Raw genomic sequence first — 115,343 nt, 5'->3', positions numbered from 1 at the left:
TATATCGACCGGAGTTTTCCGCAGAGCTTTGGCCGTGGTCAGGCCTCCAAATCCACCGCCGACAATGACCACGCGATGCTTACCTGAAAGGCTCATCAAATTGACTTTCGCTTAAGGACGATGGCCAGGTTCGTTGAAGAAACTCTTTGCATCATGATCATCGAAACGGCCACACACTCGTAACGCGCATTCCATCGACACATCAACGCTTCACACGCCCCAGTTCCCCCGGCAAATCGACATCCAGTCAGTTTGAACAACCACTGGAACTGAAATTCTGCAACCGACTCGTCATTGCAAACTTTTTTGAATTATGAGGTTACGGCAAACCGCTCGCTTCCTTGCGACTCGATTTTGTGGAAGTTACACTCTCTGCAGCATAAAAGTTTGGCCACAGTGCAAAAGTTTGGTGTTATTGTGTTTTTTGGGCATAGCCTGCACAAAATCATTTGCACCTCACATGGAATTTGAACACTTGTGAGTCAAAATTCAGGATATTGCTCCCCGCTCGTTGGGTGGTGGCTCTTCAGATAGCGAAGAATTCAAGGTTAGGCCGATGAAAAAAGACATTCACCCCGAGTATCGCGAAGTTGTCTTTCTGGACATGTCCACGGGCGAAAAGTTCGTGACTCGCTCAACAATCAAGACCGAAAAAACAGGTGATTATGAAGGGCGACAGCTTCCATTGGTGACAGTGGATATCAGCTCGCTCTCGCACCCCTTCTTCACTGGCAAGCAGAAGTTCATCGATACTGCCGGTCGCGTTGAGAAGTTCCAGAAGAAGTACAACTGGGATAAACGCGAAAAGAAGTAGTGATCAGAGTCCTCCGGTGCTTTTGGCTGGGCCATTTTCATGGTTCCTGCCGGTTGCCACCGTACCTCATTGCCGTCGGGTCGGCTGATCCGACGGCATTGCCGTTTTCTGGTGGCTGATCAAAGTGAGTTCCCGATCCATCGGTATCACTCACAATCAAGGCCAGATTCCTGCTTCCAAGAGCAATTCCCTGCTCTGATCATCACTTGTCCTTCTGTCGTCCGGATTTTTGCCATGACAACCCGCATGTTCCCCACACTTCAGGCCAAGCTGGCACGTTTCGAAGAACTGGAAGCACAACTCCAGGATCCGGAAGTGCTGGCCGATGTCAGCAAGATGCTGGAAATTCAACGCGAGCACGGGGGCTTATCAAAAATTGCCTCGACCGTTCGGGAATTCAACACGTTGCAGGACGATCTGCTCGCTGCCGAAACCATGCTGTCAGAAGCCACCGATGACGAAACCAGAGAGATTGCGCAAGCCGAAATCGATGAACTGAAGCCTCGCTTCGAACCACTGAAGACCGAACTCGAAGACATGGTGACTGCCGGCGACTCGCTGACCCGCGGCAGCCTGATCATGGAAATTCGTGCGGGAACAGGCGGAGATGAAGCCGCTCTCTTTGCCCGCGACCTCTATGAAATGTACACCCGTTACGTCGATCTCCAGGGCTGGAAATATGAAGTCATGGAGCTAACCACGTCCGAACTGGGTGGTCTAAAGGAAGTCGTAATCACCATCACCGGTTCAGGTGCCTATCACCGCTTGCAGTTTGAAAGTGGCGGACATCGTGTCCAGCGAGTTCCGGAAACAGAAACTCAGGGACGTGTCCACACCAGTGCTGCCACAGTCGCCGTCATGGCTGAGGCCAGTGAAATCGACGTCGAGATCCGGGATGAAGATCTTCGGATCGATACGATGCGTGCCGGCGGCCCCGGTGGTCAGAAAGTGAACAAGACCGAATCCGCCGTGCGCATTACCCACATTCCTTCGGGATTGGTGGTGCGTATTCAGGATGAAAAAAGTCAGCACAAAAACAAAGCCAAAGCTCTGCGTGTCCTGCGATCCCGGCTCATGGAATTGAGGGAAAATCAGGCTCACGCAGCTCGTGCTGAACAGCGGCGCACTCTGGTGGGATCAGGCGATCGGAGCGAACGCATCCGGACGTACAACTTCCCCCAGAATCGCCTCACCGATCATCGTATTGGCCTGACCGTCTACAAACTTGATCAGATCATGCAGGGAAACCTCGATGAGCTGATCAATCCGATTCTGGCGTTCGATCGCGAAGAACGCCTCAAGGGCAATGTCGCCCCAAGTGCCTGAAGCAATTCCCGGAATGGCTTCAAGGACTGCAGAATCATCTTCTCATCGCTCCTCACCGCTGCGTGCCATGCTTGCAGCTCTGGGCAAGGGTTCTTTTCTCCCTCTCGTTCCGACGGGAGAAGGCCGGGATGAGGGAAGCCCGAACGTATTGGGCCAGCCATCCACAGCTGGGTTCATCGCGGGATGCTTCTCAACAAGAGACAATCCGGCGGAAACCTTTCTGGCTGCTGCCTGTGGATTGGGAAGACCCTCACACCGCCCACTTCCAGGCTGCGTTCGCACTCTGAACTTCGAAATCCGCAGGCACTCTATCCTCAAAAGCAAAACATATCCTTGCGTACAGTATTCACGTCGAATTCATGCGACTTTATCGGTGAAATCGATCGCAACAGCCACTCATCGGCCATTTTTGCCGACAGAACGGCTCTTCCGCTCTTCTCTTCGTCTTGACGATTCGCGACTCCTTTGGGAAATTCCCTGAACGAGCGGGCATACGTTCCCGAAAACTTGCCATGAAGGCATGTTGGAAGAAACGGGCCTCTGCAGTATCAGAGCTGTGTCTTGGCTGACCAGTTTTTGATCTACGGCGGATCTGCACCGCATTGTGAATGTTGAAACCCGGCTTGCAAAGGAGTGCCCGCGCCGTGAACATCGTTATTCGTCCGCTGCATCAACTGGCCCGTGTGGCCCTTGTCCTGGCTGTCTCTTTTGCTGCAATCAACATCAGCCAGCCAGCATTGGCACAGGCACCTGCTGCGGATGCTGCTCGTGCTCACAAGGTCGCGCTGATCGACATGGCCGTGATCTTCAAGCAGTACAAGAAGTTTGAAGTCCTCCGCGAAGACCTCAAAGCCGAAATCGAGCAGAGCGAAGTCAAAGCCAAGGAAATGGCCACCAACCTCCAGGCCCTTCAGCAGAAAATGAAGAGCTTCAAGGAAGGCAGCCCCGAATTTTCGGCAACAGAAAAGCAACTCGCCACATCATCTGCCGAATTCGAAGCTTTTCGCCGCTCCGCCCAGCGTGAGTTCCTCAAAAAGGAAAGCGAAATTTATCACACCGTTTACCTCGAAGTGACTGATGCCGTCGCCAAGTATGCCCAGTACTACAAGTACACACTGGTCTTGCGGTTCAGCAGCGAAGAGCTCGATCGTGACAATCCTCAAGGATTGATCCAGGGCATGAACCGCCAGGTCGTCTACTTCGAAGCCGAAAACGATATTACTCAGCCAGTGCTGAAGTATCTGAACCAGAAGTTCACAGGTGCCGCTGGCGCAGCCGCCCCAAGAGCTGCCGAAGCCGCTCGTCCTGGAACATCTCGCTAATCATTGGCAAAGTCACGCCACAGGTCTTAAGTCCTTTTCGACCTGTGGCTCTTTGCTGTCATCGCCGACAGATCTCACAGATTCAGTGTTCACATTGCATCGCTTGCGAGTTCCCGCTGCATCTGCCAACAGGATGTGGCTTGATTAACCGGTCTTCTTCCCCGATGGAGCAGGTCATGCGCGCGCCCAGACGCCAGAGAACACTGGAACGGGCCGTTGAAATGAGTGGGATCGGCTTCTTTACGAATGCCGATGTCACTATTTCGTTTCATCCGCAGGCCGAAGGAATGGGGATCAGCTTCCAGCGGACAGATCTCAAATCGACCGGCCCCGTGCAGGCTCGTATTGAGAACGTCATCCGCAAAGAGCGCCGCACAGCCATCTCACAGGGTGGCGTCACTGTCGAGTTGATCGAACATGTGATGGCGGCCCTCGCTGGGCTGCAGATTGATAATTGCCTGGTACGACTCAATGCTCCAGAACCTCCAGGCTGTGATGGATCAAGCCTCGATTTCGTTCAATGCCTGCTCGATGGCGGGATTGTCGAACAGAATGCCTATCGCGACCTGATCGTGGTCACCCAGCCTCAGGCAATTGTGACCGAAAACGACTCTGTCGCCTTGTCTGCCAGCCCCATAAGCCGACATGGCCTGGTGATTACTTACGAACTCGACTACGGCCCTCGCTCACCCATCAAACCTCAATCCTTTTCGCTCGAAGTCACCCCCGAAACATTTATCACTCTCGTGGCTTTTGCCCGGACTTTCGTCGCCGAAGAGGAAGTCAAATATCTTCAAAGTCAGGGCTACGGCCAGCGTGTCACAGAAAAAGATCTCCTCATTTTTGGCCCCGATGGCCCGATTGGTAACGCACTACGGACGCGAGATGAATGTGTCCGTCACAAGATTCTCGATTGTATTGGCGATTTCGCTCTGATTGGCTGTGATCTGCATGGCCACTTCCGGGCTTTCCGCACCGGGCACCATCACAACCACCAGATTATTGAACGCATCAAGCAGACTCACGAAATTATTCGGGCGCCCGAATATGTATGTTTCCAACCCCACTTCCCTTTGAAGGATTTATCGCAAGAGCTGGCCTTACAGTCCTAGGCTGATTGCGTATAACCTTTGTAGTGAAAACGAGAACAATCACGTTTCCAGATTGACCGAGAGTATCCGCAGAAAGCACTTTTACCACCTTCCCACCACATGAAAGACGCTGCGGCCCTTCGTGAAGCAGCTTGCAGAACTCAACATTCCGCAACCCGACTTCTCCATCCGCCCCGCGTCATGCGTTAGACAAGGATGTCGCCGCATGGCCTCAAGAATTTCACCACTTGCCCAGATCGATCCCCACGCCAGGATCGGCGACAACGTACATATTGGCCCTTTCTGCGTGATTGGTCCTCATGTAACGCTTGGTTCGGGATGTCAACTCGATAGTCACGTCACGATCACTGGTCACACGATTATTGGCCAGCGGAATCGTATGCATCCGTTTGTGGCACTGGGTGGTGAACCGCAGGATCTCGGTTACTCCGGGGCTCCAACTTACCTGGACATCGGCGATGACAATACCTTCCGCGAAGGGGTGACTGTCCATCGTGGTGCCGAAAAAGAAGATTACATCACCCGCATTGGCAGTCATAACTACCTCATGGCCAATAGCCACGTGGGACATAACTGCTATGTGCACAACCACATCATTCTGGCAAATGGCAGTCTGCTGGCTGGGCATGTCCATGTCTATGACCATGCGTTCGTCTCGGGAAATTCAGTCGTCCATCAGTTCGCTTCGATTGGAACACACGCGTTTCTTTCGGGTGGCTGTCGGGCTCCGACAGACATTCCTCCTTACATGATTTCTGCCGGAAGCGATGAGCCCAAGATCGTTTCCGTCAATCTGATTGGCCTCAAGCGACGCGGCTTGCCCGATTCGACAATCAACATTATTCGTCAGGCACATCGCCTGTTATTCCGTGAGCACAAGCCTCTGGACGAGGCCAGGCACACATTACTGGCAGCCTGTGACGATGTAATTCCCTGGGAACTTACGAACCTGCTCGATTTTCTGGAGCAGCAGCGGCAGGGCAAGCAGGGACGTGCTCGTGAAGCCGTCCGCAGTCGCCCTGCCAATCCCCATCCATTACGGAGAGCGGCATGAGCCGGGTTAGAATGGCAGTTATCGGTGTCGGTGCTTTAGGTCGGCATCACGCCCGTATTCTCAGCGAACTTCCCAATGTTCACCTCGTGGCCGTTGTTGACAGTCACGCCGAACGTGGTCAGGAAGTGGCCGAGAAGTGTCGTACGCGCTGGGTATCAAACTACAAGCATCTCCTCGACCGAGTCGATGCCGTTTCAATTGTGGTGCCCACGTTTGCCCACCTCAGTGTCGCCGGTGATTTCCTCCGTGCGGGTGTCTCGGTACTTGTCGAGAAGCCGCTGGCGGGAAATCTTTCCGACGCCCAGCAGATTTCTCAACTGGCACGCCAGATGGGAACACTCCTCCAGGTGGGGCATATCGAACGCTTTAATCCCGCGATGGTCGCTGCCAAGCCTTACATCGATACACCTCGCTACCTGAAGGCGGAACGCGTCAGCCCGTATGCATTCCGCTCGACAGATATCGGCGTCGTTCACGACCTCATGATTCATGATATCGATCTGATGCATTGGCTGGCTGGCTCAAACGAAGTCGAGCACGTCGAAGCGTTGGGTGTTTCTGTCATGGGCGAGCATGAAGACATGGCACAGGCCCGGCTCCATTTCGCCAATGGCTGCATAGCCGATCTCACAGCGAACCGCGTCCATCCCACAGCGTCTCGAAAAATTGAAGCCTACAGCCTCCAGGGGACCGTGCATGTCGATCTGCATGCCCGGACAGTCTGGCGCATGACTCCTTCGCTCGAACTGCTGCAAGGGGCATCTCCTCTGTCCCGTTCAAGAGAACCTGGCGCCAATATCGAACAGTTGAAAAAAGAAGTCTTCACTCGTTATCTGCACCCGGAAACATTGCCGGTCGCTGAAGCAGATGCCCTCACGGCTGAACTCAAGCAGTTTGTCCGCTGTGTACAGACTGGGCAGCAGCCGCTAGTGGGTCGCGATGAAGGCGTGGCAGCCATGAAAACCGCACAGATGGTGCTCGAAAGCCTCCACAAACATCAGTGGAATGGCGTTCCCGATGGCCCCACAGGCCCAACGCCCTGGCACACCACACCACGCTTGCGAGTCGCCGCTTAAGCGAGTCACGACTCTGTAGTCGATCACTCATCGAGGAGACCCCGGAACGATCGTTTCGGGGTCTCTTGTCGTTTCAGAGCTTTGCCGAGGCGAAGCACATCTCGCCCCGAATGAGCCGACGGGTAGCCCAGCCAACTTGTGGCCGGGTCGTTGTGCGCAGCCACAACGACAAGAAGCCGCGCCATGCCCGTGCCTCTCTGGAACCCTCGGCCACGTCATCATGGGAGAGGACAGGGTGAGGGTCTTTTCTGTATCTCGTAGTGCTGACGCCTGGTCCTCACGCTTTTCGACTTCATCCTCTTCACACTGCCTTGGGTGGCACTGCCTTGTGTGGCACGACTTTGGGTGGCACGACCCTGGGTGGCACGACCCTGGGTGGCACGACCCTGGAGGCTTTGCGCAAGGGCGTGATCTTTAGGCATTTCTACTTCAAGTTTTCATTTGGGCGGGAGGCAGGAGTCGAATCTCTTCATTCGCCCCCCTGGCCACTCGAAGTCACGAGAACGAATGCATACGAAGCATGCCTTCACGACTTTCAAACCTGTCCTTCAGAAACGACCAAAGTCTGTTGACCTCGTGGCAAACAAAGGCGTTTGACCCCATCCACGCGTTAATTCAGCATGTCAGAAAAGTTGCATTAAAAGGATGAGCCTTTGAGGCATGCTTGATTCGAGCCGCCAGCATGGCAGATTGAGCGTTGTGAGATCCCCGAAACTGAAGGATCCACGCGCAACCGATTGGTATTGTGTGTTGATTGTACTGAGAGTTGATAGATCCATCGGAGATCGGGATCATCCAGACCGGGTCCATGCTCGAGACAATTCTGTGAAACGTGCGGCCCGGAGAAAAGGACAGCAAAATGCCGGCTTGGTATGAGATTATTCGAGTAGGTAAAGTTCCGTATGGGAAAGGTGTCTTTGCCATAAGGACGATTGCCGCAGGCGAGACAATCGGGAAGGTCACTGGAAAAGTGATCGAAGATCCCGAGTACACTTCGACTTACTGCATCGATCTGGGAGATGGGGTCAAATCACTGGAACCACGGGGCCCGTTCCGTTACCTGAATCATTGCTGCGAGCCGAATGCGAAACTGTTTCTGCATGAAACCGTCTATGAAGACGGCACACCTGGCCCGACAGAAGTCACAGTCGAGGCTCTTTGCACGATTGAGCCCGAGGAAGAGGTCCGCATCGATTACGCATGGGATATCGTCGGCGCGATCCCTTGTCTGTGCGGTGCCAGCCAATGCAGGGGTTGGATTGTCGATCCCGAGCAGCTCCCCAAGTTATTGAAAAAGCAGAAAAAACTGACGGAACGCGGCAAAGCACCACAAAAATCGAAGTAACATATTGCCCACACGTATTTTGCATCAAGACAGTGATGCCGTCGAGGGCGAGATTCAATCGGGATCGAATCCCTTGTATGGTTGACGACAGGCGGAGCAATCGCCATGATTCGCGGTTTCTGGCTTTGAACTATCAAGAGCTTTTGGGTGCGCACGATCATGGTCGTGCAGGAGTCTGGTGCATGGGTCGTTATACGGGTCCTAAGGGACGTGTGAATCGTCGGTTGGGTGCAATCGTTTTCGAAAATGCCGGCGCTATTCGTGCGCTGGAGCGTCGCAATACTCCGCCAGGTATGGCCGAGCGAAGAAGAAAACTGTCTGCCTACGGGACAGCTCACTTCGAAAAGCAGAAAATCAAGTACTATTACGGCTTGCGTGAAGCACAGCTCCGTAAGTACTTCGAAATGGCCCGCGCCAAGAAGGGGAATACCGGCGAGTTTCTCCTCCTGACCTGCGAGCGTCGGCTGGATAACATTGTTCGCCGTGCCGGCTTTGCCAAGAGCCGCCTTCAGGCACGCCAGGGAATTGTGCACCGTCACTTCCAGTTGAATGGTCACACCGTCGACATTCCATCGATTCTGGTCAAGCCAGGCGACGTGATCACTCTGCGGAACCGTCCAAACGTCAAAGAACTTTATGCCGACCTGGTCGAGAGCGCCTCTCTTCCTTCCGTCGACTGGCTGGCCGTTGATCGCAGTGGGTTTGAAATCCGCGTCATGGCTCTGCCGACAGCCACTGACATCAGTTTGCCCGTCGAGATTGGTCTCGTCGTCGCCCTCATGTCACGATAATCAGTTGTTACGGTAAACCGTGCATTCGGGCTGTGAAATTTCATCTCGGATTTCAACATGCCTGCGAAAATCATCATTGGGCCCTCGAAGGATCATCCTTCGGGGGCTTATTGTTTCCTGTCGATCGTGAGTTGGTCTTTGGCCAAACTGTCTTGAGTTCTACGGAAACGAAGTCCCAGGCGTTCTGCCGAATCTTCTGCTGATGGGCACACTTATGTCCGATGATCGATATCCCACCATTCTCCTGTTCGGTGCCCCAGGTGTGGGGAAAGGGACGCAAGGCACAATTCTGGGGCAGATTCCCGGGTTCTTTCATCTGGCCTGTGGCGATGTTTTCCGTTCGCTCAATATTCGCTCTCCGGAAGGGCGGGAAATCTATGATCACAGTTCGCGCGGCGAACTCGTCCCGGATGAATTAACAGTCCGCGTCTGGAATAAGGCGCTCCTGGGACACATTGCCGTCTCGCGATTTCGACCGCCGGAAGAAATTCTGATTCTGGACGGCATCCCCAGAACTGTGACTCAGGCGGAAATTCTCAACTCAACGATCAACGTCCTGAAGGTCATTCATCTCATCTGTGCTGATCATGAACAGATGATTGACCGCATCAAACGCCGAGCCATCCGTGAAAACCGGGCCGACGACGCATCGGAAGAGGTGATCCGACGACGCTTCGAGGTCTATCGCCGCGAGAGCGACCCTGTGATTAATTGTTACGACTCGGACAAAGTCGCCTTTGTGGATGCTTTGCAGAGACCATCAAAAGTCTTGTCAGATATTCTGCAGATTCTCATTCCCGTACAGGCCGACTGGCTCAAATCCTTAGATGAGACACCGTAAGTCAGGATCTTTTCTCGATTCTTCGATGACAGAGTTCACCCCGCCAAAGAACGAAAAGAGATGCCAGAAGTAAAGGGCACAATGTGTGCCAAGCTTGCGGCTCCGAGCAAGCATGTCTTCGCAATTCACATCCTGCTGTCATTTCCCGGGAATTCAATGACCGAGCCGACCATTCTCGATTTCAATGGGGTGATTCCCGCCGGGCCTCCATTGCGATAGAATCAGAGCTGAATCGAAGATCGCACCTGTTCAGCAGGGAAACCATCCATCATGACAACACTGCTGGGCTCAAAACTACTCACCGCAGACGAATATGGCCGACTGGATAACGACGGCCGGTTGACAGAACTTGTCCGTGGGAGAGTTTTTGAAATCAGTTGTCCGTTCACATCGCATGGGTATTTTTTAAGCCAGTTCAGCGTTGTGTTGAATGAGGCTGTCAGACGAAACAACCTCGGCCGTGTTGTGGGAGGAGGCGCCGGCTTAATCACACAACGCGATCCCGATACTGTCCGTGGCCCGGATCTCGCCTATTACAGCTATCAACGAATCCCGGCAGGTTCATTACCAGAGGGATACTGGCCAGCCAGTCCCGAACTCGTCATCGAAATTCGCTCCCAGAGCGACCGCTGGAAAGACATCCTGCAAAAGGTGGCTGAGTACCTGAATGCGAATGTTCTCACAGTGGCCGTCATCGACCCCAGCTCCAGACATGTCCATGTTTATTCAGCCGATCAGGAAGCCAGGATTTTGACCAGTGCCGACCTTTTAACCTTCCCCGATCTCCTGCCCGGCTTCGAAGTTGTCGTAGGCAGCCTGTTTGAATAATCCCTGTGTGAGACTGACTTTCGCAATTGAGCCAGTCTCTCTTCGCATTTATCAATCAAGTGACATTTTCGTTGAAATGAACCAGACAATGCAGTTGCCGATCATCTCGCTCGACGAAACGCCCAGCCTGCCGCAAGCCGGCACTGGCCCGCAAACCAACTCGAAAGGAACCTACGCCTTCGTCAGCCTGGGTTGCCCTAAAAACCTGGTCGATAGCGAACGCATGCTCGGTACACTTTCCGAGGAAGGCTACTCGCTGGTTCCCAATGCCGAAGGAGCAGATTTCGTCGTCATCAATACGTGCGGCTTCATCGACAGCGCTCGCGAAGAATCAAAATCGGTCATTCGCGAAATGCTTCAGCTCAAGTCTCACGGCGGAACTCGAGGTGTCATCGTCGCTGGCTGTCTGCCCGAACGTATGGGTGGCGCACTCCTGGAGGAAATCCCGGAGATCGACCATGTCATGGGTGTCTTCAGCCGGGAAGAAATTGGCAAAGTCGCCGATCGCATGATCGGTGGAGCACGCGAACAACGCGAAGTTTTCCGTCCAGCCCCTATCCGGGCCATGGATGACCGTTTGCGTTTAAGAGTCACTCCCAAACACTTTGCATATCTGAAAATCTCCGAAGGTTGTGATCGAACCTGTACCTTCTGCGCCATTCCTAAAATGCGTGGAAAGCACATCACCAAGCCGATCGAAATGGTCGTTCAGGAAGCACGGGAGTTGGCTGCGGATGGCGTCAAGGAACTGATTCTTGTTGCGCAGGATACGACCTACTATGGCCTCGATCTGTATGGTCGCGTGCGTCTGGCAGAACTGCTTCGAGAAGTCGAGAAGGTCGAGGGGATTCAGTGGATCCGCCTGATGTACCTCTACCCGATTCACTTCACTGATGAACTCATCGATACCATTGCCGGCTCAGGCAAGATTCTGCCTTATCTCGATCTTCCCCTGCAGCACATCAACGACACAATGCTGCGGAGAATGCAGCGCCGCACGAACCGATCCGCGACTGTGGAATTACTCGATAAACTGCAGGATCGGATTGCGAATCTTACGATCCGTACCACCTTCATCACTGGCTTCCCGGGAGAGACCGATGCCCAGTTTGAAGAACTCTGCCAGTTTGTCGATGAAGGTCGTTTTGCCAGATTAGGAGCGTTCACCTATTCCTTTGAGCCCGGAACACCGGCTGTGCGACTCCCCGATCATCTTCCCGAAGATGTCAAAGCGGCGAGGCGTGATCGACTCATGGAGATTCAGCAGCCGCATGCGTTTGCTTTTGCTGATCAATGGATCGGCTATGAACTCGACGCAGTTCTCGACCGCAAGATCGATGACCAGACCTGGCTCGGCCGCTGCTTTTTCGATGCGCCGGATATCGATGCCAATGTCTTCGTGACTGGAGAAAACCTGCGCGCCGGGCAGATGATTCCCGTCGAAATCATGGCTCGCGATGGCTACGACTTACGGGCAGTCGCGATTCCGAATGAAGCCGAATCCTCAATCGGTGAGTAACTCGCCGGTAGGGTTTTGATTTTAATCCCCGACTCCGCAAAGATTTGCGGCATTCTCATTGATTCCCTCTTGAACACAGTTGTCACGACAAGTATTGTTTAAACAATTGAATTGTCGTGACCTGCTGTGTTTGCGACCAACGGGTTGAGCTGAGGGCCTTTGACACATCATGGAGATTCACTCCATCAATCCACCGGCTCCTCGAGCGTTGAAAATCAACGTGTGGAAATTCTGGGCCACCTATCTGCTGACGATTGCCGTCGCCGTCTTCATCGTGGTCATCATCTGCCAGACGGGTGAACGACTCCTGGTCAACGGCAGCCAGGCTGTCAACAGCATCGCCAATGAACCGCAGACCTTAACCATGGTAAAAATCGGGAAGCCGGCCGTTCATCTGGTGGCACAACTCATGTTTGCCATGGCCACCGTTTTACTGGTCGGCCGCTGCCTGGGTCAGGTGTGCCAGTGGTTGAACCAGCCGGCTGTGATTGGTGAAGTTCTTGCTGGCATTGCCCTGGGCCCCTCACTGCTGGGGGCCATTTTCCCACCCGCTACCGCCACGCTCTTTCCTGACACAGTCATGCCAGCTCTTGGTGTGATCGCCCAATTCGGCGTGATCCTGTACATGCTGAACGTGGGCCTGGAGTTCGACATCTCGGCACTTCGTTCGAAAGGCCATCAGTCCCTCGCCATTTCTCACGGCAGCATTATTCTCCCCATGATTCTCGGCTGTATGGCTGCAATAGGCCTTTATCCTTCACTGGCTGGTGAGGCCGCCAGTTTTACTCCCTTTGTGTTATTTGTGGGTGTCAGTCTTTCGATTACGGCTTTTCCTGTCCTGGCTCGCATTCTCGCTGATCGCGGAATGTCACAGACTCCGCTAGGTGTCATGGCACTCACTTGTGCGGCTGCCGACGATGTCACTGCCTGGTGTCTATTGGCGATCGTGATTGGCATCGTCCAATCGACTGCGGCCGATGCCCTCTGGGTCGTGAGTTGTGCCGCCATCTTCTGTTTAGTGATGCTGCTGGCCTTTAAGCCCTTGTTAACCCGCATGATAACGCCATCGACTCTGGTCGAGCCCCAGAATTCTGCTGCGTCAGCCACAATCGAAAACCGCACTTCAAGCCAGGTGATCTTCCTGCTGGCCATGGGGCTCATCTCGGCTGGAATCACTGATATGATTGGGATTCATGCTCTTTTTGGTGCGTTTCTATTCGGTGCGCTGATCTCGCACCAATCGGCCGCAGGGAAGGGACTCGCCAGTCTGCTCAACTCCTTCGCGCCTGTCATGCTCCCCGCGTTTTTCGCTATCACGGGTCTGCGTACGCAAATCGGTCTGCTCTCCTCATTCGCCGATATTTTTATCTGTCTGACGCTCATCGCCCTGGCAATTCTGGGAAAATTCGGCGGCAGCTATCTGGCAGCTCGCTGGTCAAACGTTTCGCACTTCGATGCGTTGCGCATTGGCTCGCTGATGAACACGCGCGGTTTGATGGAATTAATCGTCTTGAATCTGGGCCTCGATCTGGGGGTCCTTTCTCCGAAACTCTTCACAATGCTGGTCATCATGGCCATAGTCACCACGATGATGACTGGCCCCTGCCTCGCATGGATCGACCGGAGAGAAAAATCCAGTTCGCCATCCCTCATTTGAAACTCATCGTTATCGGATTGTCGCGAGTGTTCCTGGTGGCTCAGCCGAGCTTGGAGCCATTCGGTACCGTTTGGTCGGGAACAGCGAGAATGACTGAGCCATCGGGATGGTAAAACCCCGTGATCAGGCATTCCGACCGGACAGGGCCGATCTGTTTCACTGGAAAATTGACAACACCAATCACCTGTTTCCCGAGAAGTTTTTCCTTCTCGTACCGGGTTGTGATCTGGGCACTCGATTTCTTCAGCCCAATCGCCTCGCCAAAGTCGATTGTCAATCGATAAGCCGGCTTTCGAGCTTCGGGAAAATCGTGGACTTCGACGATCGTTCCCACACGCAGTTCAACCTGCTCAAAATCTTCCCAGGTGATCAATTCTTGCCGCAGGGCCGGACGATTCAATTCGATGATCCTTTTTGCTGGAGTTTCGATCAGAACACCATTTGTTGACAGTGCGATGCAGTCACAGGTTCTCAATTTTTCAACGGGTTTTCGCCTCTCTTCCAGCGAAATCCAGCCAATTGACGCTTGCCAGCCAGCGTCTTATCAGGAACTTGCCGCTCGCTGTGCGAGCCTGCCTCTGTCGGGTTATACTACGCCAGGACGCTTTCCTTAGCCTTTTCGGTGCAAATACAATGGCTTCGTTGACGTACGAATCTGCAGGGGTTGATCTCAAGCTTTACGACGAGGCGATGAAGCGGCTACCCGCGCTCATGGCTCGAACTCATACACCGCGGGTTGTGGCCATCAACGACGCCTTTGGCGGATTGTTCCGTCTCAATCACAGCCGCAAACCAGGACAGCACAGTTACGAAGACCCCGTGCTGGTTTCGGGGACCGACGGCGTGGGCACCAAACTCAAAGTGGCCATTCAGCTCAAGAGCTATAAGACGGTTGGTATCGATCTGGTGGGAATGTCTGTCAACGATGTGCTCTGCATGGGAGCCGAGCCTCTCTTCTTCCTCGATTACCTCGCCTTAGGAAAAGACGATCCCGATCTTGTCGCCAGCCTGGTCGAAGGAGTTGCCAAAGGCTGCGAAGAATGTGGAGCAGCTCTCTTAGGCGGTGAAACAGCCATTATGCCGGATATCTACGCGGCCGGTGATTTTGATATGGCTGGCTTTTGCACAGGTGTCGTCGAGCGTAAGCGGCTCATCGACGGAAAAGCAGTCAAACCCGGCGACGTGCTCATTGGTTTGCCTTCGAGTGGATTCCACTCGAATGGTTACAGCCTCGTGCGGAAAGTGGTATTCGAAGTCGCCAGACTCAAGGTCGAGCAACAGATTCCCGAACTCGGCACTACGGTCGGCGAAGCCTTACTCAAGCCCACAAGACTGTATGTCCGTCAGGTGCTGAGTGTCTTGCGGCGATACACCAGCCGTATTGCGGTCAGCGGGTTGGCACATATCACAGGTGGTGGTCTTCGCGATAATATCGAGCGATTTCTGCCTCCCGGAGCCCATGTGGTGATTGATCGAAAATCGTGGGAAGTCCCGGCACTCTTCCGCTGGTTACAATCCTTAGGTGGTATCGACCGGGAAGAAATGTACAAAGTCTTCAATATGGGGATCGGGTTTGTCCTGATTGTCAGACCGCAGTTTGCCGCCAGTATTGAAAAGCAGCTTGTCGCTCTGGGCGAAAATCCAGTTCGCATTGGCGAAGTCAAAAGTGGCGAAACCGGCGTGGAGTACGTGGGATGACAACTGAAAATCGGCAGCTCCAGGCCAACTATCTGCGAGTGCTGATGGTCTTCTTCCGCAATGCTCTGGTGCGCGAACTCTCGTTTCGCAGCAACTTCATGATCACGCTGTTCTCGCGACTTTTCTGGTTCGCAGCTCAAATCGTGATGTTCGATCTGATTTTTCGCGTCGTCCCGCAAATCAATGAGTGGACGAGAGCCGAATACTTCGGCTTCATGGCGACGGGCATGCTCATAAACGCGATCGTCGAGGCGATCTTCATGCCCAATTGTGCCAACTTCAGCGAGATGATCCGCACGGGATCACTCGATTTTGCGTTACTCAAGCCAATTGATACTCAGTTTCTGGTCTCATTTGAAAAGATGGATCTCTCCATGGCGAACCAGATTGTGTTTGCCATCGGGCTGCTGGGCTATGCGATCTATCAGAATGGTGTCTGGCCCTCAGGTTGGGTCCTGGTGATCTATCCTTTATTGCTGCTCTCAGCCGTCGCCTTCTTCTACAGCCTCATGCTGGCGCTGGCCGCATCCAGTATCTGGCTGGGCAGAAACCAGGGTCTGCTCGACTTCTGGTTCTATGTGACTGTCTTTGCCCGCTATCCAGCCAGCATTTACAGCGGTTCGCCGATTGGAGAACTCATACGGTTCACATTCCAGTTCGTGATTCCCATTCTGCTGGTTGTGACTGTCCCCGCGCAGGTCGTGATGTCGATGATCACAGCACCATCCCTGTGGACGCTATTGACCGTGGTCGCGGCCGGATTTTCGCTGTTATGTTCGCGCTGGATTTTCCAGTTCGCACTGACCCAGTATCGCAGTGCGAGTTCTTAAGCTTGTCAACGAAGCGGTGCCGGAGAAGTCGGGCTGTATTGTTCAACCCGCAGGTGGCAGCGTGACAGCACGGGAGAATCGTTCGTACAACCGGGCGTAATGCCCCTGCCTGGCAATCAACTGGTGGTGATTGCCCCGCTCGATGATCTCTCCATGATCAAGCACCAGAATCGTGCTGGCTTCGCGAATGGTGCTGAGCCTGTGCGCCACCACAAAACAGGTGCGGCCCTGCATCACCACTTTGAGTGCCTGTTGCAGACGAATTTCTGTCACAATATCGATGCTGCTCGTCGCTTCATCGAGAATCAGAATTCGCGGATTGGCCAGCAATGCCCGGGCGAAACAGACCATTTGCCGCTGCCCGAGCGAAAGCTGGGCACCACGTTCTCCCACCGGTGTTTCAAGACCTTGCGATAACCCGCTGAATTCCTCCCAGCAACCCAATTGCCGGCAGACACGTTCCACCTCTTCGAGAGAGGCATCGGGCCGGGAAAACCGGATGTTATCCAGCACTGTTCCCGCAAAGAGGAAATTGGTTTGCAGGACAATCCCAATCTGCTGATGGAGCGATTCACTCGTCACTCCCCGCAGATCGACTCCATCCACGCGGATCTGGCCAGAATCGGGGAGCCAGAACCGGGCCACGAGATTGATGATCGACGTCTTGCCACTTCCAGTATGTCCCACCAGAGCAATCGTTTCACCCGGTTCGGCTTTGAAGTTGATCCCCTTCAAAACAGGCCGGCCAGGTTCATAACTGAACCAGACATTGTCGAACTCGACGTGCCCTCGCACATCGGGCAAAGGTCTGGCATCCGGTAAGTCGGTCCATTCCGGCGGTGTATCCAGCAGTGCAAACAGTCGCTCAGCCCCGGCCATCGCCGTCAGTGCCTGATTGTACTGATTGCCAAGAATCTGAATCGGCGAGAAAAACATGTTCGCCATAAAGAAAAAACCGACCAGTTCGCCAATGGTCAGTGTCGAATCGGGTTGTAAAACGCGGTAACTCCCGACAATGAGAAGCAGTACTGCAAAGAACTGGCTGTTGAATTCCAGCAGTGGCAAAAAGAGCCCCTGGGCCTGCATCACACGCGTGTTGTACTTCGAATGGTCCTTCACCAGCAGTTTAAACAACCTCGCATTTTCATCCTGCCGACTGAACCCTTGCGTCACTCGCACACCCAGGACAGATTCCGCCAGAGTGGCTGTCACCCGGCTGAAAGATTCCCGCAGTTGCCGCAAGAGTTCACTCATCAGCTTGTGGAAGTATCGGTTGGTCAACCACAGAATCGGTGCCATCCCCAGCACCAGTAGAAACAGTCCCACGTCGTAATAGAGCATGCAGGCTGCCGCGACGAGCAATTGTCCAAACGCCACCAGGCTGACAAATAACACTTCCTGCACACCGACACGCACATCTTCCATATCCGAAATCATCCGGCTGATGATTCGCCCGACTTTCGTCCGGTTAAAGAAACTCAAGGGCATGTTCTGCAGATGTGCAAACAACTCATTCCGCAGATCTTGAACGACAAGTTCACCCAGTTCCAGAGCGTAGCGCTGACGAAAATGCATCACGAACTGTGTCGAAAGTGCCAGGAGAAAAAATCCCCCCGCAGCCAGCCACACCCCCGGGATATCCCGCGCTGTAACAGGGCCATTAATGGTGAGTGCAATGGCCCACGTTAATGCTGGCAGTTGAATCGCTCGGAGCACGACCGCTACCAGAAGTGCATTCCGTTTGGCTGCATAGGGCCGCATATAAGTCAGAATTCGGGAAATCAGCCGGAAATCCAGAGGCCTGGTCTGTGCCTCGGATTCCTCCTTACGCACCACCTGCGTCAATCCTTGAAGATCTCCGATGATCGCTTGCGGAGCAGAAGTCTTCATACGTTGCGGATCCCTTTCATCTGCGGAAAGGTCGCCCCCTGTCCATTAGACCAAGCACTGGCTTCACGATCCTCTGGTAACGAATCTTCAGGCTCAGTCAGTGTCTGTTCCCATGCCTGCAACTGGGCCATCTGGAAGTAATGGCCATGCATCTGCATCAATTGCTGATGATTGCCCGTTTCAGCCAGCAGCCCGGCATTCAGCACAAAAATCTGATCGGCATGTCTTAACGTACTGACTCGACTCGACACGAGAATGACTGTTCGTTCACCACGAAGTCGATCAAGGGTCTGCTGGATGGCATGCTCAGTTTCGGAGTCCACAGCCGCTGTGGCGTCATCGAGAATCAGAACCGGCGGACGAAGAATCAACGCACGCGCCAGTGAGATTCGCTGTTTCTGACCACCTGAAAGATTCGTGCCATACTCACCAACCACGTTCTGGTATTGCCCAGGCATGGCCGAAATGAATTCTTCCGCAGCCGCCTGGCGGGCCGCGAATTCGATTTCATCGAGAGTCGCCGTGGGCTTACCAAAGGCAATATTGTTCGAGACCGTATTGCTGAATAGAAAACTTTCCTGAAAGACCATCCCGATCTGTCGTCGTAAATGGGGCAGATCCCACGCTTTCAAGTCGACACCATCGAGCAGTATGCGGCCTGAAGTCGGATCATGGAACCTGGTCAGCAATGCCAGTAAGGTCGTTTTTCCCGCACCGGTTTCTCCGGTGATCCCCACCATCTGGCCGGCACCAATCCGCAGGTTGATCTCTTTGAGCACTGGCTTCCCGGGAACATACTCAAAGCTCACCTGCTCCAGCACATATTCTCCACGAACTTGAACCGGCTGTTGTGGCGATGCGGGAGAATCGACTTCGAGTGGCGCATCAAGTATCTCGAAAACTCGTTCAGAGGCAGTCAGGCTGCTCTGAATACTGTTGGCAATATTGGTGACATGGCCCACCTGGTTGGCAAACTCGTGCAACAGGTTAGCAAAGACGAATAACCCCGTCCCGAGAGGCAATTCGCCTCGAATCGTCAGATAACTGCCATACCCGATGAGCACCAGCATATTGATCTGCGTGAGAATCCCCATGATGGGCTGATACAGGCTCAGGCTCCAGAAGATCCCGAATTTATGTTCCACAATCTGGCGGTTGGCTTCGGCAAACCGCTCGATCTGTCCCTTTTCTGCAGCGAATCCTTTCACAACTTGAATGCCCTGCACATTCTCAGAAAGAACCCGCACCATCTCGTCACCCAGCTTGCTGGCCTGCAGATACTGCTCGCGCGACACCCGGGCAAACCAGATAGCACCCCACCACAAAAGTGGTGTCGTCGCGAGGCAGGCAATCGTCAGGCCCACATTCAACCGCAGCATGTAGACAATGCAGACAGCCAGCGTGATCACCACCACGAGGCACTTGATGACCACGCCATCCACAAACTGCCGGATGGCCTGGACATCACCCGCCACTCGATTGATCAGAGAACTGCTGTCATGGTCGTCAAAGTACCGAAACGACAGTCTCTGCAGCTTGTCGTAAACCTCAGTTCGTAATTGAATCACAATCTGCTGGCTCAGTTGGGCCGACACGATCGCCGCCCAGTATTTGATCGCCAGCGACAGAACCGCCATCAACGCCATCATGACAGCGACCGTTGATAACTCCGCCACCAGTGACCAGCTCTCGGGTGGTGCATAGCCCAACGGCCAGCGCACAGCGGGAGCCGCCGGGTCCACAGCCTTTCGCAAGACGTCGATCCCTAACCCTGTGAGTTGAAATCCCACCAGTCCCAGAATGGCAACAAATCCATTGAGGAAGACCACCGCCAGACATTTTTTGCGATATCGCCACGCCAGGCCGAGCAGCCTCAGGACGAGATGACGGGCTGGAGCTGGCGCTTCGTGGGCAGTATTGGGGCGGGAATCGACAGCAGCGGGTGACAAACTTCACATCCATGCATCGTCTAAGAGAACCATGGCCATTGTCTTCTTGCCAGTCCTCTCGCGGAATTGTCTGCAACACAACTGCTTTAGAGTAATAGCCCTTCTCCCGGCATTTCAACCGCTAAGGTCAATTCCATTGAGTGCTTTGACAATTCTCCCCTGATTGATCTGGGTCAACGAAGCACACGATGCGTACACTTTTCCATTTTTCCAGTGGACAAAACAGCCGCTTTCATGCGAGAACGACTGAATTGGTCGTTAAGATACCGGCCAGCCAGTTTCAATTTCAGCTTCATTCATCCAATGGAGCGATGGAGTTACGGAAAACTTCAGGGCGAGACATCTCAGGAGGCTTAGTCATGGCAAGGTTGTGGAAGAAGATTGCTGGTCAAGGATTGTGTCAACTGGTGGCACTTCTGGCTCTTTGCTCTAGCGGGACGGTTCAAGCCCAACTGGGAACCTTTCAGCCCGATGATCGATCCCGCGGTATTCAAGGCGTGGACCCTCGTCTGGCTCAACCTCGATTGTTGCCTCCCACTCCGCAGTTCCCGCAGCCCAATCTTCCCCGTTGGAAAATGGGAATTGAAGGCGAAGACTTCGATGTCGGCGTGCGCGTGACGGAAGTTTACCGGCCCACGCCGGCCAGCCGGGCCGGGATTGAGGTCGACGACATCATCATCACGGTCAACGGCTATCAGGTCGGTATCGTCAACGGCCAGCTCTTTGACATCGGAGAAGAGTTTCAAAAACGAGCCGACTCTCGCGGGTACGTCAACCTGCTCATCTGGAATCACCGGGATCGCACACTGGCCAATCGCGTGGTTCGACTTGAACGATCCTTGATACCCAATCCTCCATCGAGACTCTCGACTCTGGTAGGAACAGTGACCTACCGCGAGCGCATGGCTCTGCCACCAAACTCTGTGGTCGAAGTTCGACTCGTCGACATCACGGATAACCCCCGGTTCCCTCGTGTGCTGGTCGATGAAGTCATCGAGAATCCACGAAGTGTGCCCGTTTCTTTCCGGCTGAACTTCGATGGCGACGAGATTGATCAAAGACGCATTTACGCCATTGATGCACAAATCTGGACACAGGGCCGACTCCAGTGGTCGACAGCCACTCCCGTGCAGGTCATTACTCGCGGCAACCCCAATCGCAGCATTGATCTTGTGCTGACACGAGCGGTCGTGGCCCCGGTCTTTGATGGTGGTTTTGGTCGCTGAAATTTTGCTGATTGTCTCTCATGAATCGATGACCGGCATGCCGCATCGATGATGCGATCCATCGAAACATCGAACTTGTCACAACTGATCAGCCCGGCTTCTTGATTGAGGCCGGGCTGCTTTGCTGGCAGTTCATCGTGCTTCAATTCTTTCCGCGGGGATGGCGTGCCGCCTCTTCTCGAGAAGCGGTCAGGCGATTCTGATTGTGCCATTGCAGGAATTTGAGATCTTCCGGAGTGTTTGTGGTCACATCGAAGAAAACCACTCCCATTTCGTCAGAAGTCTGTTCTCCCCAGAAAATGTCTTGCGGTGGTTGATGGGGATTCCTGGGGTTAGACGATGAGTTGTTGTAAACAAACGTTGTCCTGAGGCGTGTTCCACCCCGTAATGTCAATGGAGTTCGAGGCACATAGACCTGCTGCCAGTTCATATTCCAGCGCGGGATCTCGAGCAGAATTGTCGGCCCTGTCTCGAAGTCGATGGCTTCAATCAGCACGGAAGTCGCCACTTGATGTGCATGCGGAGCAATGCCATAAATTGTCACGTCCACTGGCAGAACGTACTCCGCGACATGCCGATGCGCAGCTCGATCCGCCGGAATCTGAAGATCCAGATTCGCCATGATCAGTTCCACCACCTGCTTCTGGACAGGTTCTTTCGCGAAATGGATTTTGATTCGCGAGCGATCATGCTCCACTCGCCCCGAAGGATGATAATGCATCTGCAAGACGAGATCGGCACCGCGATCCACCTTGCGGGCCACCCCGGAAGGAAATGCCATCGGCTGTGCCCCCGGTGCCCAGCCTCCCAAGGTGCTTGAGGCGGTAAATCCGCTGCCGCCATATCTGCGGTAGCCCAGTTCGGTCGTTTCGGCATCCATCTCGCGAGCCGTTCCCGAAGTATCAGCCATAAAGCTGGCATGATGGACCACGCTGGCCACCCCCGACTCAAACTCAATCGCCTGGATCCATTGATGCTTCGTCCAGCCTGTGGGGATCGGCACGTACAAATAGATATCGTCTCCCTCTGCCGGAACTTCAAAACTCGAAGGAAGTTCAAAGACGGCATCAGGCTCGCCTAGTGATGGCCTCTTCATCTGAATCGCCTGCCCGACTGCCTCACTGGTCGTTCTGCCATTGGGCAAAAAGGGATCACCGGCCAGTCTCCCCTGTTGAACCCACTCGGCAAAGTGCTGCTGCTCAGTGGCGGTTAAACGCCGCTCATGCTGTAAGGGTAAACCTCGGGCAGAGGGTGGCCAGGGAGGCATACTTCCCTGCTGAATCATTTGCAGGCTGGTCAGCGCATGGGCTTTTGCTTGCGCGAAACCCTCTAATGAGAATGGTGCCAGTCCTCCCTCACGATGACACTCCAGACAATGAGCCCGCAGAAGAGGCTCAATTTCACCATGATAGGTTCGCACGGTAGCCATAGTCTTTGTATTGCCGGATGAATCTGCTGCATCCGGTTGCTGACGAATACCTGTCTGCCCCGACGCAATGTGAACACCACTGACGAGCAAACTGCTCAAAGTCACTATGATCGACAGGCAATACGTCAGTTCACGCAACATGAAGCATTACTCCCCGGTCGTCTGACTGGAGGCGAGCTTTCCCGAGGGCCACTGGAAATGATCTGCCTGCTGATCCGAGAGGCTCGCCGTCTCCCATGCTGCCGACTCAGGATGAGTGACTCCGAAATTCTGCCAGAGGTCACGATCAATCCGACTCGAAACAAACTGAACTCGTCCATCAGCAAACAGCGCATGCACACCTCCCGCATGGTGGCTTCGTGCGGCTGCCGTATCAGTCAGGTAGCCATCGCCATGAACGCAGGGCATGTTGGCCCGAACATTGTTATGCAAGGCATTCTGCGGATCACAGAGCCTCGGATTCGGGTACAGCCTGTCCGGCTCCAGGCTGTTGGGAGGCAAAGAGGTGAATATCAGACTCATACCCGCTTCATCGCCCCAGAGACCGCCACGAAGGTCAGTCCGTGTTCCCGTGATGTACTCAGCCATGAGCAGCAGCGAAGCTCGACCTCGCTCCACACGATTCAGATCGAGTCCAGAATTCGCAAAGAATGGTCCACGTTTGAGGGCAACATCAGCCATTGTTCGACCAAAACAGGCCATGTAGTTGGTCATCGCCTGGTCACCACACTTGAGATTGTTCTTGACGGCTCCGCCTCGCAAATCCGACGGACAGAGCAGTTCTGGCCTGGGCAGGCTGGTGACATGTTCGTTTTCGGATGAGCACCATGTGACGCCAGGAACTGGTCGGAGCGTTTCCTCACCAAGAACTTCCAGGAGCTTGGCATAGTAGGTGGTGCGGGGCGCGTCGTATTGAAATCTTCCCCAGAGCACACCGGGTGGCAATGTGCCATAAGCCGATTCATGGGCCGACAATCCTGTGGACAGTCGCGACAACCTATGCTGGCACAGAACCTTACGCTGACTCTCGCGAGAATTCAGTACTGCCGGAACAGCGATTCCACAAACCACCAGGCCAATAGCAATCGATAAAACCACTTCAGGCCACCAGAACATGGAAGTGACATCCAGGCCGCTTGATCGATCCATTGGGTTCATCCTTGACTCCTCTCCACACAATGAAAAACCTCCTCGTCCGATTCATCGCTGAGCAGTCTTCAATGGGAGGAAGAGTTTCTCGGAAAGTGCCGGTGGAAACGCTTGTACTTTGGAGAAGTTCTGGCGCGAAGATGGAAACGGTTCAATTTCAATGGCCGAAATCTCCAAAAACCTCTCTCACGATGAATTGCCCAAGTCGATAGACTGTTGTGCCATCGTGACTTCTGTCACTTTCTGGCCAAATTTCTGATAGGCAGTTTTTCCGGTGCGATCATGCGAATGGAATCTGAAGGTCTCACTCAAATTCCGGCATCCCGAACACAGGGTCATCGCCCCCGCGCCAATCGTACGCAAACCGTTCACCGCAAGAGCTTTAAGTTTTCTTTTCTTCCTCAGGCCTGCCTCTGCCTGATGCTGTGTCTGGTGATGGCCTCCGGGATGGTGGCAGTCCATCAGAGTGATGCTCTGGCACAAGGGGGAGATTCCACAGCGATCGGTCCCTCCGCTTCTGATGCAACCAATGCTCAGGCAGTTCCGAGCACAGAGGAGAGCCAGAAGCCAGCAACGAAGATTCCGGAAACTCCTCTGGAGATTCTCAACGGATTAGGTGTTTTTGTTTATCCTCTGGGCCTGGCATCCGTACTGGTCTTGTGGGTCACCATTGAGCGACTGGTTGTGCTGAGGCGCAGCCGCGTGATTCCCCAGCCCTTTGTCCGACGTTTCTTTGATCACATGCGGGAGGGACATCTCGATCCGAAAACATCTCTCCAGTTGTGTGAAGAAAATGGCAGCCCAATTTCGATTGTGTTTGCACACGGTCTGCGGAAGTGGGGAAAGCCGAGCGTGGAAGTTGAACAGGCCATCATTGATGGCGGCGAACGCCAGACCAGCCAATTGCGAAAACACATTCGAGTTCTGAATGGGGCGGCCACGGTGGCTCCGTTAATCGGTCTATTAGGAACAGTGGCCGGCATGATCGAGAGCTTCAATACCATCGCTGCCAAGCAGGCGATGGGAAGGACGGAAGATCTGGCGGCTGGCATCGGGCTGGCACTGCTGACGACAGCGGCTGGTCTGCTCATCGCGATTCCTGCACTGATCATGTACATGTATTTTGCAGGGCGCGTCGATTCGTTGATCATCGAAATGGATGGGCTGGCTCAGGACCTTGTCGATTTGATTTCAGCCGAAGGACTTGCTGATCAGGAGCGAGCCGCTCGCGCTACATCATCTTCCAGCAAATCGACAGAGGTTAAAAAACCTGCCTGAGCGATGCATTTCCTCGATCTGCCGCCTGATCGACGCACGACAAGTTGCGGAAACCCATACAAGGTTCTATAGTTGCATAAATCTGCAATTGTCAATTACCAGCCGTTTCGCCATTGGAATTTTCGGTATGTCGAAGGAAGCTGAAACCGATGCCGGTTCGGTTGCTGAAATTCGCCGTGTTTTGGGGAAAGCCAATCTACGCACCACAGCGGCTCGTATTGCTGTCCTTCGCCAATTGCAACAGGCGACAGCGCCAGTCACCCATGCCGAGGTCGCGGAAGAACTTGTACCGACGGGGTTCGACAAAGCGACAGTTTTCCGCAATCTGACCGATCTCGTGGATGCAGGGCTCGTCACTCGCAGTGAACTGGGCGACCATGTCTGGCGATTTGAGTTGAACGATCTCAACAATCCCGAAAAAGATCAGCATCCCCACTTTGTCTGCATTACTTGTGGAAAAGTGACCTGCCTCCATGGCAGCGAACTCCCCAAATTTGACAAAGAGAGCTGGGCCCGTATCGGCAAAGTTAATGAGATTCTGCTCAAGGGCTTCTGTGTCCAATGTGCCAACAGCACCAAAAGCTGAAGCTGTTCGCTTGAGTTATGATTCTCACGAGATTCGAAATTCTGGTGAGGCGGCTTTGTGTGTGCCATGCTTGCAGCTTTGGGCAAGCATGGCTTTGGAACCAACACCGCCCTGTTACTTCCCGCGAAACGCATGAGCATGCAAATCAGCGTGAGGGATATCCGTCTTCTTGACAGAAAATCACCTGCAAATCCTTGAATGGTGACTTCATCCGCCTACCATTCGAAGTGATTAAGGCGAGAATATCTGGCAATCTGATGGAGTTCCTATCAGCCGCCTTCGGTCAAGTGATACCGACATTCTCGCTCTCTGATTCACTCCCCGATTTGACTCACTGCGATATTCACACAGCGGAGATACTATGAGCATGGCCGATGAATACTCTGACGACGACGGCGATTGCATTCACGGTAAAGCCTCATTGCCGCATGGGTCGGGCTCAGCAATAGATGTTTTGGGAGATAGCGGCCAGACTCAACTCGTCACCAGTGGTCATTCTTCCGCCCTACCACCTTCGCCTCGAGAAACGAGAGCCGAGCCGGATTTGCCCCGAATTCAGCGGGCTGTCCGTGAGATTCTCTCTGCGATCGGCGAAAACCCTGATCGGGAAGGTCTTCAGGAAACCCCTGCCCGCGTGGCTCGTATGTTTGCCGAGTTAACAGCCGGCTTGCGCTGTGATCCCGCCCGACATCTCGAACGCGTCTTTCCCGAGCAGTACGACGAACTCGTGCTGGTCAAGGATATCAGCTTTAACAGCATGTGTGAGCATCATCTCCTGCCCTTTATGGGCGTGGCTCACATCGGTTACCTGCCTCGGGGAAAAGTTGTGGGCTTAAGCAAGCTCGCCCGCATTGTGGATGAGATTTCTCATCAACCACAGGTTCAGGAACGCATGACTCAGCAGATTGCCGACCTCATGCAAAGCGTGCTCGACCCCAAGGGTGTGATCGTCGTGCTGGAAGCAACTCACACCTGTATGACGATTCGCGGCATCCGCAAACCTGGCTCGCTCACGATCACCAGTGCTGTCCGTGGACTCTTCAAGACTAACCAGGCCAGCCGGGCCGAGGTAATGTCGCTCATGAAGTGATGTCACTCATACAGCAGCGAAGAAGGATGTAGTGCAGAGCCTCGCCTCAGGCATCTCTTTGTGCCACGCTTGCGGCTCTGAACCTTCTATTTCACGCAACTGCCACCTGAGGGTGGCCCGGCCAACTCGTGCCCAACGTACTAACACTGGTTGTCGTGACTCTTCACGACAACAAGAAGCCGCGCCATGCGCATGCCCTACCACTTGAGCTTGCCTTGAATACACGCCACTGTAGGCTTTGCGAAAGGGCGTGGTCGCTACCAGAATGCTGACGCGAGCATGATAATTCGGGTTGTATAAGATCATCCGCATGCAGTGACAGATCGCCGCCCGCACAATTTTTGCCAATGGTCTTACGGCACGACTTTCCAGCCGTATTCACCCAATTCCAGCACTAAGAAAATAATGCCGGCAATCAGTGCCGAGAGCGAAACAAACAGCAGGGCATCATAGATCCCGGGGCTGGGTGCATCACTGGAGTTAGAGCCGCGTGGTGACATTATCGCCTCGTTGAATAGTGCTGTTCTTTGTTCGTTCGACCACTTCACCAACAGCGCGATCAGGCGTGATGAAGTTCAAGCGGATTTTTCCCAGATATCGATCATTGCGATAGATCGTCAGTTCATGACCTTTGGTTAATCCGTCATCGCTGCCGAGACTGATTTCCACAGTCTCGCTGGTTCCAGGCCGAGCAGGACGAAGATCCATGACCACACCAGTGACAGGTGGTGGCGGTGTCGTGGAAACCACCATACTTTTGATGTCTGTGGGGAGATCTTTGGATGCAAGGAACGACTTCATCGTCGCGATTTCTCGCAAGGATTCTTCGTGTTTAGCAAGCAGTGCATCCAATTTGACCTTGGCACCGAAAATCTCGTCGCTCAATTTGTTGTTCGCGGTAATCAACTGATTGCGGGAATTTTCCAGCTCGATATTTCTCGCCCGCTGGAGCTGTGCCTCGAGTAGGCGCTGTTCAGCTTCCGAGGTGCTGAGCCCGGCAATCTTCTGCTCCGAATTGGCCAGTGCCTTCAGTCGTGCCGTTTCTGCTTCGAGAGAAGTGTTCCGCAGAGTCAGTGCGTTCTTTTCTCCGGTCAGTTGAGTCACCTGCTGCTGCAGGTCAGCCTCTTTCTTGGCGGCAGCATCGGCAGCCTGAGTGAGTGCTGTCGACTTCTCGACCAGTTCCTTTTTAGCAACATCAAGTTGCTTCTGGGTGTTTTCTTTCGCCGTTCGCCAGTTCACCTGGGCCGTATAAATAGCACCGGCAAAGCCCATGAAGACCACGGCCAGCACCAGATGCAGCACAACAAGAATTTTGCCAACAAATGTCATAGCGAACCTCAGGTCCGTTCAGCCGGGAAAACTTCAAATTCCATGTCAGACTTCAGCAGCGATTTCAGCGATCTGAATTCCAATGCCGATTTTTCAAAAATGAAGACTACGTCGCAGATTTCAATGACAGCGGCGCTCCGTCAGCAGGCACCTGATCGTCGTAAGGCTCACCTAACAACTGCTTCAACTGAGCCTGACGCCGTTTCAACCGATCGAGATTCTGTTCCAGACGCAACAGTTCATCTGTCAGTGCATTTTTCTGCTGCGTCGCGGCAAACAAGTCATTGCGAATCAGTTCGAGCTGATTTTTCAACCGGTAAACCTCAGCCCTTCGCTCTTCACCTTCACCACGAACCTTTTCAATCTCGCCACCCAGGCGAGCTGCTTCCTCAGTCGCCGCGAGAATCTTTGCTCGCACTGCATCGAGATTCTTGAGCAGTTCAGCTTCACGGCTCACGAGAGCCTGCTCATCGTCTTTTCGTAACGCCTGAATCTGTGGGATGCGTGGCTTCAATGCGTCGATTTCGGCCTGAGTTTTCTGCAGCTTGTCACTCAATTCCTGATTCAACTTCTGTTTGGCCGAGTTGACCACCTCGGAGAGAATCACACCTGAGCCAGCGGATTCTTTGGTCAATCGATGTGTTGCAGTGTACGTCGTCTTCTCACCCGGCTGCGAATTGAACTCGAAATAGTCATTCAAAGGAGAGTTTTGGGTGTCACCCACCCAGTTGCGACCACCATTAGCCAGCGAAGCCGCAAAGGCGGCAAAGCCCAGGCTGGCTGCCACCACGATCACCACCAGTATTCGTCCAAGCTGAGCCATTCGTCGGCAAATCCCCAGAAATTGTTACTCAGCAATCCACAGAGTCAGTGAATGAAAACAAACGATGGGCAGATCCCAGATCGAGCCTGAAACTCGTTCTCAGCCCAAAACTCGTTCACATTGGGAAAAGGCAAACTTTGTCGGATCGATGCGTTGCACCACCTGCTGAACATCAGTGTGAACACTTCGTCCAGCTTTGTGTAACTTCTCTACTATAGAAATGCAGAAAAATCGGTGTCAACGAGGAATCGGGCAAGACTTCAAGTCTTATCTGGGTTTTCGGCTTTCAGCGGCTACTGACCGCAGAATCGCTTGCTGAGGCGTCAGAATCATCATCAAGAGAGCTTCATAAGCAGCAGCATCTTATGTTTTTTCCGTGAATGACGATCCTTCCGATTGTCCGGTTGGGCAATTGGCAGCATGATATCGGCAACTTACGCATTCACTCGGCCATCCAGGCGGCTCGAAATCGTTTCTTAACCGTCCTGGTTTCGCTGACGTTTGCTTCACTGACAATCTACCGACCGACCATCTCATGTTGTCGTTTGCTGAAAGCGGGCCATGCTGACAAAGCCAAACAGTTACCAACTCGTGCTTGAGAATGGGCAACTCATCCTCAAATTGCTGCCCGGATTGACGGAAGCTCCCTGGTCAGAAATTGAACAGGCTGGATTTGAAGCCGTTTCTGAAGTTCAGAAATTGGCCAAACCCCAGGTTGTAGTCGATCTCACCGAGCTGAATTACATCGGCAGTTCTCAGGTCGCACTGGTGATCCGCGTCTGGAAGGCCGTCAAAGTTCAGGATGGAGCACTGGTCGTCGCGACATCGAACAGTACTGTGCGTGAAGTGCTGGCACTTTCCGGGCTCGACCGCGTCTGGAAGCTTGTCGAAACCTCTCAGGAGGCTCAGGCCGCACTGGGCCGTCGAGACATTCAACCGACCCTCGATGATGATCCGAGTGATGCCTCCCCACTCCCGGCCTATGCACTGCTGGCAGCCTGTGTCGTGGGAATTCTGGGCCTCATTGCTTACGGGATGGATGCGATTGCACCGGGGAGAATTCTGTTGGTGACCGGTGGTTTCATGGCACTTGCTGCCGGCATCTGGGGCTTGTTGACCACCTTTGGCACGTTGCGTCTGTTCGCCGGGAGTGGAGTCTCTGCCGGGGTTGTTCTCGTGTTGATCTCCTTTCTTTTGCCACAGCCCAAAGGCGAGTTTCGCCGCAATGAATCTGAAGGTGAAGAGGCAGCAGCGGGCGCTCAGGCGGCTTCGCCGGTTCCAGCCAAAGTAGGAAAATCCAAGGTCAATCCTCCCAAGGATGATCTTCCCGGCAATCAACCCGCTCCAGCACAGCCATCTGCTCCCGTGAATACCACAAACGAACCACCTCAGGCGACCGTCCCAACAGATGCCGCCGCATCAGACACTTCGCCACCAGCCACCACTCCGCCTGTTGCCAAGCCGGCAACAGAACCTGAAGGCCCGATCACTCCTCGCTCCACACTCAAGGACCTTTAAAACGGGTGTTGGCACACGATGTTCAGAAGCTCTGATTCAACTGACTCCCTCAGAGCCTTGACCGGTGGTACGACCTGGGTTGCTGCCACTCAATTTCTACTCGAGCGATGCAAGTCGTCACTTATTGAAACAGAGATTGTCTGCTGACTTTCTTTCTCTCAGGAAACTCTCCCATGGCTGTCGTCACGGAAACCGCAGGTGATTCTCGTCAACGAGCTCTTCAACAGGAACTACGGGAACTCGTAGACGTGGTGGGGCCCGCTCCTTTGGTGGATCTGCTACTGGAACGCAGCTTTCAGCTCAACGCGACAGATATTCACCTCGATCCGACTCCCACGGGCTTGAGAATTCGACTGCGCGTCGATGGACTGCTGCACGACATCATTGAACTCCCGGGCGAAATCACTTCACAAATTATCAGCCGTCTAAAGCTGATGGCTGGAATGAACATCACCGAAAGACGCCTCTCGCAGGATGGCCATATCAGCGGCGCCTCATTGCGAGCCTCACGCGATATTCGCGTGGGAAGCGGGCCCACCATTCATGGTGAACGCCTCGTACTGCGGCTGATGCCCGATGAAACCGTCTTCACCAAGGTGGAAGATCTCGGCCTGAACGAGTCTCAGCTTCAATTGATTAATCGAGCCCTCAAAAAGCCCTATGGTCTGCTCCTGTGCGTCGGCCCGGTCGGTAGTGGAAAAAGTACCACCACCTATGCGTTGCTCGATCAACTCAACTCACCTCACCGCAGTATCGTCACACTGGAAGATCCTGTTGAACGACGAATTGAATCGATCAATCAGATTCAGATCGATCCCCGCATTAACTTTAACTTTGCTGATGCCTTGCGTGGTGTGTTAAGGCAAGATCCCGACGTCGTGATGGTCGGTGAAATTCGTGATGCGGAAACAGCTCATATTGCCTGCCGGGCCGGTCTCACGGGTGTTCGCGTCCTCTCGACATTACATGCCAATGATACAGCCGCCACGATTGACGTGCTGAGGGAATTCGGCATCCCTCCCATGTTCATTGCCGATGCTGTGAACTGTATTGTCTCGCAGCGACTGGTTCGCAAAGTCTGCACGCAATCGCGAGAAATCTATCATCCCGACGAGGCCGAATGCCGCTATCTCGACATTTCTCCCGATTTCGCTGATACCGTCGATCTGGTTCGTGGAGTTCCAGCTCCCGTCAATTTTGGGACAGGCTATTCGGGACGATCTGCGGTCTTTGAAGTCTTACCCATCGATGCCCGCCTGCGACATGCCATTCTTTCCGAAACACCTGTGACACAACTTCGCCAGATCGCCATTGACGAAGGATTGATCACTCTCGAAAAAGCCGGCCTGCAGAAGGTCCGCGAAGGAATCACCACTCTTGATGAAGTCCACCGCGTACTGCTCACTTCGATCATTTGACCGTCAAGAATGAAACTCGATGGGTGGCTGGGGTCAAACGTCCTCGTTTGCCCCCAGTTCGTTGAACTTTCGTCGTATAAAGCCGATAAGCTCTCCAATCAGGAGAACATTTTTCGGGTGCATTTGCGTTGACAAAGCTCTCTAACTGGGGGCGGATGAAGACATCCGACCCCAACCACCCGATTGTGAAAGACCTCTGTCGTCATCCGCACGAATAAACTCGGAGATGATCCTTAACTCGCCATTGATTTCTGGAATGAGGGTCATCATCTCTTTCTTGAATCCATGAACAAATCAACTTCGCTGCCGTTGACCTGCCTGCTGAGAGAGTCGACAACTGTGAGGAACTGATTCAGTCCCAGTGGCTGAATCAGGAAACCTGATAACTCGACCTCTCACAGCAGGATCCGAATTGTTGCATCATCTTGACTTGATTGTCACTCTCACGGGCGGCCTGACTGCCGCCCTGGTGCTTGGTTACATCACCAACCGGCTCGGGTTATCGCCGATTGTGGGATACCTGCTGGCCGGGATCTGTGTCGGCCCTGCAACTCCCGGATTTGTCGCCAACGCCAAACTGGCAGAACAAATGGCCGAAGTGGGCGTGATTCTGCTCATGTTCGGTGTCGGGTTGCACTTTCATCTGGCGGATCTGCTCGCCGTTCGTAAAGTCGCACTTCCCGGAGCACTGGGGCAAATTCTCATTTCGGCTCTACTCGGCACGGGCTTAGGCCTGATTGTCGGCTGGGGGCTTGTCCCTTCCATTATTTTTGGCCTGGCACTCAGCGTGGCCAGTACTGTGGTCCTGGCACGTGTGCTGGCCGACTTCCGTGAGCTTCATACGAATACCGGCCGCATCGCCATGGGCTGGCTGGTGGTCGAAGATCTCTTCACGGTCGTGACTCTCGTCCTCCTGCCGACAGTTCTTGCTGCCAAAGCCGATCTGGCAGGTGTCACCATGGCGGCAATCATGACGTTCGGAAAGATTGGCCTGTTTGTCGTCGTCGTCATGTACGGTGGCGGTGTAGTGATCCCGTGGGTTTTTGAACGCATGGCCAAGTCGGGATCCAGAGAACTTTTCACACTCACAGTTTTGGTCACCGCTTTAGGGATCGCTGTGATTTCTGTCGAGCACTTTGGTGTATCGATGGCCCTGGGAGCCTTTCTGGCAGGAATGGTTGTGGGGCGATCCGAATTCAGTGCCCGAGCCGCTTCCGATGCACTGCCGATGAAAGATGCCTTTGCAGTTCTCTTCTTCGTCTCGGTGGGGATGCTGTTTAAGCCAGCTCAACTTATCGAGGCCCCGGGCGTGATTCTCGGCACACTGGCCATCGTGCTGATTGGCAAACCTCTCGCGGCCTTCGTGATTGTGATCTCGCTGCGCTATCCGCCGCGAACAGCCCTTTCTGTCGCTATTGCCTTGGCACAGATCGGTGAATTTTCCTTTATCCTCGGTTCTCGCGCCCGGGAATTGGGCGTTTTCCCTGAGGAGGCCAATCAGGGACTGATCGTGGCGGCAATCCTCTCGATCACCATCAATCCCCTGCTCTACGGATTCATCCCCAAGCTGGAGCGATGGATGCATCAGGTGCCGTGGCTCTCATCGCGTTTGCTGGCCAGACTCGATGCCGCCCCGGCAGTCTCTGAAGACCACGAAAAATTCGAAACCAATACTCCCGCCATCATTGTGGGATATGGGCCGATCGGCCGGATGGTTGCCAGAATACTCATCGAGAATGGTATCCGGCCTGTCATTATCGAAATGAATCTCGACACATTCCGGCGATTGCGAAACGAAGGAATGTCTGTCGTCTATGGAGATGCTCGACAAATCGAAGTTCTCAAACAGGCCCACGTCGAGTCAGCCCGGTATCTCATTTTCAGCAGTGCGGAAAGCCATGGTGTCGAAGAGATCATCCAGCAGGCGAAAACTCTGCATCCCCAGATCATGACCTTCGTGCGGACACGCTTTCTGCATAATCTTCCTGAACTGGAGCATTTTGGCGCCGCGAGAATTTTTGTCGATGAAGCCGCCATTGGCCTGGCATTGGCAACATCAATCCTCAAAGACCTCGGCGCAACGGGGGACCAACTCGATCGAGAGCGTGATCGGGTTGAGCGAGAGTTCTTCAATACCAAGCAGGCGACCACCACCAGCCAGGTTTCGGTAGAAACTCCTGTGGTGCCTCCACACGATTCACCGGCAACATGAAAAGTTCACGATGTTATGAACTCAAAGAATCCAGCGACCGAGATTGAAGTAGAAGAGCAACGTCACCACGTCGCTTAATGCGAGTGCAATCGGTCCGGAGGCCAACTGAGGATCACGTCGAATCAATCGAAGCACGAAGGGAATACTCAGGCCCACCAGTGCCGAAGCAGTCACTCCCGCGGCGATTCCCAAAAACAGACTGGCAGAAACCGCCCAGCTTCCCTTCCACAGGAAAGCAATAGCCCCCACAGAGAGTCCGCAACTGATTCCCAGGAGAGCACCGACGATCACTTCAAAAGCTGCTTTACGCGAAAAAATCGCCCAGGTGGGATGTTGACCATGCAGAGCCTGCAGTGCCAGACTGACCGACTGGATACTGACGCTTTCAGCCAGTGCAGTGACCAGAGCAATAAAAGGAGCCACCACTGCCAAAGTCGCCACGTCGTCGTAGGCATCGGCAATAAAGGCAGCCAGCATCCCTCCCAGAACATTGCAGAGTAACCACGGGAACCGGCCTAGAAATGCCGCCCGCGAGTTGCGCTGCGAGGCTTCTGTCAAATGCACACCGATTAACTGAAACAGATCGTCACTGTCTTGCCGGCGATCAATTTCCATGATTTCAGCGGTGTAGAGATCAACATCAACCGCACCAAGAATCTTCTGATCTTCATCGACAACAGGGAACGCCAGCAGTTTATAGCGAGTAAAGTATTCGCAGGCTTCGAGCACAGTGGCCGTCGAGGGAATCGAAATGACGGTTGCAGACATGATGGAGCGGATGATTGTCTCTGGAGGTGAAAGCAATAGCCGGCGGCTGGCAACCACGCCCAGCAGCCGGTGGTCTTCATCCACAACATAGAAGTAAACGATCCGCCCGACGTCATTCGATGCCCGCAAGGCTGTCAGCGACTGCTGCACGGTTTCGTCGGCTTTGAGAATTGGTGAAGCCGAGACAAGATGCTTTGTGACGGGATCGGCAAGCACATCATGGACATTGACCGGTGTTCGCACCGGTCCAACCGTCGGTTCTTGTTCAATCACAGGAACAGAAGCCACCACCACATGCTCCCGGTCAGATCCAGCACTCGCTTCGATGGGTAAATCTGTTGAAGCGGAGCGATCTTCCGGCGCATGTTCTGGCGATGGCATCAATCGTGGTTCCTTGGGGAAAAGATGAGGGAATCCCTGCGACCTGGAAATCTCATGCGGCACTGGAGTTTATTGACCGTTGCCCTGTGATTAGAGGCCCACTCATTAGCGGCCCAGTGATTTGCGGATGTTGAATGATTCCTTCCAGCCTGAAGAACGGCTGAATGCGAGGACCAGTACACTGTTGTATGTGAAAAACAGGAGCAGTGACCAGCGATTCAACCACAAAAACCAATCATTACGCACTTCAGGATCACTGACCGCCAGACCACCCAGTTTCCATTCACACCAGATAAAGCCCGCCAGCGTCATGAACAGCAGAATCATCGCCATCAGATAAGCGGCCACCCGGCAGCTATGCCAGAACAGGCGATGTCCGTGTTGAGTCTGAATTTCCCGATAAAGCAGCAGTATCGTGCCGACGATCGCTAGCAGAGAAATCACCGAAAGGCCATGAATTTCAAGCCAGTGAAGACTGCTCATTGCTTGAACCTTTCGTTAGTGACAGGACGAATGAGGAAGAACTCCCTCGAATGCACACCTGAGTTTGATCTCCGATACAAAGTCGCAGGGAATCTGCCAGATTCAACGCAGAACTCAGCGGGCTGGATCACGCTTTTCGTCAGGCAGGTCTGTCTTCTTTTCCTTCGGCAGGAAGTTCCAATAACTCAATGGCCGTCTCAAACTGTTCCGGCTGGCCAAGGAGCACGAGCACATCACCCAGTTCCAGTTTCAGGTCAGCAGCCGGATTCGTCACGACCTGCCCTTTGCGTTTGACCGCCACAATGGTCACACCCGTCAAGTTTCTCAGTCTGAGCTGCCCCAGTGTTTTCCCGATCGCATGCGAATGCGGAGCGAGTTGGCAGCTTTCAAATTGAGCGTCGAGATTCCCATCGGGAGTAAAAGAAAGCAGTGTTCGCCCCAGAGCCTGCCCTCGAAATGCCTGATAATGATCCGAGCGAATATTGGCCACCAGACGGTTAATCATATTGCCAGGAATATGATACTCCCGCAGAACGTGAGCAAAAATCTCGAGTGAGGTTTCAAACTCTTCGGAGATAATGCTATTCGCACCCAGCCTCTTCAAATCGAACGATTCGGTAAAGTAGCGGGTGCGTACGACGATATGCAGATCAGGATTCATCTGACGCGCCAGTTGAACTGTGCGGCGTGCAGAGATCGGGTCATTAATCGCCACCACCAGTGCTTTGGCTTTCTCGATATGAACATGTTCCAGCACAGATTCCCGGCCTGAATCACCATAGTAGATCGATTGTCCCTGGGCTCTTTCCCGACGGACTGTCTGTGGATTCATTTCCAGCACGACATAAGGAATCTTCAATTCTTTAAGTACCGTCGCCAGATTCCTTCCATTAAACCCATATCCAGCAATCACGACATGGCCGTGAAGTTCATCAATCGAATCGTCCTCGGGAGGAGTGTACTTCTGCCACGACTTAACCAGTGGCGATTGCTCAATCACATCAATTAATCGAGGCAACCCAGCCAGGACTAAAGGCGTCGCCACCATCGATAGCACGGAAACGGCCAGAAAGAGCTGATATTCATCCGCAGTCATCAGCTTGACTTCGAGACCGCTTTTCGCGAGCACGAAAGAGAACTCGCCAATCTGTGCCAGCGAAACCCCAGCAAGCACTGCCGTTCGGAATGAATACCCAGCCAGCAGTGAAGGGACTGTCGCAGTTAATGCCTTCAGCAGCAGAATGGCAATTAGTAACAGTGAAATCGACCATCCATGGGTCATCAGATAGTTGATATCAAGCAACATCCCGACTGAGATAAAGAACAGACTGCTCAGTGTGTCTCGAAAGGGCATGACCTCCGCGAGCGTCTGATGACCATACTCCGATTCAGCAATAATCAGCCCCGCGAGAAATGCCCCCAGTGGCAGAGAGAGTTCAACCATGTTGGTCAGTGCGGCTGTACCAATACAGATCACGAAAATACAGATGAGAAAGAGTTCCCGGTTGCGAGTCTGGACGATCTGATAAAGCAGTGGCGGAACAGCAAACCGCCCGACGATGATTATCGCCAGCACCATCGCCAGTCCTTGGGAAACATCCCATAGAAATGAATGATGCTGGCCCGATTCGGCTGCCAGCAGCGGCACAACAAGTACACAGACAACAACCAGCAGGTCTTGAAACAGCAGCACCGCAACTGAGATCCGCCCATGCGGCGTTCCCAGCTCTCCCCGATCAGCCAGCAGCTTGATTACGATGGCCGTCGAAGACATGGCCATCAGCATCCCGGCAAAGACCGATGAGTTCCAGGCAATGCCGGTCGCCATGCAGGCGAGGGTCCCGGCCAGTAATGAAAACCCGACTTGAGGAAATCCGACCTGCAGCATCATCGTGGCCATTTTGACCACACGGGAAAGTGAGAACTCCAAACCGACGGTAAAGAGCAGCACCACCACCCCGATTTCGGCGAGAAGTTCCACCCGGTGAACATCATCAACCACCTGCAAACCATAGGGGCCGACGACAATTCCAGTCGCCAGCAATCCCACCACCGTCGGAATCTTGAGCCGGTGGAAGAGATAGACGACCACGCCCGCGCAGAGAAACACTAACAGAAGATCTTTCAGAAACACGGCTTCATCCTCGCGATGGATCCTGCTGGCAGGAGGGTTGTCAGCGAGGAGAGTCGTAGCAAAGTTAGGCTACAAGAGCGAGTCCGACTCGCTTATCGAAGCACTCACTTCGGTAAGTTTTGATGCGACAATTCAAATCGGGAGTGACTAATCCCTGAAAACTTGCCTGAAGGAAAAACTTCGGAATCAGCCTTGGGGAGCAACGCCTAACCCACGCCGGGGGTTGATTCGAAGGGGGAATCCGACGCTGGAGAGTCCACAATCAGGCAATGGGCTCCTTCGGCCTGTGGTGCTCGAACGAGCGACGTTCCCTGGACTCGAGTCCACAATGCCAGACCGCCGATGAGCCCCAGAATATTCTGCACCAGCCGGACATCAGGCGGCAGCCCGGCTTCATGGAGCATGCGCGCATTCCCACCACCAATGTAGAGGCAGTCAAAGTTAAACGTGGCTCTTAACAAGGCAATCGCCCTTAACAGAGAAGCCTGCCATTCCTCAAGCCCCAGACGCTCCAGCGCCGCCTGGCCGAGTCGCTGCTCATACGTGGCATTCTGCTCAAAGGGATGATGGGGCAATTCGAGATTAGGGACCAGGATGCCGTCGATGAACAAGGCAGACCCCATCCCTGTCCCCAGTGTGAGCACCAGTTCAACCCCTTTGCCGGAAATGGCGCCAAAACCCTGCACGTCGGCATCGTTGGCAATCCGAACGGGAACTTTCAAACGCTGCTCGAGTTCTCCTTCAAGAAAGAAGTCTTTCCAGGCGGGCGATAAGTTGGGTGCGGTCCTGGTCACACCCTTTTGCACAACTCCCGGAAAGCCGATCGCCACGCGGTCAAACGGAGCCAGTCGCTGCGCGAGCGTTTCAATCACACTCAGGACAGCCGGTGGTGTTGCTGGTGAGGGAGTGGGTAATGATTCCCGCTGACGAACAATCTCACCACTGTTCTTGAGAACCAAAGCCTTGATGTTTGTACCGCCAATATCAACTGTCAGCGTCAATGGATCCGAGGCATTTAAGCCACGATGACTCACCATTGCGGTAGCAGGGCTGGAGACGCCATTTCCCGGTCCAAGTGGGCCCATAGTCAGCCCTGTATTCAAACCAGCTTTCAAACCTGTGTTCAAAGCAGACTCTCCCGGCTTCACTGGTTGTCAGTCATGCGATGTTGAAACAGGCTGGGCCTACTCATCGCGTCTGAACGATTCGGTGGCGTTCAGCCTCCGTTCTTGACGTGACAATAACGAATCTGATCTGATCCACCAAGAAACCAAAGCCGCGACTCAAGAAATCAACTTGGGCTTCATCAGAGAAGCAGCCTCCTCACAATGCACGCAAGATCATTCCGTACTCGATGAACGAAACTCACCGAGCGACTTGCGAGCAGCACTTCAAGAGAACTGTGCGGCGAGAGAGTTGGGGAGTTCGTAGCCGATTCCAAGCCTTACCACCGCAAAGTGTGCCCCACTTGCGGCTCGGAACTGCCCCCTGCTCATCACTTGGCACCGTGGCCCGCCCCGACAAGAGGTGATCACGGGTGGCCCGGCCAACTCGTGGCCGGGTCGTTGTGTTCGACACAACGACAAGAAGCCGCGCCATGCGCGTCACCCTCTGGAACCCTCGCCCACGTCTTCGTGGGAGAGGGCAGGGTGAGGGTCTTTTTCCAATTTCATAGTGCCGACGCGTGGTCTTCACGCTTTTCGACGGGTGGCCCGGCCAACTCGTGGCCGGGTCGTTGTGTTCAACACAACGACGAGAAGCCGCGCCATGCGCGTCACCTACCACAGCCTTTCACATTGCCTTATGTGCCATGCTTGCGGCTCGGAGCAAGCATGCTGGATAGACTCTCGAAAAGTCATTAATTCTGAGATGTGCATCAATGTTGTGTCCATCTGCATGATGACAAGGAGACCGTGTGGCCAGGGTCAAACGTCCTCGCTCACACCCAGAACATCAGGCACAGTTCCCTGGTGGCGAGCATCCTGGTCACTCGTGGCGTCCATCCGTGGGAAAACCCATCACGCACCACTAGTTGAGTTCATAGATTGGCGTGGAACCGCTCGCTCCCCAGACTTTGATACTGCCATCAAGTCCGCCAGTCAGCAGGCGTTCTCCGTTGTGGACAAAACAGACTTGCCGCACAGCCCCGGTATGACCTTTCAGGACTCGAATCTGTTCCAAAGTGTCGGCATTCAGCAACTGGCAATTCTTGTTAAAGCCACCTGCTGCAATCACCGATCCATCCGGGCTGAAGGCCAGCGAGCAAATCTGGTCTGAGGCAATCTTTTCTTTAACAGGAAGCTGGCTGGCATCTTCAGAAAGACAGACCACCGTACCGTTCAAGTAACCGGCAGCCACAGTGTTTCGGTGGCTCCAGGCCAGGCTGATTGCCCGATCGGTCACACAGATCTCGTGCCGCAGACAGGCTTTGGTCTTGGCATCCAGGATCGTGAGGCTTCCATCGGTACCGGCAATCACGATACGCGAACCATCCGGGCTGTATTTGGCCAATAAAGCCGATTCACTGAGATTACCACCTTGAGGGCAGGAAATGTCATCCAGCGACCTTTCGATCACCTCACCTGATGACATCGTGATCAGCAGCTTTTCGTTATCGGGAGCAAAAGAGAAATCAGCAGGCCATTGGCTGCCAAACGTTTCTCGCAGATTGAGGGCATTGGCTTCACCAATCGAACGGTATAGCACGGAGTTATTGCCCAGTTCGGAAACCGAGAGGTAAGTCTCTCCATCCGGAGAGGCCGTGAATGTGGGATAGCAACGGGAAGAGATGTCGAAGGACCGCAGAACTTCTCCCGATGAAATTGCTACAAGGCGAATCGGGCCATGAGCACGCACAATCCAGACTGCGTTTTCACTTTCCATCGGAAAGAGGCGAATCACTCCCGATTCACTGGTGCTTGAGGCAGCGACAGGACTCTCTGGATCTGTCGATTGAGTCATGCCCGAACCGAGGCACACAATTCCGGCGAAAACAAAGCCGATCATGAGCAACTCTCGGCCCCAGGCCACCACACCTTGCAGCATGGCCCGAATTCCGCCGGTCGCTCCAGGACCTTGAGCCCCAGAGGCAGTTGATACATAAGTTCCTGAAACATCGTGGTTCAGTCGGTCGGCAGACATGAAAACATCTCCGGGTCGAGCACATTCGTCTCGATGAAGCGGGCTGCAATCGGCCATCGCTGTTTCATGCTGAAAAGATTCAACATTCACAGGACCGAACGGGGCGGGAAGTCAATCGGCGGGAAGCATTGGCAGGACTGAAACAACAATCTCATCATTTCATCAAGTTGTGATGAAGACGATGTGAAACATCACTGATCCCAATGCAGAGCAGATTGTGTGCCAAACCACTTAGCCGGCTTGTACTAGCGATGTAAGTATTTTCTGGTTAAAAGTTTGCACAATTCGCTTATGGCGTGTGCTCTCATAATGATCAGTTGATGCCAGCAGTTTCATCGCCCGAAACCTGAGCACACATGCTACGGATTAACAGCGACTTAAACGTCTATTGGATAGACATAAAGCACAACGTTGATCCTCCTGCAACTGGCTCAAGCGCCTGACGGATCATCCTTTTTGCCATCATTCAGGTGCCGCCATTTATGGCGCCACAGAGAGAAGTAGCTCACCCTCGTCAGAATCTGCTGTGCAACAAAGCCGCATCGGGCCATACAGACCCATGGGCTCAACAAGCCGGAGCACTCCAGATCCATTGATCCAGCTAACGCGTCAGTTGCTTCTCAGCAACTTCAATGGCTCTCAAAAGTGCCTTGGCTTTATTGAGCGTCTCTTCGTATTCCAGAGCCGGAACACTGTCAGCCACAATACCGGCACCTGCCTGGAGATACACCACGCCATCTTTAACAACCAGTGTTCGCAGTGCGATACAGGTATCGAGATTGCCTGAAAAGTCGATATAGCCGACGGCACCTCCATAAGGCCCGCGGCGATGAGGTTCCAACTCATCAATGATCTGCATGGCACGTACTTTGGGTGCACCAGAAACAGTCCCTGCCGGCAACCCCGATCTCAGCGCATCCAGGGGTGTTTTACCTTCGGCCAGTTGACCAGAAACATTCGAAGTGATGTGCATCACATGGCTGTAACGCTCCACTCGCATCATGTCTGAAAGGCGAATCGTGCCAAAAGCCGCCACTCGCCCCACATCGTTCCGAGCAAGATCGACCAGCATGATATGCTCCGCCAGTTCCTTCTCATCGGCGAGCAGTTCAACTTCGAGGGCCCGGTCTTCTTCAATCGTGCGGCCTCGTCGTCGAGTGCCGGCGAGTGGTCGGATGGTTGTCTCCCCCTCCTCGACACGCACCATAATCTCTGGCGAAGCACCAATCAGTTGGGATTCGGCTGTTTCCAAAAGAAACATGAACGGGCTAGGGTTCACCACTCGCAACGCTCGGTAGATATCCAGTGGTGAAGCCTTGCTGCGTCGCGTCAGACGCTGGCTCAGAACCACCTGGAAGATATCGCCTGAGCGAATGTATTCCTTGGCCTTTTCGACAATCTCTTCAAATCCTGCCTGAGAGAAATTCGAGGTGTACCCTTCGCTCACCGGCCCCAGAGGCTTGACGTCGGCAATTGCGAGTTGATCCGGTTGCGACAGCTTCTCGACCAGCAGGTCAATTCTTTCACAGGCGCTTTCGTAATCAGCCAGACTCACTTTGCCATAGACCGGCACATGAGCGACGACCAGTACTGTCTTCTGAATGTGGTCAAAGATCACCATCAGATCGTAAATCGAAAAGACCAGATCCGGGAGCTGCCGGTCATCATGAGGTGCCTCGGGCAGATGCTCGACATATCTCACCGTGTCATAACCGGCATACCCGACGGCACCGCCAATAAAGCGTGGGAGTTCCGGAAGATGGACACCAGGGTAGCGTCCCAGAAGTGCTTCCAATTCTCCCAGTGGATCTTGAGAAGTGTATGATCTGGGCAACTCCATGGTCCGTGAAGGATCTGTCTCGATGACAACCGACTCACCGGAAGCACTGATCGTCAGAAATGGATTCGCACCGGAAAAACTGTAGCGACCGACCTGTTCCCCTCCCACGACACTCTCAAACAGAAATGAACACGTCGAGGAACGAATTCGCGAATAGGCACTCACCGGCGTGAGCGTATCGCTGAACAGTTGGCGATAGACCGGCACCATCACAGCAAATGGTTTTCCCTCAGCGCTGGCTTGCTCTGCCGTCGTCCGATTTTTTTCCAATCCCTGGTTGGCCAGGTCTCGAAACTGATCCCAGGTCGGATAATGGACTGCATGTCCTGTTCCGGAATCAGGGGAAGCCAAATCGGTTTGAGGCGAGGAACTCGACGACATGACATGCCTTCGGTGATGCAGGTGTAAGGAGGTTGAGGTGGCACCCGTTGATGAAAACACTTGCCACACGTCGACAACAGGCAGAGGCAATTGGCAGGTGGCTGATTTGTCTAAAAGGTCGTCACATTACAAAGAGTCGTCTGCTAACAAAAGGTTCAACAGAGACAGCCCGTCAGAACATCAGGTTCTCTGGAAGTGGCTTGCACTTTGAATTCGGTCTCGACCTGGGGGTGAGGATCCTTCATCGAAGTCAGAGCATCCTGCAGGAAAGAGCGTGTGCACCTGACAACGCCTGAGTTGGGGTGCTGAACCTTGGCGGCTGAGTCGGGGAAGCACAGCCTTGCAGATTGAGCCGGGCCGAATGAGAAAGGCAGAATGAGGATAAAACGGGTGCTGAACGAAACTCCCCATTTGGTAAAGACTTGGAGCCTTGAGAGTCTGCGGGCTCCCACCTTGACAGTCACCCGGAGAGGGATAGAATTCTGGTATTCAATCGATTTGCATGTTATGCAAAGTGATTGTCGGCAAGGTACTTACGTCATTTTTGATCAAGATTTCATGTGTTCGGTTCCGGTCATGGAGAAATTTCCCGTTCCTCTATGCCCACAGGAATATCAACTGAGCACGGCTGGAAAACTCGCTGGAATTTGTTCTGAGTTCACCTTCATCTGCCCCGAGTTGATGGTATCAGCACAGTGAGCACATCGTTTTGAAAGTCGGCGCATCGTTTTGAATGAGTGGCGAAATGAGAGACTGCTGTCAGTAGTGATGGCTTGAAATCAAAGGGCGGTAGACCCTGAGTCAGATTCTGGAGAAGAAAGGTCGAGCATGAAAAAATGCGAGCATTGCTCAAAACCTGCAGTTCTCCACATTACCGAGCTTCAAGACGGCAGCGTTGAGGCACACCACCTTTGTGAGTCTTGTGCCAAAGAGTATCTGACACAAAGTTCCGAGCCGGAATCTGTTGAAGTCGAATCGTCTCTCTCGATCGACGAGAGCGACGACTCCGAAACCGCTGAAGCGGCTCCCCAGGAGCAGCCGCCCTGTCCAAACTGCGGCATCACATTCAAGGAATTTCGCAGCCTGGGCCGCCTAGGGTGTGCACACGATTACTCGCATTTTCGCGAGGAGTTGACTCGACTGATCGAGAATATTCACAGCGAAGTGCAGCATGTCGGGAAAGTTCCCAAAAGGCAGCCCGATGCGAGCCGACAGCAGTTTGATCTCATTCGGCTCAAGCTGCAGCTTAAGGAAGCCATCGACGAAGAAAACTACGAAAAAGCGGCAGGACTCAGAGATCAGATCCGGCAGGTCGAACTCGAACTGCGAAGTTCCTCCCCTGCCACCTAGCTCCAGATTGTAACGGAAGACCCCTGATACCAGGCCGATGGTTTGTAACCGTGACGCAAAACTGATCCAATCTGCTGATTCTGAAACAAATGTTGAGAGAGGGAGAGTGGGCCTGTGAATCTGGATGTCCTCACACAACGCAGCGGAGAATGGTTGCGAGGCACCGGGCCAGAGGCCGATATCGTGATTTCCAGCCGGATTCGTCTGGCCAGAAATCTCGCTGAGTTTCCCTTCGTGAATCGTGCCTCCGATGCTGTCCGGGCACAGATTGAAGACTTCTTGCGGGAACGCATTGAAAAACTGCAAGGTCGTCGTCCGCTCACTTACCTGAGAACGAGTGATCTGGAGCCGCTCGACCGTCAGTTTCTGGTAGAGCGTCAACTCATCAGCCGCGAGCATGCCGAAGATCATGGCCAATGCGGCGTCGGCGTCTCTTCGGAAGAAAATGTCAGCTTGATGGTCAACGAGGAAGACCATCTGCGGATGCAGGTCCTCCGCAGTGGGATGGATCTGGATGCCGCCTGGGCCGAGATCAACGAAATCGACGATCTCATGGAGCAGGAGGTCGCTTACGCTTTCGATTCTCAGTTTGGCTACCTGACCGCCTGCCCGACCAATGTGGGGACTGGGATCCGCGTCAGTGTGATGCTGCACTTACCAGCACTGGTCGCCACCAAAGAAATTCAGAAAGTCTTCCAGGCTTTGCAGAAAATTGGTCTGGCTGTGCGTGGCCTGTATGGGGAAGGAAGCCAGGCCATGGGGGATTTTTATCAGATTTCCAACCAGGTCACGCTCGGTAAGAGTGAAATCGACATCATGAAATCGATCAAAGATGTCGTCGCCCAGATTCTTGGCTACGAGCGCCGCGTGCGGACAGCACTCGTCAAAGAAAATCGACAGGCGCTGCATGATCAAGTCTCAAGAGCATTTGGCATTCTGCAGAACGCGCAGACCATCAGCTCTGAAGAAACCATGCACCTGCTGAGCAGTGTGCGCATGGGTGTGAATCTGGGCCTGATTGACGACGTGGAGATTCCCACAGTCAATGAACTCTTCATTCAGACTCAGCCCGCACACTTGCAAAAACTCAGGCATCAGAAGCTGGAATCGGCTGAACGGAACATTGCTCGTGCGGCCTATATTCGCCAAAGACTGGCTGAGAACAACCCGCACACCTCGGCTTAATTCACATCCCGTTCGCCCAAGCTTTGATGTCAACGAACCTGTCGTCACTTCAGCAAAGTTACAGATCAAGCAGGTTCACCGATCTGGGCTCGATGAGATCATCCAGAGCTCTCTCTTTCGGCAACTGGTCGATCAATGCATGGGCCATGCGTAAATCATCGAGTGTCGTGATTTTCAGGTTACAAGCCGAGCACTCCACCACGTGAATGCTCTGTCCGGCCTCCTCGAGCATCTGAGCTTCGTCGGTCGGTTGTGCGGTTCGTCGAACGGAAATTGCCGAGAGAAGATCCTTCCGCCGAAAGACCTGAGGCGTTTGAGCGAGCCAGAGCTGGTTCCGCGGGATGGTGGCCGTAATCCGTCCTTCTTCATTCACCTGTTTGACAGTACTCGTCACTTTCTGGGCCAGGATTGCTGCGCCATATTGCTTCGCTGCGGCAAAAACATCGTCAATCCAGAGCTTACTGATCAGCGGCCTGGCCGCATCGTGAATCGCAACAAACTCCGCTTCTGGTTTCACTCGCTGCAATGCAGCTTGCACCGAATCAGATCTCTCGGCACCACCTTCGCAGAGTTCAATATTCAATAGTGCCAGATGAGAGCGGAACTTCTCTTTGAACCATTCGATGTCTTCAGGCGAGAGCACCACAATCGTCTGAATAACATCTGGTCGCTCGACGAAATGTTCGACGGCCCTGAGCCACACCGGACGGCCTTTAAGGTCGGCAAACACCTTTTTCCGACTGGCCGTTGAAGCCATGCGGTTATTGCCATTAAATCGTGTGCTTTTTCCCGCAGCCGGGAGTACGACAGCAAACTTGCTCACCACAAGGCTCCTCAAAGATCGCTCGACCGTTGGTCACATTATAAAGGGCCTGATGAGACAAGGAAGTCAGTGATCGCGAACTCGCTGCTTGACGCCTCGAATCAGACGTTGTCTGATGACGAAAGAACGACTTCAGTAAAACCGGTGCATAATGCATGTGAGTGCTTGTTAAGTGCCGGTCAATCATGATGAGAGGAGCTACGAGATGAGTTTGAATGGTGTCCTGAGACTTGCGTGCAGTTTTCTGCTGGTGGCGGGTGTTGTCTCGATTTCGACGAAAACAGCATCAGCCGACGAGCCTAAGACCACCAAAGTCACGATCAAGGGATTGGAATTAGAGATTCCTGCCGCCTGGAATTCTCAGCCACCAGCCAACAGTATGCGACTGGCTCAGTTTCTGGTCCCGGGAGCAACTCCCGAGGCTTCTGCCGAACTCGTGATCAGCTCATTTGGTGGAGCCGTCGATGCGAACCTCAACCGCTGGGCTGCTCAATTTGCTGCTGATGGTCGGGAAGTGAAAGTCACTCGCGGGAAAGTTCCTCAAGGTGAGTATTACCTCAGTGACATCACCGGAACATTCAACCAGCCAGTCGGGCCTCCGATGGCGGGTAAGACGAAAGCTGTTCCAGGGACTCGTTCTCTCTCCGTGATGCTCCTCACCCCAGAAAAGGGGACCTTTTTTCTCAAGCTCACAGGGCCGGATGCCACTGTGAAGGCTGCCGCCGATGATCTGCGAAAAACCTTCGGAGCATCTGCAAAAGACGAAACTCCGTACACTCCTCAATAGTTCATTCTTAATCACTGAAAGCAGCCATTCATACCAGAGAGTGATGCAGGAATCACTCTCTGGTGCTGCTGTCTGATGCCGCCGGCGCACTGGAAAGCGGGCTGTTGGGAGCCGGGGCTGGGCTGGCTTGAATCATTTGCCAGGTTTGCGTCGCCACAAGCTGGCCACTTTGAGCATCTCGCAAGGTCTGCTCCCACTGAATCGTTCCAAAAGGGACTTCATCCGACAGCCACAGATCCCTGCGATATCTCAGCACCGGTTGCGTTGATTTCGCATTCGCCTCCTGCGGAAAAGTGACCTCGCTCGCAGCCCGTTGTGTACGGAATGCATCTCGCCTCAGTGGCGTTTTCAGATAACGAATCGGCCCGGGCGCATAAGGTCTAAAAAGTGGTAGACCACGCAGAAAATTGAGATCATCCAGTTGTTGTGCGAGGGTGACCGGCTCGAACCATCTCAGAATGTTCGCCGGGCTCTTTCCAGCCATAAAACCCTCTCGATCAATCCAGAGAGTTCGCTTCTTTGTCGAGATAACCGCTATCTGTGGGCTTTCATTCCAGTCCCCTGTCGATTCTTCCACATCGATGCGTGTGTAGCGATTTTCTCCCTGCTGACGAACTTCACCTGTGGTTTCGAGCCTCAATGTCTGTCGTAAACCGGTAGGGGAAACTGCCTGCCAGACAGCCGAAGCCCGTTCTGCAGGAATGCTGGAAAACCAGGTGGACAGTTCAGCCTTGAAGGGAGGCGGAGCCTGTTGATAGTTGAGCCAGCCCTGGCGTGCCATGGCTGTGAAGATCCACGGCTGTTGCCACGGATTCCCCAGGGGAAGCCAGGCCGAGAAAATCGACAAAGAGGCCAGCCCGACAACGAGTGTACATCGAGGCCAGGTGCTGAACCAGGAGGTGAGTCTCGTGGCTGCCGAGACCATTCCAAAGGGAACCAGCCACAAAGCCCACCGCAACGTGACGCTGACACCACCATAATTGTAGTTCTGCGTGCGTGTCATATAGAAGGACAGGACGATCACCCACGTGGCGAGAGCAAGTAACCCCAACTGTTCCTGGAGCGTCAGATTCCAGCGAAACTTCTCCTTCCAGGTGCTTGGCAGAATCATGATCCAGGCGGGGATCGCCAGCAGCAGAAATGGCATCTGCGAGAACAGCCCGTGGTGGCCCGCCAGGCAATGGAACAGATAGACCGGAAACGAATCGAGATTCAGATCCACACCTTGAGGTTCCATCCAGTAGCTCGGAACCCCCTCCTCCACAAAGCGATATCGTTCGGTTCCATAAGAGGCATACAGCGGGATGACTTCTCCAGAGGCCACAAAATTGCAGAACAGAAATGCTCCCAGGGGGAGGGCCGCACCACAGCCAAATCCCAGAGCCTCCTGGAGCAGTCCACCTCGCCGGGAGTTAAAACAAATTCGCACACAGGGAATGGCGACCAGCAGCACAGCAGCCGGCAATTCGAAACAGAACAGGAGACCCGTCAACAGACCTGTCAGGCTGGCCCACAGCTCTGGTGATCTCTGGCGAAGAGCGCACTTGATTTCTGATTCCACCTCGGGGACGTCATTCACCACTGGCATGAGTGAGACCAGCCAGCCTGTCAGACTCCAGAGCACCATCAGAGAAATGGCAAAAGCCGGGACATGATTGTTCAATGTCGCCAGAAAGGGAATGGCCATGGTTCCAAAGGTGAGCACGACCAGCACGACTATGGCTGTTTTCAGGCCATTCGAGATGACAGGCAGGACTCGTGAAATCAGCCACAGGCCCCCGAGATAAGGGACCAGATTCAAGATCAGTAAGGTGATGCCGGAGACCCATTGGGTGTGCTGAATCAGATCCCAGCCCAATAGTCTCAATGGTGCATAAATACCCGCTGCCAGCATCGCCAGCATCGGTGGCTTGGTGCTGTAAAAATGCCCGTCGATCTTGACCATGTCGATGGTATCCCACCCGGGAACTCGACGGATTTCGTCGATCTGGAAAGTCCCGCGTTCAACAATCGACCAGACGGCACACCAGCGCGAACGGTCATTTGCACTTTGCAGAGGATGCGCCTGCAGGATGACGGCGGCTTGAATGACACCCGCGATCAGCAGGATCCAGAAGACAAAGTCGCGGTAATGATGCAGTGAGTTTTTGGAACCGCCACGACCTGAATGCGAGTTTGATAAGGTTTCGTTCGACATTGAAGAGCATTCAAATCATCAGGAGGAGCAGATTCGGGTGGGAACAATCGGTCTCAAGCCGAGTGTAATCCATCGACCCCTAAACGAGAGATCGGAAAATGGTGAGGCCCCAGCTTACCACCATAATTTCCAGCCGAAATGACTGTTAATCCCCGGGCACCGAGCAATGATTGAAACGCCGCTTTCATTGAACGTTCCACCGCATCGAAATCGACACCGTCAATCACGATCTCATAGACAGCCACTGTCCCCTCGGGAAGCAGCGGATCTTTGTGGATGGCACCGATTGTCGGGCAGAATTGATCATTTGTGCTGGCCCTGAGACCTGCATATTTCGACCCTACTTTACTTCCGCTGCGAACAATTCCACCGGGGAAAGGAAGAATCACTCCCGGAATGGATCGAGCCGCCACGACAGCCTCTTCAGCAGCGAGCAACGTCTGAGCTTGAGTCGTTCCACCAAAGATCAGGTTGCCACCTGCGACCCCTTTGCCAGTCCCGATGGAATCCTCGCACACAAATTCTCCATCCATGACGGGAATTCGCCAGTAGCGCTGATCACCAAGCTGCTTGGACATCTGATACCCGTCTCCGAAGTACCGTAATCCATCCCCCAGGGGAATTCGCTTTTGAGGATCTCCTTGCGTCCATCCATCAAAGACTGCAGTGGTGGCACATGTCAAAAGACATTGCCCCACTCGATTGACTACCGCTTTGGCGAGTTGATCGCGACTGAAACTGAACATCAGTAACGCTGCACCGGGCCGGCCGTCCGGCGTTTCTTCCGGTGTCAGCTTACGCTCGATACCCGCTTCGAGATCACATCCAATCACGCTCGTCGCATACCCGGTAAATGTCACAGCCGCAATCTCGACCCATCGCTCTGTTTCGGCTGTAACAATTAAGCGGGCAAACGACATCGGGAAGGCTTCGGCAAAAGTCTGCTCGACAAGGACGCCCGATGAAGTTCGCAGCCAGCGCAGCCCTGGATGTGCGGGGTCTTCTTGGGAGAACCCCTTCGGTATTGAACCCTCCAGCAAAGAGTTCTGGAGTTTGACAGCATCCTGGTTGGCTGGCTCAGTCAAAACAATTTCTTTCCGACACAAGTTTCAAATCGATCGTAATCATGCATGCTGAAGTGGAATTGGCCAGCAGAAGAACATGGTTATCACAAGTTTCGACAGTTCTCGAAAGCATGCCAATCGATTTTGCACTTGGTATTTGAAGTCGATCAGCGCGAGTCAGATTCTTCAAAAAGGGATCCCCAAGCCTTACCCATTGATGCAGCCTGATTGCAAAAACGAAGAGGTTGAGTGATGATCAGAAGCCGATTCTCTTTCTTAATGATTGCTCTCTGCAATCATCACAAGATTCGCCAGGAAGTTCCGCACCAGGCTGACGCACACACCTTCTGTGATCAATTACTAACAACCGGAAAGCCGGTGACATGCTCGAAGCGAGTTTATTGACAAAAGATTTTGGAGAAGGAGCCAGCCGTGTACGGGCTGTGCATCAGCTCTCATTGACAGTTCAAGCGGGTGAAGTTTATGGCCTGCTGGGAGCCAATGGTGCGGGCAAGACCACGACCTTGCGCATGATCATGGGGCTCTTGCCTCCCACTTCGGGAGAAGTGACTGTCGATGGCTTTCGAGTGACGATTGAGCCGGAAGAAGTCAAACGCCGGATTGGACTCGTCTCGGCCAGCACTGGCATTTACCAGTGGCTCACCCCGCGTGAAATGCTGGAATACTTCGGAAACATCTACAGTCTGAGTGCGGAACAGATTTCGCAACGCATTGTCGAATTAAGCCAATTGCTTGATTTTGCCAAATTTCTTGATCGAGCCTGCGGCAATCTTTCGACCGGGCAGAAGCAGCGGATCAACCTGGCTCGTGCTCTGTTGCATGATCCTCCCATGATGCTCCTCGACGAACCGACGCGAGGCCTCGATATTCTCGGGACTCAGGTGATCTTCGAATACATCGGCTTATTGAAATCTCAAGGAAAAGCCGTGGTCCTCTCAACCCACCGGCTCGATGAAGCAGAGAGGTTCGCTGACCGATTTGGCCTGATTGATCAGGGCTCACTCCGATTCGAGGGAACATTATCCCAGTTGCAGGAACAGACTGGTTGTACCCATCTGGTCGACATGTTCGTCAAACATCTGGGGAAATCACTGCTTGCCCCAGCTTCTGACTCTCCGGCAGCAGTTTAAGTACACAAATACGCCAGCACGCAAACAAGCACACGAAATGCACCGCCCTGTCGAAAGAAACTCTTTGATGGCACCATCGACCAGGCAGCAGAATCATTCGTTCGTTCGTCAACTGGCCCGGCTCTGGAAGCTGGCCCAGAAAGAACTTCGCGAGACATTGCGAGATCGTCGCACCCTGCTCACGCTGCTGGTCATGCCACTTATCACTTATCCGCTGGTCGGAAGTGTCTTACAGAAATTCATGGTCTCCGGACTGACAGCCATCGAGCGACCTGTCTATCGGGTGGTGGCCACTGATCTCGAGCTTTCTCAACAGGTGGCTGCCGTTCTACGAGAGGCGGATGAACTGGAAGAATCGCAACCTGCAGAGAGGGAAGGCGCCGCAGCCGATTCCTCATCCCCGCGTGATCAGACTTTGCCAGGGTCTCCGCTGTTGAAGAGTCTCGAGGGTCTGAGCACAAAATCAGCGCCCGATTCGACAACATCGGGAACACAGCAATTCGGCGAAAAAATCCGTGCGAAGTTGAGACCAGATATCCGCGTGGTCTTGCCACAAGACCAGAACTCCACACTCGATGTGAAACTTCTCGTGGAGGAAGGGTATGCCGATGTCGGCATTCGTCGCGACGAGAAAGGACGCTGGGAACTGGTCTATGCTCCGCAGTTCACGGCCAGCCAGAATGCTCACGAGACGCTTCTTTCCCGTTTCAAAATCGTCAATCAGAAGTTTGTCGATGATCTGCTGGCGGCACAACATCCTCCCGCCCGTCTTCCCGCAGCCACCACAGATCTCGTGCTGAAACTTTCACAGGGAGGCCCCCTGGTTTCCATAGGAGCATTGATCCCGCTGATGCTCATCTTGATGACGATTACCGGGGCTGTTTACCCAGCCATTGATCTGACAGCCGGTGAACGTGAACGAGGAACACTGGAAACATTGATGGCAGCTCCATTGCCACGTTTAGAGATCCTCACGGCCAAGTACATCGCGGTCGTGGCTGTAGCCATGCTCACGGGAGCAGTCAATTTACTGGCCATGTTTGTGACTCTCAGTTCCACCGGGCTCTCCGCCACGTTGTTGGGAGAAGATGGGATCACCATCGGTTTGATTTTACGCCTGGCAGCGATGCTGGCCCTCTTCGCCAGTTTCTTCTCGGCAGCGCTATTGGCAATCACCAGCCATGCACGCAGTTTCAAAGAAGCGCAGGCGTATCTGATTCCACTGATGATCATTTCGCTGGCTCCCGGAGTGGCAAGTCTACTGCCGCAGTTTCAGTTGTCTCCCACCATGGCGTGTATCCCGGTATTGAACCTGGTGCTCGCCACCCGCGATGTTTTCTCAGCCACCATCGACTGGTCACTCCTGGCACTGACGATTGGAACGACGGCAATTGCCACAGGGGCCTGCCTCGCTCTCGCAGCCCGTTCATTTGGTGGAGACGCACTGCTGGGGGTCTCACAAACTTCGTGGCGAGAATTCTTCCAGCGCCCCAGCGAGAGCACTGGCACGCATAAGTCCTCTCTCCCACCGGTCGCCGGCTGGGTGGCTTTATTGGTCGTGACGCCACTCTTCATCGTCATCGGAGGACTGGCTGGGAGTCTGAGTCATTTAACTCTTGAGGTTCGTTTATTGCTCAACGGCCTGGTGACTATCGCATTGTTTGCAGGTGTTCCTGGCCTGATGATCTTCTGGAACCGGTGGCCCCCGGTGCGGACACTGGCACTCCAGCGCCCCAGATTTCTGGCATTGCTCTTAAGTGCTCTGGCAGGTCTCTCGCTTTGGATTGTCCTGCTGCAGGTGGAATCGGGGATGATGTCAGACACCAGAAAGGAAGAACTCGTCAAACTCTTTGGCAGTCTTCAGATTCAGATTGGAGCCATCCCACTGCCAATCAAATTACTGGCTCTGGCGATCATTCCCGCATTTTGCGAAGAGATTTTCTTTCGTGGATTGCTGTTCTCCGCCTGGCGACGATCACTGGGTGCCTGGCCCACCATCATTTTCACCGGCCTGGTCTTTGGCTTGTTTCATATTCTCATACGGGATGCGGTTGTACTCGAACGGTTTTTGCCGACGGCGCTCCTGGGCATACTCCTGGGTGCAGTCCGAGAAAAAACCAATTCGCTCTGGCCGGGAATTCTTCTCCACGTCCTCAACAACGGGACGGTTCTCATTTTTGGCCAGTATGCCGAAGCCTTGATGGCCTGGGGCTTTGACACACGCGAGCTGAAAACATTGCCGGTCGCGTGGTGGCTCAGTGCGCTGGTGATCGGCGCGACTGCGGTCGGCCTGTTACTCAGCGTGGGCCGGCCGGTTCGATCAACAGAAAACGAAACGCCAGTACCTCACGGTTTGACTGTCTGAGCGACTTTAACAAATGGCTTGAGATGGCAAACCGTCTGGCCCTTGAGATTGCGAATCGAGAAGACTTCAGGGGAGACCTCCAGAATCTCATACTGATGTTCTGCGCCCCACGATTTACTCAACGATTCAGTCGTCGCCTTGGGACGACCACCCTTCATTTTCATTTCCAGAATGTTGCCAGCCACTGACCACTGGAAATCAAACTCAAGTTTCGAGCCATACAGCAATGCACCAACCGTGTCGAGTTCGAGAATCATCACCCCCGTGCCATCTTCTGCGAACTTCATGATCCTGCGGCCATGAAAATGGTCTGTCCATTCGCCCAGAAACTTCACTGGAGCGGCACTGCTGGAAATCTCCGCTTTGGGCTGATCAACATCTTGGGAAAGATTCGTGTTATCTTCGGGAACGTTTTCTTCTGGCCGAGTCGACGCTGACCCTGCAATTGTCGATGAGGCTGTCTGATTCTCATCTTCCGGGGTCGGATTCGATGTGCTGACTTCCTGGCGATCGAGTGGCACCGAAGTGGCTTGAACTGTCGATAGACCGCTTTCGGCAACTGACCCGCAGCCGGCAAATGATGTTGTGGCTGCTAACGTGCAGGCAGCCAGTGTCAGCCGGAGCTGATCGCTCTTCAGCAGATATCTCATGTGCCGAACCGATCGAAACATCGAAAGATACTCCATTCACAAAACTCTTCTGACGAACCGTCGAGAGCTTTTGTTTTTCATCTCAAGATACTTTTCGAGACATCCTTGCTCTGTGAATACACTGCTTTAGCAGAGGTTCTCAGGCGGGGTTCTTTGTTGTGAGACAAACTCGTCAGCACCTCGTCAGTAAACAGTGTCTCGAAAAAAGGGATTTTTGTTAAGAGAATTTGCCCCTGGTTCTGAGTCATGAGTCTTTTCTGAGCGTGGTCTTCAAATTTCCTGGATCGCGAGGCCACAGGCGGATTTGCAGCGGTTAAGGACTTCTCTGGCTTTTTTACGAGCCTTAGCCGCTCCTGCCTGAAGAATTTCTTGGACATGATCTGGCTGTAGTGCTAACTCATCCCGGCGGGCGCGGGCGGCACCAAAGTGCTCCATCGCGGCTTCGTAAAGCGTGTTTTTCGCTTCACCATAACCCATCCCTCCCGCGCGATAACGTGCTGCCAGCACCTCCTGCTGTTCGGTCGTCGCAAAGAGTTTATACAAGGTAAACAGGTGGCAGGTTTCAGGATTTTTGGGAGATTCCACAGGCGTGGAATCTGTCTTGATCGAATTGATTTTCTTCTTGAGAGACTTGGCCGATTCGAAGAGTTCGATGGTGTTGCCGTAACTTTTGGACATTTTTTCGCCATCAGTTCCCACGACTTTGGCCGAATCGTCCAGCACGCGGGCCGTGGGAAGCTTCAGGAATTCCCCGCCATAGAACGAGTTAAATCTCTGGGCAACATCCCGGGTGACTTCGATGTGCTGCACCTGATCCACACCGACAGGCACCACTTCGCTGTCGTAGGCGAGGATATCAGCGGCCATCAGAACGGGATAAGTAAACAGTCCTGCATCAGCCGGAATTCCCCGCGCCACTTTGTCTTTATACGCATGGCACTTTTCGAGCAGGCTCATCTGGGTGACCGTCATGAGCAGCCACGTCAACTCCGTCACTTCAGGCACATCCGATTGCCGAAACAAAGTGGCCTTTTCAGGATCGAGCCCTAAAGCCAGCAGGTCTAAAGCGGCATCCAGTGTATTCTGCCTGAGGAGCGCTGCATCGCGAATGGTGGTCAGCGCATGCAGATCGGCAATGAAGTAGAACGATTGTTCGTGTCCCTGCAGGGCCAGATACTGGCGAATCGCTCCGAAATAGTTTCCCCAGTGGAATCGCCCGGTCGGCTGGATTCCTGATAGCACCCGCATGCTGCTTCCCTTCGTGTCTATTGATTTCGTGAGCAGTTTGCCCAATTTCAGAATGAGTTCATGAGCCTTGGAAATACCTAGCAGGTTTTCCGCTGATTCTTGGGAACTTTGACGGTTTTGATGAGTTCCTGAACCCGCGAACAACCTCGATCCTGCAGTACTTTCTCCAACCCACTCGTTAACTGACTCGACAACGAGGGATTGTAAAAGTTCGCCGTTCCCACCTGCACAGCCGTCGCTCCGCAGACCAGAAATTCCAGGACATCGTCGAGTGATTGAATCCCGCCGACACCAATGATCGGGCAGTCCACAGCCTGTGCGACCTGCCAGACGATTCTTAACGCCAACGGTTTGATCGCTGGGCCACTGAGTCCTCCCAGACCATTTCCCAGTCGCGGCTCGCCCGTTTTCCAATCGACAGCAAAACCTTGAAACGTATTGACCAGCGAAAGGGCATCCGCCCCGGCATTGGCCGCTGCACGGGCGATCTCCACCACGCTGGTGACATTGGGGGTCAGCTTCGCAATAATTGGCTTGGATGTGGCTTGCCGTACAGCCGCCACGACTTCGGCTGTCATCGTCGGATTCGTACCGTAATCGACTCCGCCACTGACATTCGGGCAACTAATATTCAGCTCCAGCGCCTGAATCGGATTGAACTCATCGAGTCGCCGAGCCATCACAACAAAGTCTTCGGTACTCTTCCCGGCAATGTTGACAATTAATGCTGTCGGCAGCAGCGAAAGAGCTTCGAGATGTTTGGTGATAAACACCTCGATGCCATCGTTATCGAGGCCAATCGAATTCAATAGACCTGCCGTTGTTTCGACAGTTCGCGGTGGGGGATTTCCAGCCCGCGGCTCGCGAGTGACCGTTTTGGGAATGATCCCTCCCAATTGTGCATAATCAACAAATGCCGACATCTCGCGGGCATAGCCGAAGGTGCCTGAGGCCACAAGAATCGGGTTCTTAAGTGACAATCTTCCCAGTTGAACATTGAGAGACACCGGCAGATTCGAAGTCAATGACATCACGGAAGGCTTTTTGATGAAGGAAACAAGGTTTGAACCAGGCATCACCAGTGGTGGACAACAAAATGCAGAATCGCACATGTTTCACGGAAGTCACTGATCCCGTGAAGGGTAACGATTCGGGATTCGTCGTCACAACCTCAGGCCAGAACGGATCAAGTTTTGGGTAGACACTTGCGGCCAACGCGGATCGGGCCGAAGATGCACTCTGTGCGAGAAAGCTTCGCGTTCCGATATTTCTGTCCACCAGACTCACTGAACGACCATGACCGATCCACATGTGCTCACTCGGCAGCTTCAGAAATCCAACGACTCCAAGATCGTCCTGCTTGTGGGCGATGGGCTGGGAGGTCTTCCGTTAACTCCCGGAGGGAAGACAGAACTCGAATCGGCGTTAACTCCCAATCTCGATGCTCTGGCAAGTCGTGGTTGCCTGGGGCAAACCATCCCTGTCTTGCCGGGCATTGCTCCTGGCAGTGGGCCAGGGCATTTGGGGTTATTTGGATACGATCCACTGCAGTACCAGATTGGGCGTGGAGTTCTGGAAGCCCTGGGGATCGATTTCGAACTCGGCCCGAAAGATGTCGCTATTCGCGGTAACTTCTGCACGATTGACGGTGCCGGGATTATTACCGATCGTCGCGCAGGTCGTATTGGCAGTGAAATCGGCGCTGCTCTTTGCGAGAAACTCAATCAGATCAAGATTCCCGGAGTCGAAGTTTTTGTTCGTCCGGTGAAAGAGTACCGACTGGTGATCGTCTTCCGCAGTGAAGGGCTGGGAGGTCAAGTTTACGATACTGATCCTCAGGCGACAGGGAAGGCTCCATTAGAAGCTGTTGCCAAGAGCGATTGCTCCAAAAAGACTGCCGAAATCTGCAATGAGTTCCTCCGCCAGGCCAAAGAAATTCTCAAGAACGATGCTCCTGCCAATTTCTTGACTTTGCGAGGCATTGATACATTGCCAGCCATTCCGACTTTTCAGGAAGTCTACGGCATGAAGCCAGCCGCCATTGCGGTTTATCCGATGTATCGAGGTCTGGCCCGACTGGTTTCGATGGATGTGCTCGATGCGGGTCAAACTCTCGATGACCAGATGACTTGCCTCAAAGCGGCCTGGAATGACTACGATTTCTTCTTCATTCACTTCAAGTACACCGATTCAACCGGTGAAGACGGTAACTTTGCTGCCAAGGTGAAGCGAACAGAAGAACTCGACAGTTGCATTCCAAAAATCCTGCAGCTTGATCCGACCGTTGTCATCGTGACCGGAGATCACAGCACGCCCAGCAAGATGAAATCACATAGCTGGCATCCAGTTCCCGTGCTTCTCTCGGCTGACACCTGTCGTTTCGATGGATCGACCAAGTTTGGAGAGTCTCAATGTGCACGCGGCGGACTGGGAACGTTTGAAGCCAAGTACCTGATGCTGCAGGCCATGGCACATGCTGGCCGACTGGAAAAATTCGGCGCCTGAAAGCCACATCAAATCTTTCAACGAAGACACCCGGTACTCATCGAGCCACCGGGTGTCTTTTGTTTTTTAAACTTTGCGAAGGTGTCAGTTACGATTCAGGACAAACCCTTATCGCAGGTTGGCACTTTTACGATAACTTCCCGGAGTCATGCCGACTTCCCGTTTGAAGACCACACTCAGGTATTCGGCATGCTGGAAGCCACTCAATTCGGCAATCCGGCTCAATGGTAATTCGGTTTCTTCGAGAAGTTGTTTCACTCGCTTCAATTGAACCTGACGGATTTCCTCTTGGGGTGAACGCCCCAGGTGCTTGCGAAACCGACGTTCGAGAACACTGCGCGAAGTATTCACGCGAGCGAGAATTTCATCGACCGTGAGCTGGTGGCAGGCACCTTCACGAATGATTTTCAAAGAGCTGGCAACAATCGGATCGTCCGTCGCCAGCACATCGGTCGATTGCCGGGTGACGATTCCCATAGGGGGAATGTAAAGCGTCTCTGTAGGCCACGATTCTCCGGCCATCATGCGATCGAGAATAGCAGCTGCCTCATATCCAATACGTTCCGGATTAGGCACGACACTGGAAAGAGGAGGATCGCACAATTCGCAAAGAACTTCGTCGTTGTCGACACCAATCACAGCGACAGATTCCGGCACGGCAAGTTCCAGTTGCCGGCAGGCATCGAGCACATGGTGCCCGCGCATATCGTTGGCAGCCATGATTCCAATAGGCTTGGGAAGCGAGTCCAGCCAGCCGCGGATTTCCTGCTGCTGCTGTGCCCATGTCTGGCTGGATGAAGTTTGCCAGCGTGATTCATAGACATGAAAAGCCCCATGGCCCGTGATGGCATTCGCAAAGCCTTCTCGACGCTCGGATGACCAGGCGTGATCCGAAAAGCCGCAGTACGCAAACTGGCGGAAACCTCGTTCCTGCAGATGTTCCGCAGCCAGTTTCCCGACGGCGCGATGATCGGTATAGACATGCGGTAAGCCATCGTGCAGCCGGAAGTCAGTCATATCAATGGTGGGAATTCGCCGCCTCAAAAGTGAAGCGGCCAGTTCCGGTGTGGTGGATCGACTGATGACGCCGTCGATTTCGGCATTTTCGAGCCAGCGGGGAGGTTGTGCCATCAATTCATGCAGATCGAGATACATCGACCATGGCTGGTGTGCCACGAGATATTTGGAAATTCCTCTCAAAACGGCTCGCCCATAAGCGAGGGACGTTTCGATGACCAGGGCAACTCGCTTTCGAGGCTTCACAGCGGGCATCCGGAAGGGTGGCGAAGTAACGATCAGGTAGAAGCCGGGAAGATATCAGATCCAGCCGCAACCTGTCTCAAAGAATTGATGTTTTTCCATTTGAATTCCATGAGACTGAGAATCCCGTAAATCGATTCATGCAGGTGCGGTTCATTGGTTTTAACTACTGGATTAACAATCGGTTGCTGCGATCACGGCTGGTTCAGCCGAGGTGGGGGTCAGGGGTGTTTTTCGAAATGCGAAATAAAACTCAGACAATAGACTTCGATTCTCATTGTTTCTCTGTCGTAAATCATTCCATAATAGATTTGCAGTGATGGATATGTTGTGTGAAACACAGATGGTTGTGGAAAGTCTCTCGACAAAGCGAGGTTCTCCTAATCAACCGTCTTGAGCTGTCCCTTCCTGCTGGATGGCAATAACAACAACGCTTTCGCGACAGGTGACGAATGTTGTTTGTAAAAAATCGCGATGATTTTCGATTACCACGCCAGGTGAAGAGATCCTCCCCCTGGGGGACGACTTTGCTCGCAGCGAGCATTTTGTCAGCGGCTGCATGGCTCATACAGGGACTGGTTTCCGGGGATCCTGCGGTTGCCGGTAAGGCACTTGTTGCCGAAGAAAACCGGCAGACCAAAGGTGATTTATCGCCGGGTTTCAGTCCCGAAGATCTGGCGTTTTATCGAGAGAAGATCGAACCGATTTTCGTGAAGAACTGCAATGAATGTCACGGAGTGGGCTCGAAGTTTCGTGGTGGGTTTTCGCTGGCGGCTCGTGAACATCTCTTGAAGGGGGGCGAAAGTGGGCCAGGTGTCCTGCTCGATAAACCCGACGAGAGCATGCTGATTGATGTGATCAATTATCGCACTTACGAAATGCCTCCCTCCGGGAAGCTTCCCGCCGATCAGATTGCCTCGATCACAGAATGGGTCAAGCGAGGCGCTCCCATGCCGCCCCCTGCTGTGCCAGTCGCGATGCCAGTGCATGAAGGCCCCCCTCAAGTGAATGAGGCAACGAAAGCTCACTGGGCCTTTCGGCCGGTCACTGATCCAAAACCTCCCGTGAGCCACTTGGATCGATTGGCAAAGAACGACATCGACCGCTTCCTGTTTGCCAAAATGGAAGCGGCTGGTCTGGAACCTGTCGGGCCTGCTGAGAAGCGGACGCTCATTCGTCGGCTCTATTATGACGTGATCGGTTTACCCCCTTCACCAGCCCAGGTGGAAGCCTTCGTGCAGGATGCCTCACCCGAAGCACTTTCCAAGGTGATCGACGATCTTCTCGAATCACCACATTATGGCGAAAAATGGGGTCGCTTCTGGCTGGATCTGGTGCGTTATGCCGAGACCAACAGTTTCGAGCGCGATAATCCGAAACCCAATGTCTGGAAGTATCGCGATTATGTCATTGATTCATTTAATCGCGATAAACCGTATGACCAGTTTTTGATTGAGCAACTGGCGGGGGATGAACTTCCACAGGTGACACGTGATTCGGTCATTGCCACGGGCTATTACCGCCTCAATGCCTGGGATGATGAGCCCGCTGATCAGAGGCAGGCCTTCTACGATGAGATGGACGACATTGTCTCGACAACTGGTCAGGTCATGCTGGGGATGACAATCGGTTGTGCCCGCTGTCATGATCACAAGCTCGACCCGATGCCTCAAAAGGATTACTACGGGTTCCTGGCATTCATGGCGGATCTGCAATCGTATGCCGGACGTGGCGACCAAATGAATTCCCGCTGGAGCCAGACCGATATCAGCAGCCCGGAAGTCATTCAGGCGCATGCCGAACGCGATGCCGCTGTTCAGAAACTGGAAGAGCAGATGCGTCAGATCGAGCAGGCTGCCATTCTGAAAATGAAGGGCGAAGATCAGCGCAAGACCGAAGGTGCGGAGCGTAAAAAAGTTCTGCGTGAAAAGCTGAAGGATTTTCTATCTAAAGAAGAATTTGATCATTACCAGGGCTTGAAGAATCAGTTGGAAGAGCTTCGTAAGCAGACTTTGCCACCCCGCGAAATGGTGCTCTCCGTGAATAACTGTCAGATGCCACCACGGGTGACGCCACTGCTGATTCGCGGAAACCCGGCGACTCCTGGTGAACCAGTCGAACCGCAGTTTCTTTCTGTGCTGACTGACGAATTGCCACAACTGCCACCTCTGACTCCCGGTCAGAAAACGGCAGGTCGGCGACTGGTGCTGGCGAACTGGATCGCCTCCCAAGAGAATCCACTCACAGCCCGGGTCATGGTGAATCGCATCTGGCAAATGCACTTTGGTCGTGGACTGGTAAAATCTTCCAGTAATTTCGGACTGAAGGGCGATCTTCCCACTCATCCCGAACTTCTTGACTGGTTGACGACGCGGTTTGTTGAAGGTGGCTTTCGGATCAAGCCGCTGCATCGGTTGATTCTCAACTCCTATGCCTGGCAGATGTCATCCCGGCCAACTGCGGCCCAACTCAATGCCGATCCCCAAAACGATCTTTATACGCACTTTGAGATGCGCAGGCTGACGGCAGAAGAGACTCGGGATGGATTGCTGGCAGTCAGCGGTGAACTCAATCTGGCTGTCGGTGGCCCGAGTGTCTACACCGCCATGCCCAAAGAAGTCCTCGCTGGACAATCCGTTCCGGGTCAAGGCTGGGGGCAATCCTCACCCGAGGAGCAGAATCGCCGAAGTGTCTACATTCATGTGAAGCGATCACTGCTGGTTCCCACCTTGTCGAGCCTTGATTTCCCGGATCCTGACGGAACATGCCCCATCCGCTTTGCGACGACACAGCCCACACAAGCCTTAACAAGCCTCAACAGCGCCTTCTACAACCAGCAGGCCAAGGAGTTCGCCGAGAGAGTGCGGGCAGATCTGCAGATCAACGAGTTCAATGATGAGTCGCTACGCCAATGTGTCGCTCAGGCGTTAACGCTGACAACCAATCGCCCACCGACGACTGCGGAAGTCGAGCGAGGTTTCGGCTTGATTCAGTCTCTGCGGGATCGTGGTCAGGTCAGTGCCGACTTGGCTCTGGAGCGATTCTGCCTGGTGGCCATCAACCTGAATGAGTTTTTGTATCTCGACTGATTTCCCGAAATTGACGGCTGCCCAGATCGATTCCGCCAGTGAGTCCTGCAACTGCTAATTGAACCTTGCGAATTGTGAGAACCTCATGAATCAGCCCATGCATAATTTTTGTGGACGCACTCGCCGGGAGTTTCTGTGGGAGGCTGGGGCTGGTTTTTCCGGCCTCGCCATGACAGGGCTCCTGCAGAAGGAAGGCTTCTTCGCGAAGCAGGCGGTTGGTGCTGATGGTGTCACTCCCTTTGTGAATCCATTGGCTCCTAAAGAGCCTCACCATGCTCCCAAAGCGAAAAGCGTGATTTTCCTCTTCATGTACGGTGGACCCAGCCAGGTCGACACCTTTGATTACAAACCGAAATTGTACGGGCTGGATGGCAAGACAATTCCCGTCAAGACCAAAGGACGCGGCGGTGCCCGCAATGAAGGGCGCGTCGTCGGCCCCAAATGGAATTTTCAGCAGTATGGTCAATCGGGGCAGTGGGTCTCAGATCTCTTTCCGAATCTCGCGACCTGCGTCGACGATATCGCATTCATCAAGTCGATGACGGCTGAAGCGCCGGTGCATGGATCCGCTATGCTGCAGATGAACTCGGGCAAGATTCAAAGTGGTTATCCATGCCTGGGTTCGTGGGTTAATTATGGCCTGGGGACAGAAAACGAGAATCTGCCAGGTTTCGTGGTGATGCTCGACCATTCGGGGGGGCCGATCAGCGGTGCCAAAAACTGGTCCAGCGGCTTCATGCCGGCAAGTTATCAAGCCACTGTCATGCGGTCGAAAGGCCCGGCAATTCTTGATCTCGTGCCGCCTGAAAACATGTCCGATGACGTCCAGCGGCAACTCATTTCCACAATCAACGAGTACAACCAGGAGCATCAACTCTCGCGAGGTGAAAACTCGAATCTGGCGGCTCGCATTGCCAGTTTCGAACTGGCCTACAAGATGCAGACCACCGCTCCGGAAGCGACTGATCTCTCGCAGGAAACCGAATCCACACTCAAGCTGTACGGGATGGATAATCCGCAGACAGAATACTTCGGTCGGCAGTGCTTACTCGCTCGTCGTCTCGTAGAACGCGGCGTCCGGTTCATTCAGGTCTATGCTGGTGGCAATCATAACGACGCCAACTGGGATGCTCACGGCGATCTGGTGAAGAACCACACGTTACACGCCGGTCGAACTGACAAACCCATTGCCGGCCTGTTAAAAGATCTCAAGGCACGTGGCCTGCTCAATGAGACTCTGATTGTCTGGGGTGGTGAGTTTGGCAGACAGCCAGTCGCTGAATACAAAGAGGGGACTGGTCGAGATCACAATGTGGCTGGCTTCACCATGTGGTGTGCTGGGGGTGGCATCAAGGGTGGCTGCAGTGTCGGTGAGACCGATGAACTGGGGAATGAAGCCGTTAAGGATCGTTTCCATGTCAAACACCTGCATGCCACGATTCTGCATCAGCTGGGTCTCGATCCGAATCACCTCTCCTTCTTTTACGGTGGTCTCGATCAGAAACTGGTGGGTGTCGAAGGAGCTGATCCGATCAAGCAGATTATTTCGTAGTGGAAGGTCACTCAAAGAAGGTGACGCTCGACCCGATGATAGGGCATTTGCGTACCAAATTGGCTTGTTTGACTGTCCAATTTGAACATGCAGATGTCCTCCGGATATCAGGCTCCAGCAGATCCTCCCAAAGTCCTGGTGCGTGTGCGCTGATATCTATTTCCCCTTTCTTAAACATCTCCAGCGGACCTGCCATCAGATCTCGCATTTCTCCATGATTTTCAGCAAGGCATGCTCCATGTTTCGTCTCTCGTCGCATCGCTGGATCGCTCTGCTAGCGATCGTCTGTTTCTCGACACAGTATATTCCTGCTGCCGAGCACCCGACGCAGACAGGCACACCGCGCAGTTACATTGCGGCAGATTATTCCAAAAAGATTCTCGTCCATGTAGGGGCAGATAACTCTGATGTCTGGAAACAGACAGTTCGCGATGTGCATGATCTCCAGATTCTGCCCCATGGCCATCTCCTCACACAGACGAACTTCCAGACGATCGTCGAGTTGAATGACAAAGGCGAGATCGTCTGGAGTTACGATGCCAAATCGTCACCCGGAAATGCGGATCGCAAAGTAGAGATCCATGCGTTCCAAAGACTCGCTGATGGATCGACGATGATTGTCGAGAGTGGGCCCGCCCGGATTCTCGAGGTGAGCGCAGAAGGAAAAGTTCTCAAGGAAATTCCACTGGTGGTGAAAAATCGGGATCCGCATCGTGACAGCCGACTGGCCCGCAAGTTGGAAAATGGCCATTACCTGGTGTGTCACGAGAAAGACCAGACTGTGCGGGAGTACGACGAGAAGGGCCAGGTGGTCTGGGATTATGGAACAGGGACTGCCCTTTATTCGGCCGAGCGATTACCCAATGGAAACACGCTGATTGGAACGGGGAATGGTCACAGCGTCATCGAAGTCACTCCCCAGAAAGAGGTGGTCTGGTCAGTCACTGAGAACGAACTTCCGGGAATCAAGCTGGGTTGGATCACCATGGTGGAACGATTACCCGATGGCAACACGCTGATTGTCAATTGTCATGGGGGAGAGAATCAGCCCCATGCATTGATTGTGACACCTCAGAAGCAGGTTGCCTGGACACTGAAGGACCATGTCCGTTTTGGAAATAATCTGCCAGTTTTGAAACTCGTGGGCCAGGGATCGGGCACAACGCGCTAAAGAGTGTCAATGTTTTGTTGCAATCTGTCGCCTGAGACGGTCAGATACGAGTCGAACTGAATCTTCTGTCAGTTCATTCAACGGGTGACGTACTCCCTTTCTGTCTTCATCTATAAAGTTGCATACCATGTCGCACATCGGGTTTTGCTGGCAGCCACGTTTCGTGATGGGCACCTTTTGGGGCTGGCTGGCGGCCAGTGCTCTGTTGTTATCCAGCGGATGTGATTCAAAGCCTGCTGGAACTTCTTCTGGTGGAGCTCCACGAAAATATGCCTATGTCACTAACGGTGTCGCCGACTTCTGGAATGTGGCTGAGGCGGGTGTCCGCCAGGCGGAAAAGGATTTGAATGCAGCAGGGAAAAGCACGAAAGTTGAAGTTCGTCACCCTCCGGATGGTGTGGTCGATCAAAAGCGGATGGTGCAGGAACTGTTAACACTCGGGGTGGATGGCGTCTCGATTTCGCCGATTGATCCTGAGAATCAAAGCGATCTGCTCAGTGAAATTGCGAAGCAGACGATTTTCATTACGAATGATTCGGATGCCCCTAAAAGTGAGCGGCTGGTGTACATCGGCATGGACAACTACACCGCAGGCCGCCAGTGCGGTGAGATGATCAAAGAAGCCTTGCCTGATGGTGGGAAGGTCATGATCTTCGTCGGCAGACTGGGACAGCTCAATGCCAAACAGCGTCGCCAGGGCATCATTGATGAACTGCTGGGACGCAGTGTTGATCCAGAGCGATATGACGAGCCCGGAAAAGAACTGGTCGGTGACAAATACACCATTCTTGACACCCGAACCGACGACTTTGATCTCGTAAAAGCGAAATCTCTCGCCCAGGATGCGATTACCCGGCATCAGGATCTCAACTGTATGGTGGGTTTGTTTGCCTACAATCCCCCCAAGTTGATTGATGCCGTCAAGGACGCTGGCAAAGTTGGCAAAATTCAGATTCTGGGCTTCGATGAAGACGAGGGAACGCTGCAGGGCATCCAGGATGGTGTCATGTATGGAAGTTGCGTGCAGAACCCCTATCAGTACGGCTATCAGTCGATCATGATGCTCGACAAAATCAAATCGGGAGATCAATCCGGCATTCCCGAAGACAAGTTTATCCAGATTCCCGTGCGGAAGATTACCAAAGCCAACGTGAACGAGTTCTGGAAAGAACTGAACCAGTTACTGGGCAAACCCGCTCCAGAGGCCAAATGACCTGCGAGTCTTTGGCCAATTCAATGAGTTCAGCCTGGCGAGTGCATTTCAGGGGATGGGAGATCGTCGCGAGAACATGGTCTCTGCAACATCAACGACAACAACAGATGTGACGACAGGCCTGCTCCCTGATCGAACAAATGACCGTCCGTTATTGCTGGCAGCCAGTCAGATCACGAAAGAATTTCCCGGTTGTAAAGCACTGGATCGAGTCAGTGTTTCTTTCTCACCCGGCGAAATCGTCGCGATTCTCGGTGAGAATGGTGCTGGCAAGAGCACGCTCATGAAGATCCTCGCTGGCGTACAGCCGCCAGATGGTGGTGAACTGCTGGTGGATGGTCAGCCAGTGGTTTTTCGAGATGTTCGAGACGCGATTGAGCACGGAGTTGTCCTCATCCATCAGGAACTCAACCTCGCGGAAAATCTCAGTATCGGAGCCAACCTGTTCCTGGGACGCGAACCGACCCAATGGGGATTCATTGATCAGAAAACGATTCGTCGATTGTCCCGGGAACTGCTCGAGCGAGTGGGCCTCAACTATACCCCGGAGACAATCGTCGGCGAGTTGTCAACCGGGCAGCAGCAACTGGTGGAAATTGCCAAAGCACTTTCCATTCAGGCGCGGGTGTTGATCATGGATGAACCCACCGCCAGTCTTTCTCATTATGAGACGGAACTGCTCTATGGCGTCGTACGAAAACTGAAGGCGGACGGTGTTTGCGTCATTTATATTTCGCACAGGCTCAGTGAAATCCAGGAGCTGGCCGATCGAGTGGTGGTGCTACGCGATGGACAGTATGTGGGAGAAATCACGCGGGCCAAAATGACTCGCGAAAAAATGGTCTCGTTGATGATTGGCCGCAGTTTGACGAGTGGTTTCGAGCGGCATTCACACACTCCTGGTCCGGAAGTTTTCCGCATCAAAGATCTGGTCACCACGGCCTTCCCGGAAGCTCGAAATTCTTTCTCCCTCAAGGCAGGTGAGATTGTGGGAATGGCGGGTTTGGTGGGAGCAGGCCGGACGGAACTGCTACGCGCTGTTTTTGGAATTGATCGACCACTCGCTGGCGAGATCTTCTGCGACTCAAAGCTGGTGAGAATCTCTTCACCACGAGCCGCGATGAATCTGGGAATGGCGCTAGTTCCTGAAGATCGCAAAGGCGAGGGGCTCGTGCTGGAAATGTCTGTCCGACACAACCACACGCTGGCGACTTTAGCCCGCCAGGCATCTCTGGGGTTGTTCATCAATGCTGCTCAGGAAATCACAGACAGCCAGAGGATGATCGCCGCCCTTCGTACTAAGACCGCCAGTGACCAACTGGCAGTGCAGTTCTTATCGGGGGGAAACCAGCAAAAGGTGGTGATTGGCAAATGGCTGCTTTCGAATCCCAAAATCCTGCTCCTTGATGAACCCACGCGTGGTGTCGATGTGGGTGCCAAACAGGAAATCTACCGGATTATGGAGGAACTGGCGGGGCAAGGTCTGTCGCTGCTGTTTGTTTCCAGTGATCTGGAAGAAGTGATTCGCATGTCGGATCGCGTGCTGGTGATGCACGAAGGAAAAATCACCGGCGAATTGAGTCGCCAGCAACTGAGTGAAACAGCCATTATGGCTCTGGCGACTGGAGGAGCGCTCTCATGAAGAGAATACTCGGAATTCTTGGCATTCTTGTCGCCGTGATGGTCGTGACTGGCATTCTTCAGCCAGCCTTCCTCAGTGGATACAACCTTTCAAACGTCACTCAGCTTTCGGCCTACTTCGCCATTCTGAGTATTGGCGTGATGTTCGTGATCATCACTGGAGGGATCGATCTTTCGATTGGCCCTGTGGTCGGGTTGGTGGGCTGCCTGCTCCCACTGCTCATTGTGAAGTATGGTTTTCATCCGGCCCTGGCTATTGCTTTTGTCATGGGAGTAGCCGCACTCATCGGGACGACGCACGGTCTGTTGATTACCAAGGCAAAGCTTCAGCCGTTTGTGGTGACACTTTGCGGCTGGCTGATTTATCGTGGCCTGGCTCGCTGGATCACAGGAGATGCCAACCAGGGGTTTGGGAATAGCTTCAACGGCCTGCTGGAAATCTCTCGCAAAAAGATCCCTTTACCCGGGGATTATCAAGTGCCGATCCCTGTGGTTTATATGCTGATTATCGCTGTGCTGGCCGCCATTTTTTTGAACAAAACGGTCTGGGGTCGCTACCTGTATGCGATTGGTCGCAATGAACAGGCGGCGCATTTCAGCGGGATCAATACCGATCGAATCAAATTGATGGCCTATGTGCTGTGTTCGACAATCGCCGGGTTTGGCGGAGTACTGCTCGCTTTTGACCTCAATTCGATGCAACCCAGTTCGCATGGGAACACTTACGAATTGTACGCGATTGCAGCCGCTGTTCTGGGTGGTTGCAGCCTTCGCGGTGGCGAAGGATCAGTGGCGGGTGTGGTGATTGGCGCTGTCCTGTTGAGAGTGCTGTACAGTGCCAACAATATGCTCGGGATTCCCAGCACGCTGGAGTATGTAACGATCGGGACCGTGCTTCTGGCCGGTGTACTGGCCGATGAAGGAGTGAAGTGGTACTCGCAGCGAAGAAAACTGATTCAATCCGCCAAGAAAGTCGCCGCTTGAGTGCGAGAAGTCGCCTTCGAACAGGAAGCTTGATTTCCGCAAAAACCTGAGTGAAGGTTTTTAGTCGCAGTTCTCTCCATGGCGGGATAGACTGACGTTGCTCGCCAATTGAACAGAAGCTCTGACTTTTGAGAACAACTTGTGACGACGGAGGTTATTCATCGAGATGATCTCTCTTGTTGCATCGTCCAAAGGAACTGCATGACGCAGGCGACAACTGGCCCCAGGCGGCTTCCTGAAAATCCCGATGAGTTGGAAGTCATCCTCGCGACCGATTGCGGAAGCACCACAACCAAAGCTCTGTTGATCGAAAAGATCGACGGAGTTTATCGTCAGACTTACCGTGGCGAAGCTCCAACAACTGTCGAGGAACCAACTGCCGATGTGACGATCGGCGTTGTGAATGCAGCGACTGAAGTGGGTGAACTCGCTGGGCGCCAACTGGTCGATGAAAATGGCCTGCTGATCCGCCCGGCTCGCGGAAATGTCGGTTGTGATGCCTATATTTCCACTTCCAGCGCAGGGGGTGGTCTACAAATGCTGGTATGCGGCGTTGTCCCCACAATGTCCGCTGCCAGTGCGACGAGAGCCGCTTTAGGCGCCGGTGCCATTGTTCTCGAAACCATGACATCGAATGATCGTCGCAAACCCCATGATCGCATTCAGAGAATTCGGGATCTGCGCCCGGATATGATTCTGCTCGCTGGCGGAACTGATGGTGGAACTGTTCGCCATGTCGCTGCCATGGCCGAGTTGATTGCACCTGCCAAACCACAGCCCAGGTTTGGTGGCCAGTATAAGATGCCCGTAATCTACGCCGGGAACCAGGCAGCCATTCCTGTTGTTCGAGATGTGCTGGGAAACGTGGCGGAGTTGTCATTCGTTGAGAATGTCAGACCAGTCCTGGAGCGTGAAGCCCTGGCCGGTGCGCGGGACGCCATTCACGATCTATTTCTCGAGCATGTCATGGCCCATGCACCAGGGTACGACAAGCTCATTGAATGGGCTGATACCGCCATCATGCCCACTCCTGGTGCCGTGGGAAACATCCTGCAGACCATTGCCCGCACTCGCGGCCTGAATGCACTGGGTGTCGATATTGGCGGAGCCACGACAGATGTCTTCAGCGTTTTCAGTGGGACATTCAACCGCACTGTCAGTGCCAACCTGGGGATGAGTTACTCCATTTCGAATGTCTGTGCCGAAGCTGGCTTTGATGCCATCCTCCGGTGGGTTCCCTATCCAGAAAGTGAAAAAGAGCTGCGCAACCGGGTGAAGAACAAAATGATTCGCCCGACGACAATTCCCCAAACCATGGAAGCGTTGATCTTTGAGCAGGCTGTTGCGCGGGAAGCTTTGCGGCTGGCGTATGTGCAGCACAAGCAGTTCGCCACGACTCTCGCTGGTGTGCAGCAGCAGCGTACGATTGGCGATGCTTTTGCCCAGTCTGGCGGGCAGCAGACAATCGTGAATAACCTTAAGCTCGACTTGATTGTCGGTTCAGGTGGCGTGCTCTCTCATGCTCCGCGTATGGAGCAGACAACCATGATGATGATCGATGCCTTTGAGCCGGAAGGGATTACGGTTCTCGCCAAAGACAGCATTTTCATGATGCCCCATCTGGGCGTACTGGCCGAGATTCATCCTCAGGCCGCCATGGATGTCTTCGAACGGGATTGTCTGATCATGCTGGCAACGTGTATTGCCCCCAAGGGGCCTCCAGCTCCCGGCAAACTGCTGTTGAAGTATTCACTCGAAGTGGGCAGCAGGGTGGAAGAAGGAATACTCCACGGCCACGAGATGCAGCGCTTTGATCTGGGGCCGGATGAGGTGGCGAAGCTGAAGCTTGTGCCCGCTGCCGGCTACGATGTAGGTGCCGGCCCCGGAAAGCCGCTCGAGCGCGAGATTCGTGGCGGCACTGTGGGCGTCGTCTTCGATGGACGTGGTCGGCCTCTGGCACTGCCATCGAACACAGACGATCGACGCGCACTCCTCAAGACCTGGAATCAGGCACTGGGTGTCTACCCTGGTCATCACCACTAAACAACAAAAGGGTTTGATCTCGATTAGACGACACCAATCCCTTTTGAAGCAGATCCAGGTTAAACAGGCATCAGGTTTTCGACGGTGGTGGCGGTGGAAGTTCCTGATAACCTCGCGGCTTACCCACGGGAACCGGCCCCTGAGGGCTCGATGTAGGAATCCCGCCCTGCTTGAGTTTGTATTTGTCGAGGTTCGGTGCCTCGACAGGATCTGCAGGAGCCACACGGGATTTGGCGCTTTGAGCCATCAGATTTTCAAGCTGTTGAAAACTTTGTTTTCTCGCCATGGGGGATAGACTTTCTCCCGCCTGATCCGAAATGGCAATCATCAGCCCGCTGACATGCCGATCAAACTCCACCATGGGATCCTGCCCATAAGGCAGACTGAGTGAGAGTACCTGAGCAGCCACCGTTTCATCGGCCAGAACTTCCAATGAACCCGGCCAATCGGGAGAAAGCAGAAGTTGAGGTGTCCAGCGTGATGTTGTCATGAGCTGATTGGCAATGTTCTTGGCATTCATCGAATGAATGACTTCTCCGTTGCGTGTCGGCGTCGATCGCAGAATCACCACTCGGTTGGGCTGATGCGTGGCAATCGTCTGAAGAATCGCCCGAGTTTCGATTTCACTCGCTGGCGCTTCGCCACTGCGCCTGGTCTGGCCGCGCGAGAAGTTCGCTGTCGGGAAGTTTCGATTGAGATCAACATCCCGTGAGTTGGTTCTTCGATTAGCCTGCAAACCATCCGGGTTGGCAGCACGAATGATCGTGATTGTCGAAGCGTTGAGGATCTTGGGATTCTTGGAAATAGAAGTCACCAGCTTGTCAGCCCAGCGCACAGAGACACGATCGGTCCCTTCCAGACCGGCGACCACCAGTGTCGAAAACTTTCCCCGGCCCATCGTTCGAACATAAATGGGCAAGCCATCGGTCGACTGGTAGGCAATCTCCCAGCGGCCCAGAAGCTTCTCTTCGTCCGAAACAGGTCTGGTCACAGTTTCCGATTCTCTGGTGGCTGGTGCACTCTGTTTTTGAGTAACGACCGGCTTTCCTGTCTCGATAGTCTGCTCAGTGGCTTGATCAGTGGCCTGCTCAGTGGCTTCAATCGAATCGCCGAAGGTTGCGGGTGAATTGGTAGCCGCTTCACTGGCTGTCGAATCTGCGGGCTGACTGGAGAAACGACGAGGTGCCGACTTTGTCTTAGGACGCGTCGATGGTTTGGCAGTGGGAGAATAAGGGGCCGCTGCAGGATCTGAAAAGACAGAGTGCAGCTCCGATTCCGCAGGTAATGGCTTGGACAGCGCCATCAGAATAGGTTCGGATTCACCCAGACTGACCGATGGAGAATCGGTCGATAGTTCCATTTCCATCGTCGACGACGATTTCGTCGCTCGGGGAGCAGCGGCTGATGAAGAACTTGTTGAAGCCAGAGGGCGAGCATCTGCCAAAGTGAGTCGACCAGGTGGAGTCCCGGGAGGATCTTCGGGGATGGTGGCCTGTGAGACCAGAAGTGGTGTGGAAATCCCATCGGGAAGACGAATGTCATTCTCGGAGGCCCACCACATGACACCCAGACCGGCGGCTGTGACAAATGACAACATAGGCAAGACTTTCAAGGCTCCCTCCATCGAAGAACTTCATTCAACCTCGGGGATGAAGTTGAGTCGTCACTCGTTTGCTTTGGGTTCTCACTCGCAGCATGAGTAACCGGATCTCGAAAATCGCCACTGGCTCGACAGGTAGAACCAGTGGCGGAAAAGACTGTCAACACAAATTCAAAGGTCACTTAAGAGCCATCGATGTTGAAAAACTGATGTCGCCTGGGTGCTGAAGATCATTCGTCATCGATACCAAGGCGGTATTGCAACTGGCGGAACTGCCGCGAAAAGTCTTCGGATGAAGAGTGGACATGTTCGGCTTCGGTAATGAATTTGAGGTCTTCGTTACAATCGATGTTGTAGTCGTCGAGGATATCTTTGAAGTCGACGAGCTCGTTGCCGTAAATAATGATCAGCTTGTGTTCGTCGAGCTGGATTTCGAGTGGAATATTGGGATTCAGGACGGCAAACCCGGTGCAGCCATCGTTGAGCAATAGATCTTCAAAGTCGTAGAGCGTGCTCTTCAGAATGGGGACATCGATACTTTCACGGTAAAGATCCTGATGCCCGCCACGTCGTTCGTGACTGGTTTCGAGGACGACATCAACCTCATCACCCAAGGGAGCCATCAGATCGATGAACACATCGAGCAGATGTTCTTTCGAGACAGAAGCCATGATGACGGGAATCTTGATGCCGGTTTCTTTGTCGTGATAAGCGTCGTGGCGGTAACCAGCTCTAGGAACCACCTGCAGGTCATACGAAGGACGGACAGCATCCGTCAGCATGAATGACCCATACTTGGCAATGTTCAAATGGGCTTCGAGCTGTTCGTCATCCAGATGATCGAAGCTGCTCTTTCCGTGACGCACCCCACCGTCGCGGTAAGTATTCTTAAAGAATTTCTTCAGGAACCCCATGGTTCAAGTCTTTCTAGAGTTCGTAGCGGCAGATCTAGTGAGGCGGTAAGGAAGGGGTGTTACCGCAACAGGAACATGCAAACTTAGCACACGAATTCCAGGGGCATCGGAACAGCTCATGAGCCAGGGGCTTAAATTTCACGGTGAGTTGTCGGTTTGATCGCAGCAGGGAGAATGGAAGGCCGGGGTAATCCTGGTTGAGTTTGCGGAGTGGTTGATCACCCGTCAGGAGCAGCGAAACTTCTGATGTGGAACACCTTTGCAGTGAAAAGGCGTAGGATCTTGCCCCTTTCTCAAGAGGCGGGGTAGGGAGACTCTGCCAAATCGTTACAATCCTTACACTCTGCAGTTCCTGCATGATTTTGGAAATTGGACGCGAAGGAGGGATCCGATGACACCTGGTGAGCAGCAATCAGTCCTCTCGAACTGTCAGCCCCTGAGGCTTCCAGCGCAGTTCCATGGCCCGTTGGCCCGGTGGCTGTTCCTGTCGCTGGCGCTCGTGCTTTTCGTCGCGGCTCCTGGCCAGGCCGAGGAACCGGAGACACGCACCGTCTGGGGAGTGATCTACCTGCAGGGGCAGCGTGCCGGTTACCAATCCGGCACACGGACTCTCGTCCCATCACCAACCGGCGAAAAGCTCGTGAAGTGCGAGCAGAAGACCGCACTTAAGCTCACGAGATTTGGAACACCACTAATTATGGAATCCACTGTCGAAACGGTGGAAACAATGGCGGGAGAAATTCGCCGGTTTGTGCATCGGCAGGAAAATCCCCCGGCCGCCCCCATGACCCTGGAAGGAACGATCGAAGGCAGAAAGTGTCAACTGGTCGCCACGACCGGCGGCATCAAACAAACCTCTTCGATCCCCTGGAGTCCCGATTGGCGTTCACCCGCCTATCAGGATGAAACCTTGCGGGCTCAGCCACTTCAACCGGGAGAAGAACGTCGGCTGGAGATTTTCTTTCCCGAGTTCCGCTCCATGGGAGTCCTCGATCTAAAGGCCCGGGAAATGGTGCCGATCCTCAACCTCGACCGGCAGGAAAAAAATCTGCTGCGTGTGACGGCGCGGATTTCACTCATTGAAGATTCTCCCATCACCGTCTATGTCGATCAGACCGGAGAAGCCATTGTGACCCGCATGGGGATCTTCGGCACCGAAATGTTCACCTACCTCGCCACCCGCGAGCAGGCACTCCTCCCCATTGAAGGAACAGGCCCGGAAATCGGCAAACTCACGCTTATTAAGGCACAACTCCCCAAAGACTGGGCCACGCGTCAGTCACTCACCTACGAATTGAAACTTCCCGGCGATGACCTCGCACGCATCCTCACCAGTGGGCCGGGCCAGACGATTGAAGTCATCGATCCTGAAACTGTGCGGGTCACCGTCCAGTTGACTCCCTGGAGTCGCCCACTCTCGACCAGCAGTTTGCCACTCCCTGCGGACGATCTCTTTTTGAAAGGAACATCACTCCTGCAGATCGATGATCCTGCCGTCAAGAAACTGGCGACCGACGCCCTGGCCAGCCTCCCCCCTGAGAAGCGAAACGACTTACGCGAGCAGGCTTTGGCAATGAGCCGGTACGTGCACAAGACCATCAGCACGAAAAATCTTTCGACGGCATTGGCCTCGGCTGCCGAAGTCGCCAAGAGTCGCTCGGGCGATTGCACGGAGCATGCCACCTTGCTGGCGGCTATGCTGCGGGCACAAAAAATCCCCTCGCGATTTGTGATGGGGCTCGTTTACGTTCCCGAAGAGTCCGCTTTCGGCCTGCATGCCTGGACCGAAGCAAAGCTGGGAGACGACTGGTATCCCCTCGATTCAGTCGCAGCCAGCGGCCGCACAAGTGTGGCCCACTTACGAATGACCGCCGACTCCCTCGACGAATCGACCGGCGACCCGGTCCTGCGCATGGACATCTACGCCCGAAAGCTCCCCGGCCGGTTACAGGTGAAGGTGGTGCCGTAGGGGCGAGAAAGAGTTTAAAAAGTTGTTGATTCAAGGCAGAGAAGTCACAAGCGGGCCGGTTTGGGTCAGGCTTCTAGTTCTGCGACAGCCGACTTGATAGCTTTCGTTTTCGGGTTCGGTAAGTCACCTGATAGCCATCTTCACAACGATTCCACCATCTGACACACCACTTTCAAATGCGAACATGGTAGGTGAAATCAGATAAGACATACTGCTGACAATCGCTCCATACCCATTGCTTTCCATCTTCAGGGACTTCTGTGGTCAGGATCGTTCGCCAGTTCTTATGCACTTGTGATATCGGCCTTGGGAGCTTTCGACCGTACTCGGCTTCGTAACGATCTCTGGCAAACTCCACACCCTGTTCTGTGAAATCGATGTCACCTTCGAATGGCATGCCATAGTGTGGCAAGCCATATCCATTTTGAATCAACCACCTCTTTTGATCACGAAGCCATTTCCAGGTTACTCGTTGTACCAACCCCCGTGAAATGGCATGTTCCACAATCGCAGTCAATTGCGTTCGTGAGACCTTTTGTTCGAGGTTCCAGGCAGCGCATTCATCAGTCAGAAAACGTCCCAGTAGATTCATTCCATGACTGCTGTAGTGTAAGGCACCTAACAGAGCCATCGTTCCACGTTCGATAAGTTCTTCTTCGATTTCGTTCGTAAGTGATGATGAGTGAAAGCTCATCGATTAGATAACGCCGAATCCAATAAAGCCCATCATGTATAAAAGCGTGAAACTCAGTCCCGCAATGGGAACAAATGCCGGTATGGATAAAAGAGCCACAAGCAATTGCCACTTTGACCCATATTTCATGCTCATGCCGATCCCAGCAATTCCGCATACCGCAAAGACTGTCCATACAATCGTGATGATGTTTGGAATCTCATGATGTTCACCCACGAACTTGGAGAAATTTCCATTGAGGCACACAACTGGGAAAGTGGCTGCAGCGAGATATGGAACAAATATGGGCCACCAACTCATAGATTTTACTTCACTTGGGCAGTGTGTTCAGGGCTTAGCGACCGTGCTGTAGGGTGTTGTTGTGCGCTGGAAGTGAAAGGTGTTGGTCGGCAATACTCGCATTTAGCCATTCGGAGGGTAATCCGAAAACGTGAAGCCTCTTGTGGCTTTGGCACCCCGGTGGAAATCGGAACTTTAACCGGAGTCACTCTGCGTTGATTAGCTCGAGTCAGTCGCATTGACCCACCTGCCCCATCGGGAGGTTTTCATGTATGGAGTCATCGTTCCGTCAGGCATGACTTCATAGACAACATTGGATTTTGACTTGTAATGGCGGCCACACTTCGGACACCGGTTTTCATACCACCATTCTTTGGTCAGCGGATCGAGCATTGAACCGATAGATTCGTATTCGCCGTACTTCGTCTTTCCGCAGCGACATCGTGGTAAGTCTGGACGCCACCATGTTATGAGGACACACAACATTGTAAGTCCCACGATCGGCGCAACACCAACGATCATGCCGATACCAGCACCTGTCATTACCGGAGTGGATGAGTAATTCGCAATGGCGCTACCTATCGCAATGCACAGAAAAAACCATAGTGGGAAAAGCGTTTCTAAATTCATATTGCTGACTGGGCCACCGTGCCGCTGGGTATCGATGTGTGCTGAGGGTGAAAGGTGTTCATCGACAATATTCGCATGCGGACATTTGATGGGCAATCCGAAAGCCTGAAGCATCTTGTCGCCTTGCCACCCCGGAGAATTCCGAATTTCAACCGGGGCCACCCACTGGCATGGTCTTCTCAAGTCATTCTACGACGGAAATATAATCTGGTCCTACAGAACATTCAGTGCGATACATGATTCCTGTAGAACTCCACGGATTGCGGAGCAAGTATCCATTGAGTACTTCTGTATCGATCGAAAGTATGGTCCAACTGTCGTCTACTGCGGTTAATGTTTCTGTGAAATATTTTCTCCACCAATGTGCGGTCCCGTTTAGTTTTCCATGAGGGTCATTGACAGTGCCTAATGTCTGCGTGAAATAGATACTTCCAATCGTATCCATTCGGTCTGAATTGCACCGGTCTCTTTTCCCAGATTCAAGTCCGTTTTCCAGTATTGAGTCAACATAACTTGTTCTCGTCACATGAAAAAGGTGTGTATCCTTCACTGTGAATTCGTGCCGCTTAGAGATAAAGTCCCAAGTCAAAAGTGAGGTTTTTGGAAATCTTTGTTGCGTCCGAATCCAACCAAGTTCAAAAAGCCATTTATCGAGCTCAGCGTATGTGTTCGTACTGAGTCGCTGAACATCGTAGTCTTGGATCGAGCACATCCAGGTTGGTATCGAACAGTGGTTTTTGAAACGTGTGTCAATTTCGATTTTGATGCAAAAATGTTTTTGGGCATTTAACAAGATTTGATCAAGCGATGGATCAATTTGAAGAGATGTCATTCGAGTGGCCCAACAAGTATTCGACTGCCGATAAATAGTAAAATATTTGCCAAGATCGCACTAGATGTCGCTTTTGCCTTCTGGGTTCGCCAGAACTTGAAACCTTCATCACAAGATTGCGCGACTGCACTAGCGTCGAGCCGTTGGAATTTATGTTGGTGAAGCGTCTCGACGCACAGCTTTGAAAACGGCATTCCATTGAGGCTGGCTATTTTTTCTCCTCGCGGCCCAGGCCGAGGCCCTTTTTAATGCCTTTGATTGCACCACTTGCAGCACCACCAGCAACGCCTTCCGTCACTTTTCTTGCCTCTTCAGCGACGGAACTCTCCCCGTGCCGTTTGGAGCGGGTTACGACAATGTCGTCAGAGTTTTTGGGGAGGCCGTCCGGGCCGTTGGACCTCACCTCAAGTGTGTAGTTGAGGACCCCTTTCTCAATCGATGTGGACAATGGACGACCGTAACTGTCCTTGGCCGATGTGTTAAAGTCTTCGCCGCCTTCCCAGCGATCGGCCTCTGTATTGAGAACAGACAAGGTGCGTTCGTAGGCACTCGGCCCACAGCCAGAGATCATCATCACACCTAACACGGCAAACGAACGCCACATTGTGATTAACTCTCCTGATGAATCCGCCTAGTTTCAATGAAACACGAAACCTTGCACAACAGCAGACCGCGTATGCCATAAACTCGGGCTATACAAGTCTGATTTGGTAATGGTGAACGGGCTCGACAAGCCTCTACTGTAACGCCAAACAACAGATGATGGCCAACCGTTTTTCTCGCATCAGGACTTATCGGCACAGACTTATGGAAGTCGAGCGAGTTCCAAGGTGCGATGTTTCTTGCTCTCCATGCGACGGTCGGGGCACTTTCGCGGCAACTGGCGGGCAATGCGAGCACGCAGCGTCTTTCTCGATGGCTTTCCTGCACCTTACGCCACCCGGACGTCCAAAGCGACTTCTGGGTCACTCCTTTTAGGGAGGCTTTGGTGGCGGGACACGCGGAGGATGGGGCTTCTTGTGCCTGCGGCACCCGGCCACGAGTTGGCCGGGCCACCCTTTCGCAAGTGATTGACGGTGTTGTAGGCTTCCGCACTCGGGCACGGCACACAGCCGGATTTTGAATCCGGTGTGCGGCCACATTGTCCTTCAAACGAAAAACCCCTTCGGCGAATTGTTCGCGGCGAAGGGGTTTCTTTTTCGAACTTTGATATCAGCCTGCATTGCAATTGCCGGAGGTGGGAGTCGAACCCACACGAGGGGTGAACCTCGCCGGATTTTGAATCCGGTGCGTCTGCCATTCCGCCACTCCGGCGACAGCCCAAAGGGCCTGCCAATACACGAATGATTAATGACCTGCCGCGAGAATGCAAGTCTACACCGCAGTGCTTCTCAAGACAGACATGAAATCGTCCAGAATCCCTTGCACTTCCGGATCTTTGAGAACTTCGACATTCGGCCGCCAGACCGGTGGGCTGCGGCGGTCGAATACAGTCATCCCCCGCGTCAGGTGGGCATCGGTTTCCACATCGACCGCCAGAGTGAGGTGCTGGAAAAACTCCGGCTTCACCACCGCCGCAAGCGCGACGAGTTCGGGCAATCGCCACGATTCCATCCCCTGGAACTGATGATGACTGCGCAGTGCGAAGGGAACAATCGTCTGCAGCCATTCACCAAAACGCCCCATGTTCTCGATCGGCAGGCGATCGAGCAGACCGAAGGAGATCCCCACCTTTTGCGAGGCATCAAAGGGAACCAGCGTTTTGGTACAGGCCGATTTAAGAATCGAGCGGGCAGCCAGGGGATCGTGATAAATATTGAAATCAGCAGCGGGAGTGATGTTGCCGGGGCCTTCGAGAGTGCCGCCAGAGATCACCAGACCCTTGAGTCGCATCAGCAGTTCCGGGTCTTTTTCGGCCGCCAGGCTGATGTTGGTCAGCGGGCCGAGGCTGAGAATCATTAGTTCCTGCGGGTAAGCACGGGAAAGTTCGATGATGAGTTTGGCCGCCTCTTTGGGATGGGCGGCATCAACATTGCGGCAAGGCCAGTCGGCCATGCCATTCTCTCCATTAAGCTGGCGATAGTGGGCCAGATGCTGCGACGGGACACTGGCTGTCGATTCGTGAGCATCGGTCAGTTGGACGCCCAGTCGAGGCCAGCGCTGGGGATCGATAATGGTGACCAGTTCCTGCAGATTGACCGCAGCCTGTTTCGCAGAAATAAAACTGCTGACGGCAGTGAGACCGACGACATCGAGCCGGGGATCTTTCAAAGCGATGGCAATGGCGAGCGCATCGCCTAAGCCGGGATCGGCATCGATCAGCAAGCGAATGGGATTCATGGCAAGATCTCACAGATTCTCTGATCCATCAGCAGAAAGTCTACGTCCTCATTATAATGCGAGTAACTGCAGAGAGAGTCGAGTGATTTTGAGAGTTCATCGCTGATCCTCGAAAGAGATCGAGTGGAGATGAATCAGAGAGGACGGTTGTGTTGTTAGCTCGATTTGGCCTGATTTTTCTCGTATTGCCACTGATTGAGCTGTATCTGCTGATCAAGCTTGGCCAGTGGATTGGGGCCTTGGCCACCGTGGCTTGGGTGGTACTGGCGATTGTGGCAGGGATTTCTCTGCTGCAGTTTGAACTGCGCCGGGTGTCTGTGCAGTTGCAGATGGCGGCTCGAAACCGGGAGCTTCCGGCAGGGCATGTCTCAGATGCGGCGGCGATTTTTCTGGCGGGTGTACTGTTGATCTTTCCCGGGCCGCTGACCGATGTGTTCGCAGTACTCCTGCTCTTTCCACTCACACGTCGACCGATGGTCAGGCTGTTCAATTACTGGGTCTGGCCGCAAGGGAGCACCGTCTTCCGTTCAGCCGGAGGTGCTTTTGGAGGATCGGGTTTTCAGGTTTACCAGAGTACTGTCTGGCAAGCGGGCCCCCGGATGACAGATGCAGCCGGCTTCGAAGGCCCGGGAACAGAACAGCCTCGACTCCATCCTCATCCAGCGGCTGCCCATGAAACAAGTTCGGGAAACTCCGGCGGGCCGGAGATTATTGAAGCCGAATGGGTCCGCAAGTCGGGTGAAGATCGCTAATTCATATTGCAGCTTGAAATCGCGTGTTGCGGATCGAAGGGAGCATGCTTGCCCTGAGCTGCAAGCATGGCACACAGCACCCTGTTTCAAATTGGAATGCGAATAACAATTCCAAAAGACGAAGAGCGCAGACGATCTGTCTCAATTGTCCCCCCGGACGACAGATCGACCACGCTCTTCGTAAAAGCGATTGCCGTAATGTGTATTGCTTAAGTCGATTTTGCAGTGCTGAGAAAGCTGAAGAGGCCTTTACGCGGCTTCTTGCTTTCGTCGGGTTTTTCTTCGCTCGCCTGCGGTTTTTCAATGAGTTGCTGGGCGAGTTGAATGAAGCTCTTGGTTAATCGCGACTTGGGAGATTGAATAATGAGTGGCACGCCGTTGTTGCGAGCTTCGACCATGACGGCGTAATCATTAGGAATCTGAGCGAAGACTTCTCTCCCCAATGTTTCGAGAGCTTTCGTCAGGCTGATCTGGCTGTCTTCCAGACCAATTCGATTGACGACAATACGGGTCTTTTCGGAAAGTCCTTCGTGATTGCTGAAGAACTGCAGCAATCGGACAGTGTTTCGCAAGCTGGGGAGATCGAGCTGCGTAGTGAGCAGGATCATGTCCGCGACTTCCAAAGCCGCCAGATCGGAAGGGCCATAGCTCTTACTGATATCGACCACCAGATGCGTGAAGGTGGCTTTGAGCAGGGCAATGACTCGCCGCAAGACTTCGGGTGAGATCGAGATACGATCATCCAACTGAACGGGCCTGGGGAGCAGGAAGGCGCCGCATTCGTGCTTGGTGAGTGACCGTTTCAGGAGTGCGTAATCGAGCCGACTGATATTATCAGCGACATCTTGAATCGTGTAATCGGGAATGATGTCGAGCCAGACGTCAGCATCTCCCAGAGCCAGATCGAGATCGATAATCGCGACACTGGCCGAAGGTTGACTGGCGAGCGCACAACCCAGATTGACTGCCAGTGATGTGCAGCCAATCCCGCCGGAGACCCCAGCGACGGCAATGACCTGGCTGCTGCGCACTGTGCCATCGCTGGTACGGACACCGCCGGCCTGCTGAATTCGGTCAATGGCCGCGAGGAAGTCATCCAGTTTAAGCGGAGCATTCAGGAATTCCCGAGCCCCATTTCGCATGGCCTGCAAAATCAGTGAGCCTTCGGTCGAACTGCTGATGACCAGCACCTGCGTGGTGGGGAGTTCTGTCGAAATCCGGCTGACGAGATCGAGACCTTTCTGGGGATTGGAATCGAGAGCAATCAGAGCAATGTTCGGCTGGGTCTGCATGATGACGTCGGCAAAGAACTCGTATTTCGAGCACTCGGCTTCGAGCCAGACCATGTCGATGCCCAGGAGGAGCGTTTTCAGCGCATTCCTCGAACTGTCATGCGGATCGACAAGTGCGAGTCGAATAACGTTCTTCATGATACAACCATCCGGTTTCGAGCTATGCCAGCAGGAATGACCGGCCCAACGATCTTGTGAAGTGAATATTGACCCTGGAGATTGAGTGATGCGTTCAAGGACAAATCAGACATCCTCCTCCAGGGTTCTGAAATCGCCCTACGATGTGTTCCGTCTATGGGCGAGTTCCCGAAACAGGCTGAATCAAACCGCCAGAGCCTGGATTTCGGCTTCCCGCTTGTTCGACATCCGGTCGATTCGTCGCTGGAGTACGAGGCCCACTGAACTTCGAACTTCCGGCAACGGACTGAGATGATGCGTTATTGCGACTGCGAGTCACTCCGGGTGGAGCCGGGATATCTCCCGGTGAGCCAGTTGGCGAACTGATCGGAGGTACAAATTCCTGTGGTGCCGGCGTGGATCGTTCTGTTGGCCATGGTCCTGATGGCTGGGCAGCACCGGGATTGCTGATTCCGGGAGATGGTGGTGGTGGCAATGGCCCGCCAGGAGTAATCAGACCTGGTGCGGCGGGAGGTAGTGGATAATCTGCAGGAATTGGCGAGAGGCCTGAACCTGTCACACCCGATGGCGTGGATGAGCCACCACGAGGGCCACAATTGGGGCAGGGATCGCCGTAATTGGGGACTTCGATGACCCCGTGGCCGAAGAGTTCGCGGTCTGTCGGCACTGCTGAGGCAGTACCGGGCAGCTTATCGGGAACCTGGGCGGGATCCATGGCACTGACGAACTCGGGAGTAATCAGTACGAGTAGTTCCGTTTCGGCTTCATCATAGTTCACGCGGCGGAAGGCGGCCCCCACGTAGGGAAGTTCGCCCAGGAAGGGGATCTTCGATGTTTGTGCAGTTTTGCGGGAGGAAATCAGACCACCGATTGCCAGCGTCTGACCAAAGTTCATTTCGACTTGAGTTTCGACAGTTCGTTTGGTCAAGCCAGGTACTGTCGTGCTGTTGAGTGTGACGGCATTGGTGAGGTCTCGTTCGCTCACTTCAGCAATGATGGTCTGCTTCAGACGATTAGGGGAAAGAATCATGGGAACCGATTCCAGCCTGACACCGAATTCTCGCCATTCAATGGCAATCGTTCCTAAACCTTGAGGGACAGGGATGGGGAATTCGCCACCACTGACAATTTTGGCTGGTTCGCCACTGCGGGTCAGGATGGTTGGTTCGGCCTGGATTTTGAGCAAGCCTTCTTCGCGAAGTGCTTCGAGAAGACCACCGAAAGCAAAATCGTCACCCACAATTCCCAATGACATCGTCGCGTTACGAAAACCCGATTGAGCCAGACCAACACCTGGCGGCCCGCCAATCGGTACGGTGAATGCATCCAGAGGAGAGATGGCCCCCGGGGTACTCGAAAAGGCGACATTACGGCCCAGATAAGTGAAATTGAGGCCCAATGATCGCAGCTTGGATCGTTGAACTTCCATCACTTTGCAGCGCAGTTGAACCTGTTGCGGGCCACCCATCTTCATCTGGTTCAAGACGTTGGGATAATACAGTTTGGCGATATCCACGATCTCGGTGATCTGTTGTGGTTCGACCACCCAGCCACGCAAAAGGACGTTGTCCTTCAGCTTGGTGACGGTGACAGAGGTGTTGGGGTATTCGCGGCTCAGGACCGCTTGCAGTAATCGAGCATCACCAGCCACCATGACATCGATTGTCGTGATGGCGCCATTTTCGTCGGTGATCACCATAGTGGTGATTCCTTCGGTGATTCCTTGAACTCGAAGTTGATCGTGGGCGAGAGCGGTCACACTGAGAACTGCCGGATCAAATCCATCAACACGCAGAATTTTACGCGGGAATTGAACAACGCGGGCGAAACGCTCGGCGATTTCGAGCTTTGTCCGCGATGCTGTGATCTGGACGACCTCTCCGGCGACTGGAGCATTGCCGTTCTGCGCGAAGGCCATTCCAGAGGACGAAGAGAGCCCTGGATACGAAAGAAAGGACTGGCAGAGGCAAAGCCCCCAAACCAGTGCTGCACGCCAGCGGTGAGTATGAATTCTGACCTGCATCCCTGCACCTCTCGTTCAATCCGTCGAACGATTGAAAAACAATTGATTTCGTTTCATGGCGACCCGGTGATTCACGATCAGGTGATGATCGTTGAAACTCCGGTACGCACTTACTGACTGTTTTCGCATGGCCCGCGAATTGAAACTCTACTGATCCTCTCAGTCGTGCTGAACGAGGTTTAAATCATGGTTCAGCACGCTTAAGTTGGCTGGTTTATCTTTTCATGGCTTCGGAGGATTGCATTGCCGAAGGTGAATCTTCGGGTGACTTGATGCGATCCGTACGATTGTCGGGTGTCGCTACTGAATTGGTCTTTTTGGTCGTTGTCTGAGATTTCGATTTTCCCAGGCCCAGCATTCCTAACCAGCTACCTTTTGTGGGCGGGTTCTGAGCATTGGTCGAGGGCATGACAGTGTCTGGGCTTTCTGGAAGTTCGAACTCAGCGACATGCTTTTTATCGCCATTAAAAATTTCAATCTTCCAGGTCGGTTTTGGTGGAGGTGGCGGTTCAACCACAGGTGCGGTTTCATCAGAGCTGGAGTTCAGAAAATCAGCGAACGATGGCTGGGGCATTGCCGGTGCTGGTGATGGCGAAGCAGGAAGGCTACTTGCCACGCTTTGTGGAGTGGCAGCAGGTTCTTGATCTTCAGGTTCATCAAACAGTTCTGCCAATTTGCGATCGAGGGCGTTTTCATCGAGATCACCAGTCTGCTCGGCTGGAGCTTTATCGTTACGGCCACGCAAGAGGAGGTGAAGAGTTCCTTTTTCCTGTGCAAGCTGCAGCAAAGCTCCCTGGCCTGGGTAAACCAGCAAGGACACGTTTTTCGACTGTGAAGAATCTTCTTTAGCGGCTTCCGTCCCCATGCGAACGGAATCTGTCGCCCAGACTTCGATGTATTGGAGGACAGTGCGTGTTTTGAAAGTCTTGCCGTACTTGGGTCGCGTGTAGGAATAGGTCACCTGGACATCAACACGATCCCCCGGGGAGAGCAAACCGCTGTGAGTCATGGTGGCCGTCACTGGAACAGTGACCACGCGCATGCCTGGCGGAATCTCCATCGAAGCGCCATATTCGCCCTTGTTACCCAATTGCTTCTTGAGAACGTACTGGCCCTCGTAAAGCTTCACACGGGGAGCCCGCTTATCATATTCTTCCTTGCTGCTGATGACGTCATCAGGAGCTTCACTTTTCGAGATCAGTTTAAACCCGACGCAGGTTTCATCCAGAGGTGTCCCGGCCTGAACTTCCTTACGTGCGACGAGCACCTTGATTTTCGGTCCGGAGGCTTCCCCCGAACGACTGCCTAATGTCTGTTGAACTCCCATCATGGCAATGAGCCCGCAGGCCACAGCCACCAGCATGAGAATCATGGGTTTCATTTTCATAGTACCACTCCGAGTGGAATCTCTGTTCCAGAGAACAAGGCTGAATTGTCACTATCATTCAGCATAGGTCACATTCTCTGGACAGGTCGAAAGATTCCTGACTCGATACAAAGAGCCCTCCGCGGTAAGGCGGAATGGACGCTATCAGCATTGATCGGTCAGAAAATGGCAGACTCTTCACTCTTTGACGGCTGCAACCATCAGAACGATTGAACGAGTTATGCCTCAGATGCTGCTATGGCGAACTCTGCAGAAAATCTGTGATCTTCCGGCGAATGATTTTGTGCAATTGGCGGGATCGATCTGCGAAATTTCTCAAGATTCCAAAGCAGGCAGACTCTGCCGGTGAGGGCAGAGTCTGCAATAAATCTTGATCGTGATTTTTCGAATCCATCGAGAAACAGGCTTTAGATCAGACCGGCATAGACAAAGTAAGCAATCGATCCAATGCAGATGGGAATTCCATAGGGCAACAGCAGCATCCGGGGCTTACGTTCGGCAGCAATTTCTGACAGCTTGCGTGGATCGCGAATGGTCGTCCATTCGGTCCAGATCAGCATGGCTTGACCGACGTGCTTGTGCAGATCTTTGCGATAGCAGGCCATGATGATGGCCATAATCGCACCGACAACTACAGAGACCATAAAGGCTTGCCACGTAATGGCTGCACCCAGCCAGGCTCCCATGCCCGCCATAAGTTTCACGTCACCAGCGCCCATCCCACCCACTGCGTAAAGTGGCAACAGGCAGGCGAGGCCGACAACCATACCAATCAGTGAATCACCCAGACCGGCCCAGCCGCCCATGACGAAGCCATAAATCAGGCCGCTGAGCACCATGGGAAAAGTAATCCAGTTGGGAACACGCAATTCTTTACCGTCGATCCAGGCAGCAAGAATGAGCACCAGAGAAACAAATTTGACATCCCAATGCTGCATGAGAAAACTCTGCCAGTCCATGATCCATAACCTTTCATTCGAGGGGCAATTGGGCTGGTGAGGAGGAGTTCAGCCAGCATCGAAAAGTACGGTTTCAGCCTTCCAGATAAGGCCGTTTCATTGGGAATCTAGGTCATGTTTCGCAAAGGCGACGGAAGAAATTCTTGAGAATTCTTTTTTCCAGACCGGATTTCCAGGCCATGTGAATACTAAATGTCTTGCGATGGCCAGAAGTTTCCAGGCCTTCGCTTCCACATAATGGAAGAGACCTTTCCGTCGAATCGATCGAAAAAACATTAAAAACAGGCAGCCAGACGCCGGAATGACAAATGGCGTCATTCTGGCGACTGGCTGAAATCGGTAACACATCCTTCGTGATGACACTCCAGAGAGTGGCAAGAAGGTGAATTCGCGGAACGTTCGCTATCTGCCCAGCAGTAAGGTGACAGCCACCATCAGACCCGCAAAAGTTGCGGTGATCAGTTCGGCAACACCGTTGGCGGCAAATTCGATCCAAAAGGGAAACATAAACCAATCCGTTTCGTAAACTGAAAAGTCGTAAGTGAAACCCGCATCAATGCTCCAAAAGCCGCCGCACGACTGGTCTGTCTTGCGGCGGCCATGGAATTTTCAGAATCAGCCCAGACTATGTCGCGAGAGTATCGGCGACGTTCTGGAACTTGGCAGCGGCGTTGGTGCCGATGGCCTGCACGGCTGTGAGGCAAACGATCACGATCAGGGCCAGCATGACCGCGTATTCAACGGCTGTTGGACCATCTTCAGAAACCAGGAACTTCTTGACGCTGTTGATAATCTGCATTTCGACACACCCTCTGAATGATGACTGTGACCAGCATGTGTCAAGAACCCGCTGCTACCACCGGAGTTGCAGTCCCTGATTCCCGATCCACATACAGGCTCGCAAATTTCAGTAACCCAGACGGCAATCTGTTCGCGGTTGCTGGCATTTGCATTTCGTACGACCGCTTCATCGAAGGTTGTTGTTGGCTTCGCTGAAGGGCTTCACCAGAAAGCTAGGTCACATTTACGATGAGTCAAATTGCTGCTTGTAGAAAAATTTTGAGGATCTCGTTGCCTTGCCGGATCGTGCCGGTGATGTGGCACATCAGAAACGAATTCAGGGCCAGTTCGAATCAGGTTGCGAAAAGGTGCGCCAGGCGAATCATTTCTGCAACATCACGACCTTGATGGTTCTTCATCCAAAAATGGATGAACAGCAGGTCACGGAATTCTGAGGAGCACCTGTGACTGCCACTGGCCAGTCGTATTTCAATCCTCGCGATGTTTCTGAGAGCACCAGGTTCCACAGGCCAGCAAAGAGGCCAGGCAGCGCCCTGCCAGCGAGGCCAGAAATAGCGTCTGATAAGCCGCCATGGCGTTTTCGGGTGTTGATGCTTCTAACTGCCAGCTCAACCACCAGGCTCCCGCAATTCCAGAAAGGCCAGCGGCCATGCCAGCACCAAGTCGAAAGACGGCAAACGAAGCACTGCGGTCACCCTCAGGACTCAGTCGCAACGCCATATGGGGCCCTGCCACGTTCACTGCACCAAAGGCTCCCCAGACGACATAGGCGCCGCCGATCATCCACCAGTTCTCAGGCGATGAGAAGTAGAAAAAGAGCATCGAACTGGCAGTGATCGCCGTTCCGAAAGTCAGCACGAATCCTTCTCGATGCCTGGAAGAGAATTGGCCTCCTTGCCAGGAGGCTGGCAGTTGAATCAGGTACATCAGGGAGAACATGGCCTGCATAGGGAGAATCGACATCTTGAGAATCTGATACTGATACTGTGCCAGCACAGCCTGAGTTAACCCGTTCGCTGCTCCCAGACACCACGCATGAGCAATCAGCCAGCCATACCCCGGTTGTTGAAACGATTCGCGCAAAGTGGCCCACAGCCCGGTGCTTCTTCGAACTTGAGCCAACACGACTTCAGGCAAAGCGAGCATTGGAAGAAGAGACGCCAATTGCAGCAGGACGCCTGTGAGAAAAATTCCTGCGTAGACCATAATCAGTAACTGATTAGAGCCAGTCATCCGGGCCTGTGACTGTGCAAAATCGCGAATCGCCCCTGCGATCAATGGCAGCAGCAGCTGTGTGGCAATCATCGCCATGGAACGTATCGCGAGAGTCTTTCCCCAAAGTGGTGGCGCAGCGAGTAGACTGATCCAGTCACTCCAGGCAGCAAAGGCAATCCCCTGAAAGATACTGGCCAAAGAGATAGCCAGGATGATCAGCCAGAGTGCTGTTTGAGGATCAGGAAATTCATGATGCAACAGCGCAATTCCCGGGATGCAGACGAAAAACAGTCGGGAGACAATTGTCGAAAACCACCAGAGATGACGTCGACCCCAGCCACTCTGAAGTAGCGGCCTGGCATATAGCCCGGCTAAACCACATAAATCGGGCAGTGCGAGCAACAAACCCAGCATCCAGCCCTTCGCACCTGCTTCCTGAACGAACCAGTTAAAGAAGACACCACTGGTCAACGTGCTCCCTGCCTGCCAAAGAAAGGATGTCAGAGCGATTCGGATTGAAAGTCCTGCAGGCATGAGCAATGTGGCTTTCAAGAATCCATTCCTCGATCAACGGGCCAATTCAAATGTTGTTTTCAACAGTCAGAGGGCGATCCAAATTGTCTTGATCTCAGGTTGCGACTCGAATCCGCAGTCAGGTGAGCTTAAACTGTGGCAGTTCTAACACGACGGGATCAACATCGATTTCCGATACCTTACCGTCGCTGGGACTTTCGATAAGGCCTGAATATGTTTTCGATGGAGTTGCTGGAAGAGATTTCCCGGCTGACCACCCCGGTGATTGCCGGAGCTGCCGTCGTCCATGTGCTGATCTTTCTGTATCTATGGGTCTGGGCCAGTCGCGATTTGAAGAGAATCTCTGCCGAGTTCGAACGCTTCACACGCGGGTTGGATCATCGCAGTGTGCTGGAGCCTTACTCGAGTCTTTCTGATCAGATCGATGCCTTTCTGGCCGATGTTCGCGATGTCCTGGAGAATCCGCTGCGAAAAACAGAACGTCGGTTGTTGCTGGATCGTTTAGTGACGCTGGATGAGCACCGTCGGTACCTGCAGTCGCAAAGCTTCGAGACCCTTTATAACGTCGCCCGGTCGATGATTGAGGCTTATCCGATGGCCGGTGTTCTGGGAACCATCATTGCCATTGGTTGTGCTCTGCAGCAATCACCTGGTGAAGATGGACGGCAAACGATTCAGGCGATTGTGCAGTTTTTTGGAAACTCAATCTGGTCCACTTTTGCCGGGCTGCTGGCGGCCATTCTGCTGATGTTTATCAACAGTTTGTTCGAAACGAAATTTCGGCGGCTGGCCGAGAATCGCAGCTTTGCTCGTGAAACCGTCGCCCTCGCTCGCCGAGAATTGGCTATTGTTCCAGCCGGGAATGACGGGGATCACCAGACAAGGCCAGTTGAGACGACGAGGTTGGCACCATGAAGCCGCATCGTCTGGTGTTTCAACTCACATCACTGCTGGATCTGCTGCTGATTGTCATGTTCGCGCAGTATCTCGAGATGCGTGTGCAGGAAGAAGAACTTCGTTCCACAATGGCAGCTGAGAGACAATCGCTGGAGCAGGAGCTCTGGAGACGCTCGACCGAAGCCACGCTTACCCGGCAGGAAATGGATCGATTGATGAGTCTTATCGAGAGAGTCTTTCAAAAAGACCCTCAAGAACTATTGAAACTCCTGGGTCGTCCGCAAACAGAGCCACCTTCAGTCACTGATGCAGCGGGAGCCGGGGGTGATCTCGAACGGCTGCGGACTCGACTGGTGCGGCATTTTCAGACGCATGACGAAATGCGAAAACGGATCGACTTATGGCAGCTTCATCTGGCAGCGGACGGGATTGTGCAGGTCGATACGGGCCGGGGCTTGCCGAATGTCGAGTTTCGAGTCACGACGGCTGAACAAGTCGCACAGGATCTCTTTGCGCTTTCTAAAACCGTCGATCAGCCCAAGAGTCTGGTCGTCATGTTGTTAACGTGGGGTGATGCCAGGTTCGGTGATCGCCAGGTGATGGAACAGGGGCTGGAACTGGCGGCAGAGCGGATGCAGAAAGATGCCGGGACAAGGTCTCGAATTGAGCGGGCTACGCTGGGTTATCGCAGTGATATCGATAGTCTTCCGCGAGTCCCTTGATTCCCTCGGCATGGCGAGTTTGACTTGATCTGGAAGAATCAGCCAGCACGAACAGTGACCAGAGCCATAGACAACAGGTGAGAAGCATGTCAGACAGCAATCGATATGATGGCCGGATGCCTTATCGCAAATGTGGGAAATGGGGCCTCAAACTCCCGGCGATTACTTTGGGTTGCTGGCACAACTTTGGTGGAAGTGCGCCGACGGCCAATCAGCGGGCAATGATTCACACTGCCTTCGATGCGGGGATCACACACTTTGATCTGGCCAACAATTACGGCCCGCCGCCGGGTTCAGCCGAAGAAAATGTCGGCCAGTTACTACGCGAGCTTCCTCGCGATGAGCTCATTGTCTCTTCGAAAGCGGGCTACCTGATGTGGCCTGGGCCTTATGGCGAGTATGGTTCCCGCAAATATCTGCTCGCGAGTCTGGATCAATCGTTAAAGCGGCTGGGCATGGATTATGTCGATATCTTCTACAGCCATCGATTTGACAGCGAGACTCCCCTTGAAGAAACAATGGGTGCGCTGGAAACGGCTGTAAAACAAGGGAAAGCTCTGTATACCGGGATCAGCAGTTACACTTCGGATCAGTCGATTGCTGCCATTCAGACGTGTGCTGCCAAAGGGTTTCAACCGCTGATCATTCATCAGCCCAATTATTCCCTGCTCAATCGCTGGATTGAAAAGCGGTTACTGAATGTCACAGGATTACACGGCATGGGTGTGATCGCCTTTTGCCCGCTTTATCAGGGGTTGCTGACGGATAAATATCTGAATGGCATTCCTGCAGGGTCGCGCGCGACGGTAACGGGTTCCCTCTTGCGTGAAGGAGATCTGCGGCCGGAAGTGATTGACGTCGTTCGCAAGCTGGCGGAACTGGCCAGGCAACGTGGCCAGACATTGGCACAAATGGCACTGTCGTGGGTCTTGCGCGACCCCCGCGTCACCACGGCACTGATTGGCGCCAGCTCACCACAGCAGATTCTGGAAAATGTCGAGTGTGTAAAAAAACTCAGCTTTACCCGTGAAGAACTTCAGCAGATTGACGCCTGGACCAGCAGTATCGAATTGCCAGCCAGCCCCTGGGCGACTGAGTAACGGCAAACCCGAGGTTTTGTCTGAATTCGTCCTGAATTTTGGCGACTTCTGGTGAGATGAGTGTTCAATGAGAGTATTGAACACGGGCATTCCTTACGTCGTTATCTGGCCATGGAGAGAACAGCATGAGCTATCTTGTGAGTCGTCGGTCATTCTTAAGGGCCGCCGGTTTCGCTGCGGCAATCAATGTTTCTGGTGTCTTCGCAGAAGAGTTAATGCGAACACCGGCACTGACAGAGGGGCCGTATTATCCGGATCATTTACCACTGGATACCGATAACGATCTGCTGGTGGTGAATAACCAGATCACTCCGGCCGTGGGCGAGATTACTCATCTATCGGGGAAGCTCTTGAGTTCCACGGGTGAGCCCATCCGCAATGCATTCATTGAGATCTGGCAGGTCGATGGTAATGGGGCTTATCTGCATACCGGAGACAGCCGACATGCCAATTTTGACAAGAATTTTCAGGGATATGGTCGCTTTCTGACAGCGAGTGACGGGAGCTATTACTTCCGCACGTTGAAGCCCGTTCCTTATCCGGGGCGGACACCGCACATTCACTTTGGAGTCAGCCTGGGTGGTAAGCGGGTCCTCACAACTCAACTCCTGATTAAGGGACACCCGCAGAATGAGCGAGATGGTGTCTTTCGTGGGGTGAAGTCTGAAGCGGAGCGAAATCTGTTACTGGCAGATTTCCAGAAGATCCCCAATTCGCCGATTGGTGAACTCGCTGCAAAGTTTGACATGGTTCTGGGCCGGACACCTGAAGACGATCATCATGTCCATGGGATCGCCAAGTCCGAGATGGCAAGTGGCGGTGGCCGTGGGCCGGGCGGCCCGCGCGGCGGTCGTCCGCCCGGTGGGCCGGGCGGTGCCGGTGGGCCAGGTGGCGCTGGTGGGCCGGGTGGTGCTGGCGGGCGGCCACCAAGGCCCAATGTGCCACCTTCGGGTTCGACCGAAGAGTAATTGATCGACATCATGAACGTTGCGGCACTTTGAGCATGATGACCGCTTGAAGTGTCGCAAAGTCTTTGCGATTCCTGAGATCATCAGGAGATCAACGGTCGCGTGGCCAGCCAGAAGAGTTCGACATGGGAGGCTGGACCGCATTGGCCCCACCGGCTGGAGCAGTCGTTGTCGATTGAGCATGACCTGTCTGCAGGATTGAATTCATTCCCAGGGATGGGCTGCTCGACATGGGATTCGCCAACTGAGATTGAGCCTGCAGGGAGGACTGATCCGGGAAGGACTGAATGCTGGTGATGGTTTCCTTCACCTGCTGCATTTCCCGCCCATCGGCCGTCTGGACGAGCATATCCAGCACACTTGTCAGCCGGGAACTGGTAGGCAGACCCGTCGCGCGATCGACCCGGCAATCGCCCGCCTGTCGTCCACCCCGCACAGAAACTTTGATCCCCTGTGGGCCATATTGAGCTGATGAAGGGGCATAAGCCCCCACAACATCAATGACAACTTCCCGAGGGCCCAGGTCTTTGACGAGGCACCGAGTTTCCAATGTCAGTGGAATCGGACCGTCAGTTCGTTTGGGTGGCAACACCCAGGTCGAACCGACAGTCACTTCCTGCGCGCCGCGGGCCGGCAGGAGTCCGATCGAGTTATCAATAAAGTTGGCAACACCTTCATCGTGAGGCAGCACAGCCAGTTGACCAATCACATGCGCTTTGCGTTCAGCAGGAACATGTGCCACACAACGTTGCACAAATTCTTCGAAACCCAGAACTTCTGCGACCCGGCGGTCAGGCCCCAACCAGAAGCCAAAACCATTGCCAGGGAGACCGGCGTAAGCCACCGCCTCCTGGGGGATCGACGCTGCGTTCTCAGCGGAGTTGTAACTGATCGACTTTCCACCAAGATTTTGCTGAAATTGAACCCGGTGATACTGCACAGAGAAACGCGTTCGATCGGCCTGTATCTCATCCACTTGCAGGACAAGTTGCAGTTCCAGTCGGCTCGTTCCCACCACCTGCGAAGGTGTTCCCTGTGAAACACGTTGATCGACAGTTTTTAACAGTGGAAAGCGATCACCGACTTTGACACGTAAGTCGAGCTTTTCGGAGGCTAACGCCGGTGCAGCAGGTGCCTGCCCAATTCCATTCGATAAGTCTGCACTGGTCTGACGGCCAGAAGACATTCCCATATCTTTAGCGACTTCTGAAGAATCGCCAAAATCGAGTTCCAGGTCGGATGTCTCGGTGCTTGCTGAAGAGTCACAGCCAGCCATGAAGAGGACGATTGTGAGAAAACAGCCATACCAACCCCAATTCTGACAAAGGCTGGCGCTGAGGATACGGAATTCAGGAGATGTCATTCCCATGTTCTGCCGACATCCTGTCTGAGATGGAATAGACTTAAACTGTTCTGCGGAAACGCGTTGCTGCAATAAAGCGTGGTGCGGAAATTCCTTGAGATCCTCTGGCAGAAATGACCGCATCCAGAGATTATCAGCGAAATGGCGATTTAAGGAAGAGTAGCTTGAACAACCGGGAGTTGGCGGAAGCAGAATCTTATGGAAAACCCGGGCCCGACAGAGCAGGATGTAAGAGTTGGCCCCATTCGATCTGGCAAGAAAGTTGCCGGGAGACTGCCATGGTTAAACGCCTCATGTCGTCCACTTCCTTTCGAGGAATGATCGTTTCGGCCTCTTTGCATGCGGCTCTGCTGGTGCTGCTCAGCCTCATAGTCTTTAAGGCGAAAGAGCTGCCCGATCATCCACTGCTGACCACTTCCTGGGCTGATCAGGAATCACGTCAGGAGCCGCTGTCTGCAGTCGTTTCTGTGATTGAACCAGATGCACTTGATCCTCTGACAAAAGACCAGACCCGCATGGATCAGGGAGGATCTGCCGAAGTTCTATTGGCCGAAGATCGCTTGAGTATGGTCGATGACCACATCCTTGAAGCCAACCCATCGATGCTGCTGGAATTGCAACCTGCGGTACCTGGCGCCGTCGCAAAACCTGCGAGGAATACCAAAGCCAGTGGCAAAAATCGGACAGGGGGAAGTGGAAATGGAAAGGGTGTCGGGAAAGGCAATGGCCGTGGGGCAGCCGGTCAGGGAATCTTTACCCGGAGTTCAGCCGCTCGAAAGGTTGTTTATGTTGTGGATTGCTCGTTGAGCATGAATGCACCTCACCCGCCGACCTATTATCGCACGGGGGTCCCTGCGACCAGATTTCAGCGTGTGCAGTTGGAACTGGTGCAGGCTGTCGAGACTTTGCCTGAAGAGACCGAGTTTTCCATTGTCTTCTTCAGTGACCGAGCCTTTGCCATGCCGGGAGAGGCCATGGTGGTGGCCTCTCAGGAAAACAAAGTCAAAGTGCTGAAGTGGGTTGCGTCATCCATGACAATGTCCGGTGGTACCGATCCACGCGAAGCTCTTTCCGTCGCCTTGAAAATGGAACCACAAGTCATCTATCTGCTCAGTGACGGTTCTTTCCATCCGGTCATTCAACAGGATTTGTTGAAACTCCAGCAGGATCGAATTCAGATACACACAATCGCCCTGGGAGAATCGGCTGCAGAGACCGTTTTGAAGCAGATTTCGGATCGCAATCGAGGCGAGTTTTCGTTTGTCCCTTAATGGCACAGGCGGGCTGTTCTCGAGTGGCTTCTATGCTGCCGATCAAAGTGCTTTCGCAAACTGGCAACCAGCGTAGACGGTGGCAGCACATTGAATCGCTTCGAGAATGGCCTCATCGGCGAGACCCAGTTGACGGGCTTTGGCCACATGTCCTTCAGTGCAGGGTTTGCAGCCGTTGACATCACTGACAGTGATGTTGATCAACTCGACTTCCGCATCTGTCAGGCTCGTACCGGCAAAAGTATGGGCTCGGAGTCCCACGGGCATGCCACTGAAAAGATCACTGCCACTCAAATCACGAAACTTGAAAAAGACATTGTACATCGCGCAGGTGGCCTGCACTGCGAGAGCATCTGCGACGAACTGAGATTGGGCCGATTCACTCCCTTCAACCAGTGTTCGCAGGCGCCGGGCAAAGAATTCCGTCATGGACTTCACGCCGGCTGTATGGCTGACAGCCAGCCCAATCAAGGCTTTGTCTTTCAGGCTGAGTTTGCCCTGGGTATAGCAGAACTTCTTGAAGTTCATGTAGTAGTCATTGACGAACGACGGCACGATGGCCATGTGATGAAAGAACTCCGGGATAGAATCTGTCCCGAAAACTTCTTCCAGCCGGGATAATGTCTGCTTGGCTTTGTCATCGATTTCTGCCGGTGTCCGCGCAGGCCAGTAAGGATGCATCATGACTCCTGTTCAAATAGATTGGGGAAGAAACGCTCGATATGAGATCGTGGGAGCGATGTCGAGCAAAGAAAACAGCCACTGGAAACGCTCGAAGGCCGAGCGTTCCAGGGCTGAAACTATGCAGTGCGAAGAAACTTCCTGCCGGTTGAATAAGACCAGTGATTCAGCGCCAGCAGTCAGGAAACTAGTTGAGTGTGGACTCGCCTTTTTTCCAGTTGCAGGGACAGAGCTTGTCTGTCTGGAGAGCGTCGAGAACTCGCAGAACTTCTTCGACGCTGCGTCCCACGGAGAGATCGTGAACGGCAAGCCAGCGGACGGTACCGGTGGGATCGATCAGGAAGATCCCGCGATAGGCAATGCCCTGCTCTTCATCGAGGACGCCATAGGCCGTTGAAAGCGTGTGAGCCGTATCGGCGAGCATCAGATGCTTGAGGCTTGCCAGGTCTTTATGGCTATCGCACCAGCCTTTGTGAGAGAACACACTGTCTGTGCTGGCTGTGAGGAGCACGCAATCGCGATCAGTGAAGTCGCCCACGGCTTTGTCGAAAGCGACAATTTCGGTCGGGCAGACGAATGTGAAATCGAGTGGATAGAAGTAGAGGCAAACCCACTTCCCGCGAAGATCTGCCAGGCTCACTTTTGTGAACTGGGCATCGGTATTGTCTTTCGTGCGGTCATAGGCTTGAACCGAGAAGTCGGGAGCGGGCTTACCAACGCGAGCAGTCATTATCAATTCCACCTTGTAAGAACACGGAATCATTCAAAACCAACAGAGAGCGGACTCAAATCGGCTGAATGGTTGATCATTTGGCGAATCAGACACCGGAAGTCGCCGGGCTGACTGTGCTAAGTATAGCCTGCCGGTGATGACAGACAAACCCTGCAGAGACAATGCCTGCAATAGGTTTTCCCTATGCGTATCGCCCGCCAGGATGTGATCATGGGGGCGCTTCGTCAACAAATTCACCCTGGAAATTTCAGCATTTCCAGGGTGATTCGTGTGATTTTCCGGCCAGTGGCGATGCTTTTCAAAATCCACTGGCTGCCATCAATTCGCTCTCAGAATCAGAAACCTGCCGGGATCTTCAGCAGGCCACCCTTGGGCTTATCGCCAGTATCCTTACCGAGACCGAAGACAGTCACGTAGGCATTGCCATCCTTATCGAATGCCAGGGCAGTGGGTCGATCGAGTGAAAGGACCTTTTTGGGCTTGATCTCTTCGCCTTCGATCACGAGTTCAAAAAGCCCCCCCTGTGTCGGATCCGGCCATGCGAAATCAACAGCATAGAGCTTGCCATTGGGGGCGTAAGCCAAACCAGTAATGTCGTGCAAGCCGGTCTTATAATTCTTGAGCAGTTTGCCATCTTCTGGGTTATAGAACGTCACCAGTGAATCGCCGGCAACGTTAACTTCGCCACCTTGACCGATGACAAGTTGTTTTCCATCAGGTGTGACAGTCGCTGCAATCGGGGCATCAACGTTGACTGCTTCTTTGGTGGCCAGCCATGGTTCGAGGTTACCTGGCTTGCCGTCGGTGATGACAGAACGGGCAACCCAGCCTTTGGCATCGTTGCCATTGGCCGTGACGTAAAAGGTGTTTCCAATCACCGCAACGCCGTAAAAATTGCCTTCACCTTTGGGGCTGGCATCTCCAGGGGCAATGGGGCCAACGGTGAATTCCGCATCGGTTTCCTTGCGGGGCGGGCCGGGAGTCTTGTCTTCGATCTTGTAGATACGAACAAGCTCTTCACCATCAGGACGGCTGCCATCTGCCACAATCAGTTTGTCAGTCCCCAGCAAAGCGACACCCAGTGGCCCGATATCGTATTTGGGGCCTTTGCCGTAGACATCTGTCGGGAAGCCTTCAACTTCGAGGAAGATCTTGTGTGGTTTCCCTTGCACCAGTCGAAAGACACCCTGCTTGGAGACGATGAAAACGTGGCCATTTCCGCCATGAATGGCGACGCCCGTCGGATTATCGAGGTGCTCGACCAGTTCTACGGTCTTGGGTGCTGCCGGAGCATCGGTTGGCTTAGTTTCCGCTGGCTTAGTTTCCGCTGGCTTTGTTTCCGCTGGTTTGGTTTCTTCGGGCTTGGCTGATTCAGGCTTGGCCTGTTCCGGCTTAACATCGACCTTGGGGGTATCAGGCTTGGCTTCCTCGACTTTGGGTGCTTCAACCTTGGGAGCCTCGACCTGTGGTGCTTCAGCTTTAGGAGCTTCGACCTTCGGGGCTTCTGCAGGTGCAGGAGTTTCCTGAGCACTGATTGAGGTCATTGAGATTGCTGAAACCAGCAATGCTGAAGCCAAACTTCGTGCCGATGGGAGTTCATTCATCCAGAAACGCATCCCTCGTTCCTCTCATCTAAATAAGGTCTGGTTCGTCCTGTTGTGGCATTCCATTTCGAAGATATTCAACTGGCGGTCATCATGCGAAGAGATTCTTCCTATTGAGCCGCCTGCTGCTTCGTTCCAACAACTCGAACAGAGCCGGACGTTGTCTGGCGACTGATCGAATTGTCTCTTTCCGACTAACGATGCTAACTCGATATGGTGGCGAAAGCAAAGCGGTTAGGTTCGTAAGAAGTGACCGATGTATCGAGCCTGTTGAGGTTGTCTGGCTTGTCGGGCAGTTATTGGGGGAGTTCGGGCTTGGTGATAATAGGAAGATCCGGGCTGGATAATCCTTCCCGCATGAAGATGACGAGAGCTGCTTTTTCTGCATCCGTCAACTTGAGCGGGAAGATTTCTTCATCGAGGTAATCGTTTGGCGTCCCCCCTTTATTGTAATGCTCGACCACTTCTTCGAGTGTTTTGAGACTGCCATCATGCATATAGGGAGCAGTACGGGCGACCTCTCTGACCGTGGGAGTTTTGAAGGCCCCCCGATCGGCCTCCAGTTTGGAGATGGCAGCTCGACCAGCATCCTGGCTGCCAATACCAATATTATGGAAGGCATTATCAGTCAGGTTGGCACCACTGTGGCAGGCACTGCAATTGGCTTTTCCAAAGAAGAGGGCACGGCCCAGTTCGAGCGTCGGGTTCCAGTTCGTGGTATCGCCAGCCACAAAACGATCATAAGGCGAGTTTTTCGAAACAATGGTTCTTTCAAAAGCGGCGATCGCCTTCGCCATGTTTTCCGCAGTGACGTCTGTCCCAAAGACTTTTTGAAACTGAGCACGATACCCTGGCACTTCATTCAGACGTTTGACGAGTTCGTCGAGTGTCATCCCCATTTCAATCGGGTTCTGCATGGGCCCCAGGGCTTGCTCTTCAAGAGTCTTGGAGCGTCCATCCCAGAACTGAAATTTGTGGTACGCGCTGTTAATGATTGAAGGAGAATTCCGATTACCACGCTGGCCGCCAATCCCTTGAGAATTGGGTTCTCCATCGCTGTACCCCTTTTCCGGATTGTGGCAACTGGCGCAAGAGACTTCCTGTGTCTTTGAAAGTCGGGGGTCAAAAAAGAGCTGTCGACCCAGTTCGACTTTTTCTGGCGTCGAGGGATTGTCGGCTGGTGAAGTGACTTGAGGGAGTGGCCAGGGGCCATTGTTCGCGACTGCCAAATGAGTCGATGGACCATGAATGGAAAGCCCACTGACCAGAATCAGTGTCAAAACCCCTAAACTACGCTGCTGCATCACCACTCAACCTCCCTTCAAAATAGTAGTTCTACCATATCGTCTTAACGCACTCCCCATCAATTGAGTGCCTCCATTGTGAGAAACACTTTATTGGTTCTCAAAGGCAATTGAATAGTTTGCCATTGGTTTCGTTGAAACTCGACGTAGGTGAAACACCTGAAAATTCCACGAATCGTGAGTACCGCTGCAACCAGAAACAGCCTGACGAATTTGGTCATGTAGGTTTTGAACAGGCTGGTGAAGAATTGAACTTCGACTGAGTGGCGATCCTTCCAACTTCTACTCAGTCGTGTGTCCATATCCATACCCGCTGCAAATGGGACAATCTCTGGCCTGTCAATCTGGCAAATTCTGGGGAATTCGCGTGGACGTTCGCTTTGTTAATCCCATCATACGCGCTGCCACATCATTGTTTACTCAGATGCTCAGATCACCTCTGGATCTGGGAAAGCCGGGATTGGCACCCCGTAGACCCTATAGTGGGGTAACCGGTGTCATCGAGATTCGTGGCGGTATCGTCGGGACGATTGCTTTGAATCTCAGTAATCATCTTGCGATTGCTGCCGCCAGCACAATGCGCGAAGAAAAGATTCGCGAAGTCAACACAGAGGTCATCGATGCCATCGGCGAAATGGTCAACATTATCGCCGGGCAGGCTAAGTCAGAACTGGCTGCTCATCAACTATCACTGGGGCTGCCGACAGTTCTCAAAGATCGACTGCACATGGTTCGATTCAGTGGTTCACCCGTTGTGCGAGTCCCGCTGTATTCGAAGTGGGGGCCCTTGACCATCGATTTCTCCATGATTTTGCAACCCAATCGCGGTCAAACCGTGCCTGCAAAGGTGACTGTACCGGTCATTCGCTGAGACGAACATCAACCGTTACAAGCACAGCTCAATCATTGAAAAGTCATCCACAAAATCTGGCGACCCCTGGAAGGTCTGTAACGCTTCTCGAATCGCTGGTACTCGCTGGCTGGATCGGTGGGCGTTTTTCTCGATGGTTTGGATCAATCCATGAATTCCCAGACTATCACCCGCTGGTGAATCCAGTTCAAAGGCGCCATCGCTGTAGACATAAAGTCTGGCCCCTTGCTGAACTCGCACCCGTTCTGCCTGATAAGGCACATCGGCTGCAGCGCCAATCATGATCTGATTGGAAACGAGCTTTGTGCACGGCCCACCGGGACGTTGCCATAACAGGGCTGGTGGATGACCTGCGGCACCATACTCCAGTTCTCGTCGTCCTGTATGAAACACGCCGTACCACAAAGTGAGAAACTTTCCGTTGTGTTCTTCCATAGGGAATGCTGAATTCATGGCGCACAGCACCGATTCGACATCGGTAAAGCAGATCCCGGGCAAGGCCTGCCGGCGGAGTGCATTCAGGGCAGAAACGGAAAGGAGTGATGCTCCGACTCCATGCCCGCTGACATCGAGCAGGTAAATCGCCAGTTCTTCCTCACTGATCCAGTGATAGCCGAAGAGATCCCCACCCAGTTCCGAGCAGGCCACCAACTCATGGCTGGTGGAAATCGTTTTCATGAGCGGAGTTGGCAAAAGCGAGTGAATGTAATCTGCTGCATCACGCAATTCATTCTGCAGCAAAGCCTGAGCCTGCAAGAGCTGGGCACGGACTTCAAGGAGCTTTTTCTGAGCCGAAATCAAATCGAGCATTTGAAACTGCTGCTCGACCAGATGGGCCAGTTCTCTGAGTGGCGCATCATCAAATGGCTTCTCGCGGGGAACCGTATCCGCCATGCAAAGTGTCCCCACCGGTTGGCCGGTTGGACCTGAGAGGCGAAGACCGGCATAGAACCTCAAATGAGGAGCTTCCAGTACCATCGGGTTATCGGCAAAGCGGCTATCTTGCGTCAGATCAGGAACCACCAGTGGTTCTTGCTGAGCAATGGCATGGCCACAAAATGAAATCGAGCGAGGTGTTTCCAGAATTTCGAGGCCAACCCGAGCCTTGAACCATTGTCGTTCACGATCAACCAGCGAAATGTAGGCGATGGGAACTTTGTAGATGGCCCTTAATGCACGGATGATTGAGTCGTAGCGGTCTTCGGGTGGAGTGTCCAGCAGTTCCAGAGCATACAACTCCTGGATCCGCTGTTCTTCGTTGGGCAAATTGGGGGCCGAAAGCATACTGAGAACCTTAACGACATCGTGGTCGAACAGGTTCTCAGCATGGTTATTCAGTCATCCGCGAACAAGTCTGGCGTGATGAATATGAGAGGGATGCCAATGTGTGGCGCAACGTCGGGGCGAACATCCGTGCTCGACCCGCGCTGCATCTTCAGCACCTGACCTGAATGGAAGTCCGTCCCCATTGCAGAGCAGGCGATCTCCTCAAAGAAAGTTCCGCTCGAATGACAATATCTTCTCAGGCAGCCACCTTCTGGCGACCTGTCATCGGAATCACAGCTGGCATGTTGCCCATGCGGCAAGCACCCACGAATTCCTGGAACAGCTGCATGTCGAGAGCACTGGCAGTGTCATCTTCCGGATGCCACTGAACACCAATGCAGAACCAGTCCGGGTCGGTCGATTCATAAGCTTCAATCACACCGTCTGGTGAGCAGGCTGAGGCACGGAAGGCCTGAGCTAACTGATTGACAGCCATGTGATGATCGCTGTTGACGCGGATTTCACCAGGGCCGTAAACATCCCAGACACGGGTCCCTTCGGTAATTTCAATAATATGGCGATTGCATTTTTCGACGGAATCACGGTGGTGCAGAGCACGGGGAACTTCTTCCGGAACGTGTTGGAAGATCGAGCCACCCAGAACGATATTCAGCGTCTGCATGCCCGAGCCGATCGCCAGAATTGGCAGCTTCATTTCCACAGCCATTTTGCAGAGCAGGCGATCAAAATCTTCCCGGCGCTGTGGCATCGGGCGTGTATGGGGGTGTGGCTCCAAACCCAGACGAACAGGGTCAAGATCGTGCCCACAACCCGCAAGGACCACGCCATCCACCGAATCGAGAATCTGCTTCAGATCGTCCGTATCTTCCAGCGGAGGGGTCAGAATCGGCAAAGCACCGGCGGCGGTGACTGAGTCGTAATAGCCGGTATTAAACCAGCTCAGTGCCGGGCCGTCTTTCTTCTTGGGGCGAAAATCCCCATTGAGCAGAACAACGGGCTTGGAAATAGGTTCAGCAACTTTGCGACTCATGGCACTTCCTTGTGCTAAGGTTGAACTTCAACCTGAAAAATGCTGGCACTCCCCCCTTAGGAATACCCAGCACGGGGTACGAATCCATTCGATGCAATCAACAGACTACCAATCAGCAGATCAAACCCTGTTGCCATTCATGGCGAAGACAAACTTGCAGGCAGTACACGGATGTCGATTTGATAATGAAGACCGGCTCAAACACGTTGGCCAAGATTTGAACATTGGCCGAGTGGCAAGAATTGCCGTTGACTGCAATACAAATAATTACAGTTTCGGAAGACTGCAACGATTTCAACGATTTTGCGGCCTTTGCTGGATAGGCATACTACATCTTGTGTCTTGCAATCTCGTTCGAGAAGTTGCAGAAAGCACTCTGAGAATCGCATGACGCACCATATTCTTCTGATTGAAAATTCTCCCCCAGGTGATCGATTAATGCCTTCAAAACAACTTAACATGTTTCTTGCCAACGCGTTAGAAACCTTAAAGGCCGGTCGTTTTCTCGGAATGAGTTGCCAGGAGCCCATGATCGTATTGCTCTCGGGGCAGCTCGGGGCGGGAAAAACAACCCTCACGCGCGGAATCGTGGAGGGATTGGGCGGAACGATTGACGATGTTTCCAGCCCCACTTTCACGCTGATCCATGAGTATCAGGCTCGTCGCAGTGTCTATCACCTGGATACCTACCGACTAAAAACCTCAGCCGAGTTCTTTGAACTGGGTGTCGATGAACTGCTGGAATCTGAGGCTATCGTGCTGATTGAATGGCCTGAACTCGTCAGTGAGTACCTGCCAGCGGATCGACTGGAAATCAAGATTGTTCATCAACCCGAAAATACGCGGGAGTTAACAGCCCAGGCGACGGGAGATGCCTCTAGCCGAGTTCTCGAAAGTTGGCGGGAACTCTTGAGAGCCACATAGATCCTGTGAAGCCATCAGACCGCATGGACCAGCGTGATTTATGGGCAATTCTCACGGGTGGTGTTGCTGGAGTTGGATCGCTATTCAGTGACCGCCGGATGCCAATAGATGTCGACAGGTTTGAGGCCCGCTTCTGCCAGCGCTGCACTGAGTCTGGCCTCATTACTCGTTCGAGATGAGGCTTTGCGATAAATCTTGACTCGCGGGCCTTCGTTCGAGGGTGTGGTCAATAACGCCTGTTGAATCACCTGATCGAGCGGTATGACAGCCGGTTCGATGGCATAAGTCTGGCTGTTGCGGAAGTGATATCCCGCATCGTCGATGATGATATCCAGCACTTGAGGTGCTGCCTGGGTTTCTGGCCGGGATTCCGTGGATGAGGTCAACGTGGTGGAGGCATTGGTTTTGGATAATGTCTGATCGACGTCTTCGTCACTGACTTTGGTCTGTTGTGTCGAGACCTGCACACCTGGAAACTTGGAATCTCCCAGCCCGAAACCTTTAAGCCAGCCGCTGATCCAGAGGCCAAACAGAATGCCGCCAGTCGCCACAACGCCGAGTGTGCGTCCCATTTTCATGTCAGGGTCTCCGGGTTCATGACGTGGGCTCGTCGGCCGTGGAAAAGAGTGATCTGCCGCTTGCGATTCGAAGCAGCGAGAACGACTGGTCAGCATTTAAAAACAGGGTCCAAAGGCAATACGTTTGATTAATTTAACTGGAAAGTGGACTTTCTGTCAGCCCGGAATTTGAAGGTTCGCCAAATGCCTATTTCCACTTCTCCAACCGTCGCCTGGCTCTCTGCTGATTAAGGAGCACAAAGGCCGGCGGAAACTTCTTCAACAACTTGATGAGCTGACTGGTTGAGCAATCGAGTTGCAGAGCTGCCCGATGAGGTTCCCAGGCATGTTCGGCGAGGACATCCAGAGCTTCGGAGAGCAGTATGGGGAAATCAAAATGTTCGTCAGAAACGACAATTTTCTGCTCTCGAACGCGTGACTTCCAGAGTGCAGAAGGGGCCTCAATCGCAGACTGTTGACTGCGGATTTCCAATGCCAGTTGCAGCCTGAGACGTTTGAGGGCTTTCGACTGGTTCTCTGCCTGACTGCGACGTTCGGTGGCCTGTGCTTCGACTCCTGTGGGACTATGCTTGAGAAAAACTCCCGTTTCGACTTTGTTGCGATGCTGACCACCAGGGCCAGAAGTCTTCTGGCGACGCGCTTTGCACTCGCTCAGGAGTTGCTCATGGCTCAGTAATACGGGGTGTTTCCATCCTTGAATCTGCGAACCCTGAAGTGGAATTTGTGGCTGAATCTCAACAGGTTCAAAGTTCTCGAAGGGCTTCAAACTCTCTGTTGTTTCTGATTCTGTTGTTTCTGATGAAGTCATGTTCATTTTGATGGGTGGATGGTTTCCAAAATCATCTCGAGTCATGATGTTGCCGGTGGATCGATGAGTTTCGGGGCGAACCCTGGGGGAAAAATTTCGTTCCAAGGGTGGATAATTTCTGGAGAAGCGATTGGCGGCTGAGGATCGCTGTGGGCAAGAGACGCAACTTTGAATCAAAAGTTCATGCTTTTGAGGATAGCAAGACCATGAAAAGTTGAGTCTACTATCAAAGGGAAATCCCAATACGGCCCAACTGGCTGCAAAAACTGAGATTTTTTTCGTATTCAGAACACAATCATCGATTATAGACATCTCTCAACAGGAAGTAATTCCCTTGACGCTGACATCGGCATCGTCGAATTCTCCCACGGTGGAGACAGAGACTGGTGGCTCACCTGCATCGTCTGGGAGCGCGGCAGCCTCTGAGAAAATGCTTTCAATGACGCAGTCGGCAGCCGGGAGCGCTACCAATTCCCAGACCAGCCAGGCGCAAGCAGCCTCTGCCAGAAACGTGAGTTTTCGCAATCAGGCTCCCGGACGACTGGCTTTGCCAGTCAGTGCCTTGATTGCCCTGGCTGTCGCGGGCCTGCTACTGCTGGGCTATTTTGTGGCCTCGCCAATCACGGCCCGCTGGTCTTCGTTAACACGCATGACGTTTTTTGTGGCGATCGGCGTATTGATCCTGTTCAGTCTACAGACCTTTGTGGAAGAGTGGATTCGCAAACAATCGGCCAGCATGCGGAAAATGCCTGTGTTTCAACGAAACCGGGTACATATCCCCAAGGAAGGGCTGATGTATCTGGGAATCATGATTGTGCTGCTGGTGGGCTCGATGCTGGGCCAGTCGAACATGATGATGCTCGTTTTTGCGGTGATGGCTGGTCCCTTTGTACTCAATGGCTGGGCGGCCTTTACCGCTCTGCAAGGCTCAAAGGTGTCGCGCACCTTACCCAAACGAGCCATGTGTGGTGAGCAGTTCAGTGTCGAAGTAAGTTTTCGGAATGATCGGCCACTGTTATCTGCCTGGATGATGCTGGTGCGGGATCAGGCACGTCCAGCCAAAGCGCGACACTCACAGATTGCCGCTGTCGCCAGTGTCCTCTTTACACGCGTGGGGCCCCAATCGATTCAATTAGCCCATTATCGGATTCGACTGGGGCATCGCGGCCGGTACATCTTCGGGCCACTGAGTGTCTCCAGTCGCTATCCACTGGGATTGATTGAACGCGGGCTGGTGGTGAATGCTCATGAAGAAATGCTGGTCTATCCCATCATTGGCAGATTGCATCCCCGCTGGAAACGTGAACTGGTCGGTGCCTCTGAACTTGTGACGTCCAGCCAGTCGAGGGGCGGGATTTACAATGATGATTTTCATCATCTGCGAGAATACCGCAGTGGCGATAACCCCAAAGCGATTCACTGGCGGAGTTCTGCCCGCCGGAATGAACTGATTGTCCGCGAGTTTCATCAGAATCGCGAACATCATCTTTCAGTCGTGGTCGATCTGCATCGGTCGGCTCATCCGACTCCTGAGGAAGACCTGCAGGCTGAATTGATCCTGAGCTTTGTGGCGACACTTTGCGCCGAGCATTCGCAGACGTGCCGGGAATCGACAGTGCGTCTGGCCATCAGTGGTGAGTCGGCGACGGTGTACGAAGCGGCGGCTTCACCTGCCAATCTTGAATTCCTGCTCGATCAGTTGGCGTTGGCCGAACCTGGCGCAGCGACCACGACCACGTCGATGCTGGCAGAAGCCCAGAGAATTCTCAGTGCTAACACCAGGCTCGTGCTCGTCACGTCGAGATTACATGGAAAAACCACGGAAAACGATCTCAGTCATGCCCAGACGGGGCGAGCTCAGGTGATTCATATTGATCCATCAACCTATGCCGATTACGTCGTGCTGGATCAGGATTTTGCTCCCCGGGGAACTTCAATCCTGGCTGAAAACGACGCGGAAGAAGCAGAACTTCTGCCAGACGATGATCTGTAGTTTCGGCCGTTAAACACTCTTTTGCCCGGAACACTCTCTAATCCGGAACGATCTTGTCCGGAAGCTGGTCGCCCACTGCCAATACTAGCCAATACTGACGGCAGGCAGACCACGGAAGCGTCGCCAGGCACTCAACTGGCCCAGGTGAATGGCTTCGTGAGTCGTAAGCAGGTGTGCCATAAGATCTCCGGTCGAGGGGTAGTTTTTCACCAGAAATTCCACCGGATTTGGCTGTGCGGCCCACGCTTCGTTCACGCTGGGTAACAAGGTGGTGATGGCGACGTGTCCGGCATGCACCGCTTCGAAAAGTTCTTCCAGACTGGCAGTAATATTCTGTTCGTTGCCAGGGATCGAGCCTGGACCAAAGGCTTTGTGCCAGGCGGGGGGACATTTCAGCTCTTCCCCCAAAAGTTGCCGGGCATAGTCTGTGGAAATCGCCAGATGACCAGCAATCCAGAAAGGGGTATTCAGTCCGGGCATGGGCTGAACTTTAGCTTCCTGAGTACTGATTCCACTCAGGAGTGATTGCAGATACTTTTGATTGACGCCATACAGGACAAGGTCGCGTGCAAACATGAGGATCTCTGTCAGTGAAAGAGTTTGAGTGGTGTCGCCAAGAGCTGCTGATTCGTGGTTTTAAATCCTGGTTCGGCATGATGGCCAGCGTAGCGATTCTTCAGGCTAATGCGAATTGTGGAATCGTTCCTTGTCGCTTTTGGATCTTTTCCTGTTGAGATCATTTCAGGTGGAGACTTTTACCGTCTGAGATTTTTCGAGGCTGGCAGGTAACAAATTCTTGAACTTGCCTGCTGAATTGCAATTGTCGATTTGATTCGACCCTTCCAAACAGGCACAATCCGTAACAACCAGCGATCAACGGCAGGATGTGGTTTGCCGGAATCAACACTTTGACGACTGAACATCGAGGAGATCCGAATGGCTTGGAAGATGCAGCACCTGGGTATGGCACGCGGCGCATTGTGTTCGCTGTTCGGGGCCATGTTGCTTTCGGGGATTTCCATTGCGGTGGCGGCACTGCAGGAAGAAAAGTCGCCAGAAACTGGCTTCAGTTCGGAAACGATTGATGTGGGTCTGTGTGTGAGCAATATGCAGGCGTCGATCGATTTTTATACTAAGGCCATCGGCTTTCAGGAGTTGCCTGGATTTTCAGTCCCCGCCGACTATGCCCGGGAGGTTGGCTTGTCTGATGGTCAGGTGCTGGATGTCAAAGTGTTGACTCTCGGAACGGGGCCAACTGCCACCAGATTGAAACTGATTCAGTTTCCCAAAGCTCCGGGAGCACGGTCCGATCAATCGTATATTCAGTCCACCTACGGCATTCGTTATCTGACAATTCACGTTAAAGATGTGAACGCCTCGCTCGAAAAGTTAAAGCAGCACAAAGTCAAGCCGATCGCCAGTTCGCCCAAGCTGCTTCCAGCCGGTTTTCCAGAGGGTGTGGGGCTTTGTAACTTGCGCGATCCCGATGGAAATCTCGTCGAACTGGTGGGGCCATATCGCCCGTAAATCATTCCGTATGTGAAAAACTGGTTTCTGGCACTGGCGAGAGAAGAGTGATTCATGGCTGGCCGCATGATCGGACCATTTGAACTGGGAGATCGACTCGGTGTCGGTGGTATGGGGATTGTCTACCGTGCCACTTACACCAAGACTGGTGCTCCCGTGGCGATCAAGATTCTTTCACCAGATCTCAGCCAGGCAGAATCTTTACAGAAGCGATTTGAACGCGAAGTCGCCATTCTGAAGAAGCTGCAGCATCCGCATATTGTGCGTTATTATGGTGGCGGGAAGCTGGGGACACAGCGCTTTTATGCGATGGAACTGGTCACCGGTGGTTCCATCGAGGGCTACCTGAAAGAACACGGCCAGCTTCCGTGGAAAGAAGTGCTCGACCTGGCACTTCAGATTGCCCAGGCGCTGGAGCATTCTCACGCTGCGGGTGTCATTCATCGGGATTTGAAGCCAGCCAACCTGCTAAGGGCCAAAGACGGCACACTCAAGCTGACAGATTTCGGGATTGCGCGTGACACCACAGCGACAGCACTGACGGCTGCTGGCCGAACAGTGGGCACATATTCGTATATGTCCCCCGAGCAGATTCGCGGCAAGCCGCCAGTCGATCGTCGCACGGATCTGTATGCACTCGGCTGTGTGATGTTCGAAATGATCACGGGAGAGACGCCCTTTCGCGGAGACAACGCGGGCGAGATGCTGATTATGCATCTGCAGGAAGATCCTCCGCGCCCGTCATCGCTCAACCCGGAATGTCCACAGGTTGTCGAAGATCTGATTCTCAAACTGTTGGCCAAAGATCCCGAGGATCGATTTTTCGATGCGCTCGCAGTGCAGGTCGCGATTGAACAGATTCAGGAACAACTCACAAAGCCGGTCGAACCGATCTCGCCAGAGGCAGCCAAAACGGCTGAGGCCAACGTTCCCAAAAAGAAAAAACGAAAAAAATCGGCCAAAGTCCCCTTTTATGAACGGGCGTGGTTCCTGGCGTCAATTCTGGTGACGATCCTGTTTCTGGCCACAATTCCCTTCTGGCCGATGTCGGAAGATCAATTGTTTGCCAGGGCGGAAGCACTCATGAAGAGTGAAGAGCCCACCGATTGGGGAGATGCTTACGACAAATATCTGAAGCCACTCCAGCAGAAGTTTCCTCAAGGCAAACATGCCGATCAGGTTCAGCAATATGTCGATCAGGTCGAAATGCATCAGGCCGAGCGCAGGGCCCGGGCCACTGCGAAAACAGGGCGAGATCCGAATTCTGAAGCCGAGCGATTATTCCTGGAAGCTGACCGATACGAAAAGTTTGGCGACCGTATTTCGGCTCTGGAAAAGTATGAAAGCATGGTCGTGCTGCTGAAAGATCGAGAGCAGGATCGAGCCTTTGTCATGCTGGCCAAAAAGCGAATTCAGGAGATCGAAGCCGCCGGTGGCGACCCGGTCGATCGAGTGCAGATGGTTGATCAATCACTGGCACGAGCTGATGAACTGGTTCAGCAGGGGAAAACGATTGAAGCTCGCACCATCTGGAACAGCATCATGACACTCTATGCGGGAAATCAGGAATTGGAAGTCCAGGTGCGGCAGGCCAGACAAAGACTTTCTGAGAAACGCAGTTCATCGGAATGAACGACAATGATCATTGAATGATCACTCCCGCACAGCCAGTCGATCAGTCCCGCTTTGACCCGATGTGGCACTCACGATAAAATCTGCGAGAAATCAGGCGTTTTCATCATCCGACAACAACTCGGGCCACCACACGGGAGTTCGCATGCAGAAGTATGCCCATCTCGCGGACGACTTCTACGCGAATTTGAATCTTCACACCGAAATGCCTCTTCCCGGAAGCCGGGAAACGATTCTGGGGTTTTTCGAGAGGCTGCAGAAAACTTACCCTTCGATGAGAAATTTTCATTCGCGCGAGGGAAAGGATTACATCCTCGAATCGGATAAAGATCAGGAGCAACAACGGTGGGTTTCGATGGAAACTAAACGCATCTCGAGTGGGCTGATCAATCCGCTGGATCTGGATGAAGCAGCAGCCCAGCATGAACTGGTGCTGCAACTCGCCCCGTATATGCTTTCGGTTTCGCCACTGGATTGTGAAGCACTCGATTACATGCTGGGGTTCGATTTCGCCTATCGAGGCAACCACGATGCCTTGCTGGCAGAAGTTCTTTCACCCGGCCCGGCAATCGAAAATCTGCTGGCCTTGCCCGGGGCCCAACCCTTGAGCTATCAGCCGGGAATTGTCATGGCCCTCGATGATACATGTCGTCGACATGCGCGATTGAGTGTCGAAACTTGAACCAATCCTTACCAGGTTCGTAAAGGCGAGTTTGGTGAAGACCAGATCAGTGTCTATTTTTGTGTGCGGCAATATGGCAGTCTGGATGCATCATCAAGCTACGATACGACGTTTCGCCAGTTGAGATCGATCTGTGAAGAACTGGTCGATCGATGTGTGGTTGAACAAATCCTTAAGCCCATTCAACAGGCGATTGATGCACGCTAGACTCTTGCGGAAGACTCACCAGAGATGACAAACAGAGACGACATACAGAGACCAGGATTCTCGTATTGAGAGTACCCCATGGCGAACGCCAGACAATTGACTTCACTGGTCTCGAACAGCGCACTTTCTCGAGCAGAGAATCTGCGACTGGCGCCACGATTCCGCAAAACCAACCGCATGCGAGGTGAACATCTGGCAGGTCGCGGAGGTTCGAGTACCGAGTTTGAAGACTTTCGAGATTACAGCCCTGGTGATGACATCCGGTACGTCGACTGGAATATCTTTGCCCGCCTGCATCGCCCTTATTTGAAGCTGTATCGCCACGAAGAAGAAATGCATGTCGTCATCCTGCTGGATGCTTCCAGTTCAATGAAGTTTGGCGAAAAGTTTGATCGAGCCAGGCAGGCTGCCGCACTTCTGGCGATGATGGGGCTCATGAATATGGAGCCAGTCTCGATCTACGCATTGGGCAGCCGGAATGAAGCCACGCATCAGATTCGACGACTACGCGGGAAAAGTTCTTTCCGCAAACTTTTTGAGTTTCTCGAAAACCTGCCAGTGGGTGGCGATGCCGAAATCGACTTTACCATCGACGCTGCACTCAGGCAGCACACGGGTCGAGGGGTGGTCATCTGCCTGTCAGATTTCCTGACCTTTGGCCGAATTGATCAGGCCATCAGCCGGTTGTTTGGAGCGGGGCTGGAACCGTGGGCTATCCAGATTTTATCCAGCGACGAGCATAACCCTGAGTTGGAACAGGATGTGCGTTTTGTCGACTCCGAAACGGGAGAAACTCTGGATGTGACAGCCGGGGGAGATCTCCTCCGAATCTATGAGGAATACCGCCTGTCACTCGAAAGGGAACTGGAGCAAGTCTGTCGGCAACGTGGCGGGCGCTCATTGTCATTCAATACACGGCAAAGCGTGGATAACATCGTCTTCGATACACTCCTTCGTAAAGGCTGGGTGCGATGAGTTGGCCTGGCTTTGCATCACTCTCGGCTGCCTGGTATCTGCTGCTCCTGGCACCGCTGATCCTGTTCTACTTTCTCAAGCTGCGCCGACCGAGAGTCGAGATCCCTTCGTTGGCTCTATGGCAACAGGTGGTTCGCGATTCCCGCGTCAACTCTCCCTTTCAAAGGTTTCAAAGAAACCTCCTGCTGCTGGCACAGATTCTGTTGCTGTTGGCTTTGATTCTGGCAGCCATGCAGCCCTTCTGGCCGGCTCGTTCGCAAACCGCACGGTATCTCCCTGTGATTATTGATATTTCAGCCAGTATGGAAGGCGTTGAGAAAGCGGGCGGCCAGACCAGACTGCAACTGGCCAAACAGGAAGTAACCAAACTGATCGATGGTCTCATGGCGGATCAGAAAATTAGCCTGATTGCGGCCTCTGACTCGGCCCGTCGATTGACGGATTTCACGAATGATCAACGCGTCCTCAAAGCAGCACTTGATCAGCTCACGATTTCTGAATCGACAAGTCAGTTGGAAGATGCCTTCCGCATGTCGATCGCTCTGGCTCGCACTGTGCCTGTCGAGACAGTTGTCCTTTTCAGTGATGGAAATGTGCCTCCTGAATTTGACCTCGAGCTGCCTTTTCGAGTGAGTTTTCAGAAAATCCCGGCGGCAACCGCTAACGTGGGGATCACAGAATTCAATGCCAGAAAATCACGCGGGAACTGGGAAGTCTTTGCCCGTGTCGAGGCTTCATCAAAGTTTGCGGGGCTCACTCAAGTTGAATTCTTCGAGAATGGAGAACTCCTGAGCAGTGAGTCGATTTCATTAGCTGGCGGATCTGCGGAGCGACTGATTTTTCGCACTTCGTCGCCAGAGAGTACTGAGGTTGCTTTGCGCCTTGTTCCGGATGGTGTGGATGCAGTTGGCAGCGATAATGAAGCTTTTCTCGTAACTCCGCAGGTCAGGCCACTGAGCGTCTATTGCCCTCCCGATCTGACGACGTTTCGCCATGCCCTGGCTGCGATGAAAGACGTGGTTGTTTTTCCCGCGGAAGGGGCTGCGACACCATCCTCAGTTGATCTCGTGATTTCCAATCAAGTGGCTGATGCCGAACGTGATGCGTGCGTCATTTTGACCGTAGGATTAGTTCCCGCCGAGCTGGAATCATTCATCTCGACAGAAGAAGTTGCCTCCGGTTCGGGATTGGCGGAGGTCACAGACTGGTTGAGAACAGATCCTCTCCTGAGGCATGTACAACTTTTGGATGTGCAGATTGGCGGGGCACCGCAATTGAAGGAAGGTCAGTCAGACCGCACCATTGAAGCGGCAGGTTTTCAGGTGGTGGCGACATCAACAGGAGGCCCGCTGATTGTCTCAAGACCCTCGGGGGCACAGCAGCGCTATCATATTCTGTTTCCGATTGAACGTTCGACGCTCCCCTTCCGCGTCGGGTTTCCCATCCTGGTGGCCAATGCCGTCGATCTGGCTCAGAGTCTGGCGGGATTGAATGAAACCAAAGCACTCCGAACGGGCGTCTTCCCTCCGTTGACACTTCAGCCGGAAACACGCTATCGCATTGTGGGGCCGCTCGAACCGGAGTGGAAACTGGCTGCAGGGAGTACGTTACGATTAAGCCCGATGGCTGCCAATGGTCGCAAACGCACCGCCGCGCGAACCACAGAATTGACGACCGACGCCAACGGACAACTGGCAGGTGTGGCAGCACCGGCTGTTGGTGTCTACCAGATTTTTGATGGGGGAACTCTCGTGAAGCAGATCGGCGTAGCGCTTCAGAGTGTGCAGGAGTCATCACTGTTTGTGCAGCAGGATTTGCGATTCTCAGAAGCCAAAGTTTCTGCAGCCGATGAGAAACTTGCTGTGGAAACACCACTCTGGCGCTGGTTCGCCTGGGCAGCGCTGCTGTTTCTACTCTGGGAATGGTGGCTGTTCCAGAAACCAGCCCTCCCTCTCAAACGTGCTTAGTTTGATCAAAACCTCCCCTGTTTGTGCCATGCTTGCGGCTCTGAGCAAGCATGTTTTCCCATGCCTCACACCCTGTAAATAACCACGCCCTTCCGCTGTCTTTTGATTTTAAGCACCGTCAGGGTCGTGCGAAAAGATATGGCAAGAGGCACGCATGGCGAGGCTTTTTGTTGATGTGGAACTGCACGACAACCCGGCCACAAGTTGGACGGGCTACCCATTAAGAATTTCCGGAAAACAGCTTCTCTCGCGTGAATGACGGTTGGCCGATGTTGACAAAATCTGGAACTTTCCCGCATGCGGCCTGTATGAAAGCGACCTTGTTCAACATTCTGCCAGTTCTG

At 53.4% G+C, this 115,343-nt stretch carries 95 protein-coding genes, 1 tRNA gene and 1 pseudogene (1 of these 97 running past the window's edge); 52 read left to right on the top strand and 45 right to left on the bottom strand.

Annotated features, from left to right (window positions below; genetic code table 11):
* Nucleotides 1-96, bottom strand: partial view of an NAD(P)/FAD-dependent oxidoreductase gene (locus tag A6X21_RS19525; RefSeq protein WP_068851499.1) — the start only. Its footprint begins 1,236 nt before the window's first position; only the first 96 of its 1,332 coding nucleotides appear in the window; its start codon is at nt 94-96; its stop codon lies beyond the left edge, outside the window.
* A gap of 460 nt (nt 97-556) precedes the next feature.
* Here A6X21_RS19525 and A6X21_RS19520 point away from each other — a divergent pair, with 460 nt between their 5' ends.
* The 13 genes from A6X21_RS19520 to A6X21_RS19455 all read left to right on the top strand — a co-directional run bounded on the left by A6X21_RS19520 (nt 557) and on the right by A6X21_RS19455 (nt 13,685).
* Nucleotides 557-814, top strand: coding sequence for a type B 50S ribosomal protein L31 (locus tag A6X21_RS19520; RefSeq protein WP_068851497.1), 258 nt, complete (start codon nt 557-559; stop codon nt 812-814).
* Nucleotides 815-1,048: 234 nt separating this feature from the next.
* The gene (gene prfA / locus A6X21_RS19515; protein WP_068852269.1) at nt 1,049-2,140 is read left to right on the top strand and encodes a peptide chain release factor 1; all 1,092 of its coding nucleotides are present in this window, start codon (nt 1,049-1,051) and stop codon (nt 2,138-2,140) included.
* A 644-nt stretch (nt 2,141-2,784) separates the two neighbouring features.
* On the top strand, nt 2,785-3,462 hold the full coding sequence (locus A6X21_RS19505; RefSeq protein ID WP_068851490.1) for an OmpH/Skp family outer membrane protein: 678 nt from the start codon (nt 2,785-2,787) through the stop codon (nt 3,460-3,462).
* Between the two features lie 176 nt (nt 3,463-3,638).
* Complete coding sequence (locus A6X21_RS19500) at nt 3,639-4,574, top strand: UDP-3-O-acyl-N-acetylglucosamine deacetylase (RefSeq protein WP_068852266.1); 936 nt, start codon at nt 3,639-3,641, stop codon at nt 4,572-4,574.
* A 205-nt stretch (nt 4,575-4,779) separates the two neighbouring features.
* Nucleotides 4,780-5,628, top strand: coding sequence for an acyl-ACP--UDP-N-acetylglucosamine O-acyltransferase (gene lpxA, locus A6X21_RS19495; RefSeq protein WP_013109193.1), 849 nt, complete (start codon nt 4,780-4,782; stop codon nt 5,626-5,628).
* An 11-nt stretch (nt 5,629-5,639) separates the two neighbouring features.
* On the top strand, nt 5,640-6,704 hold the full coding sequence (locus tag A6X21_RS19490; protein ID WP_240490335.1) for a Gfo/Idh/MocA family protein: 1,065 nt from the start codon (nt 5,640-5,642) through the stop codon (nt 6,702-6,704).
* A gap of 859 nt (nt 6,705-7,563) precedes the next feature.
* Nucleotides 7,564-8,049 carry an SET domain-containing protein gene (locus A6X21_RS19480; RefSeq protein WP_068851483.1) on the top strand — a complete coding sequence of 162 codons (486 nt, stop codon included), beginning with the start codon at nt 7,564-7,566 and terminating at the stop codon, nt 8,047-8,049.
* A gap of 182 nt (nt 8,050-8,231) precedes the next feature.
* Nucleotides 8,232-8,840, top strand: coding sequence for a 30S ribosomal protein S4 (rpsD, locus tag A6X21_RS19475; protein WP_068852263.1), 609 nt, complete (start codon nt 8,232-8,234; stop codon nt 8,838-8,840).
* Between the two features lie 214 nt (nt 8,841-9,054).
* On the top strand, nt 9,055-9,681 hold the full coding sequence (locus tag A6X21_RS19470; protein ID WP_041402867.1) for an adenylate kinase family protein: 627 nt from the start codon (nt 9,055-9,057) through the stop codon (nt 9,679-9,681).
* A gap of 60 nt (nt 9,682-9,741) precedes the next feature.
* Nucleotides 9,742-9,900: a hypothetical protein gene (locus tag A6X21_RS24845; RefSeq protein ID WP_165603875.1), complete on the top strand. Its 159-nt coding sequence runs from the start codon at nt 9,742-9,744 to the stop codon at nt 9,898-9,900.
* 51 nt (nt 9,901-9,951) lie between these two features.
* The gene (locus A6X21_RS19465) at nt 9,952-10,509 is read left to right on the top strand and encodes a Uma2 family endonuclease (RefSeq protein WP_068851480.1); all 558 of its coding nucleotides are present in this window, start codon (nt 9,952-9,954) and stop codon (nt 10,507-10,509) included.
* 88 nt (nt 10,510-10,597) lie between these two features.
* On the top strand, nt 10,598-12,028 hold the full coding sequence (gene rimO, locus A6X21_RS19460; protein ID WP_083233795.1) for a 30S ribosomal protein S12 methylthiotransferase RimO: 1,431 nt from the start codon (nt 10,598-10,600) through the stop codon (nt 12,026-12,028).
* 220 nt (nt 12,029-12,248) lie between these two features.
* Nucleotides 12,249-13,685, top strand: coding sequence for a cation:proton antiporter (locus tag A6X21_RS19455; RefSeq protein ID WP_205847502.1), 1,437 nt, complete (start codon nt 12,249-12,251; stop codon nt 13,683-13,685).
* Between the two features lie 40 nt (nt 13,686-13,725).
* Here the strand turns inward: A6X21_RS19455 and A6X21_RS19450 are convergent, their stop codons facing one another.
* Complete coding sequence (locus tag A6X21_RS19450) at nt 13,726-14,085, bottom strand: tRNA-binding protein (RefSeq protein ID WP_083233794.1); 360 nt, start codon at nt 14,083-14,085, stop codon at nt 13,726-13,728.
* Nucleotides 14,086-14,318: 233 nt separating this feature from the next.
* Here A6X21_RS19450 and purM point away from each other — a divergent pair, with 233 nt between their 5' ends.
* Both purM and A6X21_RS19440 read left to right on the top strand, forming a co-directional pair.
* Nucleotides 14,319-15,383 carry a phosphoribosylformylglycinamidine cyclo-ligase gene (gene purM / locus A6X21_RS19445; protein WP_068851477.1) on the top strand — a complete coding sequence of 355 codons (1,065 nt, stop codon included), beginning with the start codon at nt 14,319-14,321 and terminating at the stop codon, nt 15,381-15,383.
* Nucleotides 15,380-16,213: an ABC transporter permease gene (locus A6X21_RS19440; protein ID WP_068851474.1), complete on the top strand. Its 834-nt coding sequence runs from the start codon at nt 15,380-15,382 to the stop codon at nt 16,211-16,213. The genes purM and A6X21_RS19440 overlap by 4 nt, the downstream gene beginning before the upstream one ends.
* Before the next feature lie 42 nt (nt 16,214-16,255).
* Here A6X21_RS19440 and A6X21_RS19435 read toward each other — a convergent pair whose 3' ends face one another.
* The gene (locus A6X21_RS19435) at nt 16,256-18,103 is read right to left on the bottom strand and encodes an ABC transporter ATP-binding protein (RefSeq protein ID WP_068851471.1); all 1,848 of its coding nucleotides are present in this window, start codon (nt 18,101-18,103) and stop codon (nt 16,256-16,258) included.
* On the bottom strand, nt 18,100-20,052 hold the full coding sequence (locus tag A6X21_RS19430; protein ID WP_068851468.1) for an ABC transporter ATP-binding protein: 1,953 nt from the start codon (nt 20,050-20,052) through the stop codon (nt 18,100-18,102). Before A6X21_RS19430 ends, A6X21_RS19435 begins: the two co-directional genes overlap by 4 nt.
* Nucleotides 20,053-20,411: 359 nt before the next feature.
* On the opposite strand from A6X21_RS19430, the gene A6X21_RS19425 reads away from it, so the two are divergent.
* Nucleotides 20,412-21,278 (top strand): YbaY family lipoprotein, encoded by an 867-nt coding sequence (locus A6X21_RS19425; RefSeq protein WP_165603874.1) that lies wholly within the window; start codon nt 20,412-20,414, stop codon nt 21,276-21,278.
* 142 nt (nt 21,279-21,420) lie between these two features.
* On the opposite strand, the gene A6X21_RS19420 is transcribed toward A6X21_RS19425, so the two are convergent.
* Both A6X21_RS19420 and A6X21_RS19415 read right to left on the bottom strand, forming a co-directional pair.
* The gene (locus A6X21_RS19420; protein WP_068851462.1) at nt 21,421-22,848 is read right to left on the bottom strand and encodes a hypothetical protein; all 1,428 of its coding nucleotides are present in this window, start codon (nt 22,846-22,848) and stop codon (nt 21,421-21,423) included.
* 6 nt (nt 22,849-22,854) lie between these two features.
* Nucleotides 22,855-23,856 (bottom strand): DUF1559 family PulG-like putative transporter, encoded by a 1,002-nt coding sequence (locus A6X21_RS19415; protein ID WP_068851459.1) that lies wholly within the window; start codon nt 23,854-23,856, stop codon nt 22,855-22,857.
* Nucleotides 23,857-24,138: 282 nt separating this feature from the next.
* Between A6X21_RS19415 and A6X21_RS19410 the strand changes: the two genes are divergently transcribed.
* From A6X21_RS19410 to folE, 3 genes are all read left to right on the top strand, one after another.
* Entirely contained in the window at nt 24,139-25,134 is a 996-nt protein-coding gene (locus tag A6X21_RS19410) for a MotA/TolQ/ExbB proton channel family protein (protein ID WP_240490334.1), read from the top strand.
* 127 nt (nt 25,135-25,261) lie between these two features.
* Entirely contained in the window at nt 25,262-25,720 is a 459-nt protein-coding gene (locus tag A6X21_RS19405; protein ID WP_068851457.1) for a Fur family transcriptional regulator, read from the top strand.
* Nucleotides 25,721-26,141: 421 nt separating this feature from the next.
* Nucleotides 26,142-26,810, top strand: coding sequence for a GTP cyclohydrolase I FolE (folE, locus tag A6X21_RS19400; RefSeq protein WP_068852248.1), 669 nt, complete (start codon nt 26,142-26,144; stop codon nt 26,808-26,810).
* A gap of 353 nt (nt 26,811-27,163) precedes the next feature.
* Here folE and A6X21_RS24840 read toward each other — a convergent pair whose 3' ends face one another.
* The 3 genes from A6X21_RS24840 to A6X21_RS19390 form a co-directional block, all read right to left on the bottom strand.
* Nucleotides 27,164-27,310 (bottom strand): hypothetical protein, encoded by a 147-nt coding sequence (locus A6X21_RS24840; protein ID WP_013109026.1) that lies wholly within the window; start codon nt 27,308-27,310, stop codon nt 27,164-27,166.
* The gene (locus A6X21_RS19395) at nt 27,291-28,139 is read right to left on the bottom strand and encodes a hypothetical protein (protein WP_068851453.1); all 849 of its coding nucleotides are present in this window, start codon (nt 28,137-28,139) and stop codon (nt 27,291-27,293) included. Before A6X21_RS19395 ends, A6X21_RS24840 begins: the two co-directional genes overlap by 20 nt.
* A 106-nt stretch (nt 28,140-28,245) precedes the next feature.
* Nucleotides 28,246-28,962 carry a hypothetical protein gene (locus A6X21_RS19390; RefSeq protein ID WP_068851451.1) on the bottom strand — a complete coding sequence of 239 codons (717 nt, stop codon included), beginning with the start codon at nt 28,960-28,962 and terminating at the stop codon, nt 28,246-28,248.
* A 561-nt stretch (nt 28,963-29,523) separates the two neighbouring features.
* On the opposite strand from A6X21_RS19390, the gene A6X21_RS19380 reads away from it, so the two are divergent.
* The 3 genes from A6X21_RS19380 to A6X21_RS19370 all read left to right on the top strand — a co-directional run bounded on the left by A6X21_RS19380 (nt 29,524) and on the right by A6X21_RS19370 (nt 34,110).
* Complete coding sequence (locus tag A6X21_RS19380) at nt 29,524-30,480, top strand: STAS domain-containing protein (protein WP_068851446.1); 957 nt, start codon at nt 29,524-29,526, stop codon at nt 30,478-30,480.
* A gap of 173 nt (nt 30,481-30,653) precedes the next feature.
* On the top strand, nt 30,654-31,898 hold the full coding sequence (locus A6X21_RS19375; RefSeq protein WP_068851443.1) for a GspE/PulE family protein: 1,245 nt from the start codon (nt 30,654-30,656) through the stop codon (nt 31,896-31,898).
* A 415-nt stretch (nt 31,899-32,313) separates the two neighbouring features.
* Nucleotides 32,314-34,110: a cation:proton antiporter gene (locus A6X21_RS19370; protein ID WP_068852245.1), complete on the top strand. Its 1,797-nt coding sequence runs from the start codon at nt 32,314-32,316 to the stop codon at nt 34,108-34,110.
* Nucleotides 34,111-34,131: 21 nt separating this feature from the next.
* On the opposite strand, the gene A6X21_RS19365 is transcribed toward A6X21_RS19370, so the two are convergent.
* The 6 genes from A6X21_RS19365 to trpE all read right to left on the bottom strand — a co-directional run bounded on the left by A6X21_RS19365 (nt 34,132) and on the right by trpE (nt 43,238).
* Complete coding sequence (locus A6X21_RS19365; RefSeq protein WP_083233793.1) at nt 34,132-35,259, bottom strand: magnesium transporter; 1,128 nt, start codon at nt 35,257-35,259, stop codon at nt 34,132-34,134.
* A 105-nt stretch (nt 35,260-35,364) separates the two neighbouring features.
* Complete coding sequence (locus A6X21_RS19360) at nt 35,365-35,742, bottom strand: hypothetical protein (RefSeq protein ID WP_068851441.1); 378 nt, start codon at nt 35,740-35,742, stop codon at nt 35,365-35,367.
* 139 nt (nt 35,743-35,881) lie between these two features.
* Nucleotides 35,882-37,876: a monovalent cation:proton antiporter family protein gene (locus A6X21_RS19355; protein WP_083233751.1), complete on the bottom strand. Its 1,995-nt coding sequence runs from the start codon at nt 37,874-37,876 to the stop codon at nt 35,882-35,884.
* A gap of 206 nt (nt 37,877-38,082) precedes the next feature.
* Entirely contained in the window at nt 38,083-38,913 is an 831-nt protein-coding gene (locus A6X21_RS19350; RefSeq protein WP_083233750.1) for an ROK family protein, read from the bottom strand.
* Nucleotides 38,914-39,904: 991 nt separating this feature from the next.
* Complete coding sequence (locus A6X21_RS19345; protein ID WP_165603872.1) at nt 39,905-41,017, bottom strand: WD40 repeat domain-containing protein; 1,113 nt, start codon at nt 41,015-41,017, stop codon at nt 39,905-39,907.
* Nucleotides 41,018-41,618: 601 nt separating this feature from the next.
* The gene (gene trpE, locus A6X21_RS19340) at nt 41,619-43,238 is read right to left on the bottom strand and encodes an anthranilate synthase component I (protein ID WP_205847501.1); all 1,620 of its coding nucleotides are present in this window, start codon (nt 43,236-43,238) and stop codon (nt 41,619-41,621) included.
* Between the two features lie 801 nt (nt 43,239-44,039).
* Here trpE and A6X21_RS25925 point away from each other — a divergent pair.
* From A6X21_RS25925 to A6X21_RS19325, 3 genes and pseudogenes are all read left to right on the top strand, one after another.
* Nucleotides 44,040-44,405, top strand: a pseudogene (locus A6X21_RS25925) (UvrB/UvrC motif-containing protein); the annotation flags it as partial.
* Nucleotides 44,403-44,588, top strand: coding sequence for a UvrB/UvrC motif-containing protein (locus A6X21_RS25805; RefSeq protein WP_438822582.1), 186 nt, complete (start codon nt 44,403-44,405; stop codon nt 44,586-44,588). The pseudogene A6X21_RS25925 and the gene A6X21_RS25805, both read left to right, overlap by 3 nt.
* Before the next feature lie 114 nt (nt 44,589-44,702).
* Nucleotides 44,703-45,773, top strand: coding sequence for a protein arginine kinase (locus tag A6X21_RS19325; protein WP_068851424.1), 1,071 nt, complete (start codon nt 44,703-44,705; stop codon nt 45,771-45,773).
* Nucleotides 45,774-45,831: 58 nt separating this feature from the next.
* Here A6X21_RS19325 and ispD read toward each other — a convergent pair whose 3' ends face one another.
* The gene (gene ispD, locus A6X21_RS19320) at nt 45,832-46,596 is read right to left on the bottom strand and encodes a 2-C-methyl-D-erythritol 4-phosphate cytidylyltransferase (RefSeq protein WP_068852236.1); all 765 of its coding nucleotides are present in this window, start codon (nt 46,594-46,596) and stop codon (nt 45,832-45,834) included.
* Between the two features lie 205 nt (nt 46,597-46,801).
* On the opposite strand from ispD, the gene A6X21_RS19315 reads away from it, so the two are divergent.
* A complete protein-coding gene (locus A6X21_RS19315) occupies nt 46,802-47,383 on the top strand; it encodes a hypothetical protein (protein ID WP_068851421.1) in 582 nt (193 codons plus the stop codon).
* A 52-nt stretch (nt 47,384-47,435) separates the two neighbouring features.
* Here the strand turns inward: A6X21_RS19315 and A6X21_RS19310 are convergent, their stop codons facing one another.
* Both A6X21_RS19310 and fhcD read right to left on the bottom strand, forming a co-directional pair.
* Complete coding sequence (locus A6X21_RS19310) at nt 47,436-49,580, bottom strand: hypothetical protein (RefSeq protein ID WP_068851418.1); 2,145 nt, start codon at nt 49,578-49,580, stop codon at nt 47,436-47,438.
* A 53-nt stretch (nt 49,581-49,633) separates the two neighbouring features.
* On the bottom strand, nt 49,634-50,665 hold the full coding sequence (gene fhcD, locus A6X21_RS19305; protein WP_083233749.1) for a formylmethanofuran--tetrahydromethanopterin N-formyltransferase: 1,032 nt from the start codon (nt 50,663-50,665) through the stop codon (nt 49,634-49,636).
* A gap of 362 nt (nt 50,666-51,027) precedes the next feature.
* Between fhcD and A6X21_RS19300 the strand changes: the two genes are divergently transcribed.
* Nucleotides 51,028-51,795 carry an ABC transporter ATP-binding protein gene (locus tag A6X21_RS19300; RefSeq protein WP_068851415.1) on the top strand — a complete coding sequence of 256 codons (768 nt, stop codon included), beginning with the start codon at nt 51,028-51,030 and terminating at the stop codon, nt 51,793-51,795.
* 67 nt (nt 51,796-51,862) lie between these two features.
* Nucleotides 51,863-54,160: an ABC transporter permease subunit/CPBP intramembrane protease gene (locus A6X21_RS19295; RefSeq protein ID WP_068851412.1), complete on the top strand. Its 2,298-nt coding sequence runs from the start codon at nt 51,863-51,865 to the stop codon at nt 54,158-54,160.
* On the opposite strand, the gene A6X21_RS19290 is transcribed toward A6X21_RS19295, so the two are convergent.
* The 3 genes from A6X21_RS19290 to A6X21_RS19280 all read right to left on the bottom strand — a co-directional run bounded on the left by A6X21_RS19290 (nt 54,142) and on the right by A6X21_RS19280 (nt 57,089).
* Nucleotides 54,142-54,831, bottom strand: a complete 690-nt coding sequence (locus A6X21_RS19290; protein WP_131818450.1) for a hypothetical protein — start codon at nt 54,829-54,831, stop codon at nt 54,142-54,144. The genes A6X21_RS19295 and A6X21_RS19290 overlap by 19 nt on opposite strands.
* A 249-nt stretch (nt 54,832-55,080) precedes the next feature.
* A complete protein-coding gene (trpS, locus tag A6X21_RS19285; RefSeq protein ID WP_068851402.1) occupies nt 55,081-56,058 on the bottom strand; it encodes a tryptophan--tRNA ligase in 978 nt (325 codons plus the stop codon).
* Nucleotides 56,059-56,135: 77 nt separating this feature from the next.
* On the bottom strand, nt 56,136-57,089 hold the full coding sequence (locus tag A6X21_RS19280) for a dihydroorotate dehydrogenase (RefSeq protein ID WP_068851399.1): 954 nt from the start codon (nt 57,087-57,089) through the stop codon (nt 56,136-56,138).
* Between the two features lie 265 nt (nt 57,090-57,354).
* Between A6X21_RS19280 and A6X21_RS19270 the strand changes: the two genes are divergently transcribed.
* Entirely contained in the window at nt 57,355-58,563 is a 1,209-nt protein-coding gene (locus tag A6X21_RS19270) for a 2,3-bisphosphoglycerate-independent phosphoglycerate mutase (protein ID WP_068851392.1), read from the top strand.
* 108 nt (nt 58,564-58,671) lie between these two features.
* On the opposite strand, the gene A6X21_RS19265 is transcribed toward A6X21_RS19270, so the two are convergent.
* Complete coding sequence (locus A6X21_RS19265) at nt 58,672-59,835, bottom strand: XylR family transcriptional regulator (protein ID WP_068851390.1); 1,164 nt, start codon at nt 59,833-59,835, stop codon at nt 58,672-58,674.
* Between the two features lie 440 nt (nt 59,836-60,275).
* On the opposite strand from A6X21_RS19265, the gene A6X21_RS19260 reads away from it, so the two are divergent.
* The 7 genes from A6X21_RS19260 to A6X21_RS19225 all read left to right on the top strand — a co-directional run bounded on the left by A6X21_RS19260 (nt 60,276) and on the right by A6X21_RS19225 (nt 71,516).
* Nucleotides 60,276-62,912 (top strand): PSD1 and planctomycete cytochrome C domain-containing protein, encoded by a 2,637-nt coding sequence (locus tag A6X21_RS19260; protein ID WP_083233747.1) that lies wholly within the window; start codon nt 60,276-60,278, stop codon nt 62,910-62,912.
* Nucleotides 62,913-63,009: 97 nt separating this feature from the next.
* Nucleotides 63,010-64,464 (top strand): DUF1501 domain-containing protein, encoded by a 1,455-nt coding sequence (locus tag A6X21_RS19255; RefSeq protein WP_240490332.1) that lies wholly within the window; start codon nt 63,010-63,012, stop codon nt 64,462-64,464.
* A 238-nt stretch (nt 64,465-64,702) separates the two neighbouring features.
* A complete protein-coding gene (locus tag A6X21_RS19245) occupies nt 64,703-65,635 on the top strand; it encodes a beta-propeller domain-containing protein (RefSeq protein ID WP_083233790.1) in 933 nt (310 codons plus the stop codon).
* A 166-nt stretch (nt 65,636-65,801) separates the two neighbouring features.
* Nucleotides 65,802-66,848 (top strand): sugar-binding protein, encoded by a 1,047-nt coding sequence (locus A6X21_RS19240; RefSeq protein WP_068852227.1) that lies wholly within the window; start codon nt 65,802-65,804, stop codon nt 66,846-66,848.
* Nucleotides 66,849-66,924: 76 nt separating this feature from the next.
* Nucleotides 66,925-68,490 carry a sugar ABC transporter ATP-binding protein gene (locus tag A6X21_RS19235; protein ID WP_240490331.1) on the top strand — a complete coding sequence of 522 codons (1,566 nt, stop codon included), beginning with the start codon at nt 66,925-66,927 and terminating at the stop codon, nt 68,488-68,490.
* Entirely contained in the window at nt 68,487-69,473 is a 987-nt protein-coding gene (locus tag A6X21_RS19230) for an ABC transporter permease (protein ID WP_068851382.1), read from the top strand. Before A6X21_RS19235 ends, A6X21_RS19230 begins: the two co-directional genes overlap by 4 nt.
* Nucleotides 69,474-69,674: 201 nt before the next feature.
* Nucleotides 69,675-71,516 carry a glutamate mutase L gene (locus tag A6X21_RS19225; RefSeq protein ID WP_068851380.1) on the top strand — a complete coding sequence of 614 codons (1,842 nt, stop codon included), beginning with the start codon at nt 69,675-69,677 and terminating at the stop codon, nt 71,514-71,516.
* A 70-nt stretch (nt 71,517-71,586) separates the two neighbouring features.
* Here A6X21_RS19225 and A6X21_RS19220 read toward each other — a convergent pair whose 3' ends face one another.
* Nucleotides 71,587-73,128, bottom strand: a complete 1,542-nt coding sequence (locus tag A6X21_RS19220; protein ID WP_165603871.1) for a M14 family zinc carboxypeptidase — start codon at nt 73,126-73,128, stop codon at nt 71,587-71,589.
* Between the two features lie 218 nt (nt 73,129-73,346).
* Nucleotides 73,347-74,030, bottom strand: a complete 684-nt coding sequence (locus A6X21_RS19215; protein ID WP_013109059.1) for a hypothetical protein — start codon at nt 74,028-74,030, stop codon at nt 73,347-73,349.
* Between the two features lie 391 nt (nt 74,031-74,421).
* Here A6X21_RS19215 and A6X21_RS19210 point away from each other — a divergent pair, with 391 nt between their 5' ends.
* Nucleotides 74,422-75,999, top strand: a complete 1,578-nt coding sequence (locus tag A6X21_RS19210; RefSeq protein ID WP_068851375.1) for a transglutaminase-like domain-containing protein — start codon at nt 74,422-74,424, stop codon at nt 75,997-75,999.
* Between the two features lie 172 nt (nt 76,000-76,171).
* Here the strand turns inward: A6X21_RS19210 and A6X21_RS19205 are convergent, their stop codons facing one another.
* The 3 genes from A6X21_RS19205 to A6X21_RS19195 all read right to left on the bottom strand — a co-directional run bounded on the left by A6X21_RS19205 (nt 76,172) and on the right by A6X21_RS19195 (nt 79,038).
* Nucleotides 76,172-76,630 (bottom strand): hypothetical protein, encoded by a 459-nt coding sequence (locus A6X21_RS19205; RefSeq protein ID WP_131818449.1) that lies wholly within the window; start codon nt 76,628-76,630, stop codon nt 76,172-76,174.
* 66 nt (nt 76,631-76,696) lie between these two features.
* Nucleotides 76,697-76,993 (bottom strand): hypothetical protein, encoded by a 297-nt coding sequence (locus A6X21_RS19200; RefSeq protein ID WP_068851369.1) that lies wholly within the window; start codon nt 76,991-76,993, stop codon nt 76,697-76,699.
* Nucleotides 76,994-78,642: 1,649 nt separating this feature from the next.
* Nucleotides 78,643-79,038: a hypothetical protein gene (locus tag A6X21_RS19195; RefSeq protein WP_068851366.1), complete on the bottom strand. Its 396-nt coding sequence runs from the start codon at nt 79,036-79,038 to the stop codon at nt 78,643-78,645.
* Nucleotides 79,039-79,269: 231 nt separating this feature from the next.
* Between A6X21_RS19195 and A6X21_RS24430 the strand changes: the two genes are divergently transcribed.
* Nucleotides 79,270-79,557 (top strand): hypothetical protein, encoded by a 288-nt coding sequence (locus A6X21_RS24430; protein ID WP_131818448.1) that lies wholly within the window; start codon nt 79,270-79,272, stop codon nt 79,555-79,557.
* Between the two features lie 106 nt (nt 79,558-79,663).
* Here A6X21_RS24430 and A6X21_RS19190 read toward each other — a convergent pair.
* Together A6X21_RS19190 and A6X21_RS19185 are read right to left on the bottom strand one after the other, a co-directional pair.
* A tRNA-Leu gene (locus tag A6X21_RS19190) sits at nt 79,664-79,748 on the bottom strand.
* Between the two features lie 60 nt (nt 79,749-79,808).
* Nucleotides 79,809-80,774, bottom strand: a complete 966-nt coding sequence (locus A6X21_RS19185; RefSeq protein WP_068851363.1) for a nucleoside hydrolase — start codon at nt 80,772-80,774, stop codon at nt 79,809-79,811.
* A gap of 149 nt (nt 80,775-80,923) precedes the next feature.
* Here A6X21_RS19185 and A6X21_RS19180 point away from each other — a divergent pair, with 149 nt between their 5' ends.
* Nucleotides 80,924-81,526, top strand: coding sequence for an FxsA family protein (locus A6X21_RS19180; protein WP_068851360.1), 603 nt, complete (start codon nt 80,924-80,926; stop codon nt 81,524-81,526).
* 209 nt (nt 81,527-81,735) lie between these two features.
* On the opposite strand, the gene A6X21_RS19175 is transcribed toward A6X21_RS19180, so the two are convergent.
* The 6 genes from A6X21_RS19175 to A6X21_RS19145 all read right to left on the bottom strand — a co-directional run bounded on the left by A6X21_RS19175 (nt 81,736) and on the right by A6X21_RS19145 (nt 89,893).
* Nucleotides 81,736-82,956 (bottom strand): CpaE/TadZ family protein, encoded by a 1,221-nt coding sequence (locus A6X21_RS19175; RefSeq protein WP_068851357.1) that lies wholly within the window; start codon nt 82,954-82,956, stop codon nt 81,736-81,738.
* Nucleotides 82,957-83,110: 154 nt separating this feature from the next.
* Nucleotides 83,111-84,979, bottom strand: coding sequence for a type II and III secretion system protein family protein (locus A6X21_RS19170; protein ID WP_068851354.1), 1,869 nt, complete (start codon nt 84,977-84,979; stop codon nt 83,111-83,113).
* Nucleotides 84,980-85,193: 214 nt separating this feature from the next.
* The gene (cpaB, locus tag A6X21_RS19165) at nt 85,194-86,360 is read right to left on the bottom strand and encodes a Flp pilus assembly protein CpaB (RefSeq protein WP_165603870.1); all 1,167 of its coding nucleotides are present in this window, start codon (nt 86,358-86,360) and stop codon (nt 85,194-85,196) included.
* 413 nt (nt 86,361-86,773) lie between these two features.
* On the bottom strand, nt 86,774-87,325 hold the full coding sequence (locus tag A6X21_RS19160; protein WP_013109072.1) for an A24 family peptidase: 552 nt from the start codon (nt 87,323-87,325) through the stop codon (nt 86,774-86,776).
* A gap of 625 nt (nt 87,326-87,950) precedes the next feature.
* On the bottom strand, nt 87,951-88,124 hold the full coding sequence (locus A6X21_RS19150) for a Flp family type IVb pilin (RefSeq protein WP_013109074.1): 174 nt from the start codon (nt 88,122-88,124) through the stop codon (nt 87,951-87,953).
* A gap of 470 nt (nt 88,125-88,594) precedes the next feature.
* On the bottom strand, nt 88,595-89,893 hold the full coding sequence (locus A6X21_RS19145) for an MFS transporter (RefSeq protein ID WP_131818447.1): 1,299 nt from the start codon (nt 89,891-89,893) through the stop codon (nt 88,595-88,597).
* A 195-nt stretch (nt 89,894-90,088) separates the two neighbouring features.
* Here A6X21_RS19145 and A6X21_RS19140 point away from each other — a divergent pair, with 195 nt between their 5' ends.
* The 4 genes from A6X21_RS19140 (at nt 90,089) to A6X21_RS19125 (ending at nt 93,562) form a co-directional block, all read left to right on the top strand.
* A complete protein-coding gene (locus A6X21_RS19140; protein WP_068851343.1) occupies nt 90,089-90,790 on the top strand; it encodes a MotA/TolQ/ExbB proton channel family protein in 702 nt (233 codons plus the stop codon).
* A complete protein-coding gene (locus A6X21_RS19135; protein ID WP_068851340.1) occupies nt 90,787-91,494 on the top strand; it encodes a hypothetical protein in 708 nt (235 codons plus the stop codon). Before A6X21_RS19140 ends, A6X21_RS19135 begins: the two co-directional genes overlap by 4 nt.
* 86 nt (nt 91,495-91,580) lie before the next feature.
* Nucleotides 91,581-92,594 carry an aldo/keto reductase gene (locus A6X21_RS19130; protein ID WP_068851337.1) on the top strand — a complete coding sequence of 338 codons (1,014 nt, stop codon included), beginning with the start codon at nt 91,581-91,583 and terminating at the stop codon, nt 92,592-92,594.
* Nucleotides 92,595-92,719: 125 nt separating this feature from the next.
* Nucleotides 92,720-93,562 (top strand): dioxygenase family protein, encoded by an 843-nt coding sequence (locus A6X21_RS19125; protein ID WP_068851334.1) that lies wholly within the window; start codon nt 92,720-92,722, stop codon nt 93,560-93,562.
* Nucleotides 93,563-93,653: 91 nt separating this feature from the next.
* Here the strand turns inward: A6X21_RS19125 and A6X21_RS19120 are convergent, their stop codons facing one another.
* A complete protein-coding gene (locus A6X21_RS19120; protein ID WP_131818446.1) occupies nt 93,654-94,931 on the bottom strand; it encodes a DUF6263 family protein in 1,278 nt (425 codons plus the stop codon).
* A 272-nt stretch (nt 94,932-95,203) separates the two neighbouring features.
* Between A6X21_RS19120 and A6X21_RS19115 the strand changes: the two genes are divergently transcribed.
* Nucleotides 95,204-96,196, top strand: a complete 993-nt coding sequence (locus A6X21_RS19115; protein ID WP_165603869.1) for a vWA domain-containing protein — start codon at nt 95,204-95,206, stop codon at nt 96,194-96,196.
* Nucleotides 96,197-96,238: 42 nt separating this feature from the next.
* Here A6X21_RS19115 and A6X21_RS19110 read toward each other — a convergent pair whose 3' ends face one another.
* The 4 genes from A6X21_RS19110 to A6X21_RS19095 form a co-directional block, all read right to left on the bottom strand.
* A complete protein-coding gene (locus tag A6X21_RS19110) occupies nt 96,239-96,877 on the bottom strand; it encodes a carboxymuconolactone decarboxylase family protein (RefSeq protein WP_165603868.1) in 639 nt (212 codons plus the stop codon).
* 187 nt (nt 96,878-97,064) lie between these two features.
* The gene (locus A6X21_RS19105) at nt 97,065-97,607 is read right to left on the bottom strand and encodes a peroxiredoxin (RefSeq protein WP_068851322.1); all 543 of its coding nucleotides are present in this window, start codon (nt 97,605-97,607) and stop codon (nt 97,065-97,067) included.
* Between the two features lie 338 nt (nt 97,608-97,945).
* A complete protein-coding gene (locus A6X21_RS19100; protein ID WP_068851319.1) occupies nt 97,946-99,226 on the bottom strand; it encodes a hypothetical protein in 1,281 nt (426 codons plus the stop codon).
* Nucleotides 99,227-99,510: 284 nt separating this feature from the next.
* Entirely contained in the window at nt 99,511-100,518 is a 1,008-nt protein-coding gene (locus tag A6X21_RS19095; protein WP_240490330.1) for a cytochrome-c peroxidase, read from the bottom strand.
* Nucleotides 100,519-100,942: 424 nt separating this feature from the next.
* Between A6X21_RS19095 and A6X21_RS19085 the strand changes: the two genes are divergently transcribed.
* Nucleotides 100,943-101,389 (top strand): chemotaxis protein CheX, encoded by a 447-nt coding sequence (locus A6X21_RS19085; protein ID WP_165603867.1) that lies wholly within the window; start codon nt 100,943-100,945, stop codon nt 101,387-101,389.
* 15 nt (nt 101,390-101,404) lie between these two features.
* Here the strand turns inward: A6X21_RS19085 and A6X21_RS19080 are convergent, their stop codons facing one another.
* Both A6X21_RS19080 and A6X21_RS19075 read right to left on the bottom strand, forming a co-directional pair.
* Nucleotides 101,405-102,673, bottom strand: a complete 1,269-nt coding sequence (locus A6X21_RS19080) for a PP2C family protein-serine/threonine phosphatase (protein ID WP_068851310.1) — start codon at nt 102,671-102,673, stop codon at nt 101,405-101,407.
* Between the two features lie 238 nt (nt 102,674-102,911).
* A complete protein-coding gene (locus tag A6X21_RS19075) occupies nt 102,912-103,706 on the bottom strand; it encodes a gamma-glutamyl-gamma-aminobutyrate hydrolase family protein (RefSeq protein WP_068851307.1) in 795 nt (264 codons plus the stop codon).
* Nucleotides 103,707-104,144: 438 nt separating this feature from the next.
* Here A6X21_RS19075 and tsaE point away from each other — a divergent pair, with 438 nt between their 5' ends.
* Nucleotides 104,145-104,630 (top strand): tRNA (adenosine(37)-N6)-threonylcarbamoyltransferase complex ATPase subunit type 1 TsaE, encoded by a 486-nt coding sequence (gene tsaE, locus A6X21_RS19070; protein WP_068852220.1) that lies wholly within the window; start codon nt 104,145-104,147, stop codon nt 104,628-104,630.
* An 80-nt stretch (nt 104,631-104,710) separates the two neighbouring features.
* On the opposite strand, the gene A6X21_RS19065 is transcribed toward tsaE, so the two are convergent.
* Both A6X21_RS19065 and A6X21_RS23850 read right to left on the bottom strand, forming a co-directional pair.
* Nucleotides 104,711-105,208 (bottom strand): hypothetical protein, encoded by a 498-nt coding sequence (locus tag A6X21_RS19065; RefSeq protein ID WP_131818445.1) that lies wholly within the window; start codon nt 105,206-105,208, stop codon nt 104,711-104,713.
* 187 nt (nt 105,209-105,395) lie between these two features.
* Nucleotides 105,396-106,016, bottom strand: coding sequence for a peptide chain release factor family protein (locus A6X21_RS23850; RefSeq protein WP_165603866.1), 621 nt, complete (start codon nt 106,014-106,016; stop codon nt 105,396-105,398).
* Nucleotides 106,017-106,350: 334 nt separating this feature from the next.
* Here A6X21_RS23850 and A6X21_RS19050 point away from each other — a divergent pair, with 334 nt between their 5' ends.
* On the top strand, nt 106,351-108,009 hold the full coding sequence (locus A6X21_RS19050; RefSeq protein ID WP_131818444.1) for a DUF58 domain-containing protein: 1,659 nt from the start codon (nt 106,351-106,353) through the stop codon (nt 108,007-108,009).
* A gap of 84 nt (nt 108,010-108,093) precedes the next feature.
* On the opposite strand, the gene A6X21_RS19045 is transcribed toward A6X21_RS19050, so the two are convergent.
* The gene (locus tag A6X21_RS19045) at nt 108,094-108,585 is read right to left on the bottom strand and encodes a DinB family protein (RefSeq protein WP_068851295.1); all 492 of its coding nucleotides are present in this window, start codon (nt 108,583-108,585) and stop codon (nt 108,094-108,096) included.
* 360 nt (nt 108,586-108,945) lie between these two features.
* On the opposite strand from A6X21_RS19045, the gene A6X21_RS19040 reads away from it, so the two are divergent.
* The 5 genes from A6X21_RS19040 to A6X21_RS19020 all read left to right on the top strand — a co-directional run bounded on the left by A6X21_RS19040 (nt 108,946) and on the right by A6X21_RS19020 (nt 114,999).
* Entirely contained in the window at nt 108,946-109,536 is a 591-nt protein-coding gene (locus tag A6X21_RS19040; RefSeq protein ID WP_240490329.1) for a VOC family protein, read from the top strand.
* A gap of 54 nt (nt 109,537-109,590) precedes the next feature.
* Entirely contained in the window at nt 109,591-111,168 is a 1,578-nt protein-coding gene (locus A6X21_RS19035; protein WP_068851292.1) for a serine/threonine protein kinase, read from the top strand.
* A gap of 145 nt (nt 111,169-111,313) precedes the next feature.
* Complete coding sequence (locus A6X21_RS19030; RefSeq protein ID WP_240490328.1) at nt 111,314-111,850, top strand: hypothetical protein; 537 nt, start codon at nt 111,314-111,316, stop codon at nt 111,848-111,850.
* A 285-nt stretch (nt 111,851-112,135) separates the two neighbouring features.
* Entirely contained in the window at nt 112,136-113,032 is an 897-nt protein-coding gene (locus tag A6X21_RS19025) for a DUF58 domain-containing protein (protein WP_068851289.1), read from the top strand.
* Nucleotides 113,029-114,999: a vWA domain-containing protein gene (locus tag A6X21_RS19020; RefSeq protein WP_068851286.1), complete on the top strand. Its 1,971-nt coding sequence runs from the start codon at nt 113,029-113,031 to the stop codon at nt 114,997-114,999. The genes A6X21_RS19025 and A6X21_RS19020 overlap by 4 nt, the downstream gene beginning before the upstream one ends.
* Nucleotides 115,000-115,343 lie beyond the last annotated feature (344 nt).

Source organism: Planctopirus hydrillae (assembly GCF_001707835.1).
Taxonomy (GTDB): Bacteria; Planctomycetota; Planctomycetia; order Planctomycetales; family Planctomycetaceae; genus Planctopirus; species Planctopirus hydrillae.
The sequence above is the reverse complement of the archived record's forward strand: the minus strand, read 5'-3'. Positions and strand labels throughout refer to the sequence as shown.

Excerpts from the sequence above, each read along its gene's own strand:
- A6X21_RS19490 (WP_240490335.1), top strand. The coding sequence starts at position 5,640 with ATGGCAGTTATCGGTGTCGGTGCTTTAGGTCGGCATCACGCCCGTATT.
- A6X21_RS19295 (WP_068851412.1), top strand. The coding sequence starts at position 51,863 with ATGGCACCATCGACCAGGCAGCAGAATCATTCGTTCGTTCGTCAACTG.
- A6X21_RS19230 (WP_068851382.1), top strand. The coding sequence starts at position 68,487 with ATGAAGAGAATACTCGGAATTCTTGGCATTCTTGTCGCCGTGATGGTC.
- trpE (WP_205847501.1), bottom strand. The coding sequence starts at position 43,238 with ATGTCGTCGAGTTCCTCGCCTCAAACCGATTTGGCTTCCCCTGATTCC.
- A6X21_RS19360 (WP_068851441.1), bottom strand. The coding sequence starts at position 35,742 with ATGAGCAGTCTTCACTGGCTTGAAATTCATGGCCTTTCGGTGATTTCT.
- A6X21_RS19110 (WP_165603868.1), bottom strand. The coding sequence starts at position 96,877 with ATGCATCCTTACTGGCCTGCGCGGACACCGGCAGAAATCGATGACAAA.
- A6X21_RS23850 (WP_165603866.1), bottom strand. The coding sequence starts at position 106,016 with ATGACTTCATCAGAAACAACAGAATCAGAAACAACAGAGAGTTTGAAG.
- A6X21_RS19065 (WP_131818445.1), bottom strand. The coding sequence starts at position 105,208 with ATGAAAATGGGACGCACACTCGGCGTTGTGGCGACTGGCGGCATTCTG.
- A6X21_RS19300 (WP_068851415.1), top strand. The coding sequence starts at position 51,028 with ATGCTCGAAGCGAGTTTATTGACAAAAGATTTTGGAGAAGGAGCCAGC.
- A6X21_RS19245 (WP_083233790.1), top strand. The coding sequence starts at position 64,703 with ATGTTTCGTCTCTCGTCGCATCGCTGGATCGCTCTGCTAGCGATCGTC.
- A6X21_RS19310 (WP_068851418.1), bottom strand. The coding sequence starts at position 49,580 with ATGTCGAACGAAACCTTATCAAACTCGCATTCAGGTCGTGGCGGTTCC.
- A6X21_RS19040 (WP_240490329.1), top strand. The coding sequence starts at position 108,946 with ATGGCTTGGAAGATGCAGCACCTGGGTATGGCACGCGGCGCATTGTGT.
- A6X21_RS19375 (WP_068851443.1), top strand. The coding sequence starts at position 30,654 with ATGGCTGTCGTCACGGAAACCGCAGGTGATTCTCGTCAACGAGCTCTT.
- A6X21_RS19135 (WP_068851340.1), top strand. The coding sequence starts at position 90,787 with ATGAAGCCGCATCGTCTGGTGTTTCAACTCACATCACTGCTGGATCTG.
- A6X21_RS19520 (WP_068851497.1), top strand. The coding sequence starts at position 557 with ATGAAAAAAGACATTCACCCCGAGTATCGCGAAGTTGTCTTTCTGGAC.
- A6X21_RS19030 (WP_240490328.1), top strand. The coding sequence starts at position 111,314 with ATGCAGAAGTATGCCCATCTCGCGGACGACTTCTACGCGAATTTGAAT.
- A6X21_RS19150 (WP_013109074.1), bottom strand. The coding sequence starts at position 88,124 with ATGCAGATTATCAACAGCGTCAAGAAGTTCCTGGTTTCTGAAGATGGT.
- A6X21_RS19465 (WP_068851480.1), top strand. The coding sequence starts at position 9,952 with ATGACAACACTGCTGGGCTCAAAACTACTCACCGCAGACGAATATGGC.
- A6X21_RS19470 (WP_041402867.1), top strand. The coding sequence starts at position 9,055 with ATGTCCGATGATCGATATCCCACCATTCTCCTGTTCGGTGCCCCAGGT.
- A6X21_RS19120 (WP_131818446.1), bottom strand. The coding sequence starts at position 94,931 with ATGGGAATGACATCTCCTGAATTCCGTATCCTCAGCGCCAGCCTTTGT.
- A6X21_RS19130 (WP_068851337.1), top strand. The coding sequence starts at position 91,581 with ATGTCAGACAGCAATCGATATGATGGCCGGATGCCTTATCGCAAATGT.
- A6X21_RS19195 (WP_068851366.1), bottom strand. The coding sequence starts at position 79,038 with ATGTGGCGTTCGTTTGCCGTGTTAGGTGTGATGATGATCTCTGGCTGT.
- A6X21_RS19075 (WP_068851307.1), bottom strand. The coding sequence starts at position 103,706 with ATGAGTCGCAAAGTTGCTGAACCTATTTCCAAGCCCGTTGTTCTGCTC.
- A6X21_RS19260 (WP_083233747.1), top strand. The coding sequence starts at position 60,276 with ATGTTGTTTGTAAAAAATCGCGATGATTTTCGATTACCACGCCAGGTG.
- A6X21_RS19085 (WP_165603867.1), top strand. The coding sequence starts at position 100,943 with ATGCTCAGATCACCTCTGGATCTGGGAAAGCCGGGATTGGCACCCCGT.
- A6X21_RS19390 (WP_068851451.1), bottom strand. The coding sequence starts at position 28,962 with ATGGCTCAGCTTGGACGAATACTGGTGGTGATCGTGGTGGCAGCCAGC.
- A6X21_RS19345 (WP_165603872.1), bottom strand. The coding sequence starts at position 41,017 with ATGTCTGCCGACCGACTGAACCACGATGTTTCAGGAACTTATGTATCA.
- A6X21_RS19480 (WP_068851483.1), top strand. The coding sequence starts at position 7,564 with ATGCCGGCTTGGTATGAGATTATTCGAGTAGGTAAAGTTCCGTATGGG.
- cpaB (WP_165603870.1), bottom strand. The coding sequence starts at position 86,360 with ATGAAACCCATGATTCTCATGCTGGTGGCTGTGGCCTGCGGGCTCATT.
- A6X21_RS19080 (WP_068851310.1), bottom strand. The coding sequence starts at position 102,673 with ATGCTTTCGGCCCCCAATTTGCCCAACGAAGAACAGCGGATCCAGGAG.
- A6X21_RS19270 (WP_068851392.1), top strand. The coding sequence starts at position 57,355 with ATGACCGATCCACATGTGCTCACTCGGCAGCTTCAGAAATCCAACGAC.
- A6X21_RS19415 (WP_068851459.1), bottom strand. The coding sequence starts at position 23,856 with ATGGATCGATCAAGCGGCCTGGATGTCACTTCCATGTTCTGGTGGCCT.
- A6X21_RS19315 (WP_068851421.1), top strand. The coding sequence starts at position 46,802 with ATGAGTTTGAATGGTGTCCTGAGACTTGCGTGCAGTTTTCTGCTGGTG.
- A6X21_RS19160 (WP_013109072.1), bottom strand. The coding sequence starts at position 87,325 with ATGGACTGGCAGAGTTTTCTCATGCAGCATTGGGATGTCAAATTTGTT.
- A6X21_RS24845 (WP_165603875.1), top strand. The coding sequence starts at position 9,742 with ATGCCAGAAGTAAAGGGCACAATGTGTGCCAAGCTTGCGGCTCCGAGC.
- prfA (WP_068852269.1), top strand. The coding sequence starts at position 1,049 with ATGACAACCCGCATGTTCCCCACACTTCAGGCCAAGCTGGCACGTTTC.
- A6X21_RS19380 (WP_068851446.1), top strand. The coding sequence starts at position 29,524 with ATGCTGACAAAGCCAAACAGTTACCAACTCGTGCTTGAGAATGGGCAA.
- A6X21_RS19395 (WP_068851453.1), bottom strand. The coding sequence starts at position 28,139 with ATGACATTTGTTGGCAAAATTCTTGTTGTGCTGCATCTGGTGCTGGCC.
- tsaE (WP_068852220.1), top strand. The coding sequence starts at position 104,145 with ATGCCTTCAAAACAACTTAACATGTTTCTTGCCAACGCGTTAGAAACC.
- purM (WP_068851477.1), top strand. The coding sequence starts at position 14,319 with ATGGCTTCGTTGACGTACGAATCTGCAGGGGTTGATCTCAAGCTTTAC.
- A6X21_RS19500 (WP_068852266.1), top strand. The coding sequence starts at position 3,639 with ATGCGCGCGCCCAGACGCCAGAGAACACTGGAACGGGCCGTTGAAATG.
- A6X21_RS19255 (WP_240490332.1), top strand. The coding sequence starts at position 63,010 with ATGCATAATTTTTGTGGACGCACTCGCCGGGAGTTTCTGTGGGAGGCT.
- A6X21_RS19200 (WP_068851369.1), bottom strand. The coding sequence starts at position 76,993 with ATGAGTTGGTGGCCCATATTTGTTCCATATCTCGCTGCAGCCACTTTC.
- A6X21_RS19350 (WP_083233750.1), bottom strand. The coding sequence starts at position 38,913 with ATGGTGAGTCATCGTGGCTTAAATGCCTCGGATCCATTGACGCTGACA.
- A6X21_RS19095 (WP_240490330.1), bottom strand. The coding sequence starts at position 100,518 with ATGCAGCAGCGTAGTTTAGGGGTTTTGACACTGATTCTGGTCAGTGGG.
- rpsD (WP_068852263.1), top strand. The coding sequence starts at position 8,232 with ATGGGTCGTTATACGGGTCCTAAGGGACGTGTGAATCGTCGGTTGGGT.
- A6X21_RS19020 (WP_068851286.1), top strand. The coding sequence starts at position 113,029 with ATGAGTTGGCCTGGCTTTGCATCACTCTCGGCTGCCTGGTATCTGCTG.
- A6X21_RS24840 (WP_013109026.1), bottom strand. The coding sequence starts at position 27,310 with ATGTCACCACGCGGCTCTAACTCCAGTGATGCACCCAGCCCCGGGATC.
- lpxA (WP_013109193.1), top strand. The coding sequence starts at position 4,780 with ATGGCCTCAAGAATTTCACCACTTGCCCAGATCGATCCCCACGCCAGG.
- A6X21_RS19405 (WP_068851457.1), top strand. The coding sequence starts at position 25,262 with ATGTCGAAGGAAGCTGAAACCGATGCCGGTTCGGTTGCTGAAATTCGC.
- A6X21_RS19280 (WP_068851399.1), bottom strand. The coding sequence starts at position 57,089 with ATGTCATTGACTTCGAATCTGCCGGTGTCTCTCAATGTTCAACTGGGA.
- trpS (WP_068851402.1), bottom strand. The coding sequence starts at position 56,058 with ATGCGGGTGCTATCAGGAATCCAGCCGACCGGGCGATTCCACTGGGGA.
- A6X21_RS19170 (WP_068851354.1), bottom strand. The coding sequence starts at position 84,979 with ATGCAGGTCAGAATTCATACTCACCGCTGGCGTGCAGCACTGGTTTGG.
- A6X21_RS19225 (WP_068851380.1), top strand. The coding sequence starts at position 69,675 with ATGACGCAGGCGACAACTGGCCCCAGGCGGCTTCCTGAAAATCCCGAT.
- A6X21_RS19175 (WP_068851357.1), bottom strand. The coding sequence starts at position 82,956 with ATGAAGAACGTTATTCGACTCGCACTTGTCGATCCGCATGACAGTTCG.
- A6X21_RS19115 (WP_165603869.1), top strand. The coding sequence starts at position 95,204 with ATGGTTAAACGCCTCATGTCGTCCACTTCCTTTCGAGGAATGATCGTT.
- A6X21_RS19105 (WP_068851322.1), bottom strand. The coding sequence starts at position 97,607 with ATGACTGCTCGCGTTGGTAAGCCCGCTCCCGACTTCTCGGTTCAAGCC.
- A6X21_RS19215 (WP_013109059.1), bottom strand. The coding sequence starts at position 74,030 with ATGGGGTTCCTGAAGAAATTCTTTAAGAATACTTACCGCGACGGTGGG.
- A6X21_RS19265 (WP_068851390.1), bottom strand. The coding sequence starts at position 59,835 with ATGCCCGCTGTGAAGCCTCGAAAGCGAGTTGCCCTGGTCATCGAAACG.
- A6X21_RS19425 (WP_165603874.1), top strand. The coding sequence starts at position 20,412 with ATGGCAAGGTTGTGGAAGAAGATTGCTGGTCAAGGATTGTGTCAACTG.
- A6X21_RS19435 (WP_068851471.1), bottom strand. The coding sequence starts at position 18,103 with ATGAAGACTTCTGCTCCGCAAGCGATCATCGGAGATCTTCAAGGATTG.
- A6X21_RS19205 (WP_131818449.1), bottom strand. The coding sequence starts at position 76,630 with ATGGCTCTGTTAGGTGCCTTACACTACAGCAGTCATGGAATGAATCTA.
- A6X21_RS19100 (WP_068851319.1), bottom strand. The coding sequence starts at position 99,226 with ATGCGTTTCTGGATGAATGAACTCCCATCGGCACGAAGTTTGGCTTCA.
- A6X21_RS19440 (WP_068851474.1), top strand. The coding sequence starts at position 15,380 with ATGACAACTGAAAATCGGCAGCTCCAGGCCAACTATCTGCGAGTGCTG.
- A6X21_RS19210 (WP_068851375.1), top strand. The coding sequence starts at position 74,422 with ATGACACCTGGTGAGCAGCAATCAGTCCTCTCGAACTGTCAGCCCCTG.
- A6X21_RS19290 (WP_131818450.1), bottom strand. The coding sequence starts at position 54,831 with ATGTTTCGATCGGTTCGGCACATGAGATATCTGCTGAAGAGCGATCAG.
- A6X21_RS19235 (WP_240490331.1), top strand. The coding sequence starts at position 66,925 with ATGGTCTCTGCAACATCAACGACAACAACAGATGTGACGACAGGCCTG.
- A6X21_RS19365 (WP_083233793.1), bottom strand. The coding sequence starts at position 35,259 with ATGCCATCGCCAGAACATGCGCCGGAAGATCGCTCCGCTTCAACAGAT.
- A6X21_RS24430 (WP_131818448.1), top strand. The coding sequence starts at position 79,270 with ATGTTTCTTGCTCTCCATGCGACGGTCGGGGCACTTTCGCGGCAACTG.
- A6X21_RS19410 (WP_240490334.1), top strand. The coding sequence starts at position 24,139 with ATGCGAATGGAATCTGAAGGTCTCACTCAAATTCCGGCATCCCGAACA.
- A6X21_RS19240 (WP_068852227.1), top strand. The coding sequence starts at position 65,802 with ATGGGCACCTTTTGGGGCTGGCTGGCGGCCAGTGCTCTGTTGTTATCC.
- A6X21_RS19420 (WP_068851462.1), bottom strand. The coding sequence starts at position 22,848 with ATGTTGCGTGAACTGACGTATTGCCTGTCGATCATAGTGACTTTGAGC.
- A6X21_RS19025 (WP_068851289.1), top strand. The coding sequence starts at position 112,136 with ATGGCGAACGCCAGACAATTGACTTCACTGGTCTCGAACAGCGCACTT.
- A6X21_RS19125 (WP_068851334.1), top strand. The coding sequence starts at position 92,720 with ATGAGCTATCTTGTGAGTCGTCGGTCATTCTTAAGGGCCGCCGGTTTC.
- A6X21_RS19035 (WP_068851292.1), top strand. The coding sequence starts at position 109,591 with ATGGCTGGCCGCATGATCGGACCATTTGAACTGGGAGATCGACTCGGT.
- A6X21_RS19140 (WP_068851343.1), top strand. The coding sequence starts at position 90,089 with ATGTTTTCGATGGAGTTGCTGGAAGAGATTTCCCGGCTGACCACCCCG.
- A6X21_RS19045 (WP_068851295.1), bottom strand. The coding sequence starts at position 108,585 with ATGTTTGCACGCGACCTTGTCCTGTATGGCGTCAATCAAAAGTATCTG.
- rimO (WP_083233795.1), top strand. The coding sequence starts at position 10,598 with ATGCAGTTGCCGATCATCTCGCTCGACGAAACGCCCAGCCTGCCGCAA.
- A6X21_RS19185 (WP_068851363.1), bottom strand. The coding sequence starts at position 80,774 with ATGAATCCCATTCGCTTGCTGATCGATGCCGATCCCGGCTTAGGCGAT.